Origin of the sequence: Streptomyces anulatus (genome assembly GCF_014650675.1) — a bacterium.
Classification (GTDB): Bacteria; Actinomycetota; Actinomycetes; order Streptomycetales; family Streptomycetaceae; genus Streptomyces; species Streptomyces anulatus.
In genome coordinates this window covers 169,408-262,844 of sequence record NZ_BMVK01000011.1, presented here as the reverse complement: position 1 = coordinate 262,844, position 93,437 = coordinate 169,408, and the positions used below count along the sequence as shown (strand labels likewise).

Below are 93,437 nucleotides of genomic sequence, written 5' to 3'. Positions count from 1 at the left end.
GAACAATTTTTCCGGGAAAGCCCCGCACCTCTGGTGCGGGGCTTTTCTGCGTTCCGGGCCCGATGCCTTCCGTACCGTCCACGTACCGCCTACATCGGGGTGACCAGGCGGGTGTCGTAGGCCAGGATGACCGCCTGGACGCGGTCCCTCGCGCCTGTTTTGGCGAGGATGCGGGTCACGTGCGTCTTCACCGTGGATTCGGCGAGATGGAGGCGGGCGGCTATCTCCGTGTTCGACCAGCCCTGGCCGATCACGGTGAGGATCTCCCGTTCCCGTTCGGTCAGTGCGGTGATGCGCGGGTCCGACGCGGCAGGTGCGCCCGGTACGACCGGGAGGTGGTGCACGTAGGCGTCGAGGAGACGGCGCGTCAGGGTCGGGGCGACCACCGCGTCCCCGGCGGCCACCGCGCGGATGCCGGCGAGGAGTTCTTCGGGCAGGGCGTCCTTGACCAGGAAGCCGCTGGCTCCGGCGCGCAGGCCGTCGTAGGCGTATGCGTCGAGGTCGAACGTCGTGACGATCAGGATCCGGGTGCGGGCGCCCGAGGCGATGATGCGCCGGGTCGCCTCGATGCCATCCAGGCCCGGCATGCGGATGTCCATCAGCACGACGTCCGGGTGGTGGCGGGCGACCAGGTGGACGGCCTCGTTGCCGTTGCCGGCCTCGCCGACGACCGTCATGTCGTCCTGGCTCTCCAGCAGCATGCGGAAGCCGAAGCGCTGCATCGGCTGGTCGTCGGCGATGAGTACCGTCGTCACGGGCGCGTGTCCTCCAGGGGAAGGCGGAGCCGTATCTGCCATCCGCCGTCGTTCGGCAGCGGTCCCGCGTCGAGACTGCCGTCGTACAGTGCGGCGCGTTCCCGCATGCCCATGATGCCCTGGGCCGGTAGTGGGGCTTCCTCCGCGTCCTCGGTCGGGCCGGACCCGGTGCCCGTGTCGGTGATATGGGCGTCCACGTGCGTGTGTGTGTACGTGAGGGTGACCGTCGCGGAGGTGGGCCCGGTGGCGTGCTTGAGGGTGTTGGTGAGGGCTTCCTGGACCACCCGGTACACGGTGAGTTGGCGGCCCGGGGTGAGCGACCGCGCGCGGGGTTCGCCGTGGAGCTCCAGGTGGACGGGCAGGCCTGCTCGGCGTACGCGTTCGATGAGGGGGACCAGTTCGTCGAGGGTCGGCTGCGGGGCGCGTTCGGCCTCGGGGTGGTCGTCGCGCAGGACGCCCAGGAGGCGGCGGAGTTCGGACAGGGCCTGCCTGCTGGTGGCGCCGATGGCTTCCAGTGCCTGGCCCGCTCGTTCCGGGTTCTTCCGGGCCGCGTACGCCCCGCCGTCCGCCAGGCCCGTGATGACGGACAGGTTGTGGCCGATGATGTCGTGCATCTCCCGTGCGATACGGGTGCGTTCGGCTGCGGCGGCGAGCCGGGCCTGCTGGTCGCGTTCGTGTTCCAGCCGGTGGGCCCGCTCGACCAGGGCTTCGGTGTACTCGCGGCGCGTGCGTACCGCGATCCCCAGAAGCACGACGAACACCAGGCCCCAGACGTACGAGACCACTTGCTGGCCCCAGGTGGAGGCGATGCGTACGCCGATGGCCAGGACCGGGGCGACGAACAGGGCAGCCGCGGCCCCGACCGTACGGAAGGAGGAGCGCAGGACGATCTGGAACACCGGGATCAGCTGGAGGAGTGCGGCCTGGACCACGGCGCCCGTCCAGATGTTCAGCAGGGACGCCGGTGCCATCAGCAGCAGTACGGCCATGGGGTGCGTTCGGCGCCACAGCAGCGGCAGCGAGAAGCAGAGGCTCATCAGGAGGACCAGCGGTTCGGCTGCCGTGACGTCGTCGTCCGCGACGGTCCGCCAGCCGCCGGAGGTGTAGTCGAGCACCGCCGCCACGGCCCAGAACGCGGTCACCGCCGCGTCCCAGACCCGTGGCCGGCGTCGGTCGAAGGCGCGGAGGCGGTCCAGGGCGCCGCGGATGATCCGGGTGAGGGGTGCCGTGCCGCCGGGGTCGGTGCCGTCGGCGGGCGGGGGCGGTGCTGTGGTGGCTTCGGGTGCCGGGGGCGTGCCGGCGGCCCGGGGGTGGTCCGTCACCTCGTCGTTCTCCTCGCGTCAGACGTCGCGTCAGACGTCGCGGCGGTTGAGCGCCAGCGCTGCCGCGGCCAGTGTCGTGCCCGCCCACAGGAACAGGGCGAGCAGGGCGGGGCCGGGGGAGACGGTCCCCGGGATGGGGGTGGCGGAGCCCAGGGCACCTGCGGCCTGGGTGGGAAAGTACATGATGGCGCGCTCGACCGCGTCGTACGGGAGCATCCCGAGGATCTCCGGCAGGATCATGACCCCGCCGATGAACGCGCCGATCGCACCGGGCACGGAGCGCAGCAGAGCGCCGAGGCCGAGAGCGATGAGGCCCAGCAGGGTGAGGGCCCCGGCGTTCCCCGCCAGGGCGCGCAGGATGCCCGGGTCGGTGAAGGAGGCGGCCTGGTCGGTGTCGTGGAGGAAGGCCTGCGCCGCCGCGAACGTGATCAGTGCCGTCGCGAACATGACCGTGAAGACGGTGGCGGCGAACACTGCGGCCTTGGCCCACAGGACGGGGAGCCGGGTGGGTACGGCGGTGAGCGAGGAGCGGATCATGCCGGTCGCGTACTCGCCGGCGGTCATCAGGATGCCGAGGACGATCAGGCACAACTGGCCGAGCATGCTTCCGTACAGGGTCAGGACGATCGTGTCGACGTCGGAGTCCCCGCCGCCGGAGGTGTAGGTCCCGCCCATGATCAGGCCGACGCCCAGGACCATGACGACCGCCGAGACGACGGTGATCCAGGTGGAGCGCAGGGAGTGGAGTTTGTGCCATTCCGAGCGCAGGATCCGGGGTGCGGTGATGCGGTACTGCGATGAGGGTGAGGGCGGTGATGGCGGTGATGCCGGTGTGATCGGGCTCGGGGGGCGAAGGGTGGGGTGGGGCGTGGTCATGCTGCTGCTCCGGTGAGAGGGGAAGGGGTGGGAGTCGCCGGTGTCCGCTGCTGCGGCCGGTGATCCACCGATTCCTGGGTGAGGTCCATGAACGCCTGCTCCAGCGACACGGTCTGGGGCGTGAGTTCGTGCAGGGTGATCGCGTGCGCGGCGGCCACGCCTCCGATGTGCGCCGCGTCCACGCCTCGGATCCGGAGTTCGTGGGCCGGGGCTTCGGTGATGGTCACGCCCGGGTCCTTCAGGCGGGCGGCCAGTTCGTCCGGCTGCGGGGTGACGACTTTGACGGACGCCCCGCCCGCCGAGCGGATCAGCTCGTCCACCGTGGTGTCGGCGAGGAGCCTGCCTCGGCCGATGACGATCAGGTGGTCGGCGGTGAGGGCCATCTCGCTCATCAGGTGGGAGGAGACGAGGACCGTACGGCCTTCGGCGGCGAGGGAGGTGAGGAGGGTGCGGATCCACAGGACGCCCTCGGGGTCCAGCCCGTTGACCGGTTCGTCCAGGATGACGGTGGCGGGGTCGCCGAGGAGTGCGGCGGCCACGCCGAGTCGCTGGCCCATGCCGAGGGAGAAGCCCTTGACCCTTCGGTGGGCGGCGTCGGTCAGCCCGGCGAGGTCGATGACCTCCTCGACGCGGCGGCGCGGGATGCCGTGGGTGTGGGCGAGGGCCATCAGGTGGTTGAGGGCGGACCGGCCCGGGTGGACGGACCGGGCCTCCAGCAGGGCGCCGACCTGGGTGAGGGGCGCGGGGTGGGTGGCGTAGGAGCGGCCGTTGACGGTGGAGTTGCCGCGCGTCGGGGCGTCGAGGCCCAGGAGCATGCGCATCGTCGTGGACTTCCCGGCGCCGTTGGGGCCGAGGAAGCCGGTGACCGTGCCGGGGCGGACGGTGAATTCGAGGTCCTGGACGACGGTTCTGTCGCCGTACCGCTTGGTGAGTCCGTGTGCCTTGATCATGCGGTCGACGCTACGGAGCCGGCTCGGCGCGGTCGTCCGACCGGGGGCTGGAGGTGGGCCCGGGGTGTAGTACCGGGGTACGACGGGGGCGGGTGTGCCTGCGGGTGCCGGTGCGGTCGCCTTGTGGGGGTGGGGCGACGCGTTGGGCGGTGGCGTTGTTGGTGGTGGCGTTGGGGTTAGTCGGTTGAACGTGGGGCGGGCGGGGGTGAGGATCGGGGCATGGATTATGTGATGCGTGCGGCGCGGGCCGACGAATGGCCGCAGGTCAGGCAGTTGCGGCTGGATGCTCTGAAGGACCCGGCGGCCCCGGTGGCGTTCCTGGAGTCGTACGAGGAGGCCGTGGCGAAGCCGGACGACTTCTGGCGGGAGCGTGCCGCCGCCGCGGCCGAGGACGGGGGCGGTCGTGTCCGGCAGTTCGTCGCGGAGTCGCCCGAGGGGGTGTGGGTGGGGTCGGTCACCGTGCTCGTCGAGAGTCCGGAGGACGATGTGCGCTTCGGGGAGGCCGCTGCGGTGGACCAGGCGCACCTGGTCGGTGTGTTCGTCCGGCCCGAGGTCCGGGGGACCGGGGTGACGGACGCGTTGTTCCGGGAGGCCGTCGCGTGGGCCTGGTCGCTGTCCTCGCCCCGGCTGGAGCGGGTGCGCCTCTATGTGCACGAGAAGAACCCGCGGGCCGCCGCCTTCTACCGGCGGTTCGGGTTCGTCCCCTCCGGGCAGCGGATTCCGGCCCCGGGCGGTCGGGGCGAGCTGGAGCTGGAGTACGTCCTCGGGCGCGAGGGGTAGTGGCGGGCGCGCCGGGGGCTTTCGTCTAGCCGGCGCCCGGGGCCGGAGCGTGCAGGCGTTCCTGCCAGCGGGCCCGTCCCTGTTCCCGGGAGCGGAGCAGCACCAGGGCGGGCATGCCCCGGTGCTGGCCGGTCGTCAGCAGCTCCGGGAGCTGGGGGAGGGGCGCCACGGCCGCGACGTCGTCGAGGACGAGCGTCATTGGTGGGTCGAGCCGACCGTCGGATGACCGTGCGGCCATGCGGCGGCCGTGCTCGACCACGTCTGCGGCGAGCGCGGTGAGGAGGGGCATCGCGCCGGGGCGGGAGCGGGGATCCTCGATGGGTTCGCCCACCAGATAGAGCGTTCCCCCTTCGTCCACAAAAGATTCCAGCGCGAGGGAATCGGCTCGGTTCGCCGTGCAGGCCTCGCGGATGTGCACCGTGGACAGTGCGGCGAACGCCCGTACCGTCAGTTCCTGGGCCACTTCGCGTCGTTCGGGATAGGCGGTGAGGGCGGACTCCAGCAGCCCGGCGAGTCCGGACGCGGCCTTGGGGTGCGTACGGAGGAGGCGTACCGGTTCGTGGGCGCCGGACCCGGAGGCCCAGCGGAGGACCTGGCGGAAGGGGCGGCCGTCCACCGCGGCGGCGTGCAGCCAGCACTGGAGGAGCGTCTGCGCCGTGTCGGCCACCGCCGCGTCGATCCGGGCCTGCGGGCGTACCGGGGCGAGCAGGGCGGCGGCGCGTGCGGCGGCGATGTCGGGGAGCTCGCAGCCCTCGGTGGGCGACCAGTGGAGGCGGGCCGGGGTGTCGCAGAGGTGGCCCGGGTCGTAGACGAGGACCGGGCCGAGCTTGGCGCGGGCGTCTTTCGTCTCGGCCCAGACGGTGGGGTCCGAGGTGACGACGAGGACGGGGCCCTCGGCGTCGTGTACGGCCCGGACGACGGTGGGGCGCCGGGCGGGGGCGGGGGCGTAGACGAGGAGGGGGGTGCGGGGGGAGGGGAGGAGGAGGGGGGAGGACGGGGTGATTCCGGGGGACTCCCCAGAGGTCCCGGGGGTGTCGTGGAGTCCGGGGACGGTCGGTCCCTGAGGTGTCAGGGGTGTCAGGGGTGTCTGGGGTGCTTGCTGTGCCGCGTGTGCTGCGTGTGCCTCGGGGGTGAGGTGTGGGTCTCCCTTGGAGGGAGGGGGTGCGGGGGTGCTTTCGGCGGTGTGGTCGGGTGCTGGTGCTGGTGCTGCGGCCGGTGTCTGTGTCGGCGTTGTCGCTGGTGCCGTTCCTCTGGGGGCCGGCTGCTTCTCGTACGTTCCGAAGGCTCGTTCCTCGCGGCGTCGTTCTCGTACGGCACGGCCACGGGCCACCACGCCGAGCGTGAACACCGCGAGGACCACCAGCACCATCAGCTCGCCGATGAACAGGCCCCAGAACAGGCCGTACCCGGAGAGCTGGGCCGGGGGCGTCCCCGGCCAGGCGGCGGCGAGGTCCTGGGGAGCGGTGGCCAGTTCGCGCAGGGCGAGCGGGGACCGGGTGAACGTCACGCCGTCCGGCCAGGCCCCGTGGGCGAAGAGCCCGGCGAGGCCGGTGGCCGTCCAGGCGACCAGGGTGGCGGCGAAGAGGAGGCCCAGGAGGCCGATCAGCAGGCCGTCCGGGATGCCGCCGCCGCCCTGGGGCCGGTCGTGTCCGTCGTGATGGGCCGGGCCCCGGCCCCGCGCTGCCTGGCGTGCCATGTCATGCCACCGTTGACTCTGACGACTCGTTCATCCGTTGCTGGTGCTCGATCCGGGCCGCCCGTTGCTCCGCCTCCAGTTCGGCGGCGCGGATGTCCTCGGGGAGCAGGTCGTCCGTCGATCCCTCGGTCATGGCGCGGTCGGTGAAGACCAGGGGGCGTTCGGCCTCGGTGATCAGGTGTTTGACGACCTGAACGTTGCCGTTGACGTCCCAGACGGCGATGCCGGGCGTGAGCGTCGGGATGATCTCGACGGCCCAGCGGGGCAGGCCGATGACCCGGCCGGTCGCTCTGGCCTCGTCCGATTTCTGGGCGTAGATCGTGCGAGTGGAGGCCATCTTGAGGATGGCCGCCGCTTCCTTCGCCGCGGCTCCGTCCACCACGTCGCTGAGGTGGTGGACGACGGCGACGAAGGAGAGGCCGAGCCGGCGTCCGAACTTCAGGAGGCGCTGGAAGAGCTGGGCGACGAAGGGGGAGTTGATGATGTGCCACGCCTCTTCGACCAGGAAGATGCGCTTCTTGCGGTCGGGCCTGATCCAGGTGTGCTCCAGCCAGACGCCGACGATCGCCATCAGGATCGGCATCGCGATCGAGTTGCGGTCGATGTGCGAGAGGTCGAAGACGATGAGGGGCGCGTCGAGGTCGATGCCGACGGTCGTGGGGCCGTCGAACATGCCGCGCAGGTCACCGTCGACCAGCCGGTCCAGGACGAGGGCGACGTCCAGGCCCCAGGCCCGTACATCGTCTATGTCGACGTTCATCGCCTCGGCGGACTCGGGCTCGGGGTGGCGCAGCTGCTCCACGATGTCCATCAGGACCGGCTGGCGGTCGGTGATGGTCGCGGTGACGTAGGCGTGGGCCACCTTCAGGGCGAAGCCGGAACGCTCGTCGAGCCCGTGGCCCATCGCGACTTCGATGATCGTACGGAGCAGGGCGAGCTGGCCGGTGGTGGTGATGGAGGGGTCGAGGGGGTTGAGGCGGATGCCGCCGTTGAGCGCTGCGGTGGGGTCCAGACGGATGGGGGTTATGCCCAGCTCCTGGGCGATGAGGTTCCATTCGCCGACGCCGTCCTCGCCCTGGGCGTCGAGGACGACGACCTGGCGGTCGCGGAAGCGGAGCTGGCGCAGGACGTAGGTCTTCTCCAGCGCCGACTTGCCGTTGCCGGACTCGCCGAGGACCAGCCAGTGGGGGGCGGGGAGCTGTTGCCCGTACAGCTGGAAGGGGTCGTAGATGTAGCCCTTGCCGCTGTAGACCTCGCGTCCGATGATCACGCCGGAGTCGCCGAGACCGGGGGCGGCGGTGGGGAGGTAGACGGCCTGGGCCTGGCCCGTCGACGTACGGACGGGGAGGCGGGTCGTCTCCACCTTGCCGAACAGGAAGGAGGTGAAGGCATCCGACAATGCGGACAGGGGGTCTCGCATGGTGGGGGTGCCCTCTCTTGTTGCGGTTCTTCCTGCGGGTGGTGGTGGTGCGGTGATCGATCGGGTGGTGGAGCGGTTGTCGATACGGCGGCTGCCGGCCTGACGCCGTCAGGTCGTCAGCGGCGGATGCCCGTGGCGAACGGGAGCGTGTTCACGAAGGCCCGGTGGTGCTCGCGGTCGCACCATTCCAGCTTGAGATACGACTTGCCGGCCGAGGCGCGGATCGTGCGCTTGTCGCGGGCGAGGGCCTCGGGGGAGCGGGACGACACCGTGATGTACCCCACCAGGTTCACTCCGGCCGCACCGCTGGCGAGATCTTCACCCCTCTGGTCGAGCCGGCCGTGGGCGGCGATGTCGCGGGGGTCGACGGTGCGGTTCATCTTGGCCTGGCGGCTGGCCTCGGCGTCGTCGTTGGTCTTCTCGGTCAGCATGCGTTCGATGGCGACCTCGGTGGGTTCGAGGTCCATGCAGACGGCGACGGTGCGGATGACGTCGGGGGTGTGGACGAGGAGCGGGGCGAGGAAGTTGACGCCGACGGGGGTCATCGGCCATTCCTTCACCCAGGCCGTGGCGTGGCACCAGGGGGCGCGGGTGGTGGACTCGCGGGTCTTGGCCTGGAGGAACGTCGGCTCGACCGCGTCCAGTTCGGCGGGCCAGGCGTTGCGCTTGGTCATGGCCTGGATGTGGTCGATGGGGTGGTCGGGGTCGTACATGGAGTGCACGAGGGAGGCCAGGCGGCTCTGGCCGAGGGGCTGGCGTACCCGGATGTCGGCCTCGGCGAGGCGGGCGCAGATGTCGGTGAGCTCGCGGGCCATGACGACGGCGAGGCCGGCGTCGCGGTCGAGCTTGCGGCCGCCGTGGGGGCGGGCGGCACGGGCCATGGCGTTGGCCTCGGCGGCCAGTTCGCGGCCGTAGTGCATGCAGGCGACGAGGTAGGCGCGGTGCTGCTCGCTGGAGGTGGAGACCATGGACTGGAGCTGGTCGTAGGACTCCTGGAGCCAGCCCGGGGACGCCTTGTCGCCGCGCTGGGCGACGTCCTTGGCGTGGGCGTCGGGGTCGGCGGGGAGGGTGCGGGCGAGCATCTGGAGGCGGGTGACGAAGCCGTCGCCGTTGGCCACGTGCTTGAGGAGGGTGCCGAAGCGGTCGACGAGGGCTTCCTGGTCCTCGCTGTCGCGGAGGCCGACGCCGGGGCCCTCGATCTCGATGGCCGCGGTGACGGTGCGGCGGTCGGCGTGGAGGAGCACGGCGATCTCGTCTGGGCCGAAGGGGGCGGCGAGCCAGCTGATCCGGCCGATGCCGGGGGGCGGGCCGATCTCGACCTCGCGGCCGTCGCTGCTGACGCCCGCTTCCATGGCGGTGGAGCGGTAGGCGGTGCCGCGGCGCAGGGAGCGTTTGAAGCTGCGGTTGATCTCGAACCACTTGTAGAAGGTCCGGCCCTTGTACGGGACGTACACGATGGCGAGGGCCAGCATCGGGAAGCCCACGAGGCAGACGATGCGGAGGGAGAGGACCGGGACGAGGAGTCCGCTCATCATCCCGAGGAACGCGCCGACGATGATCAGGGCGATCTCGCCGGTCTCGCGGTTCTTGCCGACGATCGCGTTCGGCCGGGCGCGGCCGATGAGATACGTGCGGCGGGGCGTCATCGTGTGGGACTGGGTCGTCAACGCCCTCCACCTCCTGTGCTCGAGTTACCTGTGGTGCCGAAGCCGCCTCCGCCTCGGGAGGAGCGGCTGCTGTGGGGGGTCCCGGAGGTGGGTGCGGACCCGCTGCGGGGTGAGGGGGCGGCGGATCCGCCGCCTCCGCCGCCTCCGCCGGTGGTGCGGGAGCTGTGGGCGGCGACGCCGCCGCTGGCCGGGTTGGCGGGGCGGGCGCCTCCGCCTCCGCCGCTGTTCTGGTCGTTGCGGCCGCTGTGGGTCTTGATGCCCTGGGAGACGAGGGCGGCCGGGGAGCTGATCAGGGCGGCGGCCTGGGCGCCGTCGGTGGCCTGCTTGCGGTTGGTGCGGGCGCCCTGGATCTCGTCGCCGAAGCCGGGGACGAAGCGGTAGATCATGGCGGAGGCGAAGATGGCGAGCAGGATGATGGAGAGGCCGGAGACGACGGCGGAGAAGGCGTCGGGGCCGTCGCCCGCGGAGAGTGCTCCGGCGAGGCCGAGGACGATGACGATGACCGGCTTGACCATGATCACCGCGATCATGATGCCGGCCCAGCGGCGGACGTGGCCCCACATGTTCTTGTCGACGAGGCCGGCGTAGACGACGATCCCGAGGAGCGCGCCGACGTAGAGCAGGGCGGCGCGGATGACGAGCTCCAGCCACAGGATGCCGGCGGCGAGGATCGAGACGAGCGAGACGACGATCAGCATGATCGGTCCGCCGCCGATGTCTTCGCCCTTCTTGAGGGCTTCGGCGAACGAGCCGAAGAAGACGTCGGTCTGGCCGCCGGTGGCGGAGGAGATGACCTCGGTGACGCCGTCGGTGGCGGAGACGATCGTGTAGAGGATCAGCGGGGTGAAGGCCGAGGCGAGGACGGTGAGCCAGAGGAAGCCGACGGCCTCGGAGATCGCGGTGGTGAGGGGGACGCCTCGGATGGCTCGCTTGGCTACGGCGAGGAGCCAGAGGACGAGGGTGAGGATGGTGGAGGCCGCGAAGATGACGGCGTACTGCTGGAGGAACTTGGGGTTGGTGAAGTCGACGTTGGCCGTGGACTCGACGGCCTCGCTGAGCTTGCCGACGATCCAGGAGGCGGCGTCGGCGCAGCCTCGGGCCAGGGAGGAGAGGGGGTCGAGGGCGTCGGTGGAGGGAACGTCCTGGGTGCGTGAACCGGCTCCTTCGCCGCCTTCGCAGTAGTCCTTGGCGGGGCCGTGGATCAAGTCGCAGGGATCGTTACTTGTGCTCGGGCTCGGGCTCGGAGTGGGTGTCGGAGCTGCTGTTGCGTGGCTCGCGAAGGAGACTGCGGCGACCTGGGCAGATGCCAACAGGGCAACGATCGAGGCTGCACTGCGACGTGGACTACCGGGCATAAGTAAACCCTCCGTACCCGTTGACCGCGTTGGCGATGTCATCGGCGCTGGAAGCCCTGGTATCTCCGCCCACGGGGGCCGGGCCGTCCTTCTGAGAGTGAGTAGCGGCCTTCCAATCGCCATTCACCCACACCAGTTCTACGGTGATGGTGAACCACCCATCGGTCACCGGCTTCGTTGAGCCTTCTCCTGCGAGCCCGATCAGACCGGTGCACCAGACTTCAACCGTGGTTTGCTCAGGCGTCGCTCTCGTCACCTTGGTGCCGATTGGTGCGGTGCGCGAGATGAAGGTGAAGCCTTCCGGCGTGGAACCATCGCCGTTGAGTCCGACATTGCGGAAGAAGTTCGCGGAGTATGCCTTGTCGAGGGTGGTCCGGAAGCGGTTGAGCGATGACGGCGCGATGACGGCGTCGAGAATGCCGTCGCGTTTGGTCTTGTCGAACATCTCCGCAGACCCCAGCGCCACCGCATAGTTCGCCGCAGCGCTCTGCGCCCCCTGCTCGTCGTGGGCGAAGCCGGAGGCGATCGTGCCGTTCTTGCCCTGGACGGGCTTGGTGCCGGTGGCCGCGGTGGGCGCGCTTCCTGCGGTTCCGGGCTTTTTGGCGTCCGGGGAGGCGTCGTCGTCGCTGCCGCCGCCGCGGTTGGCGAAGGCGATGGCAGCGACGAGGAGCACCACGATGCCGGTGATCGTCACGAGCGAGCGGGAGTTGCGGACGGGGCGGCGCGCGTGAGGGTGGCCCGGGTCGCCGTCGGGGAGACGGGTGCGGGTCTGACGGGTGCCGCCGAGGGTGCTGTACGGGTCGTCCGTGCGGCCCCCCTGCTCCTTGCCGCGGTAGTCGTGCTCGTCACCGGGACTCATGCCGCGTTCGCTCCCTCGGTCGTGTGCGGATCCGCGCAGGACGACGGTAGCTGTGCTGGTTGCCGCTTGAGCGCGGTGTGGTGACTCGACATCAGGGAAACGCAACCTCAGCCGGTGGGCACGACGGGCGGATGGTGGGGAGCGGGCTGGGACGGCCCGCATCGACATGGCCGACGGTGGGTCAGACGGCCATTCCGTACACGATGGTGAACAGGGTCCCCAGGGATCCGATGATGAAGACCCCTGTCAGTCCTGCCACGATCAGGCCCTTGCCCTGCTCCGCACTGAACGTGTCGCGGAGTGCCGTCGCTCCGATGCGCTGCTTCGCCGCGCCCCAGATCGCGATGCCGAGGCAGAGCAGAATGGCGATGGCCATCACCACCTCGATCATGATGCGCGCCTCGTTGCCCAGCGTCCCGAACGGCCCCCAGTCCGGAGCGATTCCGCCGATGATGGTGGTGATGTCGCCCTTCTCTGCTGCCAGGATCATGTAAGTCACCGCCCCTGTTGGGTAGTTCGCTGCCCGTGCCGTCCGGCACGGGTCGCCTTCTATCTTCGCTGATGAAACCGCGCTCGCACGACGCCTTCCCGGGTCTCTTTACCCGGATCTCGCACGTTTGACCGGGGCGGCCGCCCTGACCTGCGGCTCGTTCGGGCTCGTCACGCATATGCCTGGTTACTCTGTGTATCACGGGCTGTGACCAGGAGCAACGACGGTGGCCATGGGTTCCTGATGCGGTTGTGGCGTTCGCGGGGCACGGCGTGTTCGCATGCGCCGTTCGAGAGCCGTCGGTGCGCCGGTCGGCCCCTTGTTCGATGCTTCGTCAGGCTCGCTTGGGGAACGGTGCGCTGGGGGTGAGCGGAGCCCGGCCGGATGCCGGTGAGAGGGCTGCGCTCGGCTCCCCCTTCGTTCGGGTGAACCGCGCGGCTCCGCAGGAGGTGGCGACCTCGCTCTGCCCGCCCGGGATCCACGGGGCCAGGTGGGTACGGAGCCGGTGCCCGGCGGGTTTGCGTACGGCATGTCGCGTAACGCGGGTTTGGCACAGTGCCGCTCCACGATCAAGAGGAACGGGGTGAGCGGTGTGGGCGGAGTAACCGTGGTGGGGCAGCCGAACGACGGTTGGGAGCGGCTGGGGGCGACGGCCGGGCCGACGGGGGCAGCCGGGGGTGAGGACCTTCGGCACAGCGGTGGTCCGTGGCTGCGGGCCGCCGGTGGAGCCGACCGGCTGGTCACGCATCTCGGCCCGGTGAGGAGTGAGCTGGAGGCGGCGCACCGGGGCTTGATCGCCGGGGCCGGAGCACTGGCCGCGCTGGCCGAACTGAGCGCGGTGCGCGCCTCGTGGGAGCGCCGGATCGAGGACGCGCGCGGCGAGTGCGGGAGCCTCGCGGGGAAGCTGAGGGCGGTCGTCCGGGGGCAGGCGCAAGTCAACGAGGCGGTGAAGAGCGGCTTCGACGGGGTGAGGACGCCGGGCGGTGGCGGCGCGTGGTGAGCGGAGGGAGCGCTGCTGCGGGTTCCGCCCTGACCTGGGCCGCGTTACGTGAGGTGAAGTGCGCCGAACTGGAGGACGCGGCGGACGGCTGGGGGCGGGTGAGCAACCGTGCCGACGCGGCCCGGGACCGTATCGAGGGTCAGCTCCTGCCCGGCATGCACGATACGCAGAAGGGCGAGGCGGTCGGCGCGGCCGTGGGGCGGTTGCGCAGGCTGGGGGCGAACTTCCAGTACATCTATACCGAGTGCGGGCTGCTGCGGACCACGCTGAACAGCCTGGCCCATGAGATCAAGGCCCAGCAGCGGGTGCTGCAGGGGGCGCTGGACGATGCGGCGGCGCTGAGGTTCACGGTGCACGCGGATGGGTCGGTGACGTATCCGGCGGCGGGCGAGGGCCTGGTCGACGGGAAGTCGTTGGCGGGCGGGACGGCGTCCGGGGTTCCGAACCCGGGCATGGTCACCCCTTCGGGGCTCGTCGCGCCCAACCCGAACGCCGGGAAGGCCCAGGACATCGCGGACCGGGTGGCGCAGGCCGTACGGACGGCGGCCGACGCGGACTGGCGGTACGCCAGGATCCTGCGGGCGTTGAAGGCGCAGGAGGGCCTGGGCGTCCCGGCCGCGACGTGGAAGGACGCCGCGGCCGACGCGGCGGCGGTGCGGCAGGCGGCGGGCAGCTACCTGAGGAACGCGATCCCGCACGATGCCAGTCCGGCCGAGCGCAAGGCGTGGTGGGCCGGACTGACGGACGAACAGCGCGAGGAGTACCTCGCGGTGTACCCGGACCGGATCGGCAACCTGGACGGGATCCCGGCACTCGTGCGGGACGCGGCGAACCGGGACAACCTTCAGCTGCTGATGGGAAAGCTGGAGGGGCGCGACGACGGGGATTCGGCGACCAAGCTCGCGGCGCTGCGGGAGATCGACCGGCAGTTGAGGGTGGTGCCGGGGGCGGGGGAGCCGCCGATGTACCTGCTCGGGATCGGGGATCAGGGAAATGGTCGGGCGATCGTGTCGTATGGGAATCCTGATACGGCGCGGAATGTGGCGGCTTATGTTCCGGGGTTGAATACTTCGTTGGATGAGGAGTTCGCGAAGGGGGATCTGAAGCGGGCTCGTGACACGGCCATGGCGGCGAGGGAGATTGACGAATCCACTGCGGCGATTGCTTGGCTGGGGTATGACGCACCTCAGAGTCCGGACGGGATGAGCAGCTTGGCTGTCGCCGGCACCGAAAGAGCGGAGAACGGTGGGCAAGCGTTCCGCGGGTTCATGTCCGGGCTGGCAGCATCGAATGACCACGGTGACCCGCACATGACGGCTATCGGGCACTCGTACGGTTCGAGGACAGTCGGAGCCGCCACGCAGCAAGGTGATGGGATTCCTGGGGTCGATGACATCGTCTTGGTCGGCAGCCCGGGGATTGGCGTGGACCGTGCGGAGGATCTCAAGGTGGGGAGGGATCACGTATTTGTTGGTGCCGCAGAGAATGACGTGGTGACCCACCTGCCGTCCAAGGAAAGGGGGTTGCTCGAGGCGGCGGGGAGGGCGCTCGGGCCGGCGGGGGCACTGGCAGTAGACATGGTTCATCCGAGGGGAGAAGGCCTGTGGTTCGGGGAAGATCCGGCAAGTGAAGAGTTTGGTGCGCGGCGCTTCGCGGCGGATCCGGGGCCGCCGGTGGTCGGTCTTGGTCGCGTTTCGATCGACGCGCACTCGCAGTATTTCGATCCGAAGCTGGATTCCGCGTCGGCTGACAGCATCGCGATGGTTGTCGCAGGGGCTGGCCATAGGGTTAAGCAGGAGAGTGCGCGTTGAAGCGTCCAATTGTTTCTGTGATGGTCGCCGGGTGTATCGCTCTGGCAGTAGTCGGGTGTTCAGCAAGTAGGGATTCAGCCATGGATATGCAAGCTGCTGCGGAACGATCGGATGAGATTCTCGATTCCGTGCTCCTGGAGATTCGTCCGGAGTTGCGGTGGACGCATGGCCCCACGACCGTGGGTAGTTGCGATGTGTCACGCAGGCGCGTCGTCATGACCGATATTTCCGCCGCGAGGAGGGGGAATCTCTTAGGGGTGGTGGATCGGTTTTGGCGCAGGAGTGGATATCGCATGACGGCTATCAATAACGATGCGGAATTTCCGGCCATTTATGCCCGAACGAGGGACGGATTCGGGGTGAGGCTCCGCATCGGAGGCAAGGGGCAAGCCTTCTTTCAAGTAGACACGCCATGTGTTCGTGAGTCCGAAGTGGCCGACTCCACAAGTCGGGCGACAGCCCCCCTGTACGACGGTGTGGAGTTCATCCCCCGCCCCAACATCCACTCCGACTTCTGGTCGGCAGGCGCCCCCGGGGTGGCGGCAAGCAGGTCGTGATCGGGGCAAGTTGGCTGAACTGGGCCGGTGTGTACGGGCTTTGAGCCCGGTATTGGGTCCTGGGGCCCATGTCGTGTCCCCTGCCCGTGTGGTCGCATACGCGGAGTGACTATCTGTCGCCCGTTCCGCCCACTCACGAGGTAGGGGACTGCTCTTGTCCGGCATACGAAGAAGCGCGGTTCCTGTCGGCGTCGATGTAAGCGCTGCCGTAGCGGGTTCGGGGCGGTTGATGCCCCGGTCGTTGCAGGCGGTGCTGATCCTCCTTCACGTTCTCTTCGTGGCCACCCTGGTGGGCGCGATCAGGGCCCTGTCGACGGCGTCCTCGGTGGACGCGGTCGACGGGTACCTCCTCGGGTTGTTGCTCTACGCGTCGTTGCCCGGCATCGGCTCTTTCGTGCTGTCGCTGTTCGTCCGTAAGGGCGGTGTCCGGGTCTGGTACGGGCTCCTCGCCGTTCAGGCGTGGATCGTCCTCGGCGCCCTCGCGGAGTTGAGCGGCGGGGCCGGGGCGGGAGGTGTCGCGCGGCTGGTGATACCGGTGGCCGTCATCGTGCTGCTGTGCCGGCCGGGGAGCCGCCAGTGGTTCCGGAGTGGTCTGGAGCAGCGGGCCGAGCAGCGGCTGTTCAGCTTCGCCCGGATGATGAAGCTCCGCCGCGACGGCGGGCAGACCGCGCTGGAGTACCTGGGCCTCGTCCTCGTGGTCGTCGCGCTCGTCGGCGGGCTGATGGCCACCGGAACGGGCAGGCAGCTCACCGCGGAGATCCGTAGCGCGATCTGCGAACTGACCGGCGGATCGTGTCCGGCGCCGGGGCATGACGTCGTGGCCGGCGGCGGAGGTGCCGACGGCAGCGGCGGCGGCCGGGGTGACGGCGGCGGTGACACCTCGGGTGCTGGTACCGACGGTGGCGCGGACGGCGGTGCCGGGACCGACGGTGGCGGCGGTGACGAGTCCAGCCTCACCGGTGGTACCGGCAGCACCGGTACCAGCGGTGACACCGGAGGGACCACGACCACCGGAAGCACGGGCGGTGGTACGGGCGGAAACAGCGGCAGCACCGCCGGCACCGGCGGCAATGGCTCCGGCGGCTCCGGTGACAGCGCCGGCGGTCCGCAGGGCGACGAGTCGTCCTCCCAGGGCGGCGAAGCCTTCCCCCCGGGCGACGTCATCGTGCCGGTCGACGCGGGTAGACCCGCGGGCCCCAACGGCGGCGGGTTCCTCGACGGGTTCCTCGGGGACGGGCTGGGCGGCGACGTCCAAGGGGTCGTCGACGCGGTCCTGCGGCCGGGCGAGAGCGGTGAGCGCATCGTCGACCAGTGGGGGCGCGACACCCAGGGCGCGGGCGAGAAGTGGGACCGGGGCGACTACGTCGGCGCCGCCTGGGACTGGAACAAGGCGGTCGGCGGCGCCGGCGCCGGGCTGGCGATACCCGGCTCCGGGGCGCGGGTCGACGAGGAGGTGCGGGACGCCGAGCGCGCGCACCTGAGCGGGCAGATACCGCAGAACGCCACGCCCGCCGGGAACAAGGCGTGGTGGGACGGGCTCTCCCCGGAGGAGCGGGATCGGTACATCGAGCTGGTTCCGGATCGGATCGGCAATCTCGACGGCATCCCGGTACTCGCGCGTGACGCCGCCAACCGAAAGAATCTCCCCGCGCTGATCGACAAGCTGGAGGGGGTCGACACCGACAAGGCCCGTGACCAGCTGGCCGGGCTGCGGGAGATCGACCGGCAGCTCAAGGAGAACGGGAAGCCGCCGATGTATCTCATCGGGATCGGGGACGAGGGCAACGGGCGGGCCATCGTCTCGTTCGGCAACCCCGACGCCTCCCAGCATGTGTCGGCGTACGTACCGGGGCTCAACACCTCGCTCGACGAGGAGTTCGCCAAGAACGACCTCGGGCGGGCCCGGGACACCGCGATCGGGGCGCAGGGGTACGACGACTCCACGGCGTCCATCGTCTGGCTCGGGTACGACGCACCGCAGCTGCCGGACAAGGACGGCGCGGCGGGCTACTTCGCCGTCATGGGCACGGGGCGCGCCGAGAAGGGCGGGGCCGCCTACCGCGACTTCATGGGCGGGATCTCCGTGACCAACCAGAACAAGGACCCGCACATGACGGCCATCGGGCACTCCTACGGTTCCCGGACCGTGGGCGCCGCGGCGGCCCGGCCCGGTGGGATTCCCGGGGTCGACGACATCATCCTGGTCGGCAGTCCGGGGGTCGGCGTCGACCACGCCGTGGACCTCGGCGTCGGCAGCGAGCACGTCTTCGTGGGGGCCGCCGCCAATGACCCGGTGACCAAGCTGCCCTCGAAGACCCAGGTCGTGGTGGGCGGCATCGGGCTCGCCCTGGGCGGTCCCGGTGGGGCCTATCTGGCCGGCGATCTGGCCGATCCGGGTGACGACGACCTGTGGTTCGGGAAGGATCCGGCGAGCAAGGCGTTCGGGGCGCGGCGCTTCCCGGTGGCGGACGGTCCGCCGCTGGTCAGCGGGGACGGCATCAGTCTGGACTCGCACTCGAACTACTTCAGCCCGGAACGCGACGCGGTGTCCGCGGACAGCATCGCCCTGATCGTGTCGGGCAACGCCGACCGGCTCAAGATGGAGGAACCGAAGTGAGGCGAGCCAAGAGGGTCCTGCCCCTCGTCGCGGTGGTCCTGGCCCTGGGGGTTCCGTTGTCCGGGTGCGGGAGTGAGGACGGAAGCGCCCGCGGCGTGAGCACCGGAAAGGAGCGCGGGATGGACATGCAGGAAGCCGCCGAGCAGTCCGACGCGATGCTCGACGCGGTCCTGAAGGGCATCGACCCCGATGTGCAGTGGGCACACGGGCCGACCACCACCCGGGCCTGCGGAGTGACCCGCCGGCGGGCCGTCATGACCGTCGTGTCCCCCGAACGCCGTCAGACGTTCCTGGACCGGGCGGAGACGTTCTGGCGGAAGAACGACTACCGGATCAAGGCGGTCAACAAGGACGAAAAGTTCCCGGCGGTCTACGCGGTCACGAAGAGCGGATTCGGTGTCAGCGTCTCCTTCCGGGGGAAGGGGCAGGCCTTCCTGGAGGCCGACAGTCCGTGCGTGAAGGAGTCGAAGGTCGCCGCTCCCACCGCCGAGCCGAACGGTCCGGCGTACAAGGACGTCTATCCGCTGCCCCGGCCCAACGTCCGCTCCGAGTTCTGGTCGGGGACGGGGACGGGGACGGGGGCGGGGACTGGCGGCTGAGTTCTCGTCAGCCAGGCAGCCAGGCAGCCAGTCCGTCAGTCCGTCAGTCCGTCAGTTCTGTGTTAGTGGCGAGCCGTCGGCGCCCCCGTGTGCTTCGGGTGCGCCGGTGGTGTGCCGCGGATGACTCGTACACACCGTCGAAAACGCACCTGAAGCGCGCCCCGATGGGGGATGGTTGAGGGGTGCGGAAATTCTGGGTGTTCGGTGGCATCGGCGTCGGCATGGTCATGTGCTTCCTGGCGCTGCTCGTCGTCGGTACGTACTCGGCCGCCGCCGGGCTCGCCGGGTCGGGGGGCGGCGGTGCCGTCGCGCTGGCCAAGGGGGCGGTTCCGGCGCGGTTCCAGCCGCTGGTGCAGAAGTGGGGCAACCTCTGTCCCGCCATCAACCCGGCCCTCCTGGCCGCGCAGTTGTACCAGGAGAGCGGCTGGAACCCGAGTGCGCAGAGCCACGCCGCCGCGCAGGGCATCGCCCAGTTCATTCCCGGCACGTGGGCCACGCACGGGATCGACGGCAACGGCGACGGCAAACGGGACGTGTGGGACCCCGCCGACGCGATTCCCTCGGCCGCCTCGTACGACTGCGAGCTCGCCGGGTACGTGAAGAAGGTGCCGGGCGACCCGACGAGCAACATGCTCGCCGCGTACAACGCCGGCGCCTACGCGGTGATCAAGTACGGCGGCGTCCCGCCGTACAAGGAGACGCAGAACTACGTCAAGATCATCCGGTCGCTGGAGAAGAGCTTCGCCCGGCCCGTCGGCCGTGTCGCGCCCTCCCGGCAGGCCGCCGGGGCCATCTACTTCGCACAGAAGAAGCTCGGCACGCCGTATCTGTGGGGTGGCAACGGGACGCCGGAGCAGCAGGGCCGGTTCGACTGTTCGGGGCTGACCCAGGCGGCGTACCGGACCGTCGGCATCGAACTGCCGCGCGTTGCCAATGACCAGTACAACGCGGGTCCGCATCCCTCGCGGGACGAGCTGCTCCCGGGGGATCTGGTGTTCTTCTCCGACGACCTCACCAACTCGCGTGCGATCCGGCACGTCGGGCTGTACGTCGGGGGCGGCTATATGATCAACGCGCCGTTCACCGGGGCGGTCATCCGGTTCGACAAGATCGATACGCCGGACTACTTCGGTGCGACACGGGTCACGAAGGACGGTGCCGCCGCCCTTCCGACGGATCTGCCCACAGGGTGACGGATGTCTCCCGGACATCGTCTCCCGGACATCGTCCGGCGTCCCGGCGTTTCCGTACGGGGGTCTCGTAAGGGGGTCCCGTACGGGGGTCCGTCCGGGGCTTCCGGAGCGGCGAAGGGTGCTGACGGGCAGTCGGACATGGCCGGAACTCTCTGTGAAGCCTGGGCCCTGAGCTGCGATGACGAGTCACTCTTCGATAACGTCATGGTGATCATTCGGTGGAGAGCGGAACGCACGCGCCGGCCGGGCCGTTCCCTGGACGGGGACGGGAACGGCATGCGCACTGACCATGCGTCGCAGTGACGCGGTATTGCGGTACCGCGGCAGTACCGCGGTGATGCAGTACAGCGATGCTGTGCAGTGCGGTAGCGGACAGCACCGGACACGGGGGTTCGACCACGGCGGCGTGCAAGGACGCGCGTCGCAGCAGAAGAAGCAGACAAGGCAAGGGGCCGCAGCAGATGGCTGGACTCGAACTCGACGGGTCGAACCCGGACGTCAGTCTGCTCTACGACATCAACGGCCTCGCGAAGGCCGCTCCGACCTGGTTCGACCGGGTCATGGAGTTCGTCGGCGAGTACGGGATCATGTTCGGCCTGGTTCTGGTGGGCCTGTGGTGCTGGTGGAGCATGCGCAAGCGCGGGACGGCGGAGGACTCGGTCACGGCTGCCGCCGCCATCGTCTGGGCGCCGCTCGCCGCCGCCATCGCGATCCTCATCAACATCCCGATCCGCGGCTTCGTCGAACGGCCGCGTCCGTTCAACGACCACGAAGGCCTTGAGGTCCTGATCCACGGCAAGACGGACTTCTCGTTCGTCAGCGACCACTCCACCCTGGCGATGGGCATCGCCGTCGGCATCTTCGTGGCGAACCGGAAGTTCGGCTTCGTCGCGATCGGTCTCGCGCTCTTCGCCGGTTTCAGCCGGATCTACATGGGTGTCCACTACCCGACCGACGTGATCGGCGGCTTCGCCCTCGGTACGGCCGTCGCCCTGTTGCTGGCCCCGCTCGCCATGGCGCTGCTGACCCCGCTGATGGCGGCGGTCGCCCGTTCGCCGCGCGTGGGCTGGTTCGTCCGGTCGAAGAGCGCGGCCGTCGCGTACGCGGACGAGCACGGTGAGGCGATGGGCATCCCTGAGCCCCGGCCCGGTTCCGGGCGGGGCGACCCGGGGGAGAAGGACCTGGCCGCCTGACGGACTCCGTCCTCCGGCCTGTCTCTTCTTGCCTGCCTCTTCCCGCCTGCCTCTTCCCGCGCGTCTCCTCCGTCCTCCGGCCCGCTCTCCTTCCTCCGCTCTCCAGCTGATCCACCGGTTCTCCCGGTTCTCCCGGTTCTCCCGATTCCCCAGGTGCCTCCGAGCGCCTGGGGAATCGTGCTTCGACCGGTCCTTCGGCGGGCGGGTCAGGGGGTGGCGAGGTGCTCCGCGGCGTCCGTACGGGCCCGGTCCCGGGACCGGCGCGCCGGTCCCGACCAGCCGCAGGTGCAGCGGGCCAGGCAGAACGAGCCGCGTTCGATCGTCGTGGCGCTGTGCCCGGGCGGCGGGCCGGGAGGGGGAGCCGGGGCGGAAGCGGGCGGGGGTCCCGGGGCGGTGCGGACCGGGGCGGGGGGATCCTCATGCACCCGACCACGGTACTGGCCACCGTCGGCGAACGGGGGGCCGCGCCCGGGCGGCGTTACGGGGGGCGTCGGCGGTCGTTATGCGGGGCGGGTGAGGGCTCGGCCGGGCGGTAGTCGTTGGGGGTTGGCAGGCGATGGTGGTGCAGCAGTACAGGGACGGAGGCGGGGCCCGTGCTGTTCGCGCCCTCGCCGTGGCCGGGGTGATCGCGGTCACCGCCGGGTGTTTCGGCGGGGACGGGGAAAGCGGCGCGAGCGACGGTTCCGGGCGGCGCTCCGTGGCCGCCGATCGCCCGCTCGATCTGCTCGGGCAGGCGGCGGACGTCCTCGTCGAGGCGGGCGGCGCGGAGACCCGTACGTCGATGGAGACGGCGGCCGGCGGGACGCGGGTGACGATCCGGGCGCAGGGTGCGTACGACTTCCGCCGGCAGATGGGGCGGCTCAAGGTGGTGCTGCCCGAGGACGCCGCGGGTGCGGACGGCCACCGGCCGATCACCGAGCTGCTGGCCCCCGGCGCGCTGTACATGAAGAACCGAGGCGCCGGGGTGCCCGACGACAAGTGGGTCAGGATCGACACGACCACGCTCAAGGACGGCAACCTCCTCACCGGCGGGGTCACCGACCCGATGGCCGCGGCCGAACTGCTGCGCGGCGCGGCCGATGTGACCTATGCGGGGAAGTCCGAGCTGGCCGGGGTGACGGTGCATCACTACCGGGGGGTCGCGGACCTGGGCCGGGCGGCCCGGGCCGCGTCGCCGCAGTCGCGCGGGGCGCTGGGCGCGGCGGCGAAAGGGTTCAGCAAGGACGCCGTCCCGTTCGACGCCTACCTGGACGAGGACGGCCGGCTGCGGAAGGTCCGGCACCGGTTCACCTTCTCCTCCGAGGGCGCGGAGGTGTCGGTGGTCTCGACGCTGCTGCTGTACGGGTTCGGGCTGCCGGTCACGGTGACGCTGCCGGACGAGGACGCCATCTACACCGGTGAGATCCGGCAGGGGTGAGGGCGGCGGCCGGGACGGGCCGGGCGGTGGGGCCGGTTGTGAGGGGGCGCAAAATGGTCCGTCCGTGCCATGCGCGGTGCCTATCGCGCTCCCTAGGCTGGGAAGCCGGTGTGCCAGGGGCCGGTGACGGCCGGGATACGGCAGGGAGAAGTGACGCAGGTGCAGACGCTCAGGGCTCCGAACGCGCAGGACCGTGTGGCCCTCGCCGAGATCGAGCTGTGCGGCGAGCTGATGATCGCCGCGTCGGCGGCGGGCGAGGAACGCCTCAGTCCCGACCGGATCGACGAAGTGCTCGACGTCCGCGGTGCGGAGTCCTGGGCGACGGTCCCCCGGCAGGCCGCTCGCCGGGGGTGACGCCCGCTCCACCCGCACCGCAGCCGCTCACGGGACCGCGCCTCAGGTGCGGAGCAGACGGGCGATGGCCTTCGTGGCCTCCTCGACCTTCGCGTCGACCTCCACGCCGCCCTTGACGGCCGCGTCGGCGACACAGTGGCGCAGGTGCTCCTCCAGCAGCTGGAGGGCGAAGGACTGGAGCGCCTTGGTGGACGCCGACACCTGGGTGAGTATGTCGATGCAGTAGACGTCCTCGTCGACCATGCGCTGGAGGCCGCGGATCTGGCCCTCGATCCGGCGGAGCCGCTTGAGGTGCTCGTCCTTCTGGTGGTGGTAGCCGTGAATGCCGCGGTCGTGGTCGGTGACGATGTCCACAGGGGCGGCCGCCCCCGCGTCCGGGGCCGCCACGCCCGTTGATTCCGTCCCTGTGGTCCCGGTCGTGGTCATCTGCGTCCTCCCGTTGTTGTCCTCTAAGTGTCCCTGCCGGAACGCGGAAATGCGGAACTGCGGTCCTGCTGTTGTGCCGTAGGGGCGGTTCCGGACGGCTCCGCCGCCCTGCTCCGGCCCGTCGCACCGCGCCGTCCTTATACCCCTGCCGGGTATATCGTACCGAATCCTGCCGAAACGTGACCGGGGGTCCGTGCTGATCGCCGTGTCCGATGGGCGACACTGAAGAACGCCGGTTAGCCGTGGCCGGATGATGCGCCTAGCATCAGCCTGACCGAATCCAAAGCATCCCGAGGACCCCACGTGCGCTTTCGTCTGACCCCCAGGGAGACGAGCTTCTACGACATGTTCTCCGCGTCCGCGGACAACATTGTCACGGGCTCGAAACTCCTGATGGAACTGCTCGGGGCGGATTCTGCCTCCCGAGTCGAGATCGCGGAGCGTATGCGGGCAGCGGAGCACGCGGGGGACGATGCCACCCACGCGATCTTCCACCAGCTGAACTCCTCGTTCATCACACCCTTCGACCGCGAGGACATCTACAAGCTGGCGTCCTCGCTCGACGACATCATGGACTTCATGGAGGAGGCCGTCGACCTGGTCGTCCTCTACCAGGTCCAGGAGCTCCCCAAGGGCGTCGAGCAGCAGATCGAGGTGCTGGCCCGGGCGGCGGAACTGACCGCCGAGGCCATGCCGGGGCTGCGGACCATGGACAACCTCACCGAGTACTGGATCGAGGTCAACCGTCTGGAGAACCAGGCCGACCAGATCCACCGCAAGCTGCTGGCCCAGCTCTTCAACGGCAAGTACGACGCCATGGAGGTGCTGAAGCTCAAGCAGATCGTGGATGTGCTGGAAGAGGCGGCTGACGCGTTCGAGCACGTCGCGAACACCGTGGAGACCATCGCGGTCAAGGAGTCCTGAACCTCGTGGACACCTTTGCGCTGATCGTGACCATCGGTGTCGCGCTCGGCTTCACGTATACGAACGGCTTCCACGACTCGGCGAACGCCATCGCCACCTCGGTCTCCACCCGGGCGCTGACCCCGCGTGCGGCCCTGGCGATGGCGGCGGTGATGAACCTCGCGGGCGCCTTCCTGGGCCAGGGTGTCGCCAAGACCGTCAGCGAGGGCCTGATCGCGACGCCCGTGGGGCAGAAGGGGATGGGGATCCTGTTCGCGGCGCTGGTCGGCGCGATCATCTGGAACCTCATCACCTGGTACTACGGCCTTCCCTCCTCGTCCTCGCACGCCCTGTTCGGCGGCATGGTCGGGGCGGCGCTGGCCGGCGGCACGGACGTCATCTGGTCCGGGGTGCTGGAGAAGGTCGTCATCCCGATGTTCATCTCCCCGTTCGTCGGCCTGATCGCCGGCTATCTGGTGATGGTCGGCATCATGTGGATATTCCGGAAGTCCAACCCGCACAAGGCCAAGCGCGGCTTCCGGATCGCGCAGACCGTCTCGGCGGCGGGCATGGCGCTCGGCCACGGCCTCCAGGACGCGCAGAAGACCATGGGCATCGTCGTGATGGCCCTGGTCATCGCGGACGTCGAGGGCCCCAACGACGAGATCCCCGTCTGGGTCAAGATCGCCTGTGCGCTGATGCTCTCGCTGGGCACGTACGCGGGCGGCTGGCGCATCATGCGGACCCTCGGCCGCAAGATCATCGAGCTGGACCCGCCGCAGGGCTTCGCGGCGGAGACGACCGGCGCCTCGATCATGTTCGGTTCGGCGTTCCTGTTCCACGCGCCGATCTCGACGACGCACGTCATCACCTCCGCGATCATGGGCGTCGGGGCGACCAAGCGGGTGAACGCGGTGCGCTGGGGCGTCGCGAAGAACATCATCCTCGGCTGGTTCATCACCATGCCGGCCGCGGCGCTGGTCGCCGCGCTCAGCTACGGAGCGGTTCTCCTGCTCTTCGGCTGAGTCCGAGGTGCGCGGTGATCTTGCTCGGTTGGTTACACGTGTGGGTCCGCCCCCGTTCTCGTACGAGAACGGGGGCGGACCCTTTCGCCTTGTGGTGGCACCGCCATGCAGCACCGCAAGGCTGTCTGTGGGGTGGAGCGGGGTGGCTCAGCCGAAGCGGCCGGAGATGTAGTCCTCCGTGGCCTGGACCGACGGGTTGGAGAAGATCCGCTCCGTCTCGTCTATCTCGATGAGCCGGCCGGGCTTGCCGACCGCGGCGAGGTTGAAGAACGCGGTGCGGTCCGAGACGCGGGCCGCCTGCTGCATGTTGTGCGTCACGATGACGATCGTGAAGCGCTCCTTCAGCTCGCCGATCAGGTCCTCGATGGCGAGCGTCGAGATCGGGTCCAGCGCCGAGCACGGCTCGTCCATCAGCAGGACCTGCGGCTCGACCGCGATGGCGCGGGCGATGCACAGGCGCTGCTGCTGGCCGCCGGAGAGGCCGGAGCCGGGCTTGTTGAGGCGGTCCTTGACCTCGTTCCAGAGGTTCGCGCCGCGCAGGGACTTCTCCACGACGTCGTTCAGCTCGCTCTTGCGGTAGCTGCCGTTCAGCCGCAGGCCCGCCGCCACGTTGTCGAAGATCGACATGGTGGGGAAGGGGTTCGGGCGCTGGAATACCATGCCCACCGTGCGGCGCACGGTGACCGGGTCGACGTTGGAGTCGTAGAGGTTCTCGTCGTCCAGCAGCACCTTGCCCTCGACGCGGCCGCCGGGGGTCACCTCGTGCATCCGGTTCAGGGTGCGCAGGAAGGTGGACTTGCCGCAGCCGGACGGGCCGATGAAGGCGGTCACGGAGCGGGGCTCCACGGTCATCGAGATGTCCTCGATGGCCTTGTGGTTGCCGTAGAAGGCGCTGAGGCCGCTGATGTCGATGCGCTTGGCCATGAAAATCACTGCTTCTTTCGGGAGGTCGCTGTGGCCGCGTCAGCGACCGGTCTTCGGGGCCTTCCAGCGGGCGATGCCGCGGGCCACCAGATTCAGGATCATGACGAAGGCGATCAGCACCAGGGCGGCTGCCCAGGCGCGGTCGTAGGAAGCGGCCTCGCCGATCCGGTACTGCTCGTAGATGTAGAACGGCAGTGAGGACTGGGCGCCTTCGAAGGGGTTCGTGTTGATCAGCTGGCTGCCGAAGACCAGCAGGATGATCGGCGCGGTCTCACCGGCGATACGGGCGATGGCGAGCATGACGCCCGTGGTGATGCCGCCGATCGCGGTCGGCAGGACCACCTTCAGGATGGTGCGCCACTTCGGGATGCCGAGCGCGAGGGAGGCCTCGCGCAGCTCGTTGGGGACGAGCTTGAGCATCTCCTCGGTGGAGCGGACCACGACGGGGACCATCAGGATCGCCAGGGCCAGCGCACCCATCAGGCCGGAGGGCTCGATCGAGGCGATCAGCATGATCGACAGGATGAAGAGACCGGCCACGATGGACGGGATGCCCGTCATCACGTCGACGAAGAACGTGACGGCCTTGGCCAGCGTGCCCTTGCCGTACTCGACGAGGTACACGGCGGTCAGCAGGCCGAACGGGACGGAGATCACCGTGGCGATGCCGACCTGCTCCAGGGTGCCGATCAGCGCGTGGTAGACGCCGCCGCTGTGCTCGGAGCCGAGCACACCGGCCATCGAGTGGGTGAGGAAGTAGCCGTCGAGGCGCTCCGCGCCCCGGACGATCGTCGTCCACAGCAGCGAGGCCAGCGGGACGACGGCGATCAGGAAGCAGACCCACATCACACTGGTGGCGAGGCGGTCCCTGGCCTGGCGCTGGTTCTCCACGATCGTGGTCACCACGTAGGAGATGGCCAGGAAGAACAGGGCCGAGAGCATGCCCCACTGGATGCGGCTGTGCCAGCCGGCGGCCAGCGGGATGCCGATGCCGAGCGCGACCGAGACGACGGCGAAGCCGAGCGGTGCGAGGCGGGGCAGGGAGCGGCTGCCGAGGCTGCTCTTCGGGGTGGGCGATGCGGGCGTCGGGCGCTCGATGACGCCGGTGGGTGCGTGGCTCATGCGTTGGCCCCCGAGTACTCCTTGCGGCGGGCGATGATGAGCCGGGCCGCGCCGTTGACCAGCAGGGTGAGGACGAAGAGGACGAGACCGGAGGCGATCAGGGCGTCCCGCCCGAACGCGTCGGCCTCGCCGAACTTGGCCGCGATGTTCTGGGCGAACGTCCCGCCGCCCGGGTTGAGCACGTGCAGCGAGATGAGGAAGCTCGGGGACAGCACCGTGGCGACGGCCATCGTCTCGCCGAGCGCGCGGCCGAGGCCGAGCATCGAGGCGGAGATGATGCCGGAGCGGCCGAAGGGCAGCACCGAGAGGCGGATGACCTCCCAGCGGGTGGCGCCGAGCGCGAGCGCGGCTTCCTCGTTCATCTTCGGGACCTGGAGGAAGACCTCGCGGCTGACGCTGGTCACGATCGGCAGGATCATGATCGCGAGCAGGATGCCGACGGTGAAGAGCGAGCGGGGGATCCCGATCTCGGTCTTGTCGAAGAGGTACGTCCAGCCGAAGAAGTCGTCGAGCCAGAGGTTGAGGCCCTCCAGGTACGGCACCAGGACGAGGGCGCCCCAGATGCCGTAGACGATGCTGGGCACGGCGGCCAGCAGGTCCACCACGTACGCGATGGGGGCGGCCAGCTTGCGCGGCGCGTAGTGCGAGATGAACAGGGCGATGCCGACAGCGATCGGAACCGCGATGACCATCGCGATGATCGAGCTGACGACGGTGCCGAAGAGCAGGACCGCGATGCCGAAGACCGGCGGGTCGCCGGCCGGGTTCCAGTCGAAGGTGGTGAGGAAGTTGCCCTCGTTCTCCGAGATGGCGATGGCGGAGCGGTAGCTGAGGAACACGGCGATCGACGCCATGATCACGAGCAGCAGGATGCCCGAGCCCCGGGAGAGGCCCAGGAAGATCTTGTCGCCCATGCGCCCGGTGGACCGGGGGCTGGGCCGCGGGACCGGCGGCGCCGGTGGCGTGTCTATCGGTGTGGTGGAAGCCATGGTCTTTCCGGTCTGTGTGGGGGAGCGGTGTGCTCCCCTGGCGGCGGTGCACCGGATGGAGAGTGGGCGGGTGGCGGGCCGGTCCGGAGGGGTGCGCCGGGCCGGCCTGCCGGTGGCGCGTGACGTCGGTGGCGCGGGGCGCCGGTGACGGGTTGCGCCGGTGGGCGGCCGGGCCGGGAGGGCCCGGCCGCCCCGGGTGTTACGAGAGGGAGCCGATGGTCTCGCGGACCTTGGCGTTGATCTCGGCCGGGATCGGGGCGTAGCCGGCGTCGGTCAGGATCTTCTGGCCGTCGTCGGAGGCGGTGTAGGAGAGGAAGGACTTGACGGTGTCGAGCGTCTCGGGCTTGTTGCCGGTGTCGCAGACGACCTCGTACGTCACCAGGACCAGCGGGTAGGCGCCCTCGGCCTTGGTGGTGTAGTCGAGGTCGAGCGCCAGGTCCTTGCCGGTGCCCTTGATCTTGGCGGCGGCGATGGCCTTGGAGGCGTTCTCCGAGGTGGCCTTCACCGGGGTGGCGCCACCGGTGTTGATGTCCACGGTCGGGATGGACTGGGACTTGGCGTAGGAGAGCTCGAAGTAGCCGATCGCGCCGTCGACCTGCTTGACCTGGGCGGCGACGCCGGAGGAGCCGGACGCGGCCTGGCCACCGGGGGCCGGCCACTTCTTCTCGGCCTCGTACTTCCAGTCGCTCGGGGCGGCCGCGCCGAGGTACTTGCCGAGGTTCTGCGTGGTGCCGGAGTCCTCGGAGCGGTGGAAGGCCTGGATCGCCTTGTCCGGCAGCTTCACGCCGTCGTTCAGCTTGGCGATCGCCGGGTCGTTCCACTTCTTGATCTTGCTGTCGAAGATCTTGGCGAGGGTCGGGGCGTCCAGCGTGAGGGCGTCGACGCCTTCCAGGTGGAAGCCGATCGCGACCGGGCCGCCGACCATCGGGAGGTTGATGCCCTGGCCGGTCTTGCACATCTTCTTGGAGTCGGCGACCTCTTCGGGCTTCAGCGCCGAGTCGGAGCCGGCGAAGCCGACGGTGCCCTGGTTGAAGGCGACGATGCCCTCGCCGGAGGAGGAGGAGTTGTAGTTGATCTCCACGCCGGAGCAAGCGGCCATGTAGTTCTTGACCCAGAGGTCCATGGCGTTCTTCTGAGCGCTGGAGCCGGAGGCGCGCAGCTGGCCCTTGGCCTTGCCGCAGTCGACGTTCGACGCGGCGGTCGTCTTCTCGCCCGTCCCGGCCGTACCGCCACCGGTGTTGTCGTCCGAACCGCACGCCGTGAGGACCAGGGCGCCGGAGACGGCGAGGGCACCGAGCGCGGTGGCACGAAGCCGGTTCTTGCGCTGAAGCTTCACTTTCGGGTGTTCCTTCCAGGAGCCGCCGTGGTCAGTTCGTTCTACGACGGCGTGCGATGAGGAGCGGTGCTGTGGCTTGCCGCCGCGCACCGTGTACGTCCGAAATTAGGCAGAACAGGTGAAGCCGCCGACGGGAGAGGGTGAACGGCAGGTGAACCGTGTCGGGCAGGCGGGTGCGGGGCGGGTCCGGAGCGGTGGTCAGGACGCGGCGAGGGCGTCCAGCAGGGCGATCAGCTGCCGGACGTCGCGGGGCCGGGTGAGCCGGACGCGGGCGGCGTCGGGGGTCAGCCACAGGATGCGGTCCACCTCGTCGTTGGCGGTGAAGGAGCCGCCCGTCGCCTCGGCCGCCCAGTAGGCGACCTCCTTGGGCCGGCCGTCCACCGCATAGCGGGAGGTCGGCAGCCGGTCCCCCGGGGCGCAGTGGTGGCCGGTCTCCTCCAGCACCTCCCGTACGGCGGCGGCCAGCGGCTCCTCGCCGCGCTTCAGCTTGCCCTTGGGGAAGGACCAGTCGTCGTAGCGGGGCCGGTGGACCAGACAGACCTCCACGTCGTCCCCGTCCCCGTCCGGGGCGCGGCGCCACAGGACGCAGCCCGCGGCCAGGACGGTGCCGGTCCGCGTGGGGTGCTCCCCGGGCGCGCGGTGCGCGGGCCCCCCGCTCATGGGGTGCTCAGGGCCGCGGCGTACGGCCAGGTCTCCCGGAACACCGTCCGCGCGGCCTCCACCTCGTGGCGCTGGTCCGCGTGGAGCACGCCCAGCGCGTACGCCGTGGCCGGGGCGATCCGGGGGGTGCGGGCCGCGGCTGCCGCGGCCCCGGCCGCCTCCACGGCGTCCCGGTGCAGGTCGAGGGCGTGGCCCGCGCCGGTCAGGGCCGGGTCGGCGGCGCCGAGGACGACCTCGTGGGCGTACCGGTGCAGCCGCAGCAGCAGGCGGGCCTGGTGCCACGCCGCGTCCTGTGCCTCGTTGTACGGCTCCGTGTCGTCGGGCGGCAGGGCGGCCACGGCGGTGAGGAGGCGTTGCTCGGCGCGTTCGGCGGGCTCCAGGAGGGCCTCGGCGGTCCGGCCCGCGGTGCCGGGGGCCAGGGGGACGTCGGAGGCCAGGAGCGCGACGGCGTCGGCGACCGCGTGGAAGCGGGAGGAGCCGAGCGCCTGGAGGGCCGCGGAGTGGGACCGGGTCCGGGCGAGGGTGAGCCGGCGTTCCAGGAGCGCCCCGGCCCGCGCGGCCCCGACCCCGAGGGCGGCGCGGCCCTGGGCGTCGGAGGTGGCGCTCTCCCCGGCGGCGCGGACGCCCCGGGCGGCGGGGAGGGCCGGGCCCGAGAGCTGGTGCAGGGCCTCGACGAGCCGGGTGAGGCGGTTCGCGTAGGCGTGCTCGCGGGCGAGGATGCCGGAGAGCCAGGCCAGCTCGGCGCGGAGCTGATCGGCCCAGAGCGGGTCGAGCGCGGCCCGGAAGGTGTGCAGGGAGCCGCTGATCCGGCGGGCCGAGCGGCGCAGCGCGCGGGTGGCGGCCGCCGCGTCGTGGCCGCCGGAGTCCGCGGGGGCGCTGTGCTCGTGGTGCAGGCGCAGGCTCCGCAGGAACTCGGCGGCCTGTCCCCGGAGGTAGGGCGCGAGGGCCGCCTCCGTGGTCAGGTCCCCGGCGGGGCGGGGTCCGGCCGGGTCCGGGGAGCGAGCCGCACCGCCGGCGTCGGCGGTGCGTCGCGTCCCCGGACCCGTGGCCTCGGCGGGCGGCGTGTCCGGTGTGGTGCCGGGGGCCGCGTCCGGCGTCGGCCGGGTCGTCGTCTGCTGGTCAGGGCGTCGCACGCCTGCGCCTCCGGGCTTCGATGAGCATTTCCTGGACGTGCCGCAGCGGCTGGCCGTCCGCGTCCGTGGCGTGCCGGGTCCAGTTCCCGTCGGGGCCCAGGTGCCAGGAGGCGGTGGTGTCGGCCATACCGGTCTCCAGGAGTCGGCTGAGTGCGGCGCGGTGGGCGGGGTCGGTGACCCGGACCAGGGCTTCGATCCGGCGGTCGAGGTTGCGGTGCATCATGTCGGCGCTGCCGAACCACACCTCGGGCTCGCCGCCGTTGCCGAAGGAGAAGACCCGGGAGTGTTCGAGGAAGCGGCCGAGTATGGAGCGGACCCGGATGTTCTCGGAGAGTCCGGCGACGCCGGGGCGGATCGCGCAGATCCCGCGCACCCAGATGTCGACGGGGACGCCCGCCTGGGCGGCCCGGTAGCAGGCGTCGATGATCGCTTCGTCGACCATCGAGTTGACCTTGAACCGGACGTAGGCGGGGCGGCCCGCCCGGTGGTGGGCGATCTCCTTGTTGATCCGGGCGATCAGCCCGTCGCGCAGGGACTTCGGGGCGACCAGGAGGCGGCGGTAGGTCTCGCGGCGGGAGTAGCCGGAGAGCCGGTTGAACAGGTCGGAGAGGTCCGCCCCGACCTGCGGGTCGGCCGTGAGCAGGCCGAGGTCCTCGTACAGCCGGGCCGTCTTGGGGTGGTAGTTGCCGGTGCCGACGTGGGAGTAGCGGCGCAGCGTGTCGCCCTCCTGGCGGACGACGAGGGAGAGCTTGCAGTGGGTCTTCAGCCCGACGAGGCCGTAGACGACGTGGCAGCCGGCCTCCTCCAGCTTGCGGGCCCACTTGATGTTGGCCTGCTCGTCGAAGCGGGCCTTGATCTCGACGAGGACGAGGACCTGCTTGCCGGACTCGGCGGCGTCGATGAGGGCGTCCACTATCGGGGAGTCGCCGGAGGTGCGGTACAGCGTCTGCTTGATCGCCAGCACGTCCGGGTCGCCCGCCGCCTGCTCCAGGAACGCCTGGACGGAGGTGGAGAACGAGTCGTACGGGTGGTGGAGCAGGACGTCGCGTTCGCGCAGGGCGGCGAAGATGTCGGGCGCCGAGGCGGACTCCACCTCGGCCAGGTCCCGGTGGGTGCCCGCGATGAACTTGGGGAACTTCAGCTCCGGCCGGTCCAGCGAGGCGATGGCGAACAGTCCGGTCAGGTCGAGCGGTCCGGGCAGCGGGTAGACCTCCGCGTCGGACACCTTCAGCTCGCGGACCAGCAGGTCCAGGACGTACGGGTCGATGGACTCCTCGACCTCCAGGCGCACCGGCGGGCCGAACCGGCGGCGCATGAGCTCCTTCTCCAGGGCCTGGAGGAGGTTCTCCGCGTCGTCCTCCTCGACCTCCAGGTCCTCGTTCCTGGTGACGCGGAACATGTGGTGCGCCAGCACCTCCATGCCGGGGAACAGCTCCTCCAGGTGCGCCGCGATGATGTCCTCGATGGGCACGTACCGCTGGGGCGAGGCCTCCAGGAAGCGGGTCAGCAGCGGCGGGACCTTGACCCGGGCGAAGTGGCGGTGGCCGCTGACCGGGTTGCGGACGACGACGGCGAGGTTGAGGGAGAGCCCGGAGATGTACGGGAAGGGGTGCGCGGGGTCGACGGCCAGCGGGGTCAGGACCGGGAAGACGCGCTGCCGGAAGAAGGTGAACAGGCGGGCCTGCTCCTTCTCGGTCAGGTCCGGCCAGCGGATCAGCTGGATGCCCTCGTCGGACAGGTCCGGGGCGATGTCCTGCTGGTAGCAGGCGGCGTGCCGGGCCATGAGCTCGCGCGAGCGGGTCCAGATGAGGTCGAGGACCTCGCGGGGCTGGAGGCCGGAGGCGGAGCGGGTGGCGACGCCGGTGGCGATGCGGCGCTTGAGGCCGGCGACCCGGACCATGAAGAACTCGTCCAGGTTCGACGCGAAGATGGCGAGGAAGTTGGCCCGCTCCAGGATGGGCGTGGCCGGGTCCTCGGCCAGTTCCAGGACCCGTTCGTTGAACGCGAGCCAGCTGCGTTCGCGGTCCAGGAAGCGGCCCTGGGGCAGCTCGTCGCCGTCCCGGTCGGGCTCGTAGGCGTCCGCGTCGGCGTCCAGATCGGGATCCAGATCGGCGGCGGTGGAGAAGCCGACCCCGTTGGACGACGGGGTGGCGTGCGGCCGGTGCGCGGCGAGTGAGCCGACGGACGGCTGGGCGGCGGGCTGGACCGGGACCTCGGAGCTGGGCTGCTGGCTCATGGACCTATTGTTCCGCGCGGAGCGCTCCTCAGGCGCGTCGGAGCCCGGAAAGATCGCGGAAGGACCGGGAAACCCCGGGTCACGGCCGGGGGTGCCGTGAGTGGCGTTTCCCCGGGCTCTCCCGTTGCGGCGGGGGGCGGGCACAGCTGGCTGCATCCCGTGAGGGTCGCAAGGACGTCTGAATGGCCGGTAACGGCGACATGACGTACAGGAAGCGGTGTGCCTGCGGGTGGGCCTCGTGGTGACTGTACGTGTTCGCCGCGCCGGGCTCTTCTCGGGGGCGTATGTGTTCGGCGCGCTGGCCCCCCTCAGGGGCGGCCCCACGTGCTCGCCGTCCGGGCCCACCCCTCGCGGGGCCCGGACGGCGGGTCTCTGCCGGGTGGGCGGTCAGCCGTGCAGTCGGCGCAGGACCCGGAAGGCGGCGAACACGGCGAGGGCGGCGAGGGCGAGCAGGATGCCGGTCTCGACGAGCTGGAGGGGCCAGTAGTGGGAGGCGGGGTGCACCTCGGCGAACGGGGTCACCCCGCCCCGGTCGCGCATACAGGCGTCGTAGCCCTCCACCGAGCCGGCGTGGTAGCAGTCCCGCCAGTACACCTTGCTGCCCGACGCTGTGAGCATGCCGCCTTCCAGGTGCCAGTCGCTGTCACGCAGCAGCTTGGGGCCCTCGCCCTGACGGAGGGCGGCGGGCCACAGCAGGTACCGCCATGTGCTGAGGCCGATGCCCACCGCCGCGAGCACGAGCGCGCTCAGGGACATGGACAGCAGGGTGCGGCGGACGAGCACCGCGCACAACGCCCCGACCGCGACGGCCAGCAGCGCGTAGCCGAGGACCGCGGGCCCGGTGCCGGGGTACACACCCTCGGCGTGCCATCTGAGCCCCGGGCTGTTCGGGCCCGCCCGGAGAGCCCAGAGCCCCCAGCGGTAGACGATGACCAGGACCATCAGGCCGGTGACCGTGAGTGCGGCGGGTACGGCCAGCCGGGCGGCGAGCCACTGGGTGGGGGAGACCGACTGCGCCCAGGCCAGCCGGAAGGTGCCGCTCTCCAGCTCGCGGGCGATCAGCGGGCCCGCCACGAAGACTCCGATGAGCGCGGCCAGGAGGACCAGCACCGCACCACCGTCGGTCAGGAAGGTCTCGGTGGACGTGTGGGCGTAGCTGGAGACGTAGATGTCGTCGCCGCACCGGGTGGTGTCGCCGTCGGCGCACCGCACCGGGGAGGACGCCATCCAGACGCTGAGCGCGACGACGATGCCGATGCCGATGACCAGCAGGGCGGCGCCCGCCCACAGGGCCTTGCGGTGCAGGCGCAGCAGCACCCGGACGGGCCCGCGCAGGGTGGTGGGGGCCGTGGTGACGGTGTCGGTCTTCGGGCGGGTGAGGGTGCTCACGCGGACGTCACCTCCGCACGCGTTCCGGCCGAAGCGCTCGGCGTCAGCAGCGGCGGGGCGTCCGGGGAGCGGAGGTGGGCGAGCAGCAGCTCCTCCAGGGACGGTTCCGTGACGGCCCAGGCGGTGGTGTCCACGGGGCCCTCCTTCCTGACGAGCGCGGTGAGCTGACGTCCCGTCGTACGGGATTCGACGACGGTGTGCGGGGCCAGGTCGCGGGCCAGGCCGGTGAGCAGGGCGTGCGCGCCGACGATGTCGTCGCTCTCGCCGCCGAGCCGGACGCGCCCGCCGTCGACGAACAGGAGGTAGTCGCAGGCGCCCTCCAGCTCGGTGAGGATGTGCGAGGACATCACGATGCCGGTGCCGTGCTCGGCGGTCTCCGCCATCAGGACGCCCATCAGCTCGTTCCGGGCGAGCGGGTCGAGGTCGGCCATCGGCTCGTCCAGCAGCATCAGTTCGGGCCGCTTGCCGAGCGCGAGGGCCAGTGCGAGCCGGGTGCGCTGCCCGCCGGAGAGGGTGCGGACGCGGGCGTTCCGCGGCAGCGGTCCGGCGATCCGGTCGGCGGTGGCGCGGTCCCAGCGCCCGGGGTTCAGCTCGGCCCCGGCCCACAGCGTGTCGGCGACCGAGAGCTGCGGGTACAGCGGCTTGTCCTGGGGGACGAAGGCGATGCGGTCGCGTACGTCGCCGGGGACGGTGGAGCCGAGGACGGTGAGGGACCCGGAGCTGGGGCGGTCCAGCCCGGCCGCCAGGTTCAGCAGGGTCGACTTGCCCGCGCCGTTGGGCCCGACGAGGGCGCAGACGCGGCCGGCGGGCAGCCGGAACGAGCAGTCGTGCAGGGCGCGGTGGCCGCCGCTCCCGCGCCCGTAGATCTTTCCGAGGCCGTGTGCCTCGATCGCGACGCCGGTCATCGTTCCTCGTCCCCCTTGTACGTGCTGTCCAGTACGGCGGTGAAGAGCGCGCCGACGTCGTCCTTCTCCAGGCCGGCCTCCCGGGCCCGGCGGGCCCAGTCGGCGAGTTCGGTGCGCAGCGGCGCGTCGGCGGCGGTCGCGTCGGCCGCGCCGCCCAGCGTGCCCAGCGTCCTGCGGATGAAGGTGCCGAGCCCGCGACGGGCCTCGACGAGGCCTTCGCGCTCCAGCTCGCGGTAGGCCTTGAGGACGGTGTTCGGGTTGATCGCGGTGGCTTCCACGACCTCGCGGGCGGTCGGCAGCCGATCGCCCGGTTCGAGCACGCCGAGGCGCAGGGCCTGCTTCGTCTGCTGGACGATCTGGAGGTAGGTGGCGACGCCGCTGCGCCGGTCGATGCGGAACTCGACCGCTGCGGATTCGGCTGTCATGCGCTGCACCACCCTTTCACTAATTGAGTAGTGAAAGGGTGGTGCAAAGAAGGGGCGGCGTCAAGTGACGCCGCCCCGGGACCGTCTGACGGAGGGTTCAGGACTCCGTGCGGTACATCAGGTCCACCTCGTGCGTGGTGAAGCCCATGCGCTCGTACACCGTCACGGCCGCCGTGTTGTCCGCGTCCACGTAGAGCATCGCGGTGGGCAGCGTCTCGGCGGCCAGGTGGTGCAGGCCGATCGAGGTCAGCGCCTTGCCGAGGCCGCCGCCCTGGGCCTCGGGCAGGACGCCGACCACGTACACCTCGCCGATCCGTTCCTCGGCGTGCACCTTCGTCCAGTGGAAGCCGACGATCTCCCCGTCCCGCTCGGCCAGGAAGAAGCCCTTCGGGTCGAACCAGGGCTCCGCCTTGCGGTCGTCCAGGTCCTGCTGGGTCAGGGACCCCTGCTCGGGGTGGTGAGCGAAAGCGGCGCGGTTCACCGCGAGCCAGGCGGCGTCGTCACGGCCCGGCTCGAAGGTCCGTACGGTGACGCCCTCGGGCAGCACCGGGTCCGCCAGGTCGAGCGGGATCAGGCTCCGCCGGAGCTGGCGCAGCTCGCGGAAGAGGGAGAGGCCGAGGACCTGGGCCAGATGACGGGCCGCGGAGCTGCCGCCGTGCGCCCAGACCCGCAGCCGCTTGCCGGTCGCGGCGAGGAGGGCCGCGCCGAGCGCCCGGCCGTGCCCGTGGCCGCGCCGGTCGGGGTGGACGACCAGCTCGGCGGCCGGGGCCTCGACCGGGTCGGTGTCCTCCAGCTGGGCGTACCCGACGAGCGTGTCGTCGACGGTGAGGAGGAGGTGCCGTACGCCGTCGCGGTGTCCGCCCCGGATCCGGAGCCTGCCCTGCTCGGAGACCGCCTGCCGGCCGTCCGACCGGGCGGCATCGGCGAGCAGGGCGAGGACGGCGTCGGCCTGCGCGGAGTCGAGTGCGTCGAGGGTGTGGACCTCGCGTCCGGGAGCGGGGAGGGGTGCGTCAGTCGTCATGCCTCCGAGCGTACGGCGAGCGGTGCGCCGGGTGGCGGCGTCGGCGACCTGTCGGACGGGCATGTGGGGGCGATGGTGGCGCGATGTGGGTGCTATGCGGGTGTTATGGGTGGATCGGGAGGTTTCCTGACGGGCCATTTGGCCGGATGGCAACCAGTCCGTAACCCCGAACACCTGTTGCGCTACGCGCGTTGACTCTAGGCTGCGGCACGCAGGATCCCAGACGTGACACCAGCGACACGACTGCCACCACCGACAGCACTGACACACAAGGGGACCGATGTCAGCGACTCCGCAGAAGAACCGTGCGACACGGCGGGTGCTCGCCGCCGCGGCCGGTCTGGCCACCGTGGGCGCGCTCGTCGCCGCGATGCCGGCCGGCGCCCAGGACCGGGGCCACGGGCACGGCCACGGCCACGGGCACAAGCCCCGTACCGTCGACGTGCAGTTGCTGTCGTTCAACGACCTGCACGGCAACCTGGAGCCGCCGGCCGGTTCGGCGGGCAACGTCTCCGAGACGCAGCCCGACGGCACGGTGAAGGCGATCCCGGCCGGTGGCGTCGAGTACCTGGCGACCTCGCTGCGCACCGCGCGCAAGGGCAACCCGTACTCCGTCACGGCGGCCGGCGGCGACATGGTCGGCGCGAGCCCGCTGCTGTCGGGTCTCTTCCACGACGAGCCGACGATCGAGGCGCTGAACGGCCTCGACCTGGACGTCACGGCGGTCGGCAACCACGAGTTCGACGAGGGCGCGGCCGAGCTGGCCCGCCTCCAGAACGGCGGCTGCCACCCGGTCGAGGGCTGCTACGAGAAGGGCAAGAAGTTCAAGGGAGCGGACTTCCCCTACCTCGCGGCCAACGTGACCAAGGAGAAGACCGGCAGGCCGCTCCTGAAGCCGTACACCGTCTGGAAGAAGAACGGTGTCAAGATCGGCTTCATCGGCGTGACGCTGGAGGGCACTCCGGACATCGTCACCGCGAACGGCGTCAAGGGCCTCAAGTTCCACGACGAGGTCGAGACGATCAACAAGTACGCCCGCGAGCTGGACCGCAAGGGCGTCAAGTCCATCGTCGCGCTGATCCACGAGGGCGGGGCCCCGGCCTCCACCTCGTACAACTACGACTGCGACAGCCCCGGCGCGGGCGACGGCATCTCCGGCCCGATCGTCGACATCGCGAAGGGCATCACGCCGAAGGTGGACGCCCTGGTCACGGGCCACACCCACCAGGCGTACGTCTGCACCGTCCCGGACCCGTCGGGCAAGCCGCGCATGGTCACCTCGGCCTCCTCGTTCGGCAAGCTGTACACGGACACCACGCTCACCTACGACCGCCGCACCAAGGACATCGTCCGTACGTCGGTGAAGTCCGCGAACCACGTCGTGACCCGGGACCAGGCCAAGGCCACCGACATGACGCGCCTGATCGACCGCTGGAACAAGCTCGCCGCCCCGATCGCGAGCAAGCCGCAGGGCTGGATCAGCGCCGACATCAACGGCCGCGGCTCCACGGCCCCCGAGAAGCCGCTCGGCAACGTCATCGCCGACGCCCAGCTCGAAGGCCTCGCCCCGGCCGACAAGGGCGGCGCGGAAGTCGCGTTCATGAACCCGGGCGGCATCCGCGCGGACCTGGTGCACAAGGCGTCCGGCAGTGAGGGCGACGGAGTCGTCACCTACGGCGAGGCGTTCACCGTGCAGCCGTTCACCAACATGATGAACGTCGTCGACCTGACCGGCGCCCAGCTGGTCACCGCGCTCCAGCAGCAGGTCAGCGGCTCCAACCAGGCCAGCCCGAAGATTCTGCAGGTCTCCAAGGGGCTCACCTACACCCTCGACCTGACGAAGAGCGGCGCGGACCGCGTGGTCGCCGACACCATCAAGCTCAACGGCGAGGCGATCGACCCGGCGCGCACCTACCGCGTCGCGATGAACGAGTTCCTCGCGGGCGGCGGCGACGGCTTCGCGGCCCTCGGCGAGGGAACGAACAAGCTGGTCGGCGCCTCCGACCTGGACCTGTTCAACGCCTACCTGGCGGCCCACTCCACGGCCGCCGCCCCGCTGGCCCCGCCGGCGACGGACCGGATCACGGTCATCCAGTAACTCCCTCCGGGTGAAGGGGCGGTGGGCCTTCGGGCCTGCCGCCCCTTTCTCGTCTGCTCCGTCCGGGCCGGTGGCCGATCGGGCCGACCCGATCCGGCCGACCGACCGGATCCAGCCCATAGAGTGGGCAGTCGACGGCCGGACGTACCCCTTCAGCAGCCCTTGAGGAGCCACCGGGTGAGCAACGTACTGCGGATGAACGGCGCCCGGCGGAGGAACCGGAAACTCGTGTCCACCACGGTCGCGAACGCGATCGACTTCTCCGACGGTTCGGGACCGCCCCGCATGGTCGCGTACCCGGAGCGCGAGCTGCCGCCGGGTGGCATACCCGCCTATCTCGCGGCCCGCAAGAGCGGCGTCCGTTCCTTCGTGCTCTGGGCCGACGAGGACCGCCGGGAGCGGGTGGCCACGGTGGTGACCGAGTCCGCCGCCGGTGGCGTCGCCACCTTCCACGTCCTCGGCGCGCACGGCGAGCACCTCGGCACGATCGTGCGCGAGAAGGCGTTCCGGGGCAGGGGCCTCCGCGCGCGCTGGACCGTGACCCCGGCCGGCGGCCCCGAGGCGGTGGGCTACAAGGGCCGGATCGTGTGGTGGTTCGTGTGGTGGCTGTGTCTGCCCCTGATGGTGGTCATCGTCATCTTCTCCGTCCTCGACGGCGTCCCCGGCAACGAGGGCGGCGCCGCACGCGCCCCCCGGCGCATCCGATGGCGTGCGGGCGGCAGGATGCCCCTGGAGTTCAGGTCCCGGGGAAGCAAGCTGCATCTCCACGCGCCGGAGACGGACTGGCGGCTCGGGGCGGCGCTGGTCGCCCTGGTGGGCAGTTTCAGCGCCGACATGTGGGACGGCCTGAAGACGTGAGGGTGGTGTTCCGGGTCGGGGCACAGTAGAACTGGGCCCCATGTCCGACCAACAGCCTCCCCCGCGCTGGGGCCCGCCGCCCGTCGCGCCGCACGGTGCGCCCCCCAGGGTGTACGCGCAACCGCGGGCCCGTGAGGTGACCGCTTCCTACCGGCGCTGGGCGGTCGTCCTCACCTGGGCCGTCGTCGTCGCCGCCGTCCTCATGGCGTTCGCGCTCGTGATGAGCATCGTCTTCCTCGTATGGGCGGACCAGGACACGCGCGACGCAGCCTACGGCTACCTCGCGCTCGTGCTCTGGATCGGGATCGCCGCGGGAACCCCGGTCCTGATCGCGGTCGCGATCTCCGTCCGGAACATGAGGCGTCGGGTGCGGGAGTGGAGCCGGGCGGGGAACGCGCCTTCGTAGGACGTCGCCGGTGCTCCCGGTCAGGCGGCGGTCCGTGTGGCTTCGCTTCGGTGTTCCCGGTGTTCCCGGTGTTCGCGGCAGTCGCGGCAGTGGCCGGGGGTGGGGGAGCGGAAGGCGCGGTCGCAGTCGTCGCAGGTCTGGAAGGGCGTGACGGTGATGCGGGGGCGTGCCGGGGCGGTCAGGTCGTGGGCGCCGGGCAGTGGTGGGGGCAGCAGGGCGGTCAGCCGGTGTTTGAGGAGTTTGGCGGGGAGCCTGAGCGGGTGGGGCAGGTCGGTGGTGAGGGTGCGGCGGATGGCGTCGGGGTGGGTGGCCCGTTCGAGCCAGGCGGCGACGCCGGGTACGAGGTGGCGGATGTCGGTTTCGGAGAGTGTGAGCTGGGGTGCGTGACGGCGTAGGTCGCTGAGGAGTGCGGTGGCGGCGCGGTTCAGTTCCGGGGTGGGTTCGTCCGGCCGGGGGAGGGGTGCGGGTGGTGGCTTGGGTGCGGTCGGGGGCGGTACCAGCGGTACGAAGAGGGGGGCCGGGTGCGCTGCGAAGAGGGGCGGCGGCGGTACGGGCGGGGGCGCGGACATGTCCGGCCCGGGCGGCGGGGTGGGTGCCGGTGCCGGAGCGGGCGTGGGTACCTCGGTCGGTGTTGGTGCGGACGTGGGCACCTGGGCCGGTGCCGGAGCGGGCGTAGGCACCTCGGCCGGTGCCTGGGCCGGGTGTGGGGCCGGTGTGGCGGGGTGTTGCGGGGCTGCCGGGCGGCGGGGGCGTAGCAGCGCGGTGGGCTGGTTGCAGAAGACGGTGCGGGTGATGAACCGGCCGCTGGGCAGTCGGTCTCGGACGCGTTGGAGGTAGCCGAAGGCTTCCAGTTCGCGCAGGGCGGCGGCGATGCGTTTCTCGCCCTCCCGGCAGCGGGCGGCGAGCGCTTTGATGCCGATTTCGATGCCTTGGGGCAGGGACTGGATGCGGACGGCGATGCCGACTGCGGTGCAGCTGAGTTCGGGGTGCTGGGCGAGGTGGTTGCCGACGATCGTGAAGCGGTCGGTGTGGGGGATGGCGATGTGGATCACGCCGGAAGTGGGCAGAGGTCCGGGAACCTCCGCCAGCGCGCGCGTGAGGGCAGTATTCTGCTGGGTATCCATCGGGGAAGGTCCTGACTTCCTTGGTGGTCAGGCCCTCGGTTGGGATTGCAGGTCCCGGTCGGGGGCCGACCTATGTCTGGTGGGGTGCTGGCGTGAGCATATGCCGGACAACCGACCCCAAAGCGAGCTGAGTTGGAAAACCTCACCCGTGTGGGTGACGTGGCCCCTGGGGTGCGTCAGGTGGTCGCCGGGGGTCGGTCGGGTGGGGTTATTTCTCTTGTTTCTTTAGTAGTTGATGTCGCGCTTCACCAGGTCGCGGTGGCGGACGATCCGGTCGGGGTACGTGGGCGTTCACCGGGTCGCACCGGCGCGCGACCCGGTCGAACGGACGGGTCCTCTTCCCGATACGCGGTTCCCTAAAGGGACATGCCGCAGTACAGGCGTCGTCGCGGCCGGGCGTCGCGGGCGAGTTCGCCGAGGCGCTCCAGGAAGTCGGCCAGGAGCGCCGGGTCCTGCCCGTCACCGTCCTCCGTGCGGGTCCACGCGGTGGCGGCCTCCAGGAGGCGCTCCGGGGTTGCCGCCGCGAGGGCGTCACGGAGGCCGTCCGTGAGCGAGACGAGCCAGGGGCCTTCGTTCCCGGCGTCGTTGAGCGGTTCGCAGAAGCGGGGGTCGGCTTCCACCTGCTCCTCGGACACTCCTGTCAGGTGAGCTTCGACGGTCCCGAGAAGCAGGTAGGGGTCCGCCCCTTTGAGGCCGAGCGTGCCGAAGGGGTCGTCCATGCGGTCGTCCTCGAACAGCGTGAGGGCGTGCCTGTCGTCGGTGGCTGCGTAGTAGTCGTAGATGTTTCCCATGGCCGGATCGTGTCAGCCAGGGGGGCGGCGACGCCGCCCCCCTGGCTGACACGATCCGGGGCACGTCAGGGCCGGTACAGCGACGTCAGGCCGGTCACCCGGCCCGTGCCGTCGAAGACCAGGTCGTACCCGATGCCGCCGGAGAGCGTGGGGTCCAGTCGGCCGATGAGCGTGACGAGCCGGGCCGGGGAGTGGGCGACCAACTCGGCGCGGCTCGTTCCGGCCACCTCGTCGCGGACCGGGACCGCCAGCAGCACCCGGCTGTCGTCGGCCATGGGCACGGTGGTGAAGGGCCCTGTGCCCGGGGTGATCTCCCAGGTGTCGAACCGAGGGTTGATCTCCTTCCGGGCGGGCCGAACGTCCAGGTAGGTGCGCCCGTTGCCGGTCCAGGCCCTGCTGATGGTCACGAACTGCGCGGTGCCGGCGAAGGGAGCGTTGCCGGTCGTCGCCGAGGTGTCCCTCGGGGCTGTGGGGGCGGCCGTCCTGCGGTCCGGCGCGGGGGAAGGGGCAGGGGCGGCGGACTTCCGTACGGTGTCCGCCCGGTCGCTGGTCCGGTCGCCCGTCCGGTCGTCGGCCCGTGCGGAAGGAGAGGCCTTCTCGCCGCTCGCGGCGGGATCGGCGGACTTCCCGCTGCCATGGGTCCGGTCGTCGTCCGTCCCGTCCGTCCGGTCCGTCGCGTCGTCGGCCGTGGAGGACGGGGCCGGCCCGGCGGCCGCGGCGGGCTCCAGGCGGTCCGAGGGCTCCTGGCCGCAGCCGGTCAGGACGAGTGCGCCGAGGGCGACGGCGGTGAGCCAGCCTCCGGCGGAGTGGCGGCGGGAAACGTTCATCGTCAACTGCTCCTGTACGTACGTGTGTTGAGCGGTGTTGTTGGGGCGCACACTCTCTACGCCCCGCACCGCCCACCGGGTTGCACCCGAGTCAGGCTTTTTTCGCATCGCGCCCTTCACGGCTTGTACAGCGACTGCACCTTGGTGACCCGGCCCTCTCCGTCGAAGCTCAGATCGAAGCCGGCTCCTTCGCGGGTCCGGGGATCCAACTGCGTGAGCAGGGTGACGAATTCGGCCTGCGAGGCCGGTAGGGGTTCGCCGCCGCTGGTTCCCGGGGTGTCGTCGCCGCGAATCGGCACGGTCAGCAGCACCCGGGCGTCCTTCGCCAGGGTCACCGTGACGAATTCCCCCGTGCCGGGGACGATCTCCCAGGTGTCGAACCGCGTGTTCACCTTCTTCTCGGCGGACCGCACGGACAGCTTGGTCAGTCCGCCCTCGGTCCAGGCCCTGTCGGTCGTCACGAACCGCTTGGTACCGGCGAAGGGCTTCTCGGCGGCCGGCGCGGTTGCGGTGGCCGTCGCAGGCACGGGGGAGGAAGTTGCCGAGGGTCCCTCGGTCGTCCCGCCACAGCCGGTGAGGGCGAGGGCGCCGAGGGCGGCGAAGGTGAGCAGGCGCAACGTGGCCCGGCGGCGTGAGGCGTGCATGGTCAGCGTTCTCCTGGAATCCGGTGCGGTCGGGTGACACGGTCTCTACGCCCCGCACCACCCGCCCGGTTGCATCCGGCCGGAACAATTCTTCAACCGGAGCCGAACACCGCCCGGTCAGCCCCGGTCAGCCCCGGCCAGCCCCGGTCAGCCCCGGAAGCTACTTCCCGGAGGTCATTCCACGGTCAGCCAGTGCGCTTCCCGCAGCGACTGAACCCGGCCCTCGCCGTCGTAGTCGAGGGCGAACGCCCAACGCGGCCCGGTCCGCAGCCGGTCCACGACCTCTTCCAGCCGCATGTCTCCCGGATTCCCCCCGGCCAGGTCCCGCACCTCGACCGGGGTCACCGCAGGCAGGGTCAGCTCGTGCACCACTCCGGTGGGCACGGCCGTCCCCCTCTCGTCGCGAAGCTGCTGGACGGTGACCCGGACCCGGCCCCCGTCGAGCGCCACCGCGCCGTACACGTAGCCGAGTTCGGCCGCGTACTCCTCCCCCGGTGCGGGCGTCGGGGGAACGAACAAGGGAGCGCTCGTGGAGGGGTTCGGATCGGCGGCGGTCGGCTCCGGCCCGGGGCGGACCAACGACAGACCCCCCACGACCACGGCAGCGGCCAGCAGCACACCGCCCGAGGCCCGAGCCGCCCGCTTGCGCCGCCGACGCCGGTCCCCGCGCGCCCGGATCTGCTCGGCGGCCAGCGGCACGGCGCCCAGTCGGCCGTCGGCGGCGAGGTCGGCCAGCCGCTCGTCCAAGCCGGTCTCTTCAACCACGTTCCACCTCCGAAACCCGGTCCGCCCGCGGATCCAGCTCAGTATCGGCCAGAATCCTCGCCAGCGCTGTACGGCCCCGGCTCAGCTGCGCCTTGACCGTGCCGACGGGGGAGCCGGTCTCCTCGGCGACCTGCTTCACTTCGAGATCGCACAGGTGGTGGAGCACGACGACCCGTCGCTGCGCCGCCGGGATCTGCTTCAACGCCGCTACCAGCAGCACATGGTGGTCGTCCGGCGGCGGCACGTCCGGGGGCGGACCCTGCCGCTTCGCGAAGGTGAGGGAGGTCCGCACCCGACGCCACCGGCTGACCGCCAGCCGGTAGGCCACCGTACGCACCCACGCCTCCGGCGCACCGTCCTTGTCGAGTGCGGCCCGGCGCTCCCAGGCCCGTACGAAGGCTTCCTGGACCACGTCCTGCGCCTCGGCACGGTCACCGATCATGGCGTACAGCTGGCCGATGAGCCGCCCCACACTTCCGGCGTAAAAGGCGTCGAACGCCTGCTCGTCCATCCCCACCTGATTTTTGGAGGTCGCACACACTGGAGGCGGCACACATTTTCGGACGTGCGAACACTGCCACCCGGCACTCGTGCGACGCAAGGATCGGGTGAGTCACCGGTACCGGGTGCTGGCCCTACCCTCGATCATCCGGACAGCCTGATGGCCGGGAGGGCGTCCTGTCGGGGAACGTGGATCCGTCCCGGCAAGTCGTCTGCAGAGAAGGCAAGATCGTGCGCATTGTTACGGCCGCCGCCGTCGCCCTGGCCCTCGCCGGTGGAGCCGCGCCGGCCGCCACCGCCCACCAGCCGACCACCGACGGAACCTGGCGCATGGACGGCTACGGCACCGTGCTCTCCATCCGGAACGGCACCTTCCAGGAGTATCAGACCACCGCCGTCAGCTGTATCGCGGGCGACTCCGCGCAGCGCACCGGACCCGGCGTCTACACCATGCCCGACGGCACCGTCCTCACCGTGTGGACCGACGGAGGGCCCGACCGGGCGTCCGTGCGGGCGGACGGCTCCGTCGGCGACCGGAGGCTGAGCCGGATCCCGGAGTTGCCCGAAGCCTGCACCAGTACGGCCCCCGACGGACCGCTCGCCGCCTTCGACGTCTTCTGGCAGTCCTTCGAGGAGAACTACCCCTTCTTCTCCGCCAAGGGCGTCGACTGGCACGCCCAACGCGACCGGTACCGGCCCACGGTGGACGCCAGAACGACCCCGGACGAGCTGTTCGCCGTCTTCAGCGAGATGGTCGAGCCGCTCCACGACGCCCATGTCGCCGTCCAGGACGGCGACCGCGTCTTCGCCCGGCCCCGTCCCGGCACCGTCGTGCCCAACGGGAAACTGGACGCCAGGATCAAGAAGTTCATCGTGGAGCGCGACCTCGGGAACGCCCGCAATCTTCAGGACTTCGCCGGCGGCCGGATCACCTACGCCGACCTTCCCGGCGGGCAGGGCTATCTGCGGATCTCCGGCTTCGGCGGGTACGCGGGCGACGACACGTCCCACGCCGCCCAACTGGCCGAGCTCGACCGGGCTCTGGACACCGCCCTCGGCGGGGAACGCTCCCGGCGCCCGAAGAGCCTGATCATCGACCTGCGGATCAACGGCGGCGGCTCCGACGCCCTGGGAATCCACATCGCCGAACGCCTCACCGACTCCCCTTACGTCGCCTACTCCAAGCGGGCCCGCAACGACCCCGCCGATCCCTCCGGGCACACGCGCCCCCAGCCCGTGCACGTCACCCCCGCCCAGGGCCCCCGCCACACCGGGCCGGTCGCCGTGCTGACCGGCGGCTCGACCTTCAGCGCGGGGGAGACCTTCGTCCAGGCCCTCATGGACCGGCCCGGCAGGACGGTCCGGATCGGGCAGCCCACACAGGGGGTCTTCTCGGACGTCATGACGCGCAAGCTGCCGGGCGGCATGTCGGCCTGGCTGCCGAACGAGGAGTTCCTGACCCGCTCGGGCAGGACCTTCGACGGCACAGGCATTCCGCCGCACCTCACCGAGCCGGTCTTCACGAAGGAGGAGTTCGACGAGAAGCGGGACTCGGCCTTCGACCGGGCGGTGAACGTGCTGCGGCACCGCGGCGGTGCCACGGGCTGACGCGGGAGACAGCGGAGCGTCCGGCCGGCCGGGTTCACTCCGCCGTATCGGACCAGGAGACGGCGAAGTACTTCACGCGTTCGTCCTCCCCGACCGGACGCATGCCCGCCGCCGTCATCACGTGGTGGGACGCGATGTTGTCGTGGTCGGCGTCGCCCTTCACCGTGGCGACGCCGTTGGCGCGGGCGAACGACAGCAGGGCGCGGAGAGCTTCGGAGGCGTAGCCCCTGCCCCGGGCCGAGGGGACGATGCCGTAGCCGATCGTGACGTGGCCGTGTTCGTCCGGAGGGGTGTGGAAATCCACGCCGCCGATCACCCGGTGGTCCGAGCGGCGGCGGATCACGTACGGGCCGAACGGCTGCGGATCGCCGGTGGTCGCACAGCGTTCCAGGAGGCGCTTGGCCACGGACACGTCGTCCTCGGTCGGGAATCCGGACTCCCAGGCCGCGTCGGCGGCCGGTTCGCCCGCCACCATCCGTTCGGCCTCGTCCACGGATATCGGGTGCAGTACGAGCCGCTCGGTCACCAGATCAGTCATGGCAGGGAGGTCTACCAGGCGGTACGGACGGGGCGCGCGTGGATTTCCGGCCCGGCCCCCCCGGGCTACCTCAGGGACTCCTGCGTCGGGACGACCACCCCGTACAGGTCGCCGATGGTGGCCAGCGCGCCGAGGTGCACCTGGCGGGCGTCGAGGTCGGTCCCGGCGACGGGCAGGGACCGGGTCGCGCAGGCGTCGGCGACGACCGTGGGGCGGTTGCCGCGCAGGAACGCGCCCTGGGCCGTGAACGCCACGCACATATGGGTCATCCAGCCCGCGATGACCACGTCCCCGCCCTCCGGGACGTGCTCGCCCAGGTCGGTGCCGTGGAAGGAGTCCGGAGCCTTCTTCACGACGACGGTCTCGCCGTCGGCCGGGGAGACGGCCGGGTGGATCCGCCCGATCTCGGCCCGGATGTCGTACGGAGTCCCCTCGCCGCCGTCGTTGATGACATGGACGACCTCGGTCCCCGCCTCGCGGGCGCGGGCCAGCAGGCGCGCGGCGGCGTCCAGCGAGTCCTGCCAGCCGTCGAGTTCCATCACGCCGCGGGTGTACGTGTTCTGGTAGTCGACCAGGATCAGCGTGGAGCCGGCGAGCGCCGCCGGGGTCGCGTCGAAGCCGTTGAGCTCGCGCAGGGTGGTTCGGGACATGGGTGTACCGCCTCGGGGTCGTACGTCGGGAAAGGGATGCGCCCGGGTGGCGCGCTGTTTCCGACGCTAGGGCCGGGCAGGGATGTCCGCAATGACGTCTAACATGCAGATACCGACATGCGTCTCCGGTGGCGGCCGCCACCGGACGTACGGCTGATCAGGAAGGGCGGACATGGACACCGTCGGACGACTCGTCGTCATCGTCCTCTTCGAGGGCGTCGATCTGCTCGACGTCACCGGTCCGCCGGAGGTGTTCTCGCTCGCCCGGCGCGAAGCCGACGAGGCGGACGGATACGAGGTCGTCCTGGCCGCCGAGTCCATGGACCCCGTCACCACCGGCGCCGGGGTCCGCGTCCTCCCGGACCTCACCTTCCGGGAGGCCGCCTGCCGGAGCATCGACACCCTCGTCGTGCCCGGCTCGGTGGAGGTCGACAGCGAGCGGCGGGTCCACGCCCTCGTCGACCCCGTGGTGGTGGAGCGGGTGAAGGAACTCGCCGGGCGGAGCCGACGGGTCGCCTCCGTCTGCGTCGGGGCGCACCTGCTGGCCGCCGCCGGGCTGCTCGACGGCAGACGCGCCACCACCCACTGGTCGACCGCACGGCAACTCGCCGCAGCGCACCCGGAGATCGAGGTCGACGCCGACCCGATCTTCATCCGCGAGGGCGACGTCTGGACCGGGGCCGGGATCAGCGCCTGCCTCGACCTGTCCCTCGCCCTGGTCGCCGACGACCTCGGCGAGGCCGTCGCCCTGCGCGTCGCCCGCCAGCTCGTGATGTATCTGAAACGACCCAGTGGGCAGAGCCAGTTCAGCGTTCCGCTGGAGCAGATCTCGGCGACGCGGCGCATCGAGGACCTCCGCCACCACATCCTGCGCAACCTCGGCCGCCGGCTCACCGTCGTCGACCTCGCGGCGTACGCGCATGTCAGCGACCGCCACCTCACCCGGATCTTCCGGACCGAGCTGAACACGACCCCGCACGCCTACATCGAGTCCGTCCGGGTGGAGAAGGCGCGCAACGAGCTGGAGTCCTCCGACGCCACCCTCGAACGCATCGCGTCCGTCTGCGGGTTCGGCACGGTGGACACCCTGGTACGCGCCTTCCGGCGGCGGCTGAACGCGACGCCGACGGAGTACCGGCGCAGGTTCCGGACCTCCCGCACGGGCTGAGGGAACAGCTCGAAGGGGCGGTGGCCCGTATCGGCCCACCGCCCCTTCACCGCACTACTCCTGAGCTACCGTCAGGCGTCGGAACCGGCCTTCCGGCGACGGACGACGAACACTGCCGCCGCGCCGAGCACCACCGCCGCACCGCCCGCGAGAGCGATCGAGGTGGTGGCGGACGACGAACCCGTGGTGGCGAGGCTGCCGTTCGTCGCCGGGGTGGCCGACGCCGAACCCTGCGGCGTGTGGCCGTTGCCGCCGGGCTTCGTGGTCTTGGAGGGCTTGGGCTTGGCGTCCTCCGTCTTGCCGGGCTTGCTGCCGGCGGCCTTGACGTCGAACTCGTACATGTCCGCGCCGGGCGTCCCGCCGCAGGAGCCGTCCTCGTTGAAGAAGTCGGCCGCGATGAACGCGACACCGTTGCCGGCCGGGGTGGCCTTGTCGAGGGTGAGGCGCATCTTCACGTCGGCACGGGCACCGGGCGTCAGCGCGCCGACGCCGTCGATGTAGCTGTCCAGGCTGAGGTCCTGCCACTTCGGGGACGACTTGGTGGACCACTGGAGGCGGAAGAACTTGCCCGTGTCCTTGAGACCGCTCTTGTCGGTCGCGTGGACTCCGGCGTACGCGATGACCTCGTCCATGTGCTGGTCGGAGCCGTTGGTCACCCGGAGGGAGAAGGCGGTGGTCGTCCCGGCGACGAGCTTGGTCGGCAGGCCGGTCACCTCGGCGGTGAGGTCGTTCTCGGGCTCGCAGTCCTGGCCCTCCTCCTCCGCCTCCTTCTTGGCCTTGGCCAGCGCCGCGTCGGCCGCGATCTTCGCGGCGAGCGCGTCGTCCAGGGCCTTGTCGGCAACACTGGCTGCGCGGGCAGCCGCGACCCGTGCGTCCTGGAGCGCGTCGTTGGCCTCGGCGGCCTTGGTGTCGGCGGCGGTCTTGGCGGTGGCAGCCGTCGTCGCGGTCGCCTCGGCCTCGGAGAGCACGGTCGCCGCGGCGGTCTTCTGCTCCTCGGTGGCGTCGGTGGGCAGGGCTTCGATGGCGGCCTTCGCGGCGGTCACGGCCTGGTCGGCGGTGAGCTTGGCTGCTGCGGCGTCCTTCGCGGCCTGCTTGGCGGCGTTGTGGGCAGCCACGAGGGGGTGGCTGTCCTTGGACAGTTCCTCGAAGGCCTTCCGAACCGTGACCTGGGCTTCGTCGCGAGCCTTGACGGCCTCTTCGTACGCCTTCTGCGCCTCGGCGGCGGCCTTCTCCAGATCCTTGATGGTCGGCTTGCTCTGCTTCTCCTGCGTCTGCGCCGCCGGCTTGGTGTCGGCGAACGCGGGGGTGACGGAGAGCAGCACGGCGGGGGCGGTCACGGCGGCGGCGACAGCGGTGGCGAGAGCGCGGCGAATCTTCACATGATCCCTTGGGTCGGGGTCCGAAAGGCGGAAAAACGCTGAGGGACGGTCGCCACGGCGGAACGATCACGCGGGCGACCTGTGCCGATCGTATGGGGATCCTGTGAGGGGGCGGGGGGATTATTCCGGGCCGGGGGGGCGGGATGGCGTCACCCGGGACGGACAGACGTCACCAAAGCGCTCAGTTGCCCTCGGATTCCGTCTTTTCGCTGTGACGAAAGCCATGCGGCCGTGCTGCCTGTGCGGCAGCGCTCGCCATGGGCGGGGGCGTTACGAAGGACGTCGCGCTTCACCAGGCCGCGGTCGGGAACGATCCGGTCGGGGGCCTACCGGCCCGCACCGGGTCGCGGCACCGCACGACCCGGTCGGAGCGACGCTGCCGGAGGCGCTTGCCGGCGTCCAGAAGGGCGGGTCAGAGGTAGTCGTCTTGTTCATGGTCGCGCTGGGCCCCGTCCCGTGAGGCGGGAACCACGGTGCTCCGCCCGGTTCTCGCGGTGGCGGCTGCGTTCAGGAAGCGTCGCCTCCACCAGAACAGCAGGGCCGCCGCGGCCACCAACACCGGTAGCACGCGCAGAGCCAGCCCACCGGCGGTCAACGAGTCGTCCTGCGAACCGGGGTCGGCTGCCTGGCCCGGTGCGGGCGCCTGCGGTTCGGAGTCGGAATCGCGACCGGAATCGCGATCGGAGTCGGGGCCGGCGGCCTGACGCGGTGTGGGCGCACCGAGCCAGATCGCTCCGCGGCCGTCGGTGGACGGTTCGCTCAGTGAGCGCCGGACGTCCTCGGGAAGGTTCGCGTGCTCCGCGGCGAAACGGTCGCCCGAGATCTTGGTGATGGGGATCCTGCTGAGGTCGACGCCGCCGTACACATAGCTTCGTACGTAGGTGGTCCCGCCTTCTGTGGTCCTGTCGGTGACCTTGAACTCGCCCTCGGTGTACGACTCGACGAACCGGTCGAAGGTGTCGGTGGGCTTCCAGGGGCCGTTGATCCGCCAGTCGTCGATGTCACCCGTGTCGACAAGATCACCGTAGGTGGTCTCCTTGGCGCGGCTCAGGTCGCGGTACCACTCGGCGGCGACCCGGGCGAGATAGACCCGGCGCAGTTCGGCGTACTCGGGCGCGCTGTTGATCGCCTTCTTCAGCTCGGGAAGGATCAGACTGCGGAAGTGCCGCTCGTTGTGGTCCTCGGTCGCCTTGTCCTGCTGGGGGCACGAGCCGGTGGCGGCCTTGCCCCGCTGCTCCAGGTACTGGGTCTCCATCCTGACGTCGAGGGGGGCGTCGAGGATGTAGAGCTCGTCACCGTCCTGGTGGACCGAGGCGGGCGCGGGAAGGATCCACGTCCGGTACGACATGCACTTCCCGCTGATGCCGTCCCAGAACTTCCGGCCCCGTGCCGAGTGGGGATGGATGAGCTTGCCGATCGTCTTCTTCATCAGCAGATCGGCTTCGAGCAGGACACGCCCGGCGTCCGTGCGGCCGAGCCGTTCGTCGACGATGCGGTCCGGCTCGTCGGGGTTGAGGTTGACCCAGAACGCCGACGGTTCGAGGGCGAGCCAGACGAAGAACGCGTCGGAGCTGGCATCGGCGGCGTCGAGGCCCGTCGCGGGAGAGGCGCCACCGTCGTCGGAGAGGGGCGCCTGGAAGGCGTACTGCAGACCGCTGCCGTCGCCGGGGTCGGAGAGATGGCGCAGTTGCAGGGACGAGAAGTCGATCCCGCCGGGCGCCTGGTGCACCGGCTGTGTCAGCGCTCGGCTCAGGCCGTCGGCGGTGCCGCCCGCTGTGTCGTTCTCCCCGCACGGGTCGGCCGCCGGTGCCCTGCGCGAAGCGCTCAGCGCGACGGTCGTCAGCTGGGAGCGCATGCCGAGAGCCTGGCCGTCGCACGGTTTGGCGGAGCGGGGGTTCCGGAAGTACTGGTTCTCCTCCCTGGTCTGCCTCAGGCGCTCCTTCTCCGCCGCCTTGCGCTCCTTGACCAGCTGCTTCTGGGCTGCCACCTCCCGGGCCACGGTGGACTTCTCGGCGTCGGCCTGCGCCTTGGCGCTGTTGATGCGGTCGTTCAGTTCGCCGGCCGCCTTCTTGCCGTTCACGACGGAGTAGATGACATCCGTGGTGGCCGGAATCCTGTCGGCGCACTGCTCCCTGCACGGCGAACGGTCGCTGTAGATCACGAAGAGCCGTTCCTCGGGCACCGGTTCGCGCGCGTTCCGGCTCAGCAGGGCCAGGTCCCAGACGAGGACGCGCAGTTCGGAGTGGCTGCCGTCCATGCCCGCCGAGGCCTCGTTGGCGCGCGGGACGACGACGAACCTCTCGACCCCGGGGCGTTCGCCCATGCGCAACTGCTCGTACAGTGCGGGATCGTCGCGTTTCAGCGCGGCGGTCTCCACCACTTCCAGACCACGGGTGTCCACGTCGTCGCCGAGTCCCGTGATGTCCACGAACCCGATCGCGACGTTCCGGCCACCGTCGATCCGCTGCCTGTTCTTGCCGCCCTCGAGCTGCGACCGGTGGCCCCACACCGCCTGCCGGTGCACGTACGACCGGTGGCCGATCGGATCGCGGTACCAGTCGCCGTCGATCCGAGTCATCGACCTGCCGGACGGGGCGGGTTTGCGGTCCGTTTTCGCCGTGGGTTTCTGGGCACGGACCCACGACTGCGTCTGCGCCCCGGCGGACGCCTCCGCGGGTCCGCCACCCGTGCCCAGTAGCAAACCGAGCGTCAGCACGGACGCTGCCAGGCTCCGTGGCCCGGTCCGTCCCCTGGTCGATGACATGCCGCTCCCCCTGTTTCCTTCCACGCCGCCGACCGGTCCGGCCCGCTGGGAGAGGGCTTTCCCTCCGACGGCCACCCCGACGCCTGCGCCCGGGCCCGGGAGGCCCGTTGGCCGGAAGCGGCCCGGCGCGTGGTGTGCGCACACCACGCGCCGGGCCGTCTTCGTACCGCGCGGGCTCAGTGCCGGTTCGCCGCCAGGGAACCGCAGTTGGTGCCGTTCTTGCCCGCCACCTCACCGGAGATCTCGCCGCGCCACGTCACGCACAGACCGCGTGCGTCGAGATAGACCGGTCCGGCGTACGTCGTGTAGTACCCCGTGTCCGTGACGGTCGTGGTGGGAGAGGCGAACCCGAGCGAGGCCGTCATGTGCACGGCCTTCCCGGGGGCGGTGCGGACGGTCACCACACAGTTCTTGCCGGTGGCGGAGTTGTAGGTGAGGAAAACCGTGCCCTTGGTGCCGATCTGCGCGGAGTTCACCACGGAGTAGCCGCCTCCGCAGGCGCCGTTGTACTTCGCGGCCGCGGCGGCCTTCGGCGCCGCGCCGGCCCGCTGGGCCGCCGGCTCCGCCGCGGCGGCGGCCGGGGCGAGGGCGATCGCGGCGCAGGCGGTGGCGGTGACGGCGGCGCCGATGGCTGATGCGCGTCGGATGATGGTCATGTCGTTCCCCGGTTTCTCGAACGGTCATGGCGGGACGCCCGGTCCGGCGCCCGGATCCCCACCCCTCGAAGTGGCGTGGGTCACGTCCAGTTGGATAGGCCGTGACGCGGTGGAGTTGTGCTGTCGGCGCGCTGTTACGAAGTCATGACACAGTTGGACAAGATCACCTTTCTTGATCCATTTCCGGTGGGCGGGGACGCGATGAGTTTCGGCTGCGCCCGAGGTCTCATACGGCAGACGTGGTCACCGGTTCGAGTGGAGGCAGCCGTGGAGAGCGACGCGAAGCGCGGGGTCTGGCGGATGGTGCACGCCGAGCGTGCGGCCCTGGCCGACGACCTCGCGCGGCTGGACGCCGGGCAGTGGGATGCGCCGTCGCTCTGCGAGGGGTGGACGGTGCGCGATGTGGCCGCCCATCTGGTGGACACGGCCCGTACGACGCGCATCGGCTTCGTGGCCGGCCTCGTGCGGGCCCGGTTCGACTTCGACCGCCAGAACGCGCGCGGCGTGGAGCGCGAGCGCGGAGCCTCGCCGCAGGAGACGCTGGAGCGGCTGCGGCGGGTGGCGTCGCGGACGACGACCCCTCCGGCCCCGCTCGACACCCGGCTGGTCGAGGAGGTCGTCCACGGCGAGGACATCCGTCGGGCGGTGGGCCTGGTGCGCTCCTATCCGCAGGAGGCCGTGGTCCGGGCGCTGCGCCTGCAGGCGCGTACCCCGGCGTCCTTCGGCGGGGCGAAGGGGCTGGTGGCCCGCGTCCGGCTGACGGCCACGGACGCCGACCTGTCGATCGGTGAGGGCCCGGACGTGACGGGTCCCGCGCTGTCCCTGCTCCTGGTGGTGTCCGGGCGGCGGGCGGCCCTCGACGAGCTGGACGGGCCGGGGCTCTCCGTGTTCGCTGCGGCCTCCTGAGGGCGAGCGGGCGGGCGCGGCGTGCCCCCTCGTGGCGCGGCCCGGGACGCACGCCGCGACCCGGCCCGTCCGGCCGGGTGCCGGAAGAGGCCGGGTCGCGGGCGGGCGGGGTCAGCCGACGATGGTGTACAGGTCGAACTGCTCCCAGGAGCCGGTGACGTCGGCGGAGCGGGCGCGCAGCGTGTACTGGAGCGAACCCGTGTAGCTGTTCTCCATCGCGACGAAGAGGTTGTTCAGGGTGGAGCGGAGCGCGTAGAGGTTCAGGTCCTCGTTGTGGTAGATCTCGAACCGCTCCCAGCCGCCCGCGGTCGTCGAACGGGCCCGCAGCGTGTTCTGCGCCTGGCCGGTGAAGTTCTTTTCCACCGCCACATAGCGGTTGTTCGCGAGGGACTTGATGGCGAAGGTCTGGTCGGCCTCGTCCCACTCGAACGCGAAGCTCTCCCACGCACCGGTGACCGCGGTGGAACGAGCGCGCAGCGCACCGGTGTTGGGGGCCGCGTAATTCACCTCGGTGGCCGTGAACCTCCCGTTGCGCATCGACTTGATGGCCAGAGGCCCGGACTCGTCGGCCGGGGCGGAGGCGCTTCCGCCGGAGCCGGACAGGGGCTGCTGTCTGCCGGGCGCGGACGGGGACTGCTGTCTGCCGGACGCGCCGGTGATCTGTGTCAGGTCGGCTCCGGCCACCCTCTCCCAGCCTGCGGGAACGCCGGCCGGGCGGTCGTTGTGCGGGGCGGCTCCGGCCGAGGGGGCGGCCAGGGCGGAGGCGGTCAGCAGGGCGCTCAGGGAAAGGAGGGCGGAGGTCATGCGGCGCACAGGTTTTCCTCGCTTTTCATGCAACGGATTCCACCCTCCGAAACATTCGGAGGATGGAGAGAAAAGGGGTCCGGTCGTCGCCGATCCGCGCGCCGGGAACCCCGAATTGGCCTCAGCGTAAGGGCAGTTCGAGATCTCCGGCAAAGGTTTTCCGAGCGCCTGAGGAATTCCGGAAAAGGTCGCGTCGAATATGTTCTTCCGCTGTTTTCCGTTAAGCGGGACGACCCGCTTCGTCCATGTCGCGGCCACTTCGCTCACCCGGGCGCAGCGTGTTGCGGTGGGCCCGGTTGACGGCCATCAGGGCGTCCAGGGCGTCCCGGGTGGAGCGGAGGTCGTCGATGTGCGCGGAGAGCCGCTCCCGCTCCTGCTCCATCCGCTCCATCGCCGCGTCGGAGGTCTCCTCGCTGGGCGCGTCGACGCAGGGCAGCAGCTCCGTGATGGTGCGGCTGGACAGGCCGGCGGCGTAGAGCCGCTGGATGAAGTGGACCCGCTCGACCTCGGCGTGCGTGTAGTGCCGCTGGCCGCTCGGGCTGCGGCTGCTCGTCAGGAGCCGCTGCTCCTCGTAGTAGCGCAGGGACCGGACGCTGGCCCCCGTGACGGCCGCGAGCTCTCCGATGCGCATGCGCGTCCCTCCTGCTCCTCGCCGACGGGATCTCCGTACGGGCTTGCCCCTCACATTGATGTCAGGTTTTAGCGTAGCGCCGTACCCGGTTCACGGGTGCTACGGAGCTGATGGAGCCATGGAGATTCGCGCTGTGAACCAGAGTCTTTTCGATAGCTACCACCTCGGTGACCTGCGGCTGCCCAACCGGGTGGTGATGGCGCCGATGAGCCGCGTCCGGGCGGCCGCCGGAGGGCTGGCGACACCGTCGATGGCCACGTACTACGCGCAGCGGGCGTCCGCCGGGCTCATCGTGAGCGAGGGGGTGCAGCCGAGCCTGGTCGGGCAGTCCAACCCCGGTACGCCCGGGCTCCACACCGACGAGCAGGTCGCCTCGTGGCGGCCGGTGACCGCCGCGGTGCACGCCAACGGCGGCCGGATCTTCGCCCAGATCATGCACGGCGGCCGGGTCTCGCACCCGGACACCACCGGACTGCGGCCGGTCGGGCCCTCCGCCGTCGCGGCGGTCGGCGAGGTGTTCACCCCGACGGGCCCGCAGCCCGCGCCGGTGCCGCGCGCCCTGGAGACGGCGGAGGTGCCCGAGCACGCCGAGTCCTACGCGTCGGCCGCCCGCCGGGCCGTCGACGCCGGGTTCGACGGCGTCGAACTCCACGGCGCCAACGGCTACTTGATCTCCCAGTTCCTCTCCTCGAACGCCAACCTCCGCACCGACCGCTACGGCGGGTCCCTCGCCGGCCGGGTGCGGTTCGCCGTTGACGCGATGGAGGCGACCGTCGACGCCGTGGGCGCGGCCAGGACCGGCATCCGGCTCTCGCCGGGCGGGACGTTCTGGGGCGTCGAGGAGCGGGACGTCCCCGATCTCTACGCCCTGCTGCTGGGGGAGCTGGCGCGTCTGGAACCGGCCTACGTGCACCTGGAGGCGACGGTCGACGACGACGTGCTGGTCGCCCTGCGCCGTGCCTGGCCCGGCACTCTGATCATGAACCCGGTGCTGCCGATGGGGGCCGAGCGCGCCGGACGTCCGGACGCGGACCGCTGGCTCGGGCTGGGAGCCGATCTCATCAGCTTCGGCCGGGCCTTCATCGCCAACCCGGACCTGGTCGAGCGGATGCGCGCCGGGCTGCCGATCGCTCCGGAGGACCCGGCGACGTACTTCCAGGGGGGCGACACGGGGTACGTCACCTATCCCTCGTACCAGCACGCGGGCTGAGCCGGGATCGGGGCCGGGGCGTGTCCGGCGGCGCCCGCCCTCTTCCAGAGGTGACGTGTGCCCGTCAGAATCCAAGGGCCCAGGGGGTTCGGCACCCCCTCCCCCCACGGCCCTCGGAGGCACCCCGCATGTCCAGCACCAGCCCCGCGCGCACGCCCGAGTCCCTGTCCCGGCCCTCCCGCAGGGGCTTCCTGGCCGGCGCCCTCGCCGTCTCCGCCACCGCGATCGTCGGCGCGGCGCCCGCCGTGGCCGCCACGCGGGAGGCGGTCCGCGGAACCCAGGACTGGATGGCCGCCCTGCCCGACGGCACCGCGCTCCGGCGGCTCACGATCCCGGGCACGCACGACTCGGGGGCCCGGTTCGGCGGACCCTGGTCGGAGTGCCAGAACACCACGATCGCCCAGCAGCTGGAGAGCGGCATCCGCTTCCTCGACGTACGGTGCCGGATCACCGACGGCTCGTTCGCGATCCACCACGGGGCCTCGTTCCAGAACCTGATGTTCGGCGACGTCCTCGTCGCCTGCCGGGACTTCCTGGCCGCGCGGCCGACCGAGACCGTGCTGATGCGGGTCAAGCAGGAGTACTCCGAGGAGAGCGACGCCGCGTTCCGGGCGGTCTTCGACGACTACCTGGACAGGAGGGGCTGGCGGTCCCTGTTCCGCCTCGACCCCACCCTGCCCGACCTCGGCGGGGCCCGGGGCAAGGTGGTGCTGCTCGCGGACAACGGGGGGCTGCCCGGGGTGCGGTACGGGGACCGGGCCCTCTTCGACATCCAGGACGACTACATGGCGGAGCCGTTCGCCAAGTACCCGAAGATCGAGGCCCAGTTCCGCAAGGCGGCCCAGCAGCCGGGCATGTTCTTCATGAACTACGTCTCCACCGCCGCCCTGATGCCGCCCCGCTGGAACGCCGACCGCCTCAACCCGCAGGTGCACTCCTTCCTCGACCGCGCGGAGACCGCCGGGTGGATGGGGCTCGGCATCGTCCCGCTGGACTACCCGAACCAGCGGTCCGGCCTGGTGGAGTCGCTGATCCGGCACAACCCGACGGGGTGAGGAGCGACCGCCCCCGCCTCACATTCCCGGCGGTGGCGTCGGCGCCCCCGGCAGCGTGAGCGTCGCCACGGTGCCGGGGCCGTCGTCCGGGGCCGGGCGCAGGGCGATCGAGCCGCCCGACTGGTGCACCGTACGGGCCACGATGGACAGGCCCAGGCCCGAGCCGGGGAGCCGGCGGGCGGTGGGGGAGCGCCAGAAGCGTTCGAAGACGTGCGGGAGATCCTCGGCGGGGATGCCGGGGCCCCGGTCCCGGACCGTCAGCTCGCCCCGGTGCAGCCGTACGTCGACCGTGCCGCCCGGCGGGCTGAACTTCACCGCGTTGTCCAGGACGTTGACGATCGCCCGCTCCAGGGCGGCCGGTTCCGCGCGTACGTACCAGGGGGCCAGGTCCTCCGTGATCGTCAGCTCGGGGCCGCGCAGGCGGGCGCGGCGCAGGGCGGTGCGGGTGATCTCGTGCAGGGACACCACCTGGAGCGGTCCCGGCTCGGCCGCGTCGGGGCGGGCCAGCTCCTGGAGGTCGCCGATCAGCGCGGCCAGCTCCGTCATCTGGGCCTTCACCGAGGCCATCAGCGCCTTGCGGTCCTCCGGCGGGATCATCCGGCCCGTCTCGTCGCTGCGGGCCAGCAGCTCCACGTTCGTCCGGAGCGAGGTCAGCGGGGTCCGCAGCTCGTGGCCCGCGTCCGCGATCAACTGCGCCTGGCGGTCCCGGGAGGAGGCGAGCTGGGCCGTCATCGAGTTGAACGAGCTGGAGAGCCGGGCGATCTCGTCCTCGCCGTCCACCGGGATGCGTACGGTCAGGTCCTCGGTGCGGGCCACGTGCTCGACGGCCTCGGTGAGTTCGTCGACCGGCCGGAGACCGGCGCGCGCGATCCACAGCCCGGCCGCGCCCGCGCCGAGGACGCCGATGCCGGAGACGATGAGCAGGACCCAGGCGAGCTGGGTCAGCGGGTCGGTGACCTGCTTCATGGAGACGGCGACGGAGACGGCGACGCCGGGGCGGCCCTGGCCCGCGGGCGAGGTATGGACGCGCATCTGCGTGCCGTCCTCGGCCGTCGTGGTGTGCGTGGTGTCGTCGCGCAGCCCGGCGGCGACGGCCCGGTCGACCGGCTCGATCGGGATGGCGGACCTGCCGGGCACCGTGCACGGCTTCTCGCCCACGGCCGGCACCAGTTGGATCGTGTACGGGCCGGTCACGACCTGGAGCTCAGCGGGCAGCCCCCTCGTGCAGGACGTCGCCAGCAGCCCGATCGCGTCCGGGTCCAGCCTGACCTGGGACAGCGTCGTGTCGAGCTGCTCGGTCAGCCGGTCCCGGGTGGTCAGCCAGCAGGCGGCGGCCACCGCGGCGACCGCCACCGCGACCGCCGTCGCGACCAGCATCGCCAGCCGGGAGCGCAGCGGCAGCGCCCGGAAGCGCCGCACGAACCGGTTCGCGGCGGGCCCGGCCTCGCCCGCGGGGGGCCGCGCCGTGCTCACGCCTCCCCGCTCCCGCCCGCACGCAGCGCGTAGCCCACCCCGCGCACGGTGTGGACGAGGCGCGGCTCGCCGCCCGCCTCCGTCTTGCGGCGCAGATACATCACGTACACGTCCAGGGAGTTGGAGCTCGGCTCGAAGTCGAAGCCCCAGACGGCCTTGAGGATCTGCTCCCGGGTCAGCACCTGGCGCGGGTGGGACAGGAACATCTCCAGCAGGGTGAACTCGGTGCGGGTCAGCTCGACCCGCCGCTCGCCCCGGGTGACCTCGCGGGTCGACAGGTCCATCCGCAGGTCGGCGAAGGAGAGCACGTCGTCGTCGGGGATGTCCGTGCCCGCCGCAGACGCGTAGGAGCTGCGCCGCAGCAGGGCCCGGATACGGGCGAACAGCTCGTCCAGCTCGAACGGCTTGACCAGGTAGTCGTCCGCCCCGGCGTCGAGGCCGGTGACCCGGTCCCCGACGGTGTCGCGGGCGGTGAGCATGAGGATGGGCGTGGTCGAGCCGGTGGCCCGGATGCGGCGGGCCGCGGTGAGGCCGTCCATCCGGGGCATCTGGATGTCCAGGACGATGAGGTCGGGGGCGTAGGCCTCGGCCATCGCCAGGGCGTCGTACCCGTCGACCGCGACCTGTGTCCCGTATCCCTCGAAGGCGAGGCTGCGCTGCAGCGCCTCGCGCACGGCCGGCTCGTCGTCGACGATCAGGATGCGCTGGGGATCGTCTTCGGCGGGGCTCATCGCTACTGGTCCTCTTCTCGTGTCGACCCGGTCTGCGGGGGTGTCTCAGCCTTGCACGGCCGGGGCGCCGCGCGGGATCAGGAGCCGTCGCCCGCGCGCAGGGTGTCCAGGTCGGCCTTGAGGGTGTTCACCGGGATCGCGAAGCCGAGGCCCACGCTGCCCGCCGCGGAACCGCTGCCCGATGCCGAGGAACTGGGCGCGTACATCGCCGAGTTGATGCCGATGATCTCGCCGTCCATGTTGATCAGCGCACCGCCGGAGTTGCCGGGGTTGAGCGACGCGTCGGTCTGGAGCGCCTTGTAGGTGGTCGTCTCCTCGCCCGTGTCGCCGTTGAACTGCTGCCCCCCGAACTCGAACGGCCACTGACCGCTCCCGCCCTGCCCGCCCTGGCCCTGACCCTGGCCCGAGCTGCCGGAGTCGTCCTTGGCGACCGTGACGTCCCGGTCGAGCGCGGAGACGATGCCGCTGGTGACGGTGCCGGTCAGGCCCTCCGGCGAGCCGATGGCCACGACCTGGTCGCCGACCTTGACCTGCGAGGAGTCGCCGAGCGTGGCCGTCTTCAGGCCGCTCGCGTTCCGGAGCTTGATGAGTGCGAGGTCCTTGTCGGGGTCGGTGCCCACGACGTCGGCCGTGTAGGTCCTGCCGGTCGAGAGGGTGACCTGGATCTGCTGCGCGCCCGAGATGACGTGGTTGTTGGTGACGATCTCGCCGTCCCCGGTGATCACCACCCCCGACCCGGTGGACTTGCCTGCCGAGGAGGCCGCGCCGATCTCCACGATCGCGGGCGAGACCGCCTCCGCGACACCCGAGACGGTGCCCTTGCTGCTCTGCGAGACGGTGGTGCCGTTGACCGCGCCGCCCGATCCGGTGGTTTCGGAGCCCCCGCCGTTCAGCTGCCCGACGAGGGTGGCGGTGCCGCCGCCGATCACGCCCGCGGCGAGCGCCACCGCCGCCAGCAGCGCGACCGGCCGCTTCGCCCGGCGCCGGCTGGTGGGGGCGTACGGGGGCGGCGGCGGGTAGCCACCTTCCGTACCGGCGTACGCGGTGCCGTCGTACGCCGTGCCGGTGTGCGCCGTGCCGTCGTACGCGTACGGGGAGGCGTACGGGTTCGGGTCCTGGTCCGTCGAGTGCGCGCCGCTCGGGCGAAGGTTCTCCGTCATGTGCACCAGGCTGGTCAGCGAAGATGAGAAGGGCCTGAGTACGTCCTGAGAAGCCCGGAAGAACCGCGTATGCCCGCTGTAAAGGGCCGCGGATCCGCCGGGCGGACGATCACGCCGACGGGGGCGGTTCCCCGCAGCCGCACGAGCGTCGCACCACCAGCGCGGAGGGGAACTGCTTCAGCCGCTCGCGCCGCGACCCCGAGACCCGGAGCGAGTCGTCCAGCACCAGGTCCACCGCCGCCCGCGCCATCGCCGGGCGGTCGGAGTGGACCGTGGTCAGCGGCGGATCGGTGAGGCCGGCTTCCTTCACGTCGTCGAAACCCGCCACCGCCAGCTCGCCCGGCACGTCGATGCGCAGCTCACGGGCGGCCCGCAGCACGCCGAAGGCCTGGTCGTCCGTGGCGCAGAAGATCGCCGGGGGCCGGTCCGGGCCCGCCAGCAGCCCGAGGGCCACCTGGTAGGCGTCGTAGCGGTTGTACGGGGCCTGGAAGAGCCGGCCCTCGGTGGACCGGCCCGACTCGTGCATGGCCCGTCGCCAGCCCTCGACGTGGTCGGCGACCGGGTCGCCGACCGCCGGGGTCTCCTCCGTGCCGCCGAGGCAGGCCACGTACGCGTTGCCGTGCTCCAGCAGATGCCGGGTGGCGAGCTGGGCGCCGCCCACGTCGTCGGTGACGACGGCGACGTCGTCGATCGCCTCGGGGCGCTCGTGCAGCAGGACGACCCGGGCGTCCCAGGCCTCGATCTCGGCGGCGGCGCGCTCGCTGGGGCCCTGGCTGACCAGGATCAGCCCGGAGACGCGCATACCGAGGAAGGCCCGCAGATAGTGGACCTCGCGCTCGTCGCGGTAGTCGGAGTTGCCGACGAGCACCATTTTCCCGCGCTCGGCGGCGGCCTGTTCGACCGCGTGCGCCATCTCCGCGAAGAACGGCTGCCGGGCGTCCGGCACGATCATGCCTATCAGGTCCGTGCGGCGCGAGGCCATGGCCTGGGCGACCCGGTCGGGCCGGTACCCCAACTGCTTGATCGCGGCGAGCACCCGCTCGCGGGTGGCCGGGGCGACCGGCCGGGGTCCGTTGTTGATGACGTAGCTGACGACCGCGGTCGACGTCCCCGCCAGTCTCGCCACATCGTCCCGCGTCACCTTGGCCACGCGCCGCAGTCTACGCGGATGGACCTACCTCTTGGCAGCCTCTACCGGGGCTTCTTCCGTCACCTCGGCGGCCGGGGACTGCTCCGAACGGGCGACGGCGTCCGTTTCCCTCGACCGGCGCTCCCGCTGGGCGGCGGCCCGGTCCTTCGCCTCCTCCGCCGCGCGCTCGACCTTCTCCGGCGTGACGAAGCGGTAGCCGACGTTGCGCACGGTGCCGATCAGCGACTCGTGCTCGGGGCCGAGCTTGGCGCGCAGCCGCCGCACATGGACGTCGACCGTCCGCGTACCGCCGAAGTAGTCGTAGCCCCAGACCTCCTGGAGGAGCTGGGCGCGGGTGAATACCCGGCCCGGGTGCTGGGCGAGGTATTTCAGCAGTTCGAATTCCTTGAAGGTCAGGTCCAGGACCCGGCCCTTGAGTTTCGCGCTGTACGTCGCCTCGTCGACGGAGAGATCACCGTTGCGGATCTCCATCGGGGAGTCGTCGGAGGTGATCTGCTGGCGGCCCATGGCGAGGCGCAGCCGGGCCTCGACCTCGGCCGGTCCCGCCGTGTCCAGCAGGACGTCGTCGACGCCCCAGTCGGCGGTGACGGCCGCGAGACCGCCCTCGGTGACGACGAGGATCAGCGGACAGCCGGGTCCCGTGGACCGCAGCAGCTGACAGAGCGAGCGGACCTGTGGAAGGTCGCGCCGCCCGTCGACGAGGATCACGTCGGCGCCCGGGGTGTCCACGAGGGCCGGGCCCTCGGCGGGGGCCACCCGCACACTGTGGAGCAGAAGCCCGAGGGCGGGGAGCACCTCCGTCGACGGCTGGAGTGCGTTCGTCAGAAGCAGCAGTGAACTCATCGCCGCCCACCTGCCTGGTTCGGTCGATCGTGTTGCACGGTTCGCTCGCCCATTACGTCGGTCCTCCTCGTTCCCTGCGAGAGGGGCACTCCCGGGTCGGACCCGGGGGAGTATGCGGCACTGCTTCGTACGTCATGCGGTTCTACGGTGCGGTCCCGCGCCCTGGGACCGCTGAGCTTGTGGAAACGTCGCCGTAACAACGCCGGTAAAGCACAAAAGGACCCGGGGGCTGCATTGCCCGGATCCTCTTCGCAGCAGAATAGCCCACATGAGTTCCGCGTCCGAGGGTCGATTCCTGAGTTCTTCTGTTCCCTTGCTCACGCCCCCTCCACGATGCGCCACCTTGCTGACCGATGACGGCGTACCGGTCGAGGCGGTGTACGAACCGTGTACGGCGGGCGTCGGGACACCGGGGGACGCGGCCGCCGAGGGGCCCGCGGCGGCCCCCGCGATCGTCGTCGCGCACGGTTTCACCGGCTCGGCCGACCGCCCCGCCGTACGGCGCGCCGCGCGGGTCTTCGCCCAGCGTGCGGCCGTGATCACGTTCTCGTTCCGGGGCCACGGACGGTCCGGCGGGCGCTCCACGGTGGGCGACCGCGAGGTGCTGGACCTGGCCGCGGCGGTGGCCTGGGCGCGGGAGCTGGGGCACTCCCGGGTGGTGACGGTCGGGTTCTCGATGGGCGGCTCGGTGGTGCTCCGGCACGGTGCTCTGTATACGGCGGAATCCGTGGCGGGCCGTACGGCCGTTCGCGTACCGGCGCGCGAGGGGCGCACAGGGAGTGTGGGGGCGCATTCGGACGCGGTGGTCTCCGTCAGTGCTCCCGCTCGCTGGTACTACCGGGGGACGGCCCCGATGCGCCGGCTGCACTGGGTGGTCACCCGCCCCTCGGGCCGCCTCGTCGGGCGCTACGGACTCCGTACCCGCATCGCCACCGAGGACTGGGACCCCGTCCCGCTCTCCCCGGTCGCCGCGGTCCCGCTCATCGCCCCGGCCCCGCTGCTGCTCGTGCACGGCGACCGGGACCCGTACTTCCCGCTGGACCACCCGAGGATGCTGGCGGAGGCGGCCGGTCCGGGCGGCGCGGAGCTGTGGCTGGAGCGGGGGATGGGCCACGCCGAGAACGCGGCGGACGACGCCCTGCTGGCCCGCATCGCCGACTGGGCGACGGCCGCACCGCCCGCGTGACCCATCATGGAGAGCTGACGCACGAGGCGTCCGACGAACCGACCCGAAGGAGTGGCGCCATGGCAGCGGGGACGATCCGCTACTGGGCTGCGGCCAAGGCCGCCGCGGGCACCGCGGAGGAACCGTACGCGGCGGCGACCCTCGCCGAGGCGCTCGACGCGGCGCGCGAGCGGCATCCCGGCGAGCTGAGCCAGGTGCTCCGGCGGTGCTCGTTCCTCATCGACGGGAACCCCGTCGGGACCCGCGGGCATGAGACCGTACGCCTTGCCGAGGGCGGCACGGTCGAGGTGCTCCCGCCGTTCGCAGGAGGGTGAACCGCAGGCCATGAGCAGCAGCGATCAGCAGTACCCGTATCCGTACGACCCCGAGCGGCAGCAGCAGCCGGCGCAGCCGCACTGGCCCGACGGGACGGCCGGGCAGTCCGCCGTGCCCCAGGAGCCCGCAGCCTTCGACCAGGGTGCGACGCAGACGTGGCAGGCGCCGACCTGGGACACGCAGTACCAGCCGACGATCCGCCCGGACGGTGAACCGCACCGGGCGCAGGGGCAGGGGTACGGGCAGCCGCAGCAGCCGGATCCGTACGGGACGCCGCAGCCGGATCCGTACGGGCAGCACCAGCAGCCCGGCCCGTACGGGACACCGGAGCCGCACCCTCCGTACCAGCAGCAGTACCAGGAACCGCAGCACCAGCCGCAGTACCAGGAACCGCAGCAGCCGTACCGGCCCCCGGCGGCCGACACCGCCTATCTGCCCCCCCAGGGGGCCTCGGGCTCGTTCCCGCTGCCGCCCGAAGTCCCGGCCGCGCCCGTCGCGCCTGTCGCGCCCGCCACACCCGTGTCCGCTGCCGGGCCCGTGACCGCGCGGCCCGAGGCCGGCGACACGGGCTACAGCGCGCCGACGACGCTGGGCAACGCCCGGATCACCGACGCGCAGCGGGCACGCGCCGAGGGGGTCGCTCGCCGATCATCGCGCCGGGGATGCAGCCTGCCGCGCTCACCGCCGTGCTCGGCCTGCTGCTCGCGGGGGGCGCGGCGATCGGGCCCTACGCCCTGCTCGTCCCGGTGGTGCTCCTCCAGGCGGTGACGGCCGCCGGATGGTTCCGGCTCAACGGCATGTGGCCCGCCCGCCAGGGCATCGCCCTCGCCTTCGCCGGGGGTCTGGTCGCCGATGTCGTCCTGCTCGCGGCGGGCCGGGAGCACGGCCCCGCCGCGCTGCTGGGCACCCTGGGCGTCTGGGTGCTGCTCACCGTGGTCCTCCAGCTCCGCAGCCACGCGGGGGCCGACGAGCGGATGTACGGCCTGATGGCCACGGTCGTCTCGGCGTCCCTCGCGGTGCTCGCGGGCGGACACCTCGCGGCGGTCCCGGACGCGGTGGTGGTCGGCGGGGTGGCCGTCGCGGCGGCCACGCTCGTCCGTGCCCTCCCGCTGCCCGGCGCGGCCTCCGTCGCGGTGGCCCTGCTCGCGGGTGTGGGAGCGGGCCTCACCGCCGGCAATGCGACCGACATCGGCGCGAAGGGCGCGCTGCTCGGTCTCGCGGCGGCCGGGTGCGCGCTCATCGGGCTGCGGGTGGCGAGCTACGACTACCCGTCCCGGTTCGTGCACATGACCGCCGGGGTGGCGCTGCCGCTGGCCGCGGCGGCCCCGGCCGTCTATCTGGTCGGCCGCGCCATCGCCTGACCGCCGTACGGGCGCGCTCGACCGCCGTACGGGCACCGCTGCTGACGGCCCCTCGGGAACCGATCGGGGGCCGTCGGTCGTCGATCATCCAGGGCGTCCCCCTCCTGCGGCAGTAGGCTCACGGGCGCCAGGGGGACCGATCGGCTCAGGGTGGGGGAACGACACATGCGCGCACTGCGAATACTGCTGGTCCTGGTGGTGGTGCTCGGCGGCCTCTTCCTCGCCGTCGACCGCGCTGCCGTCTGGTTCGCCGAGTCCGAGGCCGAGGACCGGGTCACGATCAGCGGGGGCGGGCCCGCCACGACGGAGATCTCGATCAAGGGTTTCCCCTTCCTCACCCAGCTCGCCGGTTCGCGGCTGGACCGGGTCGACGTCAGCCTCACCGGCATGGAGACCAGTGCCGCCGGGCGTGCGATACGGGTCAGCGAGGTCCGGGCCGAGCTGCACGACGTGAAGCTCGGCTCCGGCTACCGGAGCGCCACGGCCGCCCGCGCCACCGGCACCGCGCTCGTCAGCTACGAGGACCTGACGGCGGCGGCCAGCGACGGCGTCGTCGTGGAGTACGGCGGCAACGGCAAGGCGAAGGTCACCGGCACGGTCGAGATCCTCGGCCGGCCGATCTCGCGCAGCGTGCTGTCCACCGTGACCCGCGTCGACGGTCAGACGATCAAGGTGCGCGCGGACGAGGTGCCGGGCGAGGGGCTTCCCGGCGTCGAGGAACTGGTTCGCAAGAAGACCGACTTCCAGGGCGACATCGACGGGCTGCCGAAGGGCCTGGAGCTCCGGGAGGTCAAGGTGACCGAGAAGGGCCTGGAGATCTCGGTGACCGGCGCGGACGTCTCCCTCACGGGCTGACCGGCCGCCCCGCCCCCGCCCGACCGGCCCCGGCCGCGCCCCGACGGCGCCCGTCCTCCCTGGCCAACCGGCCGATCCGGATAGTGAGACGCTTGCGTCCGGTCCGTAGATGCGGGGAAGGTCCGGGGGAGCCCCTCGCGGGATCCGGCGCCTGTCCGCCCCTTCTCCGTCTCACATCACGGATGATCGTGTCTCATCATGCGACACGACGGTGACATCTCCGTACGTACCTCCCTACGATCGGACCCATGAAGCGACAGGCGGATCTCACGAAGCGGCGGGCAGTAGACCTGTGCCGCGTCGCCGCCATGCTCTGTCGCACCTTCTGAGCGGGGCGTTCGCACCGTCCCGTTTCTCCCCGGCCCTTCGACCGTCGTCAGGGCCGGCCCCGTGCCCCGTACGCGCCGCGTTCCGTGCCTCCGCGCGTACATCCGCACCCAGCAACTCCGCATCTCGCACCACCCCGCCGCAGACTGCCCCGGAGGAGAACAACATGAGCCGCAGCGACGTCCTGGTAGACGCCGACTGGGTCGAGGCCCACATCGACGACCCGCAGGTCGCCATCGTCGAGGTGGACGAGGACACCTCGGCGTACGAGAAGAACCACATCAAGAACGCGATCCGGATCGACTGGACCAAGGACCTCCAGGACCCGGTCCGCCGGGACTTCGTCGACCAGGCCGGCTTCGAGAAGCTGCTCAGCGAGAAGGGCATCGGCAACGACACGCTGGTCGTCCTCTACGGCGGCAACAACAACTGGTTCGCCTCCTACGCCTACTGGTACTTCAAGCTGTACGGCCACGAGAACGTGAAGCTCCTCGACGGCGGCCGCAAGAAGTGGGAGCTCGACTCCCGCGACCTGACCGACGTGGTCCCGACGCGCCCGGCCACCCAGTACACGGCCAAGCCGCAGGACGAGTCGATCCGCGCCTACCGCGACGACGTCGTCAAGGCCATCGGCAACCAGAACCTGGTCGACGTGCGCTCGCCCGACGAGTTCAGCGGCAAGCTGCTCGCCCCGGCCCACCTCCCGCAGGAGCAGTCGCAGCGCCCCGGCCACGTGCCGAGCGCCCGCAACATCCCGTGGTCGAAGAACGCCAACGACGACGGCACCTTCAAGTCGGACGACGAGCTCAAGGCCCTCTACGAGGCCGAGCAGGTCGACCTGGCGAAGGACACCATCGCCTACTGCCGCATCGGTGAGCGCTCCGCGCTCACCTGGTTCGTGCTCCACGAGCTGCTCGGCCAGGAGAACGTCAAGAACTACGACGGTTCCTGGACCGAGTACGGCTCCCTCGTCGGCGTGCCGATCGAGCTCGGCCCCGCCAAGTAGTCCCACCGACCCGCACGACCCGACCAGAAGGACAGAACCATGTGTGGAGCACAGGCCGGTGGCCCCGACGCTTCGACGATCAAGCCCGGTGAGACCACCATCCAGGGCAGCGTGACCCGCGACGGCGAGCCCGTCACCGGCTACGTGCGGCTGCTGGACTCGACCGGCGAGTTCACCGCCGAGGTCCCGACCTCGGCGACCGGACAGTTCCGGTTCTACGCCGCCGAGGGCACCTGGACGCTCCGCGCCCTGGTTCCGGGCGGCAGCGCCGACCGCACGGTCGTCGCGCAGACCGGCGGGCTCTCCGAGGTCGCCATCGCCGTCTGATCCGCGGCACGCCGTTCCGTACGGCACACAGAACGGCCGAAGGGCCGCACCCCAGGGGGTTGGACGCCACCTGACGCGGGGTGCGGCCCTTCGTGCCGTCCGGGGGTCCCCACCGGGTGGGCGGGCGGCCCGAGGAGTCCTACGCTGGAACCATGTACGCCCGACGCAGGCGGAACTACTTCCTCATGATGGGCGGATGCATCGCGCTCTTCGTGTCCGCCTGGGCCGTGGTGCGCCTGTGGTCCATGCCGGTCGCCATCGGCATGTGCGTGGTCGCCATGGTGATCCCGCCGGTCGCCGCGATGGTCGCCAACCGGCGGGGCCCGGACGACCGTTGGTGGGACGACCCCTCCGGCGACCCGAAGTCCGACGAGTGGTGGGACGAGCTGGACGGCAAGAAGCGCCGCTGAGTCACGGCGGACGCCTGCCCGGTCAGTAGACGAGCGCCTGGGCGCCGTCCGCCATGGCCTCCTGCACGAAGACCTGCGCGCCCGCGATCCGTACGCCCTCCAGCACGTCCTTCTCACCGATGTCGCGCCGGGCCGCGCACTGGGTGCACAGGGTGATCCGGCCGCCCGCCAGGATCGAGTCCAGCAGGTCGGGCAGCGGGGCGGCGTGCGGCAGTTCGAACTCGGCGGCCCGGCCCGGCAGGGCGAACCACGAGGACTCGCCGGTCAGCCAGAGCGAGACCTCCACACCGCTGGCGACGCCCACGGCCGCCACGGTGAAGGCCTGGGAGCAGCGCTCTGCGGCCTCGGGCCCGGCGGTCACCTTGATCACAAGCTTCTTCGGCATATGCCGAACTGTAATCGTCCGGGACGCAACCTCCTTGCTGACCTGGGGGTCACTTGTGCGCGCAGGTAAGGGAACCCGCGCTTCAGGTCTCTTGGGGGGACCCCTTTTGGAACCGAACGACACCATTCCTGCCGCACCGGAAGGGCCCGCACCCGTGCCGCCCGCTCCGACGGAGCCGCCTGCCGTCGCCGACGCGCCGGTACGCCGCCGGCCGCGCGGACGTACGACGCTGATCATCGCGGCGGCGGCGCTGCTCGGGATCTCGGGCGGAGCGGCCGTGGGCTACGGCATCCAGGCCGAGCGGGCGCCGACGCCACTGGCCGCGCTGTCGCAGCCCGGCATCGGCTACCCGGCGAAGCCGCTGTCCGCCGACCGGGCTCCGGCCCCGCTGCCCGCGGCCCAGGACCGGCGGGTCAGGACGGACGGAGACCTGCGCAAGCTGCTCGTCGACCGGCCCAAGGGCGCGAAGAAGACGATCACCGACGAGCTGGGCCTCGACGACGGCTGGCAGCCGCTCGATCAGTATGCCGAGACGTACTACGACGACCCGCACTTCATGTTCGAGTCGCTTTCCGAGCTCGATCTGCGTCGGGTCGCCTCGGCCGCGTGGCGGCAGGGGGAGTACCGGGAGACCGGTGTCCAGCTGCTCCAGTTCCGGTCCGGTGACCGGAACGGCGCGGCGGAGCACTTCGGCGACCAGCTGATGTACATGCCGTGGGACAAGGACGGCGCGGGCAACCCGGGGGACCCGGTCAAGGGCAGCCGCGAGGGCCGCTACTTCCTCTACCCGGTCGAGCGGAAGGCGGGATACCTCCCGTCCTACCGGGCCAGGGCTCTGGCCGTACGCGGTGACATCGTCCTCGACATCAACATCTTCGACACCGTCCCGATCGGCAAGAAGGACATCCGGACGCTGGCCGAGCGACAGCTGGAGCGGCTGTGAACGACGACGACACGAACCCCGTCACCGGCCCGACCGGGTCGGCCGGGTCGGCCGGGTCGGCCGAGGCCCTCGCGCCCGTGCCCGCCCCCGCCCGTCGGGTGCGCCGGGTGGTGCTGACCGCGCTGCCCGTCGTCCTGGTGCTCGGGGCGGTCGGCGGCGCGGCCGCCTACACGAAGAACACCGTGGATACCGCGGACCGGACGGTCACCACGACCGTCCTGGACGTGGAGCACATGCCCTCCGAGGACTCGGCGGGCGGTCCGGCCCGGGGCCGCCACGACACCGAGCTGACCAAGCTCCTGCTCCCGGTGCCCAAGGGCTACCGGCTCGGCCCGGACATCGGCGAACTCGGCAACGACAGCGAGACGAGCGGGGCCAAGGCCGCCGCGGCGATGAAGGAGATGGGGCGCGGGCTGGCCGGGAAGGACCGCCGCGAACTGAACAAGTACGTCGAGAAGCTCCGTATCCGGGGCATCGCGCAGCGCTCGTACACCTCGGACGCCAACGATCTCGTCGTGAACGTCCAGATCATGAAGATGCAGGACAAGCGGGCGGTCCGCACGTCGTACCTGAACCGCAAGGAGCTGCTGGACTCCTTCGACGTCTTCCGCAAGGGGCCCTCGATCGACGGCCACAAGAAGGCCACCTGCTACCGGCTGCCCAAGGGCGACAAGGACACCCTCGACGGCATCACCTGCGTCGCGTACGAGGGAGAGGTCTCGGTCACCGTCGACGCGAACGGCAGCAAGCCGTTCAGCCCGTCCGACGTCGCGGACCTGGTGAAGGACCAGCTCGACCACATCGCGTCCCCGGGGGAGTACATATGAGCGAGCAGACGGTAGTTCCCGGGGCCACCGGGACGCCTGCGATGCCCGAAGCGCCGCCGCCGGTCAACGTGTTCGCGCCGCCCGTCCTCCCGCCCGAGGCGCCCGACGCGTCGCCGAAGCCGCCCCGGCGGGTCCTGCGCGCCGTGGCCCGGTGGACCGCCGCCGCGCTGGCGTTCGGGGTGCTCGGTACCGGTACGGCCTTCGGTATCGCCTCCCTGGAGCGGACCGACGTCCCCGGGCTCGCCACCGAGGACGACGGCCGCTGGGACTATCCGGAGCTGTCCCTGCCCGCGCTCCCGGCCGGTTCGCCCCGGCCGTTCGGGGCCGGCAACCCGGCCGAGATCCACCACGCCGACCTGCGCGACCTGCTGCTGCCGGCCCCCGCAGGAGCGGTGCCGGACAAGAAGCTGCCCGGCGGCTGGATCTCCACGGAGACGTTCCTGGACGCCTACCGGCAGCAGGACCGGCAGTCGGTGGCCCAGCTCCTGAAGGACGCCCCGGCGCGGCACATCGCGGCCCGCGGCTGGACCATGCCGGACGGCACGGTGTCCCGGATCTACCTGGTGCGGTTCACCTCGACGGCGTTCGCGAGCGGCATGATCGACGACCTGAACGTGGGCTCCTCGGCCGGTACGCCGCTGGACCGCACGGACACCACCGAGATCGACGCCTCCTGGAGTTCGCAGAACGACTTCGAGAACACCTCGTCGTTCGTCTTCGCCGAGCAGGCGCCCTTCGGGGCCGAGCACGTCCGGCAGGCGTACACCCTGGCGGGGGACACGATCGCCCTCGTCGTGCACGAGCGCTCCGGGAAGCGGGAGACGGACCGGGTCCCCTTCCAGCAGACGCTGATCCTGCAGAACCAGCTGCTCGCCTGAGTGCCGGCCGCGGCGGCCCGCGGCCGACACCTGAACGAGAAGGCCGGGCCCCCACCCATTAGGCTGGGGGCCCGGCCCTGTCACCGCCGCCACCCGCTCGTCACGAGGAGCCCCCTGTGCTTGAGGCATTCTTCTCCGCCCTGCTGATCCTGGTCTGTGTGGGCGTCACCGCCTTCGCCGCGCTCACCGTGAAGAAGCTGTTCCAGGGCCAGCGCTGACCCTCGTCGCACCCGGTCCCCGCGCGACCCCGCACCGGACCGGCGCCCGCTCGTCCCGCCCCTCCCTCACAGATCGTCTGAGCCGCTCATGATCGAGATTCCGTCCGACCTCCACCCGGACCTCGTCCCGCTGGCCTTCCTCCTCGGCAACTGGGCGGGCGCGGGCGTGTCCGACTTCCCCGGCGCCGAGAAGTGCAACTTCGGCCAGGAAGTCACCTTCAGCCACGACGGCCGTGACTTCCTGGAGTACGTCTCCCACACCTGGGTCCTGGACGACGAGGGCAAGCAGGTCCGGCCGCTGGAGACCGAGACCGGCTACTGGCGCATCGACAAGGACCGCAAGGTCGAGGTCGTCATGGCCCGCGACCAGGGCGTCATCGAGATCTGGTACGGCGAGCTGGCCCACCAGAAGCCGCAGATCGACCTGGTCACCGACGCGGTGGCCCGCACGGCGGCCTCCGGCCCGTACAGCGGCGGCAAGCGGCTCTACGGGTACGTCAAGAGCGACCTCATGTGGGTCGGCGAGAAGGCCACCCCCGAGGTCGAGCTGCGTCCGTACATGTCGGCGCACCTGAAGAAGGTCGTCACCCCCGAGGAGGTCGCCGAGATGGCGCGGAACCTCGAGGACATGCCCGACGACGGCATCGCGTTCTTCAAGTAGGGAGCCCGCCCGGAACCGGGGCTGCTGTCCGGTGCTCGCCCCGCCCTACACTGGGCGTGTGGTGAGCACCGACTGGAAGACCGATCTTCGGCAGCGCGGCTACCGGCTGACGCCCCAGCGTCAGCTCGTCCTGGAGGCGGTCGACGCCCTGGAGCACGCGACTCCGGACGACATCCTGTGCGAGGTGCGCAGGACCGCGTCCGGCGTGAACATCTCCACGGTGTACCGGACCCTGGAGCTCCTGGAGGAGCTCGGGCTGGTCAGCCACGCCCATCTGGGGCACGGCGCCCCGACGTACCACCTGGCGGACCGGCACCACCACATCCACCTGGTCTGCCGGGACTGCGCGGACGTCATCGAGGCGGACCTGTCCGTCGTCGCCGAGTTCACCGAGAAGCTGCGCGCCGATTTCGGCTTCGAGACGGACATGAAGCACTTCGCGATCTTCGGCCGCTGCGCGGACTGCGCGGCCACGAAAGCGGCGGCGGACGGGGCCGCGGGCGGAGTCTCCGACGGGACTGCGGGCGGGGCCGCCGACGCGGGTGCGAACACGCCAGCGAAGGACGCCTCCGCCAAGTCGTAGGCTGGGCGCATGAAGAGCCCCTTGCTGTCCCTGCCCGGTGCCGTTCCCGCCGAAGGCCGCGACGAAGGCGTCGCCGCGCACTACGGCGACCTGTTCCGTGAGCAACGTGCCCTGGCCGACGGCAACGGCTTCGTCGACCTCTCCCACCGCGGCGTCATCACCGTCACCGGCGACGACCGGCTGAGCTGGCTGCACCTGCTGCTCACCCAGCACGTCAGCGACCTCGCCCCGAACCAGGCCACCGAGGCGCTCATCCTGTCCGCCAACGGGCACATCGAGCACGCGATGTACCTGGTGGACGACGGCACGACGGTGTGGATGCACGTCGAGCCGGACACCCAGGGCGACCTGATCGCCTACCTGGAGTCGATGAAGTTCTTCTACCGGGTCGAGGTCGCCGACCGCACCGGCGACATCGCGGTCGTCCACCTCCCGGCCGGCTCCATCGCGGAGACCCCGGACGGGGCGGCCGTACGGGAGACCCCGCAGGGCCGGGACCTGTTCCTGCCGCGCGCGGACCTGGAGGCGTACGCCGCCGCCCACGGTCCCGCCGCCGGGATCCTGGCGTACGAGGCGCTGCGCGTGGAGGGGCACCGGCCGCGCGTCGGCTTCGAGACCGACCACCGCACCATCCCGCACGAGCTGGGCTGGATCGGCGGCGCCGTCCACCTCCAGAAGGGCTGCTACCGGGGTCAGGAGACGGTGGCCCGCGTCCACAACCTGGGGAAGCCGCCGCGCCGGCTCGTCTTTCTGCACCTGGACGGCAGCGAGGTGCACCTGCCCGGCCACGGGACGCCGGTGCGGCTGGCCGCCGACGGCCAGGAGGGCCGCCAGCTCGGCTTCATCACCACCTCGGCCCGCCACCACGAGCTGGGCCCGATCGCCCTGGCCCTGGTCAAGCGGAACGTGGCCGTCGACGCCGAGCTGCTCGCCGGGGACACGGCGGCGGCCCAGGAGACGGTCGTGGAGCCGTAGCGCTCCGGCCCCACCGCGCCCGCCGTCACACCTCGATGATCACCGTGAACGGGCCGTGGTTCGTGAGCGAGACCCGCATGTCCGCTCCGAACCGGCCCGTCTCCACCTGCGCCCCGAGCGCCCGCAGCTGCGCCACGACCTCGTCCACCAGCGGTTCGGCCACCTCGCCGGGCGCGGCGGCGTTCCAGGTGGGGCGGCGGCCCTTGCGGGCGTCCCCGTAGAGAGTGAACTGAGAAATCACCAGGAGCGGCGCGTTCACATCCGAACAGGACTTCTCGCCCTCCAGGATGCGCACCGACCAGAGCTTGCGGGCCAGCTGCGCCGCCTTCTCCGGGGTGTCGTCATGGGTGACCCCGACCAGCACACACAGGCCCTCACCGACGATCTCCCCGACGGTCCCGGGGGACGAGGGGTCGTCCGTCGCACCGGCGACGGAGACGCTCGCGCCGTCCACTCTCTGTACCACTGCACGCATACAGACCAACCTATCTTGGGCTGAACGGGTACAGAGCACCTGCATCGGCACCGTGCGGAGTGGCACGATGCACGATGTCGGTGTGCCGACGCACCGGTCGAGGGGACGGAACAGCATGAGTACATATGGAGCCGGACAATCTCCCGGTGCCCTACCGGGCGCACGTCACCGCGCCAGCACCCTGCGGTCACCCGTACAGCGCAGTCTGCCGGGGCAGGGTCCCGCCCTGCCGGCCGCGACGCCGGCGGCAGCCGCCACCGTGCCCGAGCAGGCCGGCGGCGATGCGGGCTTCGGCGGGCTGCGGCTGCCGGAGCTGCGGACCCTGCGCCGGGACGCCCAGCGCGACGAGGCCGATCTCAGTTACGTTCGCCGGCTGGTGCAGGGCCGGATCGACATCCTGCGGGCGGAACTGGCCCGCCGCCGGGATCCGGAGGCGCCGGTGGAGGACGCGGCAGTGGTGAGCCGGCTCTCGGAGATCCTGGCCGACACCCCGTCCCGGCACCGCACCTCCGCCCGGCACGTCACGCTGACGACGCCGCGCGGCGACGAGTTCCGGCAGCTCGCCGCCGAGAATCTCGCCGAGGTCGAGCTGTCCGATCTGGACGCCCGGACGGACGAGGAACTGCACACGGCGATGGGACGGCTCGTCCGCTGCGAACAGCAGGTCTCCCGCCGCCGTCACGAGCTCCAGCGCACCGCGGACGATTGCGGCGCGGAGATCGCCCGCAGGTACCGTGACGGGGAAGCACAAGTAGACGACCTGCTCGCCTGAAGCGATCCTTCCGGGCGCGGGTCCCGCACCCCGTCCCCGGAAGGCCACCATGACGTCCACCGACGCTCCGTCCGTCATATCCTCCGTCCCGGCCCCCGCCCCGCCCGTCCTGGCCGAGGTCGTGCGCTCCGGGTTCACGGAGGGGCACCACCGGGGGTCACTGGTCCTGCTGGCCGCCGACGGCAGCGTGGAGCGGACGATCGGCGATCCGGCGGCGCCGGTCTTCCCCCGGTCCTCCAACAAGCCGATGCAGGCCGCCGCGATCCTGCGGGCCGGTCTCGACCTCTCGGGCGAACGGCTGGCACTCGCCGCCGCGAGCCACTCCGGGGAGCCCTTCCACCTCGACCTCGTACGGAAGATGCTCGCCGAGCACGGGCTGAGCCCGGCCGACCTCCAGACCCCGCCGGACCTGCCGCTGGACCCGGTGGAGGCGGAGGCCTACCTCGCGAGCGGGCACGTACGCGAGCGGATCACGATGAACTGCTCCGGCAAGCACGCGGCCATGCTCGCCGTCTGCGCCCGCAACGGCTGGGACACCGCGACCTACCTCGACCCCGCCCACCCGCTCCAGCAGCTCGTCGGCCAGGTCGTCGCCGAGGCGGCGGGCGAGCCGGTCGCGGCGCTCGGCACGGACGGCTGCGGGGCCCCGCTGATGGCGATCGGGCTGACCGGCCTGGCCCGCGCCTTCCGCTCCTTCGTGCTGGCGGAGCCCGGGAGCGCCGAGCGCCGGGTCGCGGACGCGATGCGCGCCCACCCGGAGTACGTCGCGGGGACCCGGCGTCCGGACACCTGGCTGATGCGCGAGGTGCCGGGGACGCTCTCCAAGATGGGCGCCGAGGCGGTCCAGGCGGTGGCGCTGGCCGACGGCCGGGCCCTCGCCTTCAAGATCGACGACGGCTCGGTCCGGGCGCTCGGCCCGGTGCTGGCCCGCGCCCTGGAACTGCTGGGCGTGGACGCCCCGGTGGTCGCCCGGATCGGACGTTCGCCGCTGCTCGGCGGGGCGGCGGAGGTCGGGGAAATTCGCGCGACATTCTGAGGGGCGCATGCCTAGCGTGGCGGGATGAGCCTCGATGTCCGCACCGTCACCGCGTCCGAATACCCCGACTGGCTGAGGGCGGTGCAGAACGGCTTCCTGACCGCCGGCAGGCCGAGTGAGGACGATGTCGCGGACCGGCTCGTCGGCACGGATCTCTCCCGGTTCCAGGGTGTGTTCGACGCCGGGCGCTGCGTGGCCACGTTCCGTTCGTTCGCCCAGGAGCTGACCGTGGTGGGCGGGGCCACCGTGGCGGCCGACGCGATCAGCGGGGTCACGGTGGCGCCCACGCACCGCCGGCGCGGACTGCTCAGCCGGATGATGGCGACGGACCTGGCGGCGGCCAAGGAGCGCGGCGAGCCGGTCGCCTCGCTGATCGCCGCCGAGTACCCGATCTACGGGCGGTACGGCTTCGGCCCCGCCGCCTGGACCGCCGTGTGGGAGGTCGCCGTGCACCGGGCCGGCCTCGACCCGCGCCGCTCCGGGCAGCCGGCGGGCGGCGGCCGGATCGAGATGGTGGACGGCGCGGACGTCCGCAAGATCGGCCCCGAGGTGCACGCCGCGCTGGCGGCCCGGCAGCCCGGCGTCGTCACCCGGGGCGAACGCTGGTGGCGGCGGAGCACCGGGGTCACGCCCCGCTCGGAGCACGAGAAGTGGAGCGAGCCGTTCTACGTCGTGCACCGCGCCGCGGACGGTGAGATCGACGGCCTGATGACGTACGGCACGGACGACAAGTGGGGCGACGCCAAGCAGCCGCTGAACTCCGCCACCGTACGGGACATGATCGCGCTGAACCCGGCGGCCGAGCGGGCCCTGTGGCACTACCTCTGCTCGATCGACTGGATCACCGCGGTCCGCTCGGGCTACCGCGCCCCCGACGCTCTGCTGCCGCTGCTGCTGCCCGACCCGCGCGCGGCCCGGATGATCACCAACTCGGACTGGCTGTGGCTGCGGCTGCTGGACGTGCCGCGCGCCCTGGAGGCCCGGACCTACGGCGTCGAGGCGTCGCTCGTCCTGGAGGTCCGGGACGACGCGGGGCTGGCCGGGGGCCGCTTCCTGCTGGACGCCTCGACGTCCGGCGCCCGGTGCGCACCGACCACCCGGAGCGCTGATCTGGCCCTGGGCGTGGCCGAGTTGGCGACGCTGTATCTGGGCGACGAGTCCGTGCGGCGGCTGGTGGACCTGGGCCGGGCCGAGGAGCTGCGGGCCGGTGCGGCGACGACGGCGGACGCCGTGTTCCGTACGGGCCGGCGGCCGTGGTGCCCGGACGTGTTCTGAGCGGTCCGGAGGAGTGCTGACCGGTGCGGGGCGGTCAGCGTGTCCGGATCCGGAACAGGGTTCCCGAGGCGCCGATCGCCACGGCGAGCATCCCCGCGGCCCAGGCCAGCGCGATCCAGGGGGTGTTGCCCATCTCCTGGCCGAGCAGCAGCCCGCGCAGGGACTCGATGCCCGGGGTGATCGGCTGGTGGTCGGCGAAACCGTGCAGCCAGCCGGGCATCGAGTCGGTCGGGACGAACGCGCTGCTCGGGTAGGGCAGGAACGACATGAAGAACGTGAAGCCGCTCGCCGCCTCCGGGGTCCGGGCCAGCAGGCCGATCGCCGCGGAGATCCAGGACAGGGCCACGATGTAGGCGACCAGCACGACGCCCACCAGGAGCCAGCCGCTCCAGGAGGCGGCGGGGCGGAATCCGATCAGCAGCGCGACGCCGAAGACCAGGGCGGTGGCGCAGAGATTGCGGACGGTGCTGGCCGCCACATGCCCGGCCAGCACCGGCGTACCGCCCACGTCCAGGGAGCGGAACCGGTCGATGATGCCGCCCTTCATGTCCTCGCTGACGGCGGTGGCGGTGGTCGCGGCGCCGAACCCGGCGGACAGGAGCAGGACGCCCGGGACGACGTACATGACGTACGAGTCGTAGTCCGTCCCGGTGTCGATGGCGCCGCCGAAGAAGTAGACGAAGATCAGCATCAGCATGATCGGCAGGGCCAGGGACGTGATCAGCGCGTCGGTGTTGCGGCTGCTGATGCGCAGGGCGCGCGCGGTCATGACGGCGGTGTGGGTGAGCGGACCGGGTCCGGAACCCGTCCGCCGCGCGGCCCCGTGGGTGTGCCGGGCCGGGGTTCCGCGCCGAACGGCGGTGTCAGACATGGGTGGATGCCTCCGGGGTCGTGGTCGCCTTCGAGGTCAGGTCCAGGAAGACGTCGTCGAGGGTCGCGCTGTGCAGGCCGAAGCGTTCGATCTCGTGGCCCGTCGGGTCGATCTCGTCGAGCAGGGCGCGCACCTGGGCCGCCGAGCCGTCGGTGGGGATGCCGAGCGTCAGGGTCTCGGGGGAGTGGTGGACGGCCCGCCCGGCCAGCCGGAGGTACGCCTCGCTGCTGGTGAGGACCAGGTCGAGACGGTGCCCGCCGACGCGGGACTTGAGGTCGGCGGCGGTGCCCTCGGCGGCGATCCGGCCCCGGTTCAGCAGGGCGATCCGTCCGGCGAGGCGGTCGGCCTCCTCCAAGTACTGGGTGGTGAGGAGGATGGTCGCCCCGCGGTCGGCCAGCTCCCGGACGACCTCCCAGAGTTCCTGGCGGCTGCGCGGGTCGAGGCCGGTGGTCGGCTCGTCCAGGAAGAACACCCCGGGCTCCGGTGAGCCGACGAGCCCGGCGGCCAGGTCGAGGCGGCGGCGCATGCCGCCCGAGTAGGTCCGGACGGGGCGACGGGCCGCCGAGGTGAGGTCGAAGCGCTCCAGCAGCTCCCCGGCGCGGCGTCGGGCGTCGGCCCGGGAGAGCCCGGTGAGCCGGGCCATCATCCGCAGGTTCTCCTCACCGGTCTGGGTCTCGTCGACGGCGGCGAACTGGCCGGTGAGGCTGATCGACCTGCGTACGGCGCTCCGCTCGGCGACGACGTCGTACCCCGCGACGCGGGCGGTGCCGGAGTCGGCCTCGGTCAGCGTCGCGAGGATCCGCACGGTGGTGGTCTTGCCGGCCCCGTTCGGCCCGAGCAGGGCGAAGACGGTGCCGCGCCCGACCCGGAGGTCGATGCCGTCGAGGACCCGGACGGCGGGTTCTCCGTAGGACTTGGTGAGGCCGTACGCCTCGATGGCGCGGTCGCCGTCGGTGTCGACGCCGCCCTTGCCGGTGGTTCCGGTCGGGCCGGTCATGGTCGGACCTCCTTCTGCGTATGGCATACGCGTTATTGCGTAAGCATTACGCATCTCTAGGATGGGGTCAAGGCGCACGGGGGCACGGGGCGTGACGGCGGCATGGCGGCGGCGTGGTCGGGATGCCGGGCGAAGGGGATGCGGTGACGGAGAAGAACGGCTCGGGCGGCGGCGACCTGCCGGCCAGCCTGGAGGCGGCCTGGGGGCTGCGGGACCGCCCGGCCAAGGGGCCGAAGCCCGGCCTGAGCCTGGAGCGGATCGTGGCCGCCGCGGTGGGCGTCGCGGCGTCGGACGGGCTCGCGGCCGTGTCGATGGGCCGGGTCGCCCAGGAGCTCGGCGCGTCCACGATGTCCCTGTACCGGTACGTCTCCGCCAAGGACGAGCTGTACGTCCTGATGCAGGAGGCGGCCGTCGGTCCGCCGGAGCCCCTGTCCGCCCTGGAGACCGGCGCGGGCTGGCGGGCCGCGCTCACCGAATGGGCGGCCGCGCAGCGCGAGCGCTACCACGGCCACCTCTGGGCGCTCCGGATCCCCATCGGCGGCCCGCCCGCGACCCCGAACTCGATCGCCTGGTGGGAGCAGGGGCTCCAGGCGCTGGGGGGCAGCGGCCTCGGCGAGGGCGACAAGACCTCGGTGATCCTGCTGATCTCCAACTTCGTGCGCAGCGAAGCGCTGATGATGAGCGACCTGGCCGCCGCCGTCACCGCGCGCGGGATCACGCCCGAGGAGCTGATGGCCTCCCACGAACGGACCCTCAAGCGGCTCGTCGACCCCGAACGGCACCCCGGGATCACCCGGCAGCTGGAGACCGGGGTGATGAGCGAGCCGGACGAGGCGGACTACGAGTTCGACTTCGGCATGGGCGTGCTGCTGGACGGGGTGGAGGCGCTGATCCGCAGGGCCTCCGGCGGCGACGTCAAGTCCGCTTGAGGTCAGGGGCGTACGCTTCATGGTCATGAGCGGAGAGAAAGCCGGGAGCGTGCCGGGTCTGCGGGAGCGCAAGAAGCAGCTGACCTATCAGGCGGTCTCCGACGCGGCCATCGCGATGTTCCTGGAGCGCGGCTTCGACAAGGTGTCCGTGGCGGAGGTGGCGGCCGCGGCGGACATCTCCAAGCCGACGCTCTTCCGGTACTTCCCCGCCAAGGAGGACCTGGTGCTGCACCGGTTCGCCGACCACGAGGACGAGTCCGCCCGGGTGGTCGCCGAACGGCCCCCCGGCGAGGGCCCGCTGGACGCCCTGCGCCGCCACTTCCTCGACGGCCTCGACCGCCGCGACCCGGTGACCGGCCTCTGCGACGTACCCGAAGTGCTGAAGTTCCACCGCCTGTTGTACGGGACGCCGTCGCTGGTCGCCCGCATGTACGCCTACCAGGGCCGCTCCGAGGCGGCGCTCGCCCGTGCCCTCGGCGACGGGCTGCCCGAGCGGCTCGCGGCCGGGCAGATCATCGCCGTCCTGCGCATCCTGGCCCTGGAGAACTGGCGGCGGATCGACGCGGGGGAGAGCGCGGACCAGGTCCACGCGTCCGCGGTGCGGGCGGCCGGGCAGGCGTTCGTCCAGTTGCGGACGGGGCTGGAGTCGGAGTCGGGGTCGGAGCCGGAACGGGAGCGGTAGTCGCGCGGTTGAGGGGCGCGGGTTCCCGACGGCTCGCGGTGGTCAGTCGGTGGTCAGTCGGTGAGCAGGGCCGCGGTCAGTGCGCGGCGCTGGTCCGCCAGCCAGGCCTGGTGCCGGTCCCACACCGCGCGCCCGCTCTGCTCGTACACCGCCGTGTACGCCGCGTCCCCCCGCTCCACCCGCCGCTCGACGAACGCCCGGCACACCGCGGTGGCCTGCTCGATCACCCGGGGCAGGGCGGCCCGGTCCGCGCGCCCCAGCCCGTAGCCGTCGGCCAGGACGCGCAGCCGGTGCGACGGGTCGAGGCCGTCGCGGCCCCGCATCGGCACCCAGTAGCGCGCCGTCATGGCCACGTCCCACACCGGGCGGCCGGGCGCGGCCAGGTCGAAGTCGATGAGGGCGGCCGCGCGCCCGTCCCGGAACACCACGTTCTCCAGGCACACGTCGTTGTGGCAGACCAGCGCGCCGGGAGCCGCGGCCCCCTCCGGGTCGGCCAGGTCGGCGGGCCAGCCGGCCGCCCGGCCGGAGGGAACGGCCACCGCCGCGTCGTGCATGCGCCGGAGCAGCGCCCCCACCGAGCGCAGCACATCGTCCGTCCAGGTCCAGGGCGGGTGCGGGTCGACGGCGACCTCGCCGGGGACGTACGAGAGCCGCTCGCGGCGTCCGGAGGCGGAGAACCCCAGAGGCACGGGCACACCGTCGAACCCCTGCTCCCGGAGGGCCCGGAGGTGGGCGTGCAGAAGGGCGGCATGCGGTGGGGCGGGACGCTCGACGGCGTCGCCGCGGCGGAGGACGGCTCCGGCGTTGGCCAGTCCGCCGAACAGCACCTCCGGGTCCCCGCCCACCGGGCCCGACGTGCCCGCGCGGCGGGCCTCCGCGCCCCGTCCACCGCCTCCGCGCTCCCCCGCATCCTCGGCGCACGGCCCCAACGCCCGTCGCAGATCAGCCGGTTCGCGGTAGAGGACGCCGGTCATGCCGAGGGCGGCGGCCGCGTCGACGTTCTCCTGCCGGTCGTCCACGAACAGGCACCGGGCCAGCGGTACGCCCGCCCGGTCGGCCGCGATGCGGTAGATGGCCGGGTCGGGCTTGGCCACCTGCTCCACCGCGCTGCTCACGACCGCGTCGGCCAGGTCCGTCAGGCCCAACAGGGCCAGATCCGCGTCCAGTTGGAGGGTCGCGTTGGTGACGAGCACCAGGGGGACATGGGTCCTGGCCCGGCGCAGCAGCGACACCACCTCCTCGTCGGCCCGGAACGGCGCGTCCGCGAGCGCCCGGCCCAGTGCGCGGGCCCGGTCCGCGCCCACCCGCTCCGTGAGCCCGGCGGCGATGGCCGCCACCCAGGCGGCCGGGGTGATCCGGCCCAGGAGCAGCGGGAGATCGACCTCGGGCGCGTAGGCGATGTCCGTCGTGGTGCCCTCCGGCAGCCCGGCGGCCCGCTCCAGGGCGGCGAGCGGGGCGGTGTCGTAGAAGCGGACGACGTTGTCGAGATCGCAGAGCACGGCGTCGAAGGCGCGTGCGGCGGGGGCCGGAGAGGCCGCGGGGGGTGCTGCCGGAGTGCCGCCGTCGCCGGGGGCGGGTCGTGTACGCATGCTCGGTCCGGTCTCCTGCGGTGGCCTCGGCGTGGTGGTGCGGTGGTGCGTAGTCGACCATGAACGGCCGCCGGACCGTTCATGGCCGACCACTGCCGCCCTTCCGGACGGCCCGCGGGACATCACGCGTCACCGTGTGTCCCACACTTGGGGACGGTCAGCCGGTCAGCGCCCGCCAGGTCACCGGGCCCGCCTCGCCGTCGGCCACCAGGCGGTTGACGCTCTGGTAGGCGCGTACGGCGCCGGTGGTGACGGAACCGAACCCGCCGTCGACCGCCAGGCGCGCGCCGCGCTTGTTCAGCGCGGCCTGCAGGGCCCGGACGTGGGACCCGCTCGCGCCCTGCCGCAGCGTGTACACGAGCGCGGGCCAGGTGGCCGGTCCGACCTGGCCGTCGGCCACCAGCCCCTTGGAGCGCTGGAACCGCTTGACCGCCTCGACGGACACGGAGCCGTACTTCCCGTCGGCGGCCAGCCCGTGGCCGCGCCGGCTCATCAGGTGCTGGATCACCACGACGGTCGCGCCGCTCGCGCCCGGGTCGATCCTCGACCAGCCGCCGGAGAGGTCCACGCCCCGGGCGGCCAGGAAGGAGACCGGGTTCACCGTGGTGCCGAGGCGTCCCGAGTGGGTCTCGAAGTGCAGGTGGGGGCCGGTCACATTGCCGGTGGCCCCCATGTCGGCGATGCGCTGTCCGGCCGAGACCTCGGCGTTGAGCCCGACCCGGTAGGCGTTGAGGTGCCCGTAGTAGGTGTACTGGTTGTTGCCGTGCGAGATCACCAGGGCGTTGCCGGTCCGGCCCGGCAGCCCTCCTCCCCACGACCGGCGGACGACCGTGCCCCCGGCCGCCGCGTGGACGGCGGTGCCGATGGAGTTGCTGACGTCCTGCCCGGCGTGGGACGCGCCGCCCCGGGGTGCGCCGTAGTGCCCCCCGGCGGGAAACCGGCCCAGGGCGGGATTGGCCCACGCCCCGTTCCTCGCCGTCGCCGCTGCTGCCGTGGAGGCCCCGACCGACAGGTTCACGGCGAGCACGCCCAGGCCCAGGCCCGCCAGCAGCCCCCGACGGGACAGGCCGTGGTCCGGCCTCTCCAGGTCCGCCGGTATCTCCGTCGGCTCAGCGGCGGTTGCACAGGATCGGCACATCATGTCTCCCTCGAAGCAGGTCGAGCACGTGGTGGGCCCGGGTGCGTGGGTGCGCGGGTTGGTGGGTCCGAGGATCTACCCGCATAGACGATAGGGCCCGGCGGCTGTCCGGTCAGGGGTCCACGGACCCAGTGGGGGACCCAACACGCGTATGTGTGAGCCGAGTTCCGTCAGACCCCCGCGAGGCCGGCGAGCAGCTCGGCGGCGGGCTCCGGGTGGACGAGCCAGCGCAGATGGCTGCCTTCGAGCGTCCGGACGTCGAAGGGGTTGTCGGGGGTGAGCGCGTCGGCCTCGCGGATCATGCGGTCCTGCACGGCGGGCGGAACGCTGGCGTCGGCGGCCAGGCGGACGTACGTCCTGGGTATCCGGCCCCAGGTCGCTGCCTGTGCCCGGTCGGCGGACGTACCGGCGTCGAGGTTCTCGTCGGGCTGGAAGGTGCTGAGGAAGGTCCGGAACTCGTCATCGGTGAGGTCGGCGGCGAAGGCTTGCTTGAGGGCGGCGAGCGCCGTCGGGTCGGCCGTGCGGAAGTTGAAGCGCAGCAGCCCGAGTTCGGCCGGATTCCCGACGAGGGCGGCCGTGAGGGCTCCCGCGTCGACGTCGGCCATCTCCGGCTCGGCGTAGTAGCCGCCCACCTCCAGATCGACGGGGCACCAGGCGGAGACGTAGACGATCCGGTCGACCAGGTCGGGCCGGGCGTTGGCGACGGCGGTGGTCGTGATGCCGCCCCTGCTGTGGGCGACGAGGACGGTGGGCCCGTTCCGCTTGGCCCGTTCGAGTACGTCGATCACGCGGGCGGCGTTGTCCGCGAGCGTCACTCCCTTGATGCCCCCCGGTTCCCCGGCGAGGGCGGCGAGATCCTGGGGGGCTTGGTAGGACGCCGGGAACGTCGCCCCGAATCCGTGCCCCGGGAGGTCGACCGCGACCGAGCGGTGTCCGAGCAGGGCGAGTTCGGCCTGTAGCGGCGCGAACGAGAACGAGTTCGCGAAGGCTCCGTGGACAAGGATGAACGTGGGTTGATTCTGCATGCCTCAGCCTCCAACAGAATGATCTTCGGAACAAGGTCCAGGATCGGGACGGCGGCGGTGCTGCCCACGCCGGCCCCGGTCGCCCGGGTCACCTCAATCGCCCCGTTCACCCTGGGGAAGCACCAAGGCCGAGCCCGTGTGGAGTGTGATCCGTACGGGGGCGTACTCCTCGGCGTCGACCGAGGACTCCCCGGTGCCGGGATTGCGCGCGAAGCGCGGATGGGCGCCGCCGCTGATCTGCCAGCGCATACGGTGGCCGGCGGCGAAGCGGTGGGCGGTGGAGCTCATCGGCACGGTGACCTCCGAAGGCGTCTGCCCGTCAGTCCTCACCCGGGCGAGCCCGTCACACACGTTGGTGGAACGCCCCTGCGCGTCCACGTCGCACAGACGGGAGAAGACGTCGGCATGTCCGGTGTCCGTGGAGATGCTCAGCCGCGCGGAGACCGGGCCGAGGACCTCCACGGGCTCGGCCAGCGGCGGTCCGGTGAACGTCAGGACGTCTTCCCTGGCCTCCAGTGCGCTGTTGTCGCGAGGTCCGGCGGTCCGGGAGAGCAGAGGGCCGCCGAGTGACGGGGTCGGGGCTGCCGGATCGTAGAGGAAGGACGTCAGCGGTGCGCTGTCCGTGGGGGCCTGCCGGGTGAGATACCCGCCCGGGACGGGCCACCACGACGTGGTCGCCGGTGACTGCGGCCATGAGTCGAGGTCCCGCCACGCGTTCGCGCCGCCGATGTGGACGCGCACTCCGGTGGGGCGCAGGCCGGAAGGGTCCGCGCACAGGTGCGCGCGCAGCCACGCGAGACTCTCGGCGAACACCTCGGGCCACCCCTGCTGAAGCGCGGAGGTGTGGGTCCAGGGACCGGCGAGCAGGGCGGTCCCGCAGCCGGCCCGACGCAGCCGGCCGTACTGCTCGAAGGTCTGGTCGACGAGCGCGTCGTGCCATCCGGTGATCAGGCAGGTGGGCACGCTCAGCCGCTCCGCCGCCGCTCCGGCGGACGCGCCGGCCCAGAACGGATCGTCGGCGTCCGCGTGGGTCATCACGCCGTCCAGCCAGGGCACTTCACCGCCGAGCGCCGACACGTACGCCTCGCGCAGCGGCCGTGCGGTGACGATCCGGCGAAACCGGCGCTGCAGGCGCAGCGTCGCCCTGACGAACGGGGCCAACCCCCGGTGCTGGTACGTGATGCCGACGCCGACGAGGAGGGCGTTCTCCAGACGGAGCGCGCCGTCCGTGTGGAACAGGGCGTAGGGGTCGTGCAGGCCCACCTGCATCACCATCGCCTTCAGCTTCGGCGGCGGGTCCAGGGCGAGCGCCCACTGCGTGTACCCCAGGTAGCTGGGGCCGACCGTGCCCAGTACCCCGTTGAACCAGGGCTGCTCCCGCAGCCAGGACACCGTGGCCCGGCCGTCGGCGGCCTCGTTGCGCCACAGATCGAACCGGCCGCCCGAGCCGCCGGTGCCCCGGCAGCTCTGCAGGACCACGTGGAAGCCCTGTTCGGCGAAGAGCATGCCGTACATGGGGGACCACGGCAGGCCCCGGCCGTACGGCGAGCGCACGACGAGGGTGGGGAAGTCGCCCTCCGCACGGGGGAAGTAGTGATCCGTGATCAACGGGCTGCCGTCGGCGGCCGGAACCGCCAGCCCCGGCTCCCACCCGACCTCGTGCCGTGCGGCCGGGAGACCGCGCCAGGTCGCTCTCATCATCCGCGAGGACCGCGGCGGCTTCCCGGAAGGCGGTGTCCAGGCAGGGCGCGGCGCGGTGTCGTGCGTAGGTGATGTCATCGTTCCCCTCCGCTATTCTCGTACGTCGTACGAGAATAGCGGATGCTTGGATGGCTCCAACAGGGCCCGCAGTGAAGGGCCGCAGCCGAGGCCGTAGCGAAGGGCCGCAACGAGGAGAAGGGGCGACGAGGATCGTGACCCGTGATGGCACGCCCGGTGCCGGGGGCGTCGACCCCCAGCAGCTCTGGCTGAGCCCGGCCGGGCCCCGCAGGGGGCGCAGGCCCGCCTTCAGCCGTGAGGCGATCACGGCGGCGGCCGTCGCCGTGGCGGATGCCGAAGGGCTCGACGCGGTCACCATGCGGAGGGTCGCCTCGGAGGTCGGGGCCGGTGTCATGTCGCTCTACAGCTACGCCCCCGACAAGGAGACGCTGCTGGAGCTGATGGTCGACCACGTCAGCGGCGAACTGCCGACGACGGACCCGCCCACCGGCGACTGGCGCGCCGATCTGAAGGCCATCGCCCACCTCCAGCGCGCCCTCATGCTGCGGCACCCCTGGCTGCCCGGCGCGCTGTCCACGCGCCGGAGCCTCGGCCCCCACGCCCTGGCCTTCCTGGAGCGAGCGCTCGCCGCCCTCCGGCCCGCCGGGCTGGGCGGCGTGGCGAAGCTGGAGGTCTTCGCCCAGCTCACCGCGTTCGTGGCCGGGCACGTCGCCCACGAGATCACCCAGGCCACAGCCGCGCGAGCGCCCGACCGGGCCGCGGCCGAAGCCCGCTACCTCACCGCTGTCGCCGCGGACGGCCGCCACCCGGAACTGGCCGAAGCCCTCTCCGCCCCCGGGCGCCCCCAGACCCCCGAGGCCACGTTCACCCGCTTCCTCAACCGCCTGGTCGAAGGCCTCGGCGCCGAATGACCCGCCGGCCGGAACGCCCGCTCGCCCGAGGGGCCGCGCGGGTGTGGCGGGCGGGTTCCGGTCCGTCGTCCTCGGAGGGCGGCCACGCCTGATCGGGCGGATGGCCGAAGGTCCGGAACTCACGACGTGAGTTCGACGCACGCGCGGCGGGGAGGCGTGCGGACGCGGCGTTGTCGAGCGTGTCCCTGTCGGCTCACCAGGTGCGACCCGTGACCATGAGCAGGTAGCGGGCGTGACCTGGAGCGATGCCTATCCCGCAGACGCGGTGGCGCCTCGGAAGGTGCGCCGATAGGCGAGCGGTGAGACGCCGATCGCCGCGTGCAGGTGCTCGCGCAACGAGGTCCCGGTGGCGAAGCCGACCTGGCCGGCGATGTCGTCCACGGCGAGGTCGGTGGTCTCCAGGAGGTGCCGGGCGCGGGACACCCGCTGATGGATCAGCCAGCGGCCCGGACTCATCCCGACCTCCTCGTTGAACCGGCGCGCGAAGGTGCGCAGGCTCATCCGTGCGTGCCCGGACAGCTCCGTCAGGGACAGCGGTTCGTGCAGGTTCTCCAGCGCCCACTGGCGGGTGGCCGAGGTGCCGTTCGCGGAAGCCGCGGGCACCGGGTGCTCGATGTACTGGGCCTGGCCGCCGTCCCGCCACGGAGGTACGACACAGGCCCGGGCCACCTCGTTGGCGAGGGCGGTGCCGTGATCCCGGCGTACGAGATGGAGGCATACGTCGACCCCGGAGGCGGCGCCTGCCGAGGTGAGCACGTCGCCGTCGTCCACGAACAGCACGTCCGGGTCGAGGGGCACCTGCGGGTACCAGGACCGGAAGACGTCCGCGACGGCCCAGTGGGTGGTGGCGGGCCGGCCGTCGAGAAGCCCGGCGGCGGCCAGGACGAAGGCCCCGGTGCAGATGGACACGATCCGCGCCCCGGCCGGCACGGCCGAGAGCGCCTCGCCGACCCCCGGCAGCGGTTCCCGGGTGAGGAGGGAGGTGTCGAACGGCGGCAGCAGCACCGTGTCCGCCGTCGCCAGCACCTCGGGGCCGTGCCCGACCGTGACGGCGAAGTCGGCGTTCGTGGTGACGGGCCCCCCGTCGACCGAACAGGTCAGGACCTCGTAGCGGCCCCCGGCCGCGCCGAAGACCCGGCTCGGGATGCCGAGTTCGAAGGGGTACACGCCGTCCAGGGCGAGGACGACGACGCGATGGGCAGTCATGGCACGATCCCGTCGAAAGATGGCGATCGTGCCATGGTACCGAACCGGGGGCCTCGGCGAACCTGGACCGCATGACGAACCACGCCGCCACCATGCGCGCCATCAGCCAGAACGTCCACGGAGCTCCCGAGGTCCTCAACGAGACCGTGCTGCCGAGGCCCGAGCCGGGCCCGAGCCAGATCCTCGTCGCCGTCCGCGCCGCCGGCCTGAACCCGACCGACTGGAAGCACCGGTCCAGTGGCCTGTTCCTCGACCGCCTGCCGCTCGTCCTCGGATGGGACGTCTCCGGTGTCGTCGAGGCGGTCGGCTACGGCGTCACCCTCTTCGAGCCGGGCGACGAAGTCTTCGGCATGCTGCCCTACCCGCAGGGCGTCGGCTCCCACGCCGAGTACGTCACCGGCCCCGCCCGCGCCTTCACCCGCAAGCCCGCCGTCATCGACCACGTCCAGGCCGGAGCCCTGCCGCTCGCCGCCCTCACCGCGTACCAGGCGATCGTCGACACCGCCGAGGTCCGCACCGGGCAGCGGGTCCTGATCCATGCCGCCGCCGGGGGTGTCGGTCACCTCGCCGTCCAGATCGCCAAGTCCCGCGGCGCGTACGTCATCGGCACCGCCAGCGGCCCCAAGCACGACTTCGTCCGCTCTCTCGGCGCGGACGAGGTGATCGACTACCGCGCCACCGACTTCCGCGACGCCGTCCAGGACGTCGACATGGTCCTCGACCCCCTCTCCGGCGACACCCGCACCCGCTCCCTCGATGTCCTCCGCCCCGGCGGCGTCCTCGTCTCCCTCCTTCCGCCCACCGACCCCGACGAGGCGGCGAACGCGGCGGCCCGCGGGGTCCGGGTGCAGACCCTCCTGGTCGAGGCCGACCACGCCGGCATGAAGGCCATCGCCGACCTCGTCGAATCCGGTGCCCTGCGCGCCCACATCGAGGCTGTCTTCCCTCTCTCCGACGCGGCCAAGGCCCACGCCCTCGGGGAGACCGGCCGCACCACGGGCAAGATCGTCCTCACCGTGGACACCGGGCGCGGATCTGACGCCTGACGGGTTCCTCCCGGGGCTGTGCGGGCCTCCGCGCCGTACTGCCGACGGGAGGAAAGCCGTACCGCCGACGGGAGGGAAGAGGGAAGGCGTGCGTCGAGCGGGCGACGCACGCCAAGCCGAGCAGGGCGCTGTAGGCGGCAATCCAGGGCCGCGCGGCGAGCAGTGGGACGTGCGAGGCTGAGCGCGATGTTTCCCCTCCGGCCACTCCTCCGGTAGGCGCGAAAGCGCGAGGGATCAGGCCGAGGCTTCGGGGGTGTCGACGGAGAGGCGATGCCACGCGTGGCCGCAACCGGCGGAGCAGAAGCGCTCTCGTCGGCGTTCGTCGGCGACGGCCGGCACCGCGATCAGTGGCCGGAATGACTTGAGGCGCTCGTCGTGCGGGGTGCGACCGGCGATCTTTCCGAGTTGCTGGTCGATCCGCCCTCGTGTGATCAGAACTGCTGGTGTGTGCGTGGCGCGAAGTCCGGCGCGTCGGATGCTTTCCGGGCCGTCCTCGGTGGTGGCGCGGGCCTGAACGCAGAAATGTGACAGGAGGCGCAGGGTGGTGGACTGCTCCTCGGTCGAGAGGCCCTCGAACCACTCGATGCCCTGTGGCATCGGCCGAAGCTCTTGGGCGAGCTCGTTGAGAATGACGTACGAATCAGCCATTCTCACGCCCCCGTTGCGCTCGGTTCACCTGCTTTCCCGGTGTCATCCAAGCAGACCATCGGGAGCCTGGAAGGGCAGTTCGTCGGCTTACAACTGCTCTGGGTATCCACGTACCCAGTGGCCGGGAAGGGTGGCGCAGAGCGACTCCAGGTCGGCGAACGTACTTCCCCGAACGTGCAGCCAGCTGTGGTCACTCAGTCCGTCGAGCCGCAAGAGCTTCCCCGGCGCGGAATACCAGCACACGGGTGACTCCTCCTTCCCCGTCCACATCGGGTACTCGGGAAACTCCACCGGCGCGAACCGGCTCGGCAGCTCTCGAATCAGGCTGGCGGGAAGTTCGCAGGCGTTGTAGAGCCGTCCTTCGCCGCCAAGCAGCGTCTCGCTGAGTACGAGCTCGACACAGGCCAGGGAGACCCGCTCCAGGTAGCGGACCCAACCATCCCGTGACTGGACGAACACCGGCGGATCGTCCTGGCCGAGGTCCCGCAGCCGCACTCCCCAGAAAGCGCATCCCTGGTTCTCGCTGCGGAAGACGAGCACTCCACCGAACTCGTCGTGCACGAACAATTCGGAAGGGCGCAACAGGGGGTCTTGGTTGCCGGTGAGGTCGTGACGCGCACCGAGAAGCGAGTACGCCTCGCGCAATGCGGTCGGCAGCGTGAGCCCCAGCGTCTCCTCGGCTCGCTCCAGCTCCTCCACTCGCGTACCCGCGCCGTCGGCGAGCGGCTCCGCCCACGCTGCGGCGAAGTCCCGGACGAAGGCCCAGGCTCGCGCCCTGTCGGGTATCCCACCGCGCAGAGCTTGAGCCACGTCGAACTCGTCAACCATGCGGTGGACCGTACAGGCCGGCCGACTTTGCCGAGACTTCGCCAGGTCGTTCGCCAGAACCACTGGGCCTCGCCGTACCTACTGGGAGCGGACAGCCGCCGCGAGTCCCACCGGTCCGAACCAGTGGCACGCGACACTTTTGCAAGCATGTGCTTGCAAAAGTTAGCAAGGGTGTTGCACTATCGAGCCATGGCATCACTCAACGTCGGCAATCTCGGTGAGTACCTGCGGGAGCAGCGTCGTGCGGCGCAGCTCTCGCTGCGGCAGCTCGCCGATGCGACCGGGGTGTCGAACCCGTATCTCAGCCAGATCGAGCGCGGTCTGCGCAAGCCCAGCGCGGACGTGCTCCAGCAGGTCGCCAAGGCGCTGCGGATCTCGGCCGAGACCCTGTACGTACGTGCGGGGATCCTCGACGAGCGGGAGCGGGAGGAGCTGGAGACGCGGGCGGTCATTCTGGCCGATCCGTCGATCAACGAGCGGCAGAAGAACGTTCTGCTGCAGATCTACGACTCCTTCCGCCGCGAGAACGGATTCGTCCCCGGGCCCGACGCGGACGCCGACGCCGACGGCGATGCCGGGCCCCGTGAGGACGCCCGGCCCCGTAAAGGCGACGACGCCGGTGCGGATGCCACCGAAGACCAAGACCCTCACAGCTGAACAGCTGGTTCTGATGATCCGGGAGGACCACAGTCATGGCCATCACCGATGACCTGCGCAAGACCCTCACCGACCCCACCCCCCTCTACTTCGCCGCCGGCACGGCCGACCTGGCCGTGCAGCAGGCGCGCAAGGTTCCGGCGCTGATCGAGCAGCTGCGGGCCGAGGCGCCCGAGCGGATCGACGCCGTGCGCAACACCGACCCCAAGGCCGTGCAGGAGAAGGTGACCA

Annotated in this window: 94 protein-coding genes and 2 pseudogenes (1 of these 96 running past the window's edge); 43 read left to right on the top strand and 53 right to left on the bottom strand. The window is 71.5% G+C overall.

Annotated features, from left to right (window positions below; all coding sequences use genetic code 11):
- Nucleotides 1–89: 89 nt before the first annotated feature.
- Genes IE272_RS26115 through IE272_RS26100 form a run of 4 tightly spaced genes read right to left on the bottom strand, consistent with a single transcriptional unit; the run spans nucleotide 90 to nucleotide 3,903 of the window.
- Entirely contained in the window at nucleotides 90–755 is a 666-nt protein-coding gene (locus IE272_RS26115; RefSeq protein WP_050356880.1) for a response regulator, read from the bottom strand.
- Nucleotides 752–2,077 carry a sensor histidine kinase gene (locus tag IE272_RS26110; protein ID WP_190008221.1) on the bottom strand — a complete coding sequence of 442 codons (1,326 nt, stop codon included), beginning with the start codon at nucleotides 2,075–2,077 and terminating at the stop codon, nucleotides 752–754. The genes IE272_RS26115 and IE272_RS26110 overlap by 4 nt, the downstream gene beginning before the upstream one ends.
- 30 nt (nucleotides 2,078–2,107) lie before the next feature.
- The gene (locus tag IE272_RS26105) at nucleotides 2,108–2,953 is read right to left on the bottom strand and encodes an ABC transporter permease (RefSeq protein ID WP_056700058.1); all 846 of its coding nucleotides are present in this window, start codon (nucleotides 2,951–2,953) and stop codon (nucleotides 2,108–2,110) included.
- Nucleotides 2,950–3,903 (bottom strand): ABC transporter ATP-binding protein, encoded by a 954-nt coding sequence (locus IE272_RS26100; RefSeq protein ID WP_190008219.1) that lies wholly within the window; start codon nucleotides 3,901–3,903, stop codon nucleotides 2,950–2,952. Before IE272_RS26100 ends, IE272_RS26105 begins: the two co-directional genes overlap by 4 nt.
- Nucleotides 3,904–4,122: 219 nt before the next feature.
- Here IE272_RS26100 and IE272_RS26095 point away from each other — a divergent pair, with 219 nt between their 5' ends.
- Complete coding sequence (locus tag IE272_RS26095; protein ID WP_056700053.1) at nucleotides 4,123–4,683, top strand: GNAT family N-acetyltransferase; 561 nt, start codon at nucleotides 4,123–4,125, stop codon at nucleotides 4,681–4,683.
- Between the two features lie 25 nt (nucleotides 4,684–4,708).
- On the opposite strand, the gene IE272_RS26090 is transcribed toward IE272_RS26095, so the two are convergent.
- The 6 genes from IE272_RS26090 to IE272_RS26065 all read right to left on the bottom strand — a co-directional run bounded on the left by IE272_RS26090 (nucleotide 4,709) and on the right by IE272_RS26065 (nucleotide 12,170).
- The gene (locus IE272_RS26090) at nucleotides 4,709–6,379 is read right to left on the bottom strand and encodes a type IV secretory system conjugative DNA transfer family protein (protein WP_190008217.1); all 1,671 of its coding nucleotides are present in this window, start codon (nucleotides 6,377–6,379) and stop codon (nucleotides 4,709–4,711) included.
- A 1-nt stretch (nucleotide 6,380) separates the two neighbouring features.
- Nucleotides 6,381–7,799, bottom strand: coding sequence for an ATP-binding protein (locus IE272_RS26085; RefSeq protein WP_050356874.1), 1,419 nt, complete (start codon nucleotides 7,797–7,799; stop codon nucleotides 6,381–6,383).
- A gap of 116 nt (nucleotides 7,800–7,915) precedes the next feature.
- Nucleotides 7,916–9,466, bottom strand: a complete 1,551-nt coding sequence (locus tag IE272_RS26080; protein ID WP_050356873.1) for an SCO6880 family protein — start codon at nucleotides 9,464–9,466, stop codon at nucleotides 7,916–7,918.
- Complete coding sequence (locus tag IE272_RS26075; protein WP_190008214.1) at nucleotides 9,463–10,821, bottom strand: hypothetical protein; 1,359 nt, start codon at nucleotides 10,819–10,821, stop codon at nucleotides 9,463–9,465. The genes IE272_RS26080 and IE272_RS26075 overlap by 4 nt, the downstream gene beginning before the upstream one ends.
- Nucleotides 10,811–11,680: a DUF8175 domain-containg protein gene (locus IE272_RS26070; RefSeq protein WP_190008211.1), complete on the bottom strand. Its 870-nt coding sequence runs from the start codon at nucleotides 11,678–11,680 to the stop codon at nucleotides 10,811–10,813. The genes IE272_RS26075 and IE272_RS26070 overlap by 11 nt, the downstream gene beginning before the upstream one ends.
- A 181-nt stretch (nucleotides 11,681–11,861) precedes the next feature.
- Nucleotides 11,862–12,170, bottom strand: coding sequence for a DUF8827 family protein (locus tag IE272_RS26065; RefSeq protein WP_003968086.1), 309 nt, complete (start codon nucleotides 12,168–12,170; stop codon nucleotides 11,862–11,864).
- A gap of 583 nt (nucleotides 12,171–12,753) precedes the next feature.
- On the opposite strand from IE272_RS26065, the gene IE272_RS26060 reads away from it, so the two are divergent.
- The 7 genes from IE272_RS26060 to IE272_RS26035 all read left to right on the top strand — a co-directional run bounded on the left by IE272_RS26060 (nucleotide 12,754) and on the right by IE272_RS26035 (nucleotide 21,140).
- Nucleotides 12,754–13,170, top strand: a complete 417-nt coding sequence (locus tag IE272_RS26060) for a hypothetical protein (protein ID WP_190008209.1) — start codon at nucleotides 12,754–12,756, stop codon at nucleotides 13,168–13,170.
- Nucleotides 13,167–14,981 (top strand): alpha/beta hydrolase, encoded by a 1,815-nt coding sequence (locus IE272_RS26055; protein ID WP_190008241.1) that lies wholly within the window; start codon nucleotides 13,167–13,169, stop codon nucleotides 14,979–14,981. The genes IE272_RS26060 and IE272_RS26055 overlap by 4 nt, the downstream gene beginning before the upstream one ends.
- An 80-nt stretch (nucleotides 14,982–15,061) precedes the next feature.
- Entirely contained in the window at nucleotides 15,062–15,538 is a 477-nt protein-coding gene (locus IE272_RS38865) for a hypothetical protein (protein WP_229897647.1), read from the top strand.
- Between the two features lie 229 nt (nucleotides 15,539–15,767).
- On the top strand, nucleotides 15,768–18,155 hold the full coding sequence (locus IE272_RS26050) for an alpha/beta hydrolase (RefSeq protein WP_190008207.1): 2,388 nt from the start codon (nucleotides 15,768–15,770) through the stop codon (nucleotides 18,153–18,155).
- Nucleotides 18,152–18,754: a hypothetical protein gene (locus tag IE272_RS26045; protein WP_190008205.1), complete on the top strand. Its 603-nt coding sequence runs from the start codon at nucleotides 18,152–18,154 to the stop codon at nucleotides 18,752–18,754. Before IE272_RS26050 ends, IE272_RS26045 begins: the two co-directional genes overlap by 4 nt.
- Nucleotides 18,755–18,951: 197 nt before the next feature.
- Nucleotides 18,952–19,947 carry a C40 family peptidase gene (locus tag IE272_RS26040; protein WP_057664021.1) on the top strand — a complete coding sequence of 332 codons (996 nt, stop codon included), beginning with the start codon at nucleotides 18,952–18,954 and terminating at the stop codon, nucleotides 19,945–19,947.
- Nucleotides 19,948–20,408: 461 nt separating this feature from the next.
- The gene (locus tag IE272_RS26035) at nucleotides 20,409–21,140 is read left to right on the top strand and encodes a phosphatase PAP2 family protein (protein WP_047177432.1); all 732 of its coding nucleotides are present in this window, start codon (nucleotides 20,409–20,411) and stop codon (nucleotides 21,138–21,140) included.
- A gap of 206 nt (nucleotides 21,141–21,346) precedes the next feature.
- Here the strand turns inward: IE272_RS26035 and IE272_RS26030 are convergent, their stop codons facing one another.
- Entirely contained in the window at nucleotides 21,347–21,565 is a 219-nt protein-coding gene (locus tag IE272_RS26030; protein ID WP_190008245.1) for a hypothetical protein, read from the bottom strand.
- 131 nt (nucleotides 21,566–21,696) lie between these two features.
- Here IE272_RS26030 and IE272_RS26025 point away from each other — a divergent pair, with 131 nt between their 5' ends.
- Nucleotides 21,697–22,557 carry an SCO4651 family lipoprotein gene (locus tag IE272_RS26025; RefSeq protein WP_050356866.1) on the top strand — a complete coding sequence of 287 codons (861 nt, stop codon included), beginning with the start codon at nucleotides 21,697–21,699 and terminating at the stop codon, nucleotides 22,555–22,557.
- Between the two features lie 150 nt (nucleotides 22,558–22,707).
- A complete protein-coding gene (locus tag IE272_RS26020) occupies nucleotides 22,708–22,911 on the top strand; it encodes a hypothetical protein (RefSeq protein WP_050356865.1) in 204 nt (67 codons plus the stop codon).
- 42 nt (nucleotides 22,912–22,953) lie between these two features.
- Here the strand turns inward: IE272_RS26020 and IE272_RS26015 are convergent, their stop codons facing one another.
- A complete protein-coding gene (locus IE272_RS26015) occupies nucleotides 22,954–23,337 on the bottom strand; it encodes a metal-sensitive transcriptional regulator (protein ID WP_032791154.1) in 384 nt (127 codons plus the stop codon).
- Between the two features lie 303 nt (nucleotides 23,338–23,640).
- On the opposite strand from IE272_RS26015, the gene IE272_RS26010 reads away from it, so the two are divergent.
- Entirely contained in the window at nucleotides 23,641–24,261 is a 621-nt protein-coding gene (locus IE272_RS26010) for a DUF47 domain-containing protein (RefSeq protein ID WP_007449359.1), read from the top strand.
- A 5-nt stretch (nucleotides 24,262–24,266) separates the two neighbouring features.
- A complete protein-coding gene (locus tag IE272_RS26005) occupies nucleotides 24,267–25,265 on the top strand; it encodes an inorganic phosphate transporter (protein ID WP_007449360.1) in 999 nt (332 codons plus the stop codon).
- Between the two features lie 147 nt (nucleotides 25,266–25,412).
- On the opposite strand, the gene pstB is transcribed toward IE272_RS26005, so the two are convergent.
- The 11 genes from pstB to mshD all read right to left on the bottom strand — a co-directional run bounded on the left by pstB (nucleotide 25,413) and on the right by mshD (nucleotide 37,405).
- Complete coding sequence (gene pstB / locus IE272_RS26000; protein WP_050356864.1) at nucleotides 25,413–26,189, bottom strand: phosphate ABC transporter ATP-binding protein PstB; 777 nt, start codon at nucleotides 26,187–26,189, stop codon at nucleotides 25,413–25,415.
- A gap of 39 nt (nucleotides 26,190–26,228) precedes the next feature.
- Entirely contained in the window at nucleotides 26,229–27,311 is a 1,083-nt protein-coding gene (gene pstA, locus IE272_RS25995; RefSeq protein ID WP_050356863.1) for a phosphate ABC transporter permease PstA, read from the bottom strand.
- Nucleotides 27,308–28,300: a phosphate ABC transporter permease subunit PstC gene (gene pstC / locus IE272_RS25990; protein ID WP_050356862.1), complete on the bottom strand. Its 993-nt coding sequence runs from the start codon at nucleotides 28,298–28,300 to the stop codon at nucleotides 27,308–27,310. The genes pstA and pstC overlap by 4 nt, the downstream gene beginning before the upstream one ends.
- Before the next feature lie 199 nt (nucleotides 28,301–28,499).
- Nucleotides 28,500–29,636: a phosphate ABC transporter substrate-binding protein PstS gene (gene pstS, locus IE272_RS25985; protein WP_050356861.1), complete on the bottom strand. Its 1,137-nt coding sequence runs from the start codon at nucleotides 29,634–29,636 to the stop codon at nucleotides 28,500–28,502.
- 198 nt (nucleotides 29,637–29,834) lie between these two features.
- Complete coding sequence (locus IE272_RS25980; RefSeq protein ID WP_050356860.1) at nucleotides 29,835–30,296, bottom strand: NUDIX hydrolase; 462 nt, start codon at nucleotides 30,294–30,296, stop codon at nucleotides 29,835–29,837.
- Nucleotides 30,293–31,429: a CHAD domain-containing protein gene (locus IE272_RS25975; protein WP_050356859.1), complete on the bottom strand. Its 1,137-nt coding sequence runs from the start codon at nucleotides 31,427–31,429 to the stop codon at nucleotides 30,293–30,295. Before IE272_RS25975 ends, IE272_RS25980 begins: the two co-directional genes overlap by 4 nt.
- Entirely contained in the window at nucleotides 31,416–33,665 is a 2,250-nt protein-coding gene (locus IE272_RS25970) for an RNA degradosome polyphosphate kinase (protein WP_050356858.1), read from the bottom strand. Before IE272_RS25970 ends, IE272_RS25975 begins: the two co-directional genes overlap by 14 nt.
- 387 nt (nucleotides 33,666–34,052) lie before the next feature.
- On the bottom strand, nucleotides 34,053–35,054 hold the full coding sequence (locus IE272_RS25965; RefSeq protein WP_050356857.1) for an ABC transporter permease: 1,002 nt from the start codon (nucleotides 35,052–35,054) through the stop codon (nucleotides 34,053–34,055).
- Nucleotides 35,051–35,959: an ABC transporter ATP-binding protein gene (locus IE272_RS25960; protein ID WP_190008203.1), complete on the bottom strand. Its 909-nt coding sequence runs from the start codon at nucleotides 35,957–35,959 to the stop codon at nucleotides 35,051–35,053. Before IE272_RS25960 ends, IE272_RS25965 begins: the two co-directional genes overlap by 4 nt.
- On the bottom strand, nucleotides 35,956–36,384 hold the full coding sequence (locus IE272_RS25955) for a GntR family transcriptional regulator (RefSeq protein WP_050356892.1): 429 nt from the start codon (nucleotides 36,382–36,384) through the stop codon (nucleotides 35,956–35,958). Before IE272_RS25955 ends, IE272_RS25960 begins: the two co-directional genes overlap by 4 nt.
- A gap of 97 nt (nucleotides 36,385–36,481) precedes the next feature.
- Nucleotides 36,482–37,405: a mycothiol synthase gene (mshD, locus tag IE272_RS25950; RefSeq protein ID WP_190008201.1), complete on the bottom strand. Its 924-nt coding sequence runs from the start codon at nucleotides 37,403–37,405 to the stop codon at nucleotides 36,482–36,484.
- A 280-nt stretch (nucleotides 37,406–37,685) separates the two neighbouring features.
- On the opposite strand from mshD, the gene IE272_RS25945 reads away from it, so the two are divergent.
- The 3 genes from IE272_RS25945 to IE272_RS25935 all read left to right on the top strand — a co-directional run bounded on the left by IE272_RS25945 (nucleotide 37,686) and on the right by IE272_RS25935 (nucleotide 40,767).
- Nucleotides 37,686–39,503, top strand: coding sequence for a bifunctional metallophosphatase/5'-nucleotidase (locus tag IE272_RS25945; RefSeq protein ID WP_050356854.1), 1,818 nt, complete (start codon nucleotides 37,686–37,688; stop codon nucleotides 39,501–39,503).
- 177 nt (nucleotides 39,504–39,680) lie between these two features.
- Nucleotides 39,681–40,361, top strand: a complete 681-nt coding sequence (locus IE272_RS25940) for a hypothetical protein (protein ID WP_179890739.1) — start codon at nucleotides 39,681–39,683, stop codon at nucleotides 40,359–40,361.
- A gap of 40 nt (nucleotides 40,362–40,401) precedes the next feature.
- Nucleotides 40,402–40,767: a hypothetical protein gene (locus tag IE272_RS25935; RefSeq protein WP_229897645.1), complete on the top strand. Its 366-nt coding sequence runs from the start codon at nucleotides 40,402–40,404 to the stop codon at nucleotides 40,765–40,767.
- Nucleotides 40,768–40,787: 20 nt separating this feature from the next.
- Here the strand turns inward: IE272_RS25935 and IE272_RS25930 are convergent, their stop codons facing one another.
- From IE272_RS25930 to IE272_RS25905, 6 genes are all read right to left on the bottom strand, one after another.
- The gene (locus IE272_RS25930; RefSeq protein ID WP_190008199.1) at nucleotides 40,788–41,891 is read right to left on the bottom strand and encodes a hypothetical protein; all 1,104 of its coding nucleotides are present in this window, start codon (nucleotides 41,889–41,891) and stop codon (nucleotides 40,788–40,790) included.
- 356 nt (nucleotides 41,892–42,247) lie between these two features.
- Nucleotides 42,248–42,682, bottom strand: a complete 435-nt coding sequence (locus IE272_RS25925) for a hypothetical protein (protein WP_056700001.1) — start codon at nucleotides 42,680–42,682, stop codon at nucleotides 42,248–42,250.
- A gap of 65 nt (nucleotides 42,683–42,747) precedes the next feature.
- Nucleotides 42,748–43,509, bottom strand: a complete 762-nt coding sequence (locus IE272_RS25920) for a hypothetical protein (RefSeq protein ID WP_050356851.1) — start codon at nucleotides 43,507–43,509, stop codon at nucleotides 42,748–42,750.
- Nucleotides 43,510–43,625: 116 nt separating this feature from the next.
- On the bottom strand, nucleotides 43,626–44,153 hold the full coding sequence (locus tag IE272_RS25915; protein WP_056699997.1) for a hypothetical protein: 528 nt from the start codon (nucleotides 44,151–44,153) through the stop codon (nucleotides 43,626–43,628).
- Between the two features lie 174 nt (nucleotides 44,154–44,327).
- Nucleotides 44,328–44,918 (bottom strand): hypothetical protein, encoded by a 591-nt coding sequence (locus IE272_RS25910; RefSeq protein ID WP_050356849.1) that lies wholly within the window; start codon nucleotides 44,916–44,918, stop codon nucleotides 44,328–44,330.
- On the bottom strand, nucleotides 44,911–45,429 hold the full coding sequence (locus IE272_RS25905; protein ID WP_056699991.1) for a SigE family RNA polymerase sigma factor: 519 nt from the start codon (nucleotides 45,427–45,429) through the stop codon (nucleotides 44,911–44,913). Before IE272_RS25905 ends, IE272_RS25910 begins: the two co-directional genes overlap by 8 nt.
- A 221-nt stretch (nucleotides 45,430–45,650) precedes the next feature.
- Between IE272_RS25905 and IE272_RS25900 the strand changes: the two genes are divergently transcribed.
- A complete protein-coding gene (locus tag IE272_RS25900; protein ID WP_190008198.1) occupies nucleotides 45,651–47,027 on the top strand; it encodes a S41 family peptidase in 1,377 nt (458 codons plus the stop codon).
- A gap of 34 nt (nucleotides 47,028–47,061) precedes the next feature.
- Here IE272_RS25900 and IE272_RS25895 read toward each other — a convergent pair whose 3' ends face one another.
- Together IE272_RS25895 and IE272_RS25890 are read right to left on the bottom strand one after the other, a co-directional pair.
- Nucleotides 47,062–47,565 carry a GNAT family N-acetyltransferase gene (locus tag IE272_RS25895; RefSeq protein WP_190008196.1) on the bottom strand — a complete coding sequence of 168 codons (504 nt, stop codon included), beginning with the start codon at nucleotides 47,563–47,565 and terminating at the stop codon, nucleotides 47,062–47,064.
- Between the two features lie 65 nt (nucleotides 47,566–47,630).
- Nucleotides 47,631–48,215 carry an isochorismatase family protein gene (locus IE272_RS25890; RefSeq protein WP_098891978.1) on the bottom strand — a complete coding sequence of 195 codons (585 nt, stop codon included), beginning with the start codon at nucleotides 48,213–48,215 and terminating at the stop codon, nucleotides 47,631–47,633.
- A gap of 172 nt (nucleotides 48,216–48,387) precedes the next feature.
- Here IE272_RS25890 and IE272_RS25885 point away from each other — a divergent pair, with 172 nt between their 5' ends.
- A complete protein-coding gene (locus tag IE272_RS25885) occupies nucleotides 48,388–49,383 on the top strand; it encodes a GlxA family transcriptional regulator (protein WP_190008194.1) in 996 nt (331 codons plus the stop codon).
- 71 nt (nucleotides 49,384–49,454) lie between these two features.
- Here IE272_RS25885 and IE272_RS25880 read toward each other — a convergent pair whose 3' ends face one another.
- The 3 genes from IE272_RS25880 to IE272_RS25870 all read right to left on the bottom strand — a co-directional run bounded on the left by IE272_RS25880 (nucleotide 49,455) and on the right by IE272_RS25870 (nucleotide 54,182).
- Complete coding sequence (locus tag IE272_RS25880; RefSeq protein ID WP_050356845.1) at nucleotides 49,455–50,762, bottom strand: LPXTG cell wall anchor domain-containing protein; 1,308 nt, start codon at nucleotides 50,760–50,762, stop codon at nucleotides 49,455–49,457.
- Between the two features lie 412 nt (nucleotides 50,763–51,174).
- Nucleotides 51,175–53,340 carry a hypothetical protein gene (locus IE272_RS25875; RefSeq protein WP_190008192.1) on the bottom strand — a complete coding sequence of 722 codons (2,166 nt, stop codon included), beginning with the start codon at nucleotides 53,338–53,340 and terminating at the stop codon, nucleotides 51,175–51,177.
- A 362-nt stretch (nucleotides 53,341–53,702) separates the two neighbouring features.
- Complete coding sequence (locus IE272_RS25870) at nucleotides 53,703–54,182, bottom strand: hypothetical protein (RefSeq protein WP_057664001.1); 480 nt, start codon at nucleotides 54,180–54,182, stop codon at nucleotides 53,703–53,705.
- Between the two features lie 267 nt (nucleotides 54,183–54,449).
- On the opposite strand from IE272_RS25870, the gene IE272_RS25865 reads away from it, so the two are divergent.
- Nucleotides 54,450–55,088 (top strand): maleylpyruvate isomerase family mycothiol-dependent enzyme, encoded by a 639-nt coding sequence (locus tag IE272_RS25865; protein ID WP_229897643.1) that lies wholly within the window; start codon nucleotides 54,450–54,452, stop codon nucleotides 55,086–55,088.
- 111 nt (nucleotides 55,089–55,199) lie between these two features.
- Here IE272_RS25865 and IE272_RS25860 read toward each other — a convergent pair whose 3' ends face one another.
- Together IE272_RS25860 and IE272_RS25855 are read right to left on the bottom strand one after the other, a co-directional pair.
- The gene (locus IE272_RS25860) at nucleotides 55,200–55,892 is read right to left on the bottom strand and encodes a fascin domain-containing protein (RefSeq protein WP_057663998.1); all 693 of its coding nucleotides are present in this window, start codon (nucleotides 55,890–55,892) and stop codon (nucleotides 55,200–55,202) included.
- A gap of 220 nt (nucleotides 55,893–56,112) precedes the next feature.
- Nucleotides 56,113–56,523: a MerR family transcriptional regulator gene (locus tag IE272_RS25855; protein WP_056699965.1), complete on the bottom strand. Its 411-nt coding sequence runs from the start codon at nucleotides 56,521–56,523 to the stop codon at nucleotides 56,113–56,115.
- Nucleotides 56,524–56,656: 133 nt separating this feature from the next.
- Between IE272_RS25855 and IE272_RS25850 the strand changes: the two genes are divergently transcribed.
- On the top strand, nucleotides 56,657–57,733 hold the full coding sequence (locus tag IE272_RS25850) for an alkene reductase (protein WP_268254203.1): 1,077 nt from the start codon (nucleotides 56,657–56,659) through the stop codon (nucleotides 57,731–57,733).
- A gap of 128 nt (nucleotides 57,734–57,861) precedes the next feature.
- Complete coding sequence (locus IE272_RS25845) at nucleotides 57,862–58,788, top strand: phosphatidylinositol-specific phospholipase C (RefSeq protein WP_190008190.1); 927 nt, start codon at nucleotides 57,862–57,864, stop codon at nucleotides 58,786–58,788.
- Nucleotides 58,789–58,806: 18 nt separating this feature from the next.
- Here the strand turns inward: IE272_RS25845 and IE272_RS25840 are convergent, their stop codons facing one another.
- The 5 genes from IE272_RS25840 to IE272_RS25820 all read right to left on the bottom strand — a co-directional run bounded on the left by IE272_RS25840 (nucleotide 58,807) and on the right by IE272_RS25820 (nucleotide 64,145).
- Nucleotides 58,807–60,261: a HAMP domain-containing sensor histidine kinase gene (locus IE272_RS25840; protein ID WP_190008188.1), complete on the bottom strand. Its 1,455-nt coding sequence runs from the start codon at nucleotides 60,259–60,261 to the stop codon at nucleotides 58,807–58,809.
- Nucleotides 60,258–60,992, bottom strand: a complete 735-nt coding sequence (locus IE272_RS25835) for a response regulator transcription factor (protein WP_050356837.1) — start codon at nucleotides 60,990–60,992, stop codon at nucleotides 60,258–60,260. The genes IE272_RS25840 and IE272_RS25835 overlap by 4 nt, the downstream gene beginning before the upstream one ends.
- A gap of 77 nt (nucleotides 60,993–61,069) precedes the next feature.
- Nucleotides 61,070–62,152 carry a S1C family serine protease gene (locus tag IE272_RS25830; RefSeq protein WP_056699956.1) on the bottom strand — a complete coding sequence of 361 codons (1,083 nt, stop codon included), beginning with the start codon at nucleotides 62,150–62,152 and terminating at the stop codon, nucleotides 61,070–61,072.
- A gap of 109 nt (nucleotides 62,153–62,261) precedes the next feature.
- Nucleotides 62,262–63,302: a LacI family DNA-binding transcriptional regulator gene (locus IE272_RS25825; RefSeq protein ID WP_050356835.1), complete on the bottom strand. Its 1,041-nt coding sequence runs from the start codon at nucleotides 63,300–63,302 to the stop codon at nucleotides 62,262–62,264.
- 24 nt (nucleotides 63,303–63,326) lie between these two features.
- Nucleotides 63,327–64,145, bottom strand: coding sequence for a response regulator transcription factor (locus IE272_RS25820; protein WP_050356834.1), 819 nt, complete (start codon nucleotides 64,143–64,145; stop codon nucleotides 63,327–63,329).
- A 268-nt stretch (nucleotides 64,146–64,413) separates the two neighbouring features.
- On the opposite strand from IE272_RS25820, the gene IE272_RS25815 reads away from it, so the two are divergent.
- The 8 genes and pseudogenes from IE272_RS25815 (at nucleotide 64,414) to IE272_RS25785 (ending at nucleotide 69,932) form a co-directional block, all read left to right on the top strand.
- A complete protein-coding gene (locus tag IE272_RS25815; RefSeq protein ID WP_229897641.1) occupies nucleotides 64,414–65,331 on the top strand; it encodes an alpha/beta hydrolase in 918 nt (305 codons plus the stop codon).
- A gap of 59 nt (nucleotides 65,332–65,390) precedes the next feature.
- Entirely contained in the window at nucleotides 65,391–65,645 is a 255-nt protein-coding gene (locus IE272_RS25810) for a MoaD/ThiS family protein (RefSeq protein ID WP_007456174.1), read from the top strand.
- Between the two features lie 10 nt (nucleotides 65,646–65,655).
- Nucleotides 65,656–67,007, top strand: a pseudogene (locus tag IE272_RS25805) (hypothetical protein).
- A 165-nt stretch (nucleotides 67,008–67,172) separates the two neighbouring features.
- Nucleotides 67,173–67,862, top strand: coding sequence for an LmeA family phospholipid-binding protein (locus IE272_RS25800; protein ID WP_050356831.1), 690 nt, complete (start codon nucleotides 67,173–67,175; stop codon nucleotides 67,860–67,862).
- A gap of 248 nt (nucleotides 67,863–68,110) precedes the next feature.
- Nucleotides 68,111–68,191 carry a putative leader peptide gene (locus IE272_RS39370; RefSeq protein WP_350310325.1) on the top strand — a complete coding sequence of 27 codons (81 nt, stop codon included), beginning with the start codon at nucleotides 68,111–68,113 and terminating at the stop codon, nucleotides 68,189–68,191.
- Between the two features lie 164 nt (nucleotides 68,192–68,355).
- On the top strand, nucleotides 68,356–69,195 hold the full coding sequence (locus IE272_RS25795; protein ID WP_007456168.1) for a sulfurtransferase: 840 nt from the start codon (nucleotides 68,356–68,358) through the stop codon (nucleotides 69,193–69,195).
- 39 nt (nucleotides 69,196–69,234) lie between these two features.
- Nucleotides 69,235–69,522: a DUF1416 domain-containing protein gene (locus IE272_RS25790; RefSeq protein ID WP_003968135.1), complete on the top strand. Its 288-nt coding sequence runs from the start codon at nucleotides 69,235–69,237 to the stop codon at nucleotides 69,520–69,522.
- A 152-nt stretch (nucleotides 69,523–69,674) separates the two neighbouring features.
- The gene (locus IE272_RS25785) at nucleotides 69,675–69,932 is read left to right on the top strand and encodes a DUF3099 domain-containing protein (protein WP_050356830.1); all 258 of its coding nucleotides are present in this window, start codon (nucleotides 69,675–69,677) and stop codon (nucleotides 69,930–69,932) included.
- A gap of 22 nt (nucleotides 69,933–69,954) precedes the next feature.
- On the opposite strand, the gene IE272_RS25780 is transcribed toward IE272_RS25785, so the two are convergent.
- Nucleotides 69,955–70,317, bottom strand: a complete 363-nt coding sequence (locus IE272_RS25780) for a DsrE family protein (protein ID WP_012380275.1) — start codon at nucleotides 70,315–70,317, stop codon at nucleotides 69,955–69,957.
- A gap of 106 nt (nucleotides 70,318–70,423) precedes the next feature.
- On the opposite strand from IE272_RS25780, the gene IE272_RS25775 reads away from it, so the two are divergent.
- The 6 genes from IE272_RS25775 to ygfZ all read left to right on the top strand — a co-directional run bounded on the left by IE272_RS25775 (nucleotide 70,424) and on the right by ygfZ (nucleotide 75,402).
- On the top strand, nucleotides 70,424–71,260 hold the full coding sequence (locus IE272_RS25775; protein WP_078961147.1) for a hypothetical protein: 837 nt from the start codon (nucleotides 70,424–70,426) through the stop codon (nucleotides 71,258–71,260).
- A complete protein-coding gene (locus IE272_RS25770; protein ID WP_050356828.1) occupies nucleotides 71,257–72,087 on the top strand; it encodes a hypothetical protein in 831 nt (276 codons plus the stop codon). The genes IE272_RS25775 and IE272_RS25770 overlap by 4 nt, the downstream gene beginning before the upstream one ends.
- Nucleotides 72,084–72,965, top strand: coding sequence for a hypothetical protein (locus IE272_RS25765; protein ID WP_050356827.1), 882 nt, complete (start codon nucleotides 72,084–72,086; stop codon nucleotides 72,963–72,965). Before IE272_RS25770 ends, IE272_RS25765 begins: the two co-directional genes overlap by 4 nt.
- Before the next feature lie 306 nt (nucleotides 72,966–73,271).
- A complete protein-coding gene (locus IE272_RS25760; protein WP_007446360.1) occupies nucleotides 73,272–73,844 on the top strand; it encodes a heme-binding beta-barrel domain-containing protein in 573 nt (190 codons plus the stop codon).
- 58 nt (nucleotides 73,845–73,902) lie between these two features.
- A complete protein-coding gene (locus IE272_RS25755) occupies nucleotides 73,903–74,427 on the top strand; it encodes a Fur family transcriptional regulator (protein ID WP_057663979.1) in 525 nt (174 codons plus the stop codon).
- Between the two features lie 9 nt (nucleotides 74,428–74,436).
- Entirely contained in the window at nucleotides 74,437–75,402 is a 966-nt protein-coding gene (gene ygfZ, locus IE272_RS25750) for a CAF17-like 4Fe-4S cluster assembly/insertion protein YgfZ (RefSeq protein WP_050356825.1), read from the top strand.
- Between the two features lie 25 nt (nucleotides 75,403–75,427).
- Here the strand turns inward: ygfZ and dtd are convergent, their stop codons facing one another.
- Complete coding sequence (gene dtd / locus IE272_RS25745; RefSeq protein WP_050356824.1) at nucleotides 75,428–75,877, bottom strand: D-aminoacyl-tRNA deacylase; 450 nt, start codon at nucleotides 75,875–75,877, stop codon at nucleotides 75,428–75,430.
- A gap of 115 nt (nucleotides 75,878–75,992) precedes the next feature.
- Here dtd and IE272_RS25740 point away from each other — a divergent pair, with 115 nt between their 5' ends.
- Genes IE272_RS25740 through IE272_RS25730 form a run of 3 tightly spaced genes read left to right on the top strand, consistent with a single transcriptional unit; the run spans nucleotide 75,993 to nucleotide 78,960 of the window.
- The gene (locus IE272_RS25740) at nucleotides 75,993–76,649 is read left to right on the top strand and encodes an RsiG family protein (RefSeq protein WP_229897639.1); all 657 of its coding nucleotides are present in this window, start codon (nucleotides 75,993–75,995) and stop codon (nucleotides 76,647–76,649) included.
- Nucleotides 76,650–76,698: 49 nt separating this feature from the next.
- Nucleotides 76,699–77,685, top strand: a complete 987-nt coding sequence (locus IE272_RS25735; RefSeq protein WP_057663975.1) for an asparaginase — start codon at nucleotides 76,699–76,701, stop codon at nucleotides 77,683–77,685.
- Nucleotides 77,686–77,709: 24 nt separating this feature from the next.
- Nucleotides 77,710–78,960: a GNAT family N-acetyltransferase gene (locus tag IE272_RS25730; RefSeq protein ID WP_050356822.1), complete on the top strand. Its 1,251-nt coding sequence runs from the start codon at nucleotides 77,710–77,712 to the stop codon at nucleotides 78,958–78,960.
- 34 nt (nucleotides 78,961–78,994) lie between these two features.
- Here the strand turns inward: IE272_RS25730 and IE272_RS25725 are convergent, their stop codons facing one another.
- Both IE272_RS25725 and IE272_RS25720 read right to left on the bottom strand, forming a co-directional pair.
- Nucleotides 78,995–79,831: an ABC transporter permease gene (locus IE272_RS25725; RefSeq protein ID WP_050356821.1), complete on the bottom strand. Its 837-nt coding sequence runs from the start codon at nucleotides 79,829–79,831 to the stop codon at nucleotides 78,995–78,997.
- Nucleotides 79,824–80,828: an ATP-binding cassette domain-containing protein gene (locus IE272_RS25720; RefSeq protein WP_050356820.1), complete on the bottom strand. Its 1,005-nt coding sequence runs from the start codon at nucleotides 80,826–80,828 to the stop codon at nucleotides 79,824–79,826. The genes IE272_RS25725 and IE272_RS25720 overlap by 8 nt, the downstream gene beginning before the upstream one ends.
- A gap of 143 nt (nucleotides 80,829–80,971) precedes the next feature.
- Between IE272_RS25720 and IE272_RS25715 the strand changes: the two genes are divergently transcribed.
- Nucleotides 80,972–81,757, top strand: coding sequence for a TetR/AcrR family transcriptional regulator (locus tag IE272_RS25715; RefSeq protein ID WP_078961146.1), 786 nt, complete (start codon nucleotides 80,972–80,974; stop codon nucleotides 81,755–81,757).
- 19 nt (nucleotides 81,758–81,776) lie between these two features.
- Nucleotides 81,777–82,439, top strand: coding sequence for a TetR family transcriptional regulator (locus tag IE272_RS25710; protein ID WP_190008185.1), 663 nt, complete (start codon nucleotides 81,777–81,779; stop codon nucleotides 82,437–82,439).
- 53 nt (nucleotides 82,440–82,492) lie between these two features.
- On the opposite strand, the gene IE272_RS25705 is transcribed toward IE272_RS25710, so the two are convergent.
- From IE272_RS25705 to IE272_RS25690, 5 genes and pseudogenes are all read right to left on the bottom strand, one after another.
- A complete protein-coding gene (locus IE272_RS25705; protein WP_229897663.1) occupies nucleotides 82,493–83,284 on the bottom strand; it encodes a phosphotransferase enzyme family protein in 792 nt (263 codons plus the stop codon).
- Nucleotides 83,285–83,344: 60 nt separating this feature from the next.
- Nucleotides 83,345–84,028: pseudogene (locus IE272_RS38860) on the bottom strand (HAD-IA family hydrolase); the annotation flags it as partial.
- Between the two features lie 157 nt (nucleotides 84,029–84,185).
- A complete protein-coding gene (locus IE272_RS25700) occupies nucleotides 84,186–85,166 on the bottom strand; it encodes a peptidoglycan-binding protein (RefSeq protein ID WP_190008235.1) in 981 nt (326 codons plus the stop codon).
- 170 nt (nucleotides 85,167–85,336) lie between these two features.
- Nucleotides 85,337–86,191 carry an alpha/beta fold hydrolase gene (locus IE272_RS25695; RefSeq protein WP_190008183.1) on the bottom strand — a complete coding sequence of 285 codons (855 nt, stop codon included), beginning with the start codon at nucleotides 86,189–86,191 and terminating at the stop codon, nucleotides 85,337–85,339.
- Between the two features lie 93 nt (nucleotides 86,192–86,284).
- Entirely contained in the window at nucleotides 86,285–87,970 is a 1,686-nt protein-coding gene (locus tag IE272_RS25690) for a CocE/NonD family hydrolase (RefSeq protein WP_190008182.1), read from the bottom strand.
- 134 nt (nucleotides 87,971–88,104) lie between these two features.
- Between IE272_RS25690 and IE272_RS25685 the strand changes: the two genes are divergently transcribed.
- A complete protein-coding gene (locus IE272_RS25685; protein WP_190008180.1) occupies nucleotides 88,105–88,821 on the top strand; it encodes a TetR/AcrR family transcriptional regulator in 717 nt (238 codons plus the stop codon).
- Between the two features lie 249 nt (nucleotides 88,822–89,070).
- Here the strand turns inward: IE272_RS25685 and IE272_RS25680 are convergent, their stop codons facing one another.
- On the bottom strand, nucleotides 89,071–90,027 hold the full coding sequence (locus IE272_RS25680; protein WP_190008178.1) for a GlxA family transcriptional regulator: 957 nt from the start codon (nucleotides 90,025–90,027) through the stop codon (nucleotides 89,071–89,073).
- A 92-nt stretch (nucleotides 90,028–90,119) separates the two neighbouring features.
- Between IE272_RS25680 and IE272_RS25675 the strand changes: the two genes are divergently transcribed.
- Nucleotides 90,120–91,073 carry an NADP-dependent oxidoreductase gene (locus IE272_RS25675; protein ID WP_190008233.1) on the top strand — a complete coding sequence of 318 codons (954 nt, stop codon included), beginning with the start codon at nucleotides 90,120–90,122 and terminating at the stop codon, nucleotides 91,071–91,073.
- A gap of 234 nt (nucleotides 91,074–91,307) precedes the next feature.
- On the opposite strand, the gene IE272_RS25670 is transcribed toward IE272_RS25675, so the two are convergent.
- Both IE272_RS25670 and IE272_RS25665 read right to left on the bottom strand, forming a co-directional pair.
- The gene (locus IE272_RS25670) at nucleotides 91,308–91,721 is read right to left on the bottom strand and encodes a DUF5958 family protein (protein WP_190008176.1); all 414 of its coding nucleotides are present in this window, start codon (nucleotides 91,719–91,721) and stop codon (nucleotides 91,308–91,310) included.
- Nucleotides 91,722–91,808: 87 nt separating this feature from the next.
- Complete coding sequence (locus IE272_RS25665; RefSeq protein WP_190008174.1) at nucleotides 91,809–92,549, bottom strand: SMI1/KNR4 family protein; 741 nt, start codon at nucleotides 92,547–92,549, stop codon at nucleotides 91,809–91,811.
- Nucleotides 92,550–92,738: 189 nt separating this feature from the next.
- Between IE272_RS25665 and IE272_RS25660 the strand changes: the two genes are divergently transcribed.
- Together IE272_RS25660 and IE272_RS25655 are read left to right on the top strand one after the other, a co-directional pair.
- Nucleotides 92,739–93,206 (top strand): helix-turn-helix domain-containing protein, encoded by a 468-nt coding sequence (locus IE272_RS25660; protein ID WP_050356817.1) that lies wholly within the window; start codon nucleotides 92,739–92,741, stop codon nucleotides 93,204–93,206.
- 35 nt (nucleotides 93,207–93,241) lie between these two features.
- Nucleotides 93,242–93,437, top strand: the start of a protein-coding gene (locus tag IE272_RS25655) for a hypothetical protein (protein WP_190008172.1). 521 nt of this gene lie beyond the right edge of the window; the window shows 196 of its 717 coding nt (coding positions 1–196); the start codon lies at nucleotides 93,242–93,244; its stop codon lies off the right edge, out of view.

Excerpts from the sequence above, each read along its gene's own strand:
- IE272_RS26105 (WP_056700058.1), bottom strand. The coding sequence starts at position 2,953 with ATGACCACGCCCCACCCCACCCTTCGCCCCCCGAGCCCGATCACACCG.
- IE272_RS26100 (WP_190008219.1), bottom strand. The coding sequence starts at position 3,903 with ATGATCAAGGCACACGGACTCACCAAGCGGTACGGCGACAGAACCGTC.
- IE272_RS26095 (WP_056700053.1), top strand. The coding sequence starts at position 4,123 with ATGGATTATGTGATGCGTGCGGCGCGGGCCGACGAATGGCCGCAGGTC.
- IE272_RS26090 (WP_190008217.1), bottom strand. The coding sequence starts at position 6,379 with ATGGCACGCCAGGCAGCGCGGGGCCGGGGCCCGGCCCATCACGACGGA.
- IE272_RS26085 (WP_050356874.1), bottom strand. The coding sequence starts at position 7,799 with ATGCGAGACCCCCTGTCCGCATTGTCGGATGCCTTCACCTCCTTCCTG.
- IE272_RS26075 (WP_190008214.1), bottom strand. The coding sequence starts at position 10,821 with ATGCCCGGTAGTCCACGTCGCAGTGCAGCCTCGATCGTTGCCCTGTTG.
- IE272_RS26070 (WP_190008211.1), bottom strand. The coding sequence starts at position 11,680 with ATGAGTCCCGGTGACGAGCACGACTACCGCGGCAAGGAGCAGGGGGGC.
- IE272_RS26065 (WP_003968086.1), bottom strand. The coding sequence starts at position 12,170 with ATGATCCTGGCAGCAGAGAAGGGCGACATCACCACCATCATCGGCGGA.
- IE272_RS38865 (WP_229897647.1), top strand. The coding sequence starts at position 15,062 with ATGGATATGCAAGCTGCTGCGGAACGATCGGATGAGATTCTCGATTCC.
- IE272_RS26050 (WP_190008207.1), top strand. The coding sequence starts at position 15,768 with ATGCCCCGGTCGTTGCAGGCGGTGCTGATCCTCCTTCACGTTCTCTTC.
- IE272_RS26035 (WP_047177432.1), top strand. The coding sequence starts at position 20,409 with ATGGCTGGACTCGAACTCGACGGGTCGAACCCGGACGTCAGTCTGCTC.
- IE272_RS26025 (WP_050356866.1), top strand. The coding sequence starts at position 21,697 with ATGGTGGTGCAGCAGTACAGGGACGGAGGCGGGGCCCGTGCTGTTCGC.
- IE272_RS26015 (WP_032791154.1), bottom strand. The coding sequence starts at position 23,337 with ATGACCACGACCGGGACCACAGGGACGGAATCAACGGGCGTGGCGGCC.
- pstB (WP_050356864.1), bottom strand. The coding sequence starts at position 26,189 with ATGGCCAAGCGCATCGACATCAGCGGCCTCAGCGCCTTCTACGGCAAC.
- pstA (WP_050356863.1), bottom strand. The coding sequence starts at position 27,311 with ATGAGCCACGCACCCACCGGCGTCATCGAGCGCCCGACGCCCGCATCG.
- pstC (WP_050356862.1), bottom strand. The coding sequence starts at position 28,300 with ATGGCTTCCACCACACCGATAGACACGCCACCGGCGCCGCCGGTCCCG.
- IE272_RS25980 (WP_050356860.1), bottom strand. The coding sequence starts at position 30,296 with ATGAGCGGGGGGCCCGCGCACCGCGCGCCCGGGGAGCACCCCACGCGG.
- IE272_RS25970 (WP_050356858.1), bottom strand. The coding sequence starts at position 33,665 with ATGAGCCAGCAGCCCAGCTCCGAGGTCCCGGTCCAGCCCGCCGCCCAG.
- IE272_RS25960 (WP_190008203.1), bottom strand. The coding sequence starts at position 35,959 with ATGACCGGCGTCGCGATCGAGGCACACGGCCTCGGAAAGATCTACGGG.
- IE272_RS25955 (WP_050356892.1), bottom strand. The coding sequence starts at position 36,384 with ATGACAGCCGAATCCGCAGCGGTCGAGTTCCGCATCGACCGGCGCAGC.
- mshD (WP_190008201.1), bottom strand. The coding sequence starts at position 37,405 with ATGACGACTGACGCACCCCTCCCCGCTCCCGGACGCGAGGTCCACACC.
- IE272_RS25945 (WP_050356854.1), top strand. The coding sequence starts at position 37,686 with ATGTCAGCGACTCCGCAGAAGAACCGTGCGACACGGCGGGTGCTCGCC.
- IE272_RS25935 (WP_229897645.1), top strand. The coding sequence starts at position 40,402 with ATGTCCGACCAACAGCCTCCCCCGCGCTGGGGCCCGCCGCCCGTCGCG.
- IE272_RS25930 (WP_190008199.1), bottom strand. The coding sequence starts at position 41,891 with ATGGATACCCAGCAGAATACTGCCCTCACGCGCGCGCTGGCGGAGGTT.
- IE272_RS25925 (WP_056700001.1), bottom strand. The coding sequence starts at position 42,682 with ATGGGAAACATCTACGACTACTACGCAGCCACCGACGACAGGCACGCC.
- IE272_RS25920 (WP_050356851.1), bottom strand. The coding sequence starts at position 43,509 with ATGAACGTTTCCCGCCGCCACTCCGCCGGAGGCTGGCTCACCGCCGTC.
- IE272_RS25915 (WP_056699997.1), bottom strand. The coding sequence starts at position 44,153 with ATGCACGCCTCACGCCGCCGGGCCACGTTGCGCCTGCTCACCTTCGCC.
- IE272_RS25905 (WP_056699991.1), bottom strand. The coding sequence starts at position 45,429 with ATGGACGAGCAGGCGTTCGACGCCTTTTACGCCGGAAGTGTGGGGCGG.
- IE272_RS25895 (WP_190008196.1), bottom strand. The coding sequence starts at position 47,565 with ATGACTGATCTGGTGACCGAGCGGCTCGTACTGCACCCGATATCCGTG.
- IE272_RS25890 (WP_098891978.1), bottom strand. The coding sequence starts at position 48,215 with ATGTCCCGAACCACCCTGCGCGAGCTCAACGGCTTCGACGCGACCCCG.
- IE272_RS25885 (WP_190008194.1), top strand. The coding sequence starts at position 48,388 with ATGGACACCGTCGGACGACTCGTCGTCATCGTCCTCTTCGAGGGCGTC.
- IE272_RS25875 (WP_190008192.1), bottom strand. The coding sequence starts at position 53,340 with ATGACTCGGATCGACGGCGACTGGTACCGCGATCCGATCGGCCACCGG.
- IE272_RS25870 (WP_057664001.1), bottom strand. The coding sequence starts at position 54,182 with ATGACCATCATCCGACGCGCATCAGCCATCGGCGCCGCCGTCACCGCC.
- IE272_RS25860 (WP_057663998.1), bottom strand. The coding sequence starts at position 55,892 with ATGACCTCCGCCCTCCTTTCCCTGAGCGCCCTGCTGACCGCCTCCGCC.
- IE272_RS25855 (WP_056699965.1), bottom strand. The coding sequence starts at position 56,523 with ATGCGCATCGGAGAGCTCGCGGCCGTCACGGGGGCCAGCGTCCGGTCC.
- IE272_RS25845 (WP_190008190.1), top strand. The coding sequence starts at position 57,862 with ATGTCCAGCACCAGCCCCGCGCGCACGCCCGAGTCCCTGTCCCGGCCC.
- IE272_RS25835 (WP_050356837.1), bottom strand. The coding sequence starts at position 60,992 with ATGAGCCCCGCCGAAGACGATCCCCAGCGCATCCTGATCGTCGACGAC.
- IE272_RS25830 (WP_056699956.1), bottom strand. The coding sequence starts at position 62,152 with ATGACGGAGAACCTTCGCCCGAGCGGCGCGCACTCGACGGACCAGGAC.
- IE272_RS25820 (WP_050356834.1), bottom strand. The coding sequence starts at position 64,145 with ATGAGTTCACTGCTGCTTCTGACGAACGCACTCCAGCCGTCGACGGAG.
- IE272_RS25815 (WP_229897641.1), top strand. The coding sequence starts at position 64,414 with ATGAGTTCCGCGTCCGAGGGTCGATTCCTGAGTTCTTCTGTTCCCTTG.
- IE272_RS25810 (WP_007456174.1), top strand. The coding sequence starts at position 65,391 with ATGGCAGCGGGGACGATCCGCTACTGGGCTGCGGCCAAGGCCGCCGCG.
- IE272_RS25800 (WP_050356831.1), top strand. The coding sequence starts at position 67,173 with ATGCGCGCACTGCGAATACTGCTGGTCCTGGTGGTGGTGCTCGGCGGC.
- IE272_RS39370 (WP_350310325.1), top strand. The coding sequence starts at position 68,111 with ATGAAGCGACAGGCGGATCTCACGAAGCGGCGGGCAGTAGACCTGTGC.
- IE272_RS25795 (WP_007456168.1), top strand. The coding sequence starts at position 68,356 with ATGAGCCGCAGCGACGTCCTGGTAGACGCCGACTGGGTCGAGGCCCAC.
- IE272_RS25790 (WP_003968135.1), top strand. The coding sequence starts at position 69,235 with ATGTGTGGAGCACAGGCCGGTGGCCCCGACGCTTCGACGATCAAGCCC.
- IE272_RS25785 (WP_050356830.1), top strand. The coding sequence starts at position 69,675 with ATGTACGCCCGACGCAGGCGGAACTACTTCCTCATGATGGGCGGATGC.
- IE272_RS25780 (WP_012380275.1), bottom strand. The coding sequence starts at position 70,317 with ATGCCGAAGAAGCTTGTGATCAAGGTGACCGCCGGGCCCGAGGCCGCA.
- IE272_RS25765 (WP_050356827.1), top strand. The coding sequence starts at position 72,084 with ATGAGCGAGCAGACGGTAGTTCCCGGGGCCACCGGGACGCCTGCGATG.
- IE272_RS25760 (WP_007446360.1), top strand. The coding sequence starts at position 73,272 with ATGATCGAGATTCCGTCCGACCTCCACCCGGACCTCGTCCCGCTGGCC.
- ygfZ (WP_050356825.1), top strand. The coding sequence starts at position 74,437 with ATGAAGAGCCCCTTGCTGTCCCTGCCCGGTGCCGTTCCCGCCGAAGGC.
- dtd (WP_050356824.1), bottom strand. The coding sequence starts at position 75,877 with ATGCGTGCAGTGGTACAGAGAGTGGACGGCGCGAGCGTCTCCGTCGCC.
- IE272_RS25740 (WP_229897639.1), top strand. The coding sequence starts at position 75,993 with ATGAGTACATATGGAGCCGGACAATCTCCCGGTGCCCTACCGGGCGCA.
- IE272_RS25735 (WP_057663975.1), top strand. The coding sequence starts at position 76,699 with ATGACGTCCACCGACGCTCCGTCCGTCATATCCTCCGTCCCGGCCCCC.
- IE272_RS25730 (WP_050356822.1), top strand. The coding sequence starts at position 77,710 with ATGAGCCTCGATGTCCGCACCGTCACCGCGTCCGAATACCCCGACTGG.
- IE272_RS25725 (WP_050356821.1), bottom strand. The coding sequence starts at position 79,831 with ATGTCTGACACCGCCGTTCGGCGCGGAACCCCGGCCCGGCACACCCAC.
- IE272_RS25720 (WP_050356820.1), bottom strand. The coding sequence starts at position 80,828 with ATGACCGGCCCGACCGGAACCACCGGCAAGGGCGGCGTCGACACCGAC.
- IE272_RS25710 (WP_190008185.1), top strand. The coding sequence starts at position 81,777 with ATGGTCATGAGCGGAGAGAAAGCCGGGAGCGTGCCGGGTCTGCGGGAG.
- IE272_RS25700 (WP_190008235.1), bottom strand. The coding sequence starts at position 85,166 with ATGTGCCGATCCTGTGCAACCGCCGCTGAGCCGACGGAGATACCGGCG.
- IE272_RS25695 (WP_190008183.1), bottom strand. The coding sequence starts at position 86,191 with ATGCAGAATCAACCCACGTTCATCCTTGTCCACGGAGCCTTCGCGAAC.
- IE272_RS25690 (WP_190008182.1), bottom strand. The coding sequence starts at position 87,970 with ATGACATCACCTACGCACGACACCGCGCCGCGCCCTGCCTGGACACCG.
- IE272_RS25680 (WP_190008178.1), bottom strand. The coding sequence starts at position 90,027 with ATGACTGCCCATCGCGTCGTCGTCCTCGCCCTGGACGGCGTGTACCCC.
- IE272_RS25675 (WP_190008233.1), top strand. The coding sequence starts at position 90,120 with ATGCGCGCCATCAGCCAGAACGTCCACGGAGCTCCCGAGGTCCTCAAC.
- IE272_RS25670 (WP_190008176.1), bottom strand. The coding sequence starts at position 91,721 with ATGGCTGATTCGTACGTCATTCTCAACGAGCTCGCCCAAGAGCTTCGG.
- IE272_RS25665 (WP_190008174.1), bottom strand. The coding sequence starts at position 92,549 with ATGGTTGACGAGTTCGACGTGGCTCAAGCTCTGCGCGGTGGGATACCC.
- IE272_RS25660 (WP_050356817.1), top strand. The coding sequence starts at position 92,739 with ATGGCATCACTCAACGTCGGCAATCTCGGTGAGTACCTGCGGGAGCAG.